The 86,162-nt window shown below is 61.7% G+C and carries 72 protein-coding genes and 1 pseudogene; 42 read left to right on the top strand and 31 right to left on the bottom strand.

Annotated features, from left to right (window positions below; translation table 11 throughout):
* Positions 1 to 1,130, bottom strand: a 1,130-nt coding sequence (locus ACH2DG_RS15890) for an alkaline phosphatase D family protein (protein WP_395027337.1), incomplete at its 3' end; no start/stop codon positions are given.
* A gap of 312 nt (positions 1,131 to 1,442) precedes the next feature.
* Between ACH2DG_RS15890 and ACH2DG_RS15885 the strand changes: the two genes are divergently transcribed.
* On the top strand, positions 1,443 to 2,804 hold the full coding sequence (locus ACH2DG_RS15885; RefSeq protein WP_395027336.1) for an aspartate aminotransferase family protein: 1,362 nt from the start codon (positions 1,443 to 1,445) through the stop codon (positions 2,802 to 2,804).
* Positions 2,805 to 2,885: 81 nt separating this feature from the next.
* Positions 2,886 to 4,403 carry a CoA-acylating methylmalonate-semialdehyde dehydrogenase gene (locus ACH2DG_RS15880; protein WP_395027335.1) on the top strand — a complete coding sequence of 506 codons (1,518 nt, stop codon included), beginning with the start codon at positions 2,886 to 2,888 and terminating at the stop codon, positions 4,401 to 4,403.
* A 206-nt stretch (positions 4,404 to 4,609) separates the two neighbouring features.
* On the opposite strand, the gene ACH2DG_RS15875 is transcribed toward ACH2DG_RS15880, so the two are convergent.
* Complete coding sequence (locus ACH2DG_RS15875) at positions 4,610 to 4,978, bottom strand: hypothetical protein (RefSeq protein WP_395027334.1); 369 nt, start codon at positions 4,976 to 4,978, stop codon at positions 4,610 to 4,612.
* 146 nt (positions 4,979 to 5,124) lie between these two features.
* Positions 5,125 to 5,757, bottom strand: coding sequence for a hypothetical protein (locus tag ACH2DG_RS15870; RefSeq protein ID WP_224150796.1), 633 nt, complete (start codon positions 5,755 to 5,757; stop codon positions 5,125 to 5,127).
* Positions 5,758 to 6,195: 438 nt separating this feature from the next.
* Between ACH2DG_RS15870 and ACH2DG_RS15865 the strand changes: the two genes are divergently transcribed.
* The 3 genes from ACH2DG_RS15865 (at position 6,196) to ACH2DG_RS15855 (ending at position 9,644) form a co-directional block, all read left to right on the top strand.
* Positions 6,196 to 8,508 (top strand): NADP-dependent malic enzyme, encoded by a 2,313-nt coding sequence (locus tag ACH2DG_RS15865; RefSeq protein WP_395027332.1) that lies wholly within the window; start codon positions 6,196 to 6,198, stop codon positions 8,506 to 8,508.
* A gap of 167 nt (positions 8,509 to 8,675) precedes the next feature.
* A complete protein-coding gene (locus tag ACH2DG_RS15860; protein WP_395027331.1) occupies positions 8,676 to 9,089 on the top strand; it encodes a ribonuclease domain-containing protein in 414 nt (137 codons plus the stop codon).
* Positions 9,090 to 9,218: 129 nt separating this feature from the next.
* Positions 9,219 to 9,644, top strand: coding sequence for a barstar family protein (locus tag ACH2DG_RS15855; RefSeq protein ID WP_395027330.1), 426 nt, complete (start codon positions 9,219 to 9,221; stop codon positions 9,642 to 9,644).
* A 110-nt stretch (positions 9,645 to 9,754) separates the two neighbouring features.
* On the opposite strand, the gene rsmA is transcribed toward ACH2DG_RS15855, so the two are convergent.
* The 3 genes from rsmA to ACH2DG_RS15840 form a co-directional block, all read right to left on the bottom strand.
* Complete coding sequence (gene rsmA / locus ACH2DG_RS15850; RefSeq protein WP_395027329.1) at positions 9,755 to 10,516, bottom strand: 16S rRNA (adenine(1518)-N(6)/adenine(1519)-N(6))-dimethyltransferase RsmA; 762 nt, start codon at positions 10,514 to 10,516, stop codon at positions 9,755 to 9,757.
* A 117-nt stretch (positions 10,517 to 10,633) separates the two neighbouring features.
* Positions 10,634 to 12,034, bottom strand: a complete 1,401-nt coding sequence (locus ACH2DG_RS15845) for a peptidylprolyl isomerase (RefSeq protein WP_395027327.1) — start codon at positions 12,032 to 12,034, stop codon at positions 10,634 to 10,636.
* 11 nt (positions 12,035 to 12,045) lie between these two features.
* Positions 12,046 to 14,484 carry an LPS-assembly protein LptD gene (locus ACH2DG_RS15840; protein ID WP_395027326.1) on the bottom strand — a complete coding sequence of 813 codons (2,439 nt, stop codon included), beginning with the start codon at positions 14,482 to 14,484 and terminating at the stop codon, positions 12,046 to 12,048.
* A gap of 114 nt (positions 14,485 to 14,598) precedes the next feature.
* On the opposite strand from ACH2DG_RS15840, the gene ACH2DG_RS15835 reads away from it, so the two are divergent.
* On the top strand, positions 14,599 to 15,765 hold the full coding sequence (locus ACH2DG_RS15835) for an aminoglycoside phosphotransferase family protein (RefSeq protein ID WP_395027325.1): 1,167 nt from the start codon (positions 14,599 to 14,601) through the stop codon (positions 15,763 to 15,765).
* A gap of 91 nt (positions 15,766 to 15,856) precedes the next feature.
* Positions 15,857 to 16,594 carry a 16S rRNA (uracil(1498)-N(3))-methyltransferase gene (locus ACH2DG_RS15830; RefSeq protein ID WP_395027324.1) on the top strand — a complete coding sequence of 246 codons (738 nt, stop codon included), beginning with the start codon at positions 15,857 to 15,859 and terminating at the stop codon, positions 16,592 to 16,594.
* A gap of 16 nt (positions 16,595 to 16,610) precedes the next feature.
* Here ACH2DG_RS15830 and ACH2DG_RS15825 read toward each other — a convergent pair whose 3' ends face one another.
* Positions 16,611 to 18,914, bottom strand: a complete 2,304-nt coding sequence (locus ACH2DG_RS15825; RefSeq protein ID WP_395027323.1) for a molybdopterin cofactor-binding domain-containing protein — start codon at positions 18,912 to 18,914, stop codon at positions 16,611 to 16,613.
* A complete protein-coding gene (locus ACH2DG_RS15820) occupies positions 18,911 to 19,393 on the bottom strand; it encodes a (2Fe-2S)-binding protein (RefSeq protein WP_395027322.1) in 483 nt (160 codons plus the stop codon). Before ACH2DG_RS15820 ends, ACH2DG_RS15825 begins: the two co-directional genes overlap by 4 nt.
* Before the next feature lie 142 nt (positions 19,394 to 19,535).
* On the opposite strand from ACH2DG_RS15820, the gene ACH2DG_RS15815 reads away from it, so the two are divergent.
* The 14 genes from ACH2DG_RS15815 to ACH2DG_RS15750 all read left to right on the top strand — a co-directional run bounded on the left by ACH2DG_RS15815 (position 19,536) and on the right by ACH2DG_RS15750 (position 33,229).
* Positions 19,536 to 20,144 carry an NTP transferase domain-containing protein gene (locus ACH2DG_RS15815; RefSeq protein WP_395027320.1) on the top strand — a complete coding sequence of 203 codons (609 nt, stop codon included), beginning with the start codon at positions 19,536 to 19,538 and terminating at the stop codon, positions 20,142 to 20,144.
* 17 nt (positions 20,145 to 20,161) lie between these two features.
* On the top strand, positions 20,162 to 21,175 hold the full coding sequence (locus tag ACH2DG_RS15810) for an XdhC family protein (protein ID WP_395027319.1): 1,014 nt from the start codon (positions 20,162 to 20,164) through the stop codon (positions 21,173 to 21,175).
* 345 nt (positions 21,176 to 21,520) lie between these two features.
* Complete coding sequence (locus ACH2DG_RS15805; protein WP_395027317.1) at positions 21,521 to 22,297, top strand: IclR family transcriptional regulator; 777 nt, start codon at positions 21,521 to 21,523, stop codon at positions 22,295 to 22,297.
* Positions 22,298 to 22,336: 39 nt separating this feature from the next.
* The gene (locus tag ACH2DG_RS15800; protein WP_395027316.1) at positions 22,337 to 23,077 is read left to right on the top strand and encodes a transporter substrate-binding domain-containing protein; all 741 of its coding nucleotides are present in this window, start codon (positions 22,337 to 22,339) and stop codon (positions 23,075 to 23,077) included.
* Between the two features lie 67 nt (positions 23,078 to 23,144).
* Positions 23,145 to 23,813 carry an amino acid ABC transporter permease gene (locus tag ACH2DG_RS15795; protein ID WP_224150782.1) on the top strand — a complete coding sequence of 223 codons (669 nt, stop codon included), beginning with the start codon at positions 23,145 to 23,147 and terminating at the stop codon, positions 23,811 to 23,813.
* Positions 23,810 to 24,586, top strand: a complete 777-nt coding sequence (locus ACH2DG_RS15790; RefSeq protein ID WP_395027315.1) for an amino acid ABC transporter ATP-binding protein — start codon at positions 23,810 to 23,812, stop codon at positions 24,584 to 24,586. Before ACH2DG_RS15795 ends, ACH2DG_RS15790 begins: the two co-directional genes overlap by 4 nt.
* Positions 24,587 to 24,604: 18 nt before the next feature.
* Positions 24,605 to 25,192: a HutD family protein gene (locus ACH2DG_RS15785; RefSeq protein WP_395027313.1), complete on the top strand. Its 588-nt coding sequence runs from the start codon at positions 24,605 to 24,607 to the stop codon at positions 25,190 to 25,192.
* Positions 25,193 to 25,211: 19 nt separating this feature from the next.
* On the top strand, positions 25,212 to 26,597 hold the full coding sequence (locus ACH2DG_RS15780) for a formimidoylglutamate deiminase (RefSeq protein WP_395027311.1): 1,386 nt from the start codon (positions 25,212 to 25,214) through the stop codon (positions 26,595 to 26,597).
* A 135-nt stretch (positions 26,598 to 26,732) separates the two neighbouring features.
* Positions 26,733 to 27,560, top strand: a complete 828-nt coding sequence (hutG, locus tag ACH2DG_RS15775; protein WP_395027310.1) for an N-formylglutamate deformylase — start codon at positions 26,733 to 26,735, stop codon at positions 27,558 to 27,560.
* Between the two features lie 146 nt (positions 27,561 to 27,706).
* Complete coding sequence (locus ACH2DG_RS15770) at positions 27,707 to 29,158, top strand: FAD-binding oxidoreductase (protein WP_395027308.1); 1,452 nt, start codon at positions 27,707 to 27,709, stop codon at positions 29,156 to 29,158.
* A gap of 44 nt (positions 29,159 to 29,202) precedes the next feature.
* A complete protein-coding gene (locus ACH2DG_RS15765; protein WP_395027307.1) occupies positions 29,203 to 30,375 on the top strand; it encodes an MFS transporter in 1,173 nt (390 codons plus the stop codon).
* 302 nt (positions 30,376 to 30,677) lie between these two features.
* Positions 30,678 to 32,024: an aspartate aminotransferase family protein gene (locus tag ACH2DG_RS15760; protein WP_395027306.1), complete on the top strand. Its 1,347-nt coding sequence runs from the start codon at positions 30,678 to 30,680 to the stop codon at positions 32,022 to 32,024.
* A gap of 23 nt (positions 32,025 to 32,047) precedes the next feature.
* Positions 32,048 to 32,614 carry a carboxymuconolactone decarboxylase family protein gene (locus ACH2DG_RS15755; protein WP_395027304.1) on the top strand — a complete coding sequence of 189 codons (567 nt, stop codon included), beginning with the start codon at positions 32,048 to 32,050 and terminating at the stop codon, positions 32,612 to 32,614.
* A gap of 54 nt (positions 32,615 to 32,668) precedes the next feature.
* The gene (locus tag ACH2DG_RS15750; protein ID WP_395027303.1) at positions 32,669 to 33,229 is read left to right on the top strand and encodes a GNAT family N-acetyltransferase; all 561 of its coding nucleotides are present in this window, start codon (positions 32,669 to 32,671) and stop codon (positions 33,227 to 33,229) included.
* Positions 33,230 to 33,312: 83 nt separating this feature from the next.
* On the opposite strand, the gene ACH2DG_RS15745 is transcribed toward ACH2DG_RS15750, so the two are convergent.
* Positions 33,313 to 33,825: a PepSY domain-containing protein gene (locus ACH2DG_RS15745; RefSeq protein ID WP_395027301.1), complete on the bottom strand. Its 513-nt coding sequence runs from the start codon at positions 33,823 to 33,825 to the stop codon at positions 33,313 to 33,315.
* A 230-nt stretch (positions 33,826 to 34,055) separates the two neighbouring features.
* Between ACH2DG_RS15745 and tkt the strand changes: the two genes are divergently transcribed.
* The 14 genes and pseudogenes from tkt (at position 34,056) to ACH2DG_RS15675 (ending at position 47,827) form a co-directional block, all read left to right on the top strand.
* On the top strand, positions 34,056 to 36,095 hold the full coding sequence (tkt, locus tag ACH2DG_RS15740; protein ID WP_395027300.1) for a transketolase: 2,040 nt from the start codon (positions 34,056 to 34,058) through the stop codon (positions 36,093 to 36,095).
* A gap of 95 nt (positions 36,096 to 36,190) precedes the next feature.
* A complete protein-coding gene (locus tag ACH2DG_RS15735; protein WP_395027299.1) occupies positions 36,191 to 36,739 on the top strand; it encodes a hypothetical protein in 549 nt (182 codons plus the stop codon).
* Between the two features lie 328 nt (positions 36,740 to 37,067).
* Positions 37,068 to 38,066 carry a type I glyceraldehyde-3-phosphate dehydrogenase gene (gene gap / locus ACH2DG_RS15730; protein WP_224150769.1) on the top strand — a complete coding sequence of 333 codons (999 nt, stop codon included), beginning with the start codon at positions 37,068 to 37,070 and terminating at the stop codon, positions 38,064 to 38,066.
* Positions 38,067 to 38,287: 221 nt separating this feature from the next.
* Entirely contained in the window at positions 38,288 to 40,711 is a 2,424-nt protein-coding gene (locus ACH2DG_RS15725) for a heavy metal translocating P-type ATPase (RefSeq protein WP_395027298.1), read from the top strand.
* Positions 40,712 to 40,729: 18 nt separating this feature from the next.
* On the top strand, positions 40,730 to 40,867 hold the full coding sequence (ccoS, locus tag ACH2DG_RS15720) for a cbb3-type cytochrome oxidase assembly protein CcoS (RefSeq protein ID WP_395027297.1): 138 nt from the start codon (positions 40,730 to 40,732) through the stop codon (positions 40,865 to 40,867).
* A 149-nt stretch (positions 40,868 to 41,016) separates the two neighbouring features.
* Entirely contained in the window at positions 41,017 to 42,462 is a 1,446-nt protein-coding gene (ccoN, locus tag ACH2DG_RS15715; protein WP_224150766.1) for a cytochrome-c oxidase, cbb3-type subunit I, read from the top strand.
* 15 nt (positions 42,463 to 42,477) lie between these two features.
* Complete coding sequence (ccoO, locus tag ACH2DG_RS15710; protein ID WP_395027295.1) at positions 42,478 to 43,107, top strand: cytochrome-c oxidase, cbb3-type subunit II; 630 nt, start codon at positions 42,478 to 42,480, stop codon at positions 43,105 to 43,107.
* An 11-nt stretch (positions 43,108 to 43,118) separates the two neighbouring features.
* Positions 43,119 to 43,253: pseudogene (locus ACH2DG_RS15705) on the top strand (cbb3-type cytochrome oxidase subunit 3); the annotation flags it as partial.
* 32 nt (positions 43,254 to 43,285) lie between these two features.
* Entirely contained in the window at positions 43,286 to 44,203 is a 918-nt protein-coding gene (ccoP, locus tag ACH2DG_RS15700) for a cytochrome-c oxidase, cbb3-type subunit III (RefSeq protein ID WP_395027294.1), read from the top strand.
* Between the two features lie 132 nt (positions 44,204 to 44,335).
* The gene (ccoG, locus tag ACH2DG_RS15695) at positions 44,336 to 45,790 is read left to right on the top strand and encodes a cytochrome c oxidase accessory protein CcoG (protein ID WP_395027292.1); all 1,455 of its coding nucleotides are present in this window, start codon (positions 44,336 to 44,338) and stop codon (positions 45,788 to 45,790) included.
* A gap of 43 nt (positions 45,791 to 45,833) precedes the next feature.
* Entirely contained in the window at positions 45,834 to 46,148 is a 315-nt protein-coding gene (locus ACH2DG_RS15690) for a FixH family protein (protein WP_395027291.1), read from the top strand.
* Entirely contained in the window at positions 46,141 to 46,458 is a 318-nt protein-coding gene (locus ACH2DG_RS15685) for a hypothetical protein (RefSeq protein WP_395027290.1), read from the top strand. The genes ACH2DG_RS15690 and ACH2DG_RS15685 overlap by 8 nt, the downstream gene beginning before the upstream one ends.
* Entirely contained in the window at positions 46,452 to 47,198 is a 747-nt protein-coding gene (locus tag ACH2DG_RS15680) for a sulfite exporter TauE/SafE family protein (RefSeq protein ID WP_395027289.1), read from the top strand. Before ACH2DG_RS15685 ends, ACH2DG_RS15680 begins: the two co-directional genes overlap by 7 nt.
* Before the next feature lie 230 nt (positions 47,199 to 47,428).
* On the top strand, positions 47,429 to 47,827 hold the full coding sequence (locus ACH2DG_RS15675; RefSeq protein WP_395027287.1) for an OsmC family protein: 399 nt from the start codon (positions 47,429 to 47,431) through the stop codon (positions 47,825 to 47,827).
* Positions 47,828 to 47,922: 95 nt separating this feature from the next.
* Here ACH2DG_RS15675 and ACH2DG_RS15670 read toward each other — a convergent pair whose 3' ends face one another.
* The 9 genes from ACH2DG_RS15670 to ACH2DG_RS15630 form a co-directional block, all read right to left on the bottom strand.
* The gene (locus tag ACH2DG_RS15670; RefSeq protein ID WP_184710161.1) at positions 47,923 to 48,165 is read right to left on the bottom strand and encodes a hypothetical protein; all 243 of its coding nucleotides are present in this window, start codon (positions 48,163 to 48,165) and stop codon (positions 47,923 to 47,925) included.
* Positions 48,166 to 48,354: 189 nt separating this feature from the next.
* Positions 48,355 to 49,602: a phenylacetate--CoA ligase family protein gene (locus ACH2DG_RS15665; RefSeq protein WP_395027285.1), complete on the bottom strand. Its 1,248-nt coding sequence runs from the start codon at positions 49,600 to 49,602 to the stop codon at positions 48,355 to 48,357.
* Positions 49,603 to 49,767: 165 nt separating this feature from the next.
* Positions 49,768 to 50,595 carry an ABC transporter ATP-binding protein gene (locus tag ACH2DG_RS15660; protein WP_224150754.1) on the bottom strand — a complete coding sequence of 276 codons (828 nt, stop codon included), beginning with the start codon at positions 50,593 to 50,595 and terminating at the stop codon, positions 49,768 to 49,770.
* Between the two features lie 116 nt (positions 50,596 to 50,711).
* Positions 50,712 to 52,022: an ABC transporter substrate-binding protein gene (locus ACH2DG_RS15655; RefSeq protein WP_395027283.1), complete on the bottom strand. Its 1,311-nt coding sequence runs from the start codon at positions 52,020 to 52,022 to the stop codon at positions 50,712 to 50,714.
* 76 nt (positions 52,023 to 52,098) lie between these two features.
* On the bottom strand, positions 52,099 to 53,163 hold the full coding sequence (locus ACH2DG_RS15650; RefSeq protein ID WP_224150751.1) for a branched-chain amino acid ABC transporter permease: 1,065 nt from the start codon (positions 53,161 to 53,163) through the stop codon (positions 52,099 to 52,101).
* Positions 53,164 to 53,178: 15 nt separating this feature from the next.
* Positions 53,179 to 54,108 (bottom strand): branched-chain amino acid ABC transporter permease, encoded by a 930-nt coding sequence (locus ACH2DG_RS15645; RefSeq protein WP_395027282.1) that lies wholly within the window; start codon positions 54,106 to 54,108, stop codon positions 53,179 to 53,181.
* Positions 54,109 to 54,130: 22 nt separating this feature from the next.
* Positions 54,131 to 54,913, bottom strand: coding sequence for an ABC transporter ATP-binding protein (locus ACH2DG_RS15640; protein ID WP_395027280.1), 783 nt, complete (start codon positions 54,911 to 54,913; stop codon positions 54,131 to 54,133).
* A 25-nt stretch (positions 54,914 to 54,938) separates the two neighbouring features.
* Complete coding sequence (locus ACH2DG_RS15635; protein ID WP_395027279.1) at positions 54,939 to 56,885, bottom strand: AMP-dependent synthetase/ligase; 1,947 nt, start codon at positions 56,883 to 56,885, stop codon at positions 54,939 to 54,941.
* A gap of 337 nt (positions 56,886 to 57,222) precedes the next feature.
* Positions 57,223 to 57,477: an acyl-CoA-binding protein gene (locus ACH2DG_RS15630; protein WP_224150747.1), complete on the bottom strand. Its 255-nt coding sequence runs from the start codon at positions 57,475 to 57,477 to the stop codon at positions 57,223 to 57,225.
* A 123-nt stretch (positions 57,478 to 57,600) separates the two neighbouring features.
* On the opposite strand from ACH2DG_RS15630, the gene ACH2DG_RS15625 reads away from it, so the two are divergent.
* Positions 57,601 to 58,329 (top strand): Crp/Fnr family transcriptional regulator, encoded by a 729-nt coding sequence (locus tag ACH2DG_RS15625; protein WP_184710143.1) that lies wholly within the window; start codon positions 57,601 to 57,603, stop codon positions 58,327 to 58,329.
* Between the two features lie 18 nt (positions 58,330 to 58,347).
* On the opposite strand, the gene ACH2DG_RS15620 is transcribed toward ACH2DG_RS15625, so the two are convergent.
* Positions 58,348 to 58,536, bottom strand: coding sequence for a hypothetical protein (locus ACH2DG_RS15620; RefSeq protein WP_395027278.1), 189 nt, complete (start codon positions 58,534 to 58,536; stop codon positions 58,348 to 58,350).
* 640 nt (positions 58,537 to 59,176) lie between these two features.
* Here ACH2DG_RS15620 and ACH2DG_RS15615 point away from each other — a divergent pair.
* The gene (locus ACH2DG_RS15615; protein WP_395027276.1) at positions 59,177 to 59,977 is read left to right on the top strand and encodes a pseudouridine synthase; all 801 of its coding nucleotides are present in this window, start codon (positions 59,177 to 59,179) and stop codon (positions 59,975 to 59,977) included.
* A 151-nt stretch (positions 59,978 to 60,128) separates the two neighbouring features.
* On the opposite strand, the gene ACH2DG_RS15610 is transcribed toward ACH2DG_RS15615, so the two are convergent.
* From ACH2DG_RS15610 to ACH2DG_RS15575, 8 genes are all read right to left on the bottom strand, one after another.
* Positions 60,129 to 60,698, bottom strand: a complete 570-nt coding sequence (locus ACH2DG_RS15610) for a glycerol-3-phosphate responsive antiterminator (protein WP_224150743.1) — start codon at positions 60,696 to 60,698, stop codon at positions 60,129 to 60,131.
* Between the two features lie 17 nt (positions 60,699 to 60,715).
* Positions 60,716 to 62,257 carry an FAD-binding oxidoreductase gene (locus ACH2DG_RS15605; RefSeq protein ID WP_395027275.1) on the bottom strand — a complete coding sequence of 514 codons (1,542 nt, stop codon included), beginning with the start codon at positions 62,255 to 62,257 and terminating at the stop codon, positions 60,716 to 60,718.
* On the bottom strand, positions 62,251 to 63,933 hold the full coding sequence (locus ACH2DG_RS15600) for an FAD-dependent oxidoreductase (RefSeq protein ID WP_395027274.1): 1,683 nt from the start codon (positions 63,931 to 63,933) through the stop codon (positions 62,251 to 62,253). The genes ACH2DG_RS15605 and ACH2DG_RS15600 overlap by 7 nt, the downstream gene beginning before the upstream one ends.
* On the bottom strand, positions 63,930 to 65,471 hold the full coding sequence (locus ACH2DG_RS15595) for an FGGY family carbohydrate kinase (protein ID WP_395027273.1): 1,542 nt from the start codon (positions 65,469 to 65,471) through the stop codon (positions 63,930 to 63,932). The genes ACH2DG_RS15600 and ACH2DG_RS15595 overlap by 4 nt, the downstream gene beginning before the upstream one ends.
* A gap of 23 nt (positions 65,472 to 65,494) precedes the next feature.
* A complete protein-coding gene (locus tag ACH2DG_RS15590) occupies positions 65,495 to 66,931 on the bottom strand; it encodes a nitrate/nitrite transporter (protein ID WP_395027272.1) in 1,437 nt (478 codons plus the stop codon).
* A gap of 218 nt (positions 66,932 to 67,149) precedes the next feature.
* Entirely contained in the window at positions 67,150 to 67,446 is a 297-nt protein-coding gene (locus ACH2DG_RS15585) for a YciI family protein (RefSeq protein WP_395027271.1), read from the bottom strand.
* 135 nt (positions 67,447 to 67,581) lie between these two features.
* Positions 67,582 to 68,391: an alpha/beta fold hydrolase gene (locus tag ACH2DG_RS15580; RefSeq protein WP_395027270.1), complete on the bottom strand. Its 810-nt coding sequence runs from the start codon at positions 68,389 to 68,391 to the stop codon at positions 67,582 to 67,584.
* Between the two features lie 87 nt (positions 68,392 to 68,478).
* Positions 68,479 to 69,270, bottom strand: coding sequence for an aminoglycoside adenylyltransferase family protein (locus ACH2DG_RS15575; protein ID WP_395027269.1), 792 nt, complete (start codon positions 69,268 to 69,270; stop codon positions 68,479 to 68,481).
* A gap of 192 nt (positions 69,271 to 69,462) precedes the next feature.
* Here ACH2DG_RS15575 and ACH2DG_RS15570 point away from each other — a divergent pair, with 192 nt between their 5' ends.
* Complete coding sequence (locus ACH2DG_RS15570) at positions 69,463 to 71,682, top strand: prolyl oligopeptidase family serine peptidase (protein ID WP_395027268.1); 2,220 nt, start codon at positions 69,463 to 69,465, stop codon at positions 71,680 to 71,682.
* Between the two features lie 60 nt (positions 71,683 to 71,742).
* On the opposite strand, the gene ACH2DG_RS15565 is transcribed toward ACH2DG_RS15570, so the two are convergent.
* Both ACH2DG_RS15565 and ACH2DG_RS15560 read right to left on the bottom strand, forming a co-directional pair.
* Positions 71,743 to 73,065, bottom strand: coding sequence for an MFS transporter (locus ACH2DG_RS15565; protein WP_395027267.1), 1,323 nt, complete (start codon positions 73,063 to 73,065; stop codon positions 71,743 to 71,745).
* A 153-nt stretch (positions 73,066 to 73,218) separates the two neighbouring features.
* Positions 73,219 to 75,300: a TonB-dependent siderophore receptor gene (locus ACH2DG_RS15560; protein ID WP_395027266.1), complete on the bottom strand. Its 2,082-nt coding sequence runs from the start codon at positions 75,298 to 75,300 to the stop codon at positions 73,219 to 73,221.
* 267 nt (positions 75,301 to 75,567) lie between these two features.
* On the opposite strand from ACH2DG_RS15560, the gene ACH2DG_RS15555 reads away from it, so the two are divergent.
* Entirely contained in the window at positions 75,568 to 76,659 is a 1,092-nt protein-coding gene (locus ACH2DG_RS15555) for a siderophore-interacting protein (RefSeq protein ID WP_395027265.1), read from the top strand.
* Positions 76,660 to 76,815: 156 nt separating this feature from the next.
* On the opposite strand, the gene ACH2DG_RS15550 is transcribed toward ACH2DG_RS15555, so the two are convergent.
* Positions 76,816 to 78,399 (bottom strand): Na+/H+ antiporter, encoded by a 1,584-nt coding sequence (locus ACH2DG_RS15550; protein ID WP_395027264.1) that lies wholly within the window; start codon positions 78,397 to 78,399, stop codon positions 76,816 to 76,818.
* Positions 78,400 to 79,259: 860 nt separating this feature from the next.
* On the bottom strand, positions 79,260 to 80,012 hold the full coding sequence (locus ACH2DG_RS15545) for a hypothetical protein (protein ID WP_395027263.1): 753 nt from the start codon (positions 80,010 to 80,012) through the stop codon (positions 79,260 to 79,262).
* 602 nt (positions 80,013 to 80,614) lie between these two features.
* Here ACH2DG_RS15545 and ACH2DG_RS15540 point away from each other — a divergent pair.
* The 3 genes from ACH2DG_RS15540 to ACH2DG_RS15530 form a co-directional block, all read left to right on the top strand.
* The gene (locus ACH2DG_RS15540; RefSeq protein ID WP_395027338.1) at positions 80,615 to 82,477 is read left to right on the top strand and encodes a filamentous hemagglutinin N-terminal domain-containing protein; all 1,863 of its coding nucleotides are present in this window, start codon (positions 80,615 to 80,617) and stop codon (positions 82,475 to 82,477) included.
* Between the two features lie 114 nt (positions 82,478 to 82,591).
* Entirely contained in the window at positions 82,592 to 84,184 is a 1,593-nt protein-coding gene (locus tag ACH2DG_RS15535) for a ShlB/FhaC/HecB family hemolysin secretion/activation protein (RefSeq protein ID WP_395027261.1), read from the top strand.
* 12 nt (positions 84,185 to 84,196) lie between these two features.
* A partial coding sequence (locus tag ACH2DG_RS15530) for a filamentous hemagglutinin N-terminal domain-containing protein (protein WP_395027260.1) occupies positions 84,197 to 86,162 on the top strand: 1,966 nt, incomplete at its 3' end.

Below are 86,162 nucleotides of genomic sequence, written 5' to 3'. Positions count from 1 at the left end.
GGCATGTCGGCGGCAATCAGCTTCCAGGTGGCGGTGCTGGCCTTGAGGCCCGCCAACAGCCAGTCGAGCTGGGGGCGGCCGAGGAAGTCCGTCTCCGCGCTCTCCACCGTCTGCAGGTTGTGGGTGTTGGGGCCACGGTAGGTGCGCATGTCCAGCACAAAGATGTCGGCCAGCGGCCCTTGGGGCAGGTGGCGGTATACGCGCTGCTGCTCGGCGGCGCCGAAGGGGCGCATGGGGGCGTATTCCATGAAGGCGCGGCGGCCCCGGGCGGTGAGCAGGTGCACGTTCTTCTCGGTGTAGCGCTTGTCATTGGCAACGCTCTTGCTGTCCGAGTAGTTGTTGGTGACCTCGTGGTCATCCCACTGCCAGATCTGTGCGACCTCGCTGCCCAGCGCACGCACGTTGCGGTCCATCAGGTTGTAGCGGTAGCGGCCCCGGTACTCGTCAAGCGTTTCGGCCACCTTGGCCACCTGGGGTGTCACCAGATTCTTCCAGGTGCCGCCATCGGGCAGGGCGATGGTCTCGGAGATGGGGCCGTCGGCGTAGATGGTGTCGCCGCTGTGCAGAAAGACATCGGGGTTGGTCTTGCGCATTTCGTTATAGATGCGCATGCCACCCATGCCTTCATTGATGCCGTAGCCCTGGCCTACCGTATCGCCGCTCCACACCAGACGGAAAGGGCGCGTGGCCGGCCCCTGGCTTGCCAGCGGCGTGCGGAAATGCCCTTGCACGGCAGGTGCGCGGGTGTTGCTGCTGGCCAGGTCATCGAGCACCACGCGGTAGAAGATGTCCTGCCCGGCGGGCAGGCCCTGCAGATCGACGCGGCCGGTGCCGTCGGTATCGGGCAGCAGGTCGGGGCCGCGCACCAGGGTGCTTTGGGCAAAGCTGCTGGTGGTGGACCATTCCACCCGCATGCGCGCTTCGCGGCTGGCGCGGGCCCAGACGATGGCGCTGTTGGCCAGCACATCGCCGCTTTGCAGGCCTGACAGCAGCAGGGGCCGTGCGGCATCATGCGTGATGGCGGCGGGCGCTGTCTGCGCGCGCAGAATGCCGGGCAGCAGGCTGGTGCCCGCTATGGCGGTGGACGAGAGCAGAAAGCGGCGGCGGGCGGATGGATCGTGGGAAGACATGTCGGTTTTATCGGTGGCAGCAAAACCGCCACCTTAGCCAGACCGTGTGACGCGCTGATGAAGCATGAAACAGTGCCTTGACGCTTTCTGTATATGCGCTAATAGCTACATTATTGATAGCTGAAAAGCTTGAGGGCAGTGCCGCATGCCTGAGGCGTCCTGGCGCGCCCCCGCCGGTTTTGTCACCGGTTTTACTTGCGAAAAACCGCAAGTGAGCTTTGATATGTCAATATTTGAATAAGAAAAAAACCGGCCCACAATGGCACATCCACACTGGAGAACACAGGACGCCGCCGTTCCAAGGAGAAACCCATGAGCTTTGTGCAGATCGACGAAAAGACCGCAGGCGCCGCGCTGCGCACCGACGCCGCCTGGCTGGAGGCGCACTGGATGCCGTTCACCGGCAACCGCAACTTCAAGGCCAAGCCGCGCATGATCGTGGGCGGCCAAGGCGCCTACTACACCGATGGTGAAGGCCGCAAGATTTTTGACGGCCTGTCGGGCCTGTGGTGTTCGGGCATTGGCCATGGCCGCAAGGAAGTGGCAGAAGCCATCGGCAAGGCCGCGCTGCAGCTCGATTACGCGCCCGCCTTCCAGTTCGGCCATCCTGCCTCGTTCGCACTGGCCAACAAGATCAAGGAACACACGCCTGCAGGGCTGGATCACGTGTTCTTCACAGGCTCCGGCTCGGAAGCTGCCGACACCTCGCTGAAAATGGTGCGCGCGTACTGGCGCCTCAAGGGCCAGGCCAGCAAGACGGTGCTGATCGGCCGCGAAAAGGGCTACCACGGCGTCAACTACGGCGGCATCTCGGTGGGCGGCATCGGCGGCAACCGCAAGATGTTTGGCCAGGGCATTGCGGCAGACCACCTGCCCCACACCCAGCCACCGGCCGGCACCTTCCAGAAGGGCATGGCTGAAGACGGCGGTCGCGCGCTGGCCGACAAGCTGCTCGATGTGATCGCCCTGCACGACGCGAGCAATATCGCAGCCGTGATCGTTGAGCCCTTCTCAGGCTCGGCAGGCGTGGTGATTCCGCCCAAGGGCTATCTGGAGCGCATCCGCGAAATCTGCACGCAGAACAACATCCTGCTGATTTTTGATGAAGTCATCACCGGTTTTGGCCGCTGCGGCGCCTGGACGGGCTCGGAAGCCTTTGGCGTGGTGCCCGACATCCTGAACTTTGCCAAGCAGGTGACCAACGGCGCGCAACCGCTGGGCGGCTGCGTGGTCACCAAGGAAATCTACGACACCTTCATGGCCGCAGGCGGGCCGGAATACATGCTGGAGTTTGCCCACGGCTACACCTACTCGGCCCACCCCGTGGCCTGTGCGGCTGGCGTGGCGGTGATGGACATCCTGGAGAAGGAAGACATGCCCGGCCGCGTGAAGGCGCTGGCGCCTTACTTCGAAAATGCCGTGCACAGCTTGAAGGGCGCCAAGCACATCATCGACATCCGCAACTACGGGCTGGCAGCGGGCTTTACCATTGCGCCAGTGCCAGGCGAGCCTGCCAAGCGCCCTTATGAGATAGCGATGAAGTGCTGGGAAAAGGGCTTCTACGTGCGCTATGGCGGCGACACGATTCAGCTGGCGCCTCCGTTCATCAGCGAAAAGGCTGAAATCGACCGCCTGATCAACGCCCTGGGCGACGCGCTGGCGGAAGTGAACTAAATTACTATAAAACCAATAGCTGCTGGCGCTCTTGTGTAGGGCGCTGGTGCCGTTTTTGATTTGAATCCAAGAGAGATTGTGATGAACCACGACAAGAATGTGACCGCCACCGTTGGCCACTTGATCGACGGCAAGATCGTGCACGATGGCGGCCGCACCCAGCCTGTGTTCAACCCCGCCACCGGCCAGTCGACCGTGAGCGTCGAGCTGGCCAGCAAGGCCACGGTGGAAGCGGCCATCGCCTCGGGCGAAAAGGCTTTCCCCGCATGGCGCAACACGCCGCCGCTCAAGCGCGCACGTGTGATGGGCAAGCTCAAGGTGCTGCTGGAAGAAAACGCCGACAAGATTGCCGCGATGATCACCGCCGAACACGGCAAGGTGCTGGCCGATGCACATGGCGAGCTGCAGCGCGGTATCGAGAACGTGGAATTTGCCAGCTACGCGCCTGAACTGCTCAAGGGCGAGCACAGCCGCAACGTGGGCCCCAATATCGATAGCTGGAGCGAGTTCCAGGCGCTGGGCGTTACGGCAGGCATCACGCCGTTCAACTTTCCAGCCATGGTGCCGCTGTGGATGTGGCCCATGGCCGTGGCCTGCGGCAACAGTTTTGTCCTGAAACCTTCCGAGCGCGACCCTACCAGCGCCCTGTTCATTGCCCAATTGGCGCTGGAAGCGGGCCTGCCGCCCGGCGTGCTGAACGTGGTCAACGGTGACAAGGAAGCGGTGGACACGCTGCTGCACGACCCGCGCGTCAAGGCCGTGAGCTTTGTCGGATCGACTCCGATTGCCGAATACATCTATGGCGAAGGCTGCAAGAGCGGCAAGCGCGTGCAGGCCCTGGGCGGCGCCAAGAACCACGCCGTGGTCATGCCCGATGCCGATGTCGCCAACGCCGTGAACGCCATGATGGGCGCCGCCTATGGCTCCTGTGGCGAGCGCTGCATGGCAGTGCCACTGATCGTCTGTGTGGGCGATGAGGTGGCCGAAAAGATGATTGCCGGCCTCAAGACCGAAATCGCCAAGATGAAGGTCGGCCCCGGTACCGACAACGCCAACGACATGGGCCCGCTGGTCACCAAGCCGCATTTCGAGAAGGTGAAGGCGTATGTGGACAGCGGTGTTGCCGAGGGCGCGCAACTGCTGATCGATGGCCGCACGCTCAAGGTGGCGGGCCACGAAGAAGGCTACTTCCTCGGTCCCTGCCTGTTTGATGGCGTCAAGCCCGGCATGAAGATCTACCAGGAAGAAATCTTCGGCCCCGTGCTCGGCATCGTGCGCGTGAAGACGCTGCAGGAGGCAATGCAGCTCATCGACGACCACGAATACGGCAACGGCACCTGCATTTTCACCCGCGACGGCGAGGCTGCACGCTACTTCACCGACCACATCCAGGTTGGCATGGTGGGTGTGAACGTGCCCCTGCCAGTGCCCGTGGCCTACCATTCCTTCGGCGGCTGGAAGCGCAGCCTGTTCGGCGATCTGCACGCCTACGGCCCCGATGCCGTGCGTTTCTACACCAAGCGCAAGACGATCACCCAGCGCTGGCCCTCGGCAGGGGTGCGCGAAGGCGCGGTGTTCAGCTTTCCCAGCAGCCGCTGACCGCCCGTCTGGCGCAGCAAAAAACCACAAGGGCGCCTATGGGCGCCCTTTGTCATGGTGCGTGCAGGCCTGATCGGTTTGCGTCATTCGTGGTACAGGTATGGCGATAATGGCCGCCAGCGCTGGCCCATCAAGCACCAATCGCTATCAAAATAATAGTTGAAAACCTTTGAGGCGGTCAACCGCACCGCGTTATGCCGTGTGGCCTATTTGCCGTCCCCGTCATGCTGCGCGCCCTTGCTGTCGGTGATGGCAGCGCCCATGCCTGCGGCGGGGTTGACGCCTCCGCCCTGCGCATCGGTAGGGGTTGCGCTGCCGCTGGGTGTATTGGCTGAGGCCAGCGGCACTGCAGGTGGCAAAGGCTCCTTGGTATCGGCCTTGGCATGCGGCAGCACATCGTGCGACTTGACGATGGGGTCGTTGAACAGGGGTTTGTCGGGCACGGGCTGTATCTGCGCCGCCACGGTGCCTGGCGGTGCCGCGGCATGAACGGAATGCGCCTGGTCGCAGGCGCTCAGCAGTGCGGCGCTGGACAGCAGCAGGGCCACCAGGGCCGTTTGCGAAGATTGTGGCATGTGTTCCCCTTTTTTCCAGTCAACAGCAGTGCCTGCGGCACACGCTCGGTGGAGCCATTGTGCAGGGGCGAGAGCCATGGCGTTGTCAGCCGATGGCTGCAATTGCGTGCAGGATTGCGGCGGAAATCAGGGCTTTCGACAGGTGCTTAACGCTGGCCCGTGAGCGCCAGATAGGCGTTGCGCGTGGCGGGCGATACGCTCTGCACTACCTGCTCGTAGGTGGTCTGGTTGCGCAGCTGCATGCGCGCGGAGGCCACTGCCTTGGATTTGCAGTACCAGTGGCAGGTGTGCTGCATCAGGTACATCTCGGCCAGCAAGGTGTAGGCGCGTTCCTTGGGGCTGCGGCCCTCGGCGTTGGCCACCACGGCGGCAATGCCGTCTGCGTGGATGCGAATGGCCGTGCGCAGGTCAAAACTGCCCCGGTCGCCCTGCAGTTTTTCGATCAACCGGGCAAACGGAAAGCCCAGCGCCTGGGTGCCGATGCGGAAGGTGGCGCCGTTGGCGGGTTCGGGCGCCTTGGCCAGCGCGTCGGCAAAATTGCCGAACTGGCTTGCCAGGCTGTTTTCCACCGGCTGCTGCAACTCCCAGATCTGCTGCTGGCGCGCGGGGTCCTTTTCGTCGAGCGCGCGCATATAGCTGCCCACCAGGCGCTCCATCAGCTTTTCAATGTCGTAATTACGCAAAAAATGCGCCAGCACGGCAATACGCTGCTTTTGGGCCTTGGTGCGCAGCACAAAGCTCACGACCAAAATAAGAAGAACCAGTAGCAACAAATCCATGACAGGTGGGCCCAAGCGGCCAGAAATAGCGCAAATATGCATTCTATCGGCAGCAGGCTCCTGCCGTGTGGCCGGGCATCTATTTCATGGCTGTATAAGAAACAGAAACGTACTCTGGAGGCACTGCGTTTTGTTGCAGTGCAGCGAGTCCATCACAAAAGGTCATAACTCTTTTTCATGGGACTTGGCGGCTTTCGCAATGCGGCATGATGAGGCCTGCGCCTACAATGGCCTGCAGTGGCGCTGTGTACAGACCGCAAGGCTTTGCGGCCTGTTTACGGATTTGCCTTCAACCGTCGGTGGATGGTTTGCCGGGAATGCCTGCCTTGCGACGGCGGTGCGGCCGGCATCGTTCCGTCTTGTTTCGGCCTGGAGTGCACATCCCCGTCAGCTGCCTTGTTTGTGATTGCTGAATGCTGAGTGATGCCGGAGATCGCTATGACTGATAAGAATTCAACACCGACCGCGGTGGATAAACGTGCCCTGTTGCGCCAGTCCGCACTGGAGTATCACCAGTTTCCCCGCCCCGGCAAGGTGGCGATTGCGGCCACCAAGCCCATGGCCAACCAGCACGATCTGGCGCTGGCCTACTCGCCCGGCGTCGCCGCCCCTTGTGAGGAAATCGTCAAGGACCCCGCTGCAGCTTTCAAATACACCAGCCGAGGCAACCTGGTGGCCGTCATCTCCAACGGCACGGCAGTGCTGGGCCTGGGCGACATCGGCGCCTTGGCTTCCAAGCCCGTGATGGAGGGCAAGGGCGTTTTGTTCAAGAAATTCGCCGGTGTTGACGTCTTTGACATTGAAATCAACGAAAAAGACCCGCAAAAGCTGGTGGATGTGATTGCTGCCCTCGAACCCACCTTTGGCGCCATCAACCTGGAAGACATCAAGGCGCCGGAATGCTTCTTTGTGGAGCGCGAACTGCGCAAGCGCCTGAACATCCCGGTCTTCCATGATGACCAGCATGGCACGGCCATCACTGTGGCTGCGGCCATGGTCAATGCGCTCAAGGTGGCGGGCAAGAAGATCGACGAGGTGAAGCTGGTGGCTTCGGGTGCAGGTGCTGCAGCGCTGGCTTGCCTGAACCTGCTGCTGGAGATCGGCCTCAAGCGCGAGAACGTCATGGTCACCGACATCGCTGGCGTGGTCTACAAGGGCCGTACCGAGCTGATGGATGAAGATAAGGTGCTTTTTGCGCAAGATACCGACAAGCGGACGCTGTCGCAGGTGATCGACGGCGCAGACGTGTTCCTGGGCCTGTCTGCGGGCGGCGTGCTCAAGCCGGACATGGTGCAGCGCATGGCAGCACGCCCCGTCATTTTTGCGCTGGCCAACCCCAACCCCGAAATCACGCCCGAAGACGCCAAGGCGGTGCGCGATGACATCATCATGGCCACCGGCCGCTCGGACTATCCGAACCAGGTCAACAACGTCCTGTGCTTCCCCTACATCTTCCGTGGTGCGCTCGATTGTGGCGCCACCACCATCACCACCGAAATGGAAATTGCCACGGTGCACGCCATTGCCGATCTGGCACAGGCAGAGCAGACCGAGGAAGTGGCCAACGCCTATGCGGGCCAGGATCTGTCCTTCGGTCCGGAATATCTGATTCCCAAGCCGTTTGACCCGCGCCTGATGATGAAGATCGCCCCGGCCGTGGCAGAAGCCGCTGCTGCATGTGGCGTGGCGGAGCGCCCGATCCAGGACATGGATGCCTATCGCCAGCACCTGCAGACCTTTGTCTACGCATCCGGCACGGCGATGAAGCCCATCTTCATGGCTGCCAAGAAGGCCGCCAGAAAGCGCATTGCCTACGCGGAAGGCGAGGAAGAGCGCATCCTGCGTGCGGCGCAGATCGTAGTGGACGAGCGTGTCGCCCGCCCCACGCTGATCGGCCGCCCCGCCATCATTGCCCAGCGCATCGAGAAATTCGGCCTGCGCCTGCGGGAAGGCGTGGACTACGACATCGTGAACGTGGAACAAGACCACCGTTACCGTGATTTTTGGCAAACTTACCATCAGATGACGGAGCGCAAGGGCGTGACCGTGCCGATTGCCAAGATCGAGATGCGCCGCCGCCTGAGCCTGATCGGCAGCATGCTGCTGCACAAGGGCGAAGTGGACGGCCTGATCTGCGGCACCTGGGGCCAGACCATGCACCACCTGCAGTACATCGAGCAGGTGATCGGCCGCCGTGCAGGTGTGGACACCTTTGCCTGCATGAATGGCCTGCTGCTGCCGGACCGCCAGGTGTTTCTGGTGGACACGCACGTCAACTACGACCCGACTGCCGAGCAACTGGCCGAAATCACCATCATGGCGGCTGAAGAGCTGACGCGCTTTGGCATCAAGCCCAAGGCGGCCTTGTTGTCGCACAGCAACTTCGGCTCGTCCAACCAGCCCAGCGCCGTCAAGATGCGGCAGGTGCTGGATCTGCTCCGGGTACAGGCGCCCTGGCTGGAAGTGGATGGCGAAATGCATGGCGACGTGGCGCTGGACCCCAAACAACGCGCCAACGTGATGCCCAACAGCCCGCTGACAGGCGGGGCCAACCTGCTGGTGCTGCCCAATATCGATGCGGCCAATATCAGTTACAACCTGCTCAAGACGGCCGCCGGCGGCAATATTGCAATCGGCCCCATCCTGCTGGGCGCAGCTCAGCCGGTGCACATCATGACGCCAAGCGCCACGGTACGCCGCATCGTCAATATGACGGCAATTGCGGTGGCAGATGCGAATTTTGCACGCTGATGGCTACGATTTGACACCAGTCAGTGGACGGTCTTGGAGCCGCTGAATGGTGAAAGTCTGAGATGCCTGCTCAAATTTTGGGCAGGCTTCTTGCATTTTGGGGGGTAATCCGTCACACTGGCTGGCTGAATTTTCGGGATAACCCGTAATTCTGAAAGGTGTCGTGAATGCTGAATGCACTGGCTTCGATAGCCCGCCGGTCTGTGATGGTGTGTGTGGCGAGCGCCAGTGTCATGCTGGCGCCGGGCTTGGCGCAGGCGCGCGGTGGGATGTTTTCCGGTGATGGACTGGATACCGTGGCGCTTGCCGATCTGCCTGTGCAAGGGCGCAAGACCTATGCATTGATTCTGGACGGCGGCCCTTTTCCGCACGACAAGGATGGGGTGGTATTTGGTAACCGCGAACGTATTTTGCCCCGGCAAAAACGGGGTTATTACCGCGAATACACCGTAAAAACCCCGGGCTCACGCGACCGAGGCGCGCGCCGCATTGTCTGCGGCGGCCAGGTGCCCACGGTGCCGGACACCTGCTATTACACCAGCGACCACTACAGCAGCTTTCGCCGTATTGTGAATGAGTGAGTCAGAATCGTCCTATGTCGCTTTTCCGCAAGAAACGGCTTGCGCTGAGGGATCGGGTAGGTCAACAATGCCAATGGAACCCCTGATGGGGCATGGTTTTTCAAGATGCTAATGGAAAGAGCTACGGAGATGGACGTTCCACTTCGTCAGGTACAGGATACGCCGCTGCGCTTTGTGCGACCGAACATCGTGCAGGCCATCCGCGCCTACCGCCTGGAAGATCTGCGGGATGCGGCCCAGGCACTGGGCCAGCATTTTTTGTATGCCAATCTGGCGCATGCCTTGTCAAAGGCCGATGTGCTGGAGTTGATCGGCATGCAGTTCTACTTCCCGCCGCACTATGGCAAGAACTTTGATGCGCTGTACGACTGCCTGACCGACCCGCTGCACAAAAGCGGCCCGCAGCCTGGTTTTGTCGTGGTGCTGGACCAGATTCCCACCGCCATGAAGTTTGACCGGGAGGCGCGCGAGCAGTTGCTCGACGTTTTCATGGACGCGGCTGAATACTGGGCAGAGCGCAAGATTCCGTTTCGCTGCTTTTACTCGTTTCTGTAGAACGGTACGGTTTCACCCGCAAAAACGCCCGGCCCAGCCGGGCGTTTTTATTTGGAAGAAATACGCTGCCGGCGCACAGCTGGCAAGCGCATCTTGCTATCTATTTTCATTCACGAGAAATGTGCCGCCAGCGCTTCGTACTCGGCCACGGGTACTTCTTCGGCGCGGCGCTGCAGGTCGAAATCGCCGGCAAAGCCTTTTTGCTCCAGCCATTTGCCCAGGGTGTTGCGCAGAATCTTGCGCCGCTGGCTGAACGCGACCTGCACCATCTCTTCGAGCACCTTGGGGTTGAGCTGCGCAGGCTGCGCGCGCGGCACCATGCGCACCACGGCACTGTCCACCTTGGGGGGCGGGTCAAAGCTCTCTGGCGGCACGAACAGCACGTTCTCCATGGCGTAGCGCCATTGGAGCATCACGGTGAGGCGTCCGTAGTCGGAGGTGGCTGGCCGGGCCACCATGCGGTCGATCACCTCTTTTTGCAGCATGAAGTGCTGGTCCTCCACCACATCCACCTGTTCGAGCAGGTGAAACAGGATAGGGCTGGAGATGTTGTAGGGCAGGTTGCCAGCCACGCGCAGCTTGGGCACGCCCAGGCGCTGGGCAATGGCGCGAAAGTCCACCTTGAGCACGTCGGATTCGACGACGTCGAGCTCGGGCCGCAGGCGCAGGCGCACGGCCAGATCGCGGTCCAGCTCGATCACGGTGAGCTTGCCCAGGCGCTCGACGAGGGGCTGGGTGAGCGCCATGAGGCCGGGGCCGATCTCGACCATGGGCTGGCCTGGCTGCGGGTGGATGGCCTGGACGATGGAGTCGATGATGCCGCCGTCGGTCAGGAAATTCTGGCCAAAGCGTTTGCGGGGAATGTGTTTCATGCAATGACAAAGCGGTGCCAAAGCACCGCCTGAAAAATAAGGGAAGACCTGCGGCCTCTCCCGATGATGACACCGCCGCACTGCCACAGCAGCAGGCAGGGTCATCCAGGCCGGTGGTTACTGTGGAGGATCGCGGTATTCCACATAGGCGCGGGCACGTGCTTCCTGCGCCCAGGTGTTGAAGGATTGCTCCAGCTTTTTCTCGCGCACGATGTTGCGCACCAGATCGCGCTGTTCGCGCTGGTTCAGCTTGGCTTCGCGGCGGCCTTCCAACTGGATCAGGTGGATGCCAAAGCGTGAAGCGATGGGCTGGCTGATGTCGCCGGGCTGCAGGGCATTCATGGCTTCTTCGAACTCGGGCACGAACTGGTGCGGGTTGGTCCAGCCCAGGTCGCCGCCGCTCTTGGCGCTGCCGTCTTCCGAGTAGCGACGCGCCAGCTCTTCAAACGTGTCCTGGCGGTCCATCACACGGCGGCGATAGTCTTCGAGGCGCTCCACCGCCTGCGCTTCGGTCAGCTTGGGGCCGGGGCGCAGCAGGATGTGGCGGACATGGCTCTGGGTGACGATGGCGGGCACTTCGCCAGAGTTCTTCTCCAGCACCTTGAGCACGTGAAAGCCTGCGGGCGAGCGTATCGGTCCGGCAATGCCGCCAACAGCCGTGGACTTGGTGGCGTTGACGAACAGCTCGGGATAGCGGTCGGCAGGGCGCAGGCCCATGGCGCCGCCGCCCTTGCCGTCGGGTACGTCCGAGAATTCGCGCACGGCGCTGTCAAAGCTTTCGCCGCCGCGAATCTTGTCCACGGCAGCCTGGGCTTTGGCCTGGAGCTTCTGCACTTCATCGGGGCTGGCGCTTTCCGGCACCGCCACCAGGATATGGCCCAGGTTCAGCTGCACCGCCGAATCAGCCACACCGGCCTTGGCCTTCTGCTCGCGCAGGTACTGGTCCACCTCCAGGTCGTTGACCTTGACCTTGGCGTCAACTTCCACTTCGCGCAGTTTCTGGATCGTCAACTGCTTTTTCAGATCGGCGCGGAACTGGGCAGGCGCAATACCTTCGCGCTGCAGGCGTTCCTGCAACTGCGGCATGGTCAGGCTGTTCTGGCGGGCGACATTTTCCTCGGCCTGCTGGATGGCGAAGCTGTCCACCGAGATGTTGCGCTCGGCAGCCATCTGCAGCTGGATCTTCTGCGCGATCAGCATCTCCAGGGCCTGGCGGCGCATGGCCGAAGGAGAGAGCGCGTTGCTGCTGTCGGCCTGCGCCACCATGCGGTCGTACTGCTGCTGCACTTCGACATTGGTGATGGGCTCGGAATTGACGACGGCGACGATGAAGTCTGCCGAGCGGGGCGTCAGTTGCGTGCTGCGGGAGCTTGCCGGCGCGCTGGCGCCGGCGGCTTCCTTGAGGCGCATGCCGCCCGCTCCCTTGTCATTGGCCTGCTTGAACCCCTGTGCCGAGGTGGCCGTGGCCAGCAGCGCCAGGCTGCAGGCTGCGCTCCAGGTAAGAATGCGTTGTTTCATGTTCGAATGCATCAATCGTAATTGCTGAAGCGGCTGGGAACGGCTGCTCCCTTGCCGGTAGGCAGCATTTGGTAGCCGGGCACGTTGTCGCGCATGCTGACCAGCGGGTCGGAACCCAGGGTGAGGCGGGTCAAGCCGGTGAACTCGATCTGGAACAGCAGCTTGGTGTTGGCTTGCACCAGCGAATTCTGCAGGCGCTGCAGCACCACACGGCTGCTCCAGCAGCAACCGGCGTATTCCAGGCCGATGACCGAATCCACCAGCTTCTTGTCACGCATGCTGTAGTTCAGGCGGCCGACAGTGTACCAGCGGCCTTCGCCCTTGGCCTTTTTGCCACCGTCGCTGAAAATCTGGTCGACCGGCCACTGCCAGCCCACGTCCCACTGCTCGCTGGTCTGTGCCTGGAAGCGGTAGGCCACGGCCAGGGTCTTGTAGTCGCCTGGCTTGTAGCGGGCAGACATCGTGGAGCGCACCGAGCGGCCATTGTCCGGGTTGAACTGCACCGTGGTGTCAAAGCCCCATTTCGGCGTCCAGTTGATACCGGCGCCCAGCATGATGTCCGACCAGCGCTCGGTTGCCGGGCTGGCGCCGGGCATGACGACCTTCTGGTCGGAAAAGCGCAGGCGCTGGGCAATGCCGAAGCGTGCGGCCTCTGCGCCGGTATCGGCGTCCAGAAAGCGGGTGGTGGCACCCACGGTCAGCATGTTGTTGTCGGCAATGCGGTCGTAGCCACTGAACGAATTGGAGCTGAAGATGGTGGCAAAGCTGAAATCGTACGGCGCCGTGTCGTACACCGGCACCATGCTCTGGTCGCGGTAGGGCGTGTAGGTGTAGAAGGCGCGTGGCTCCAGCGTCTGGATCAGGTTGCGGCCAAACAGCTGCGTATTGCGCTCGAACACCAGGCCGCTGTCGAGGCTGACGGTGGGAATCGTCAGGCTCTTGCTGCTCACGGTGCTGTAGAGCGAGTTGTCGAAACCGTAGTGGCGCGAGTTGAGCATCAGCTTGGGCGTGATGAAGCCCTGGGGCGCCACGAAGGGGCGGCTGATCTCGGCCTGTACGTAGCCGCGGTCGGCATTGGGCTGGCGCAGCAGGTTTTCGTCGGCGCGGAAACGGGTTGCATCGGCTTCGATGGTGGCTTCCAGGCCGAGCGGCAGGTTCTGCGGGGTGTAGCGGTACTGCAGCTGCGGCATGCGGTCATACGGCGGCACGATCGGCGAGAGCGGATCCTGCAGCGTCTGCCATTTCTGCGCACGCAGCAGCAGGCTGTGGTCGTCACGCGACCAGCTGACCGAGGCTTCGCTGTTGAGCAGGCGCTCGTTGAGCTTGTAGCCATTGCTCTGGAAATCGTGCCAGTAGTCCGAGTCGCTGACGCGCTTGAGGTTGATGTTCAGGCCCAGGCCGCCGATGGGCGAATCGAGGCTGCTGGTGTGCTGCCACAGCCACGACCAACGGTCCCGGTCGCGCAGCTTGTCGCCGGGCATGTACAGGCCGGCCAAGGTGCCTCTGTAGGTCGGCTCCAGGTAGCGGAACTCACCGGCCAGCGCCGCGCCACGCTTGAGCATGACCGTTGGCGTGATGGTGGCATCGCGGTTGGGTGCGATGTTCCAGTAATAGGGCTGCGAATAGGTGAAGCCGCTGTCGCTGTCCAGGGACATGGTGGGCGGCAGCAGGCCGGACTTGCGCTTTTCCGACAGCGGAAAGCTCATGCGCGGCACGGGCAGGATCGGCACACCCTTGAATTCGAGCACGGCGTTTTCGGCCACACCCACTTCTTCGAGCGTGTCGATGCTGATCTTGTCGGCCCGGATCATCCAGTCCGGCGTCCAGGTGGCTTCGTCATTGCGCTGGCAGGTGGTGTAGGTGCCCTGGTGCACCACCGAGCGGTCGCGGTCGATGAAATCCACCTGCGAGGCCACGCCATAGGCGTTGTTCTGGAGCAGGCGGTAGTTGGCGTCCTTGAAGTAGCCTTCGAAAGAATCGAGCTGCAGTTGCAGCTCGGTGCCATCGAATACACTGCCGGCGCGGTTGATGTGCACGTTGCCGTCGGCATAGGCCGTGTCGGTGGGCTCGTAGTAGCGCAGGCGGTCGGCGCGGATCATGGTGTCAGCGCGGCGCAGCATGGCATTGCCGGTGACGGTGGTCATATCGGCGGTCTGTCCGGTCAGATCGTCGCCTTCTATGAACACCGGCATCTGTCCGCGCTGGCTGGAGCCCAGGGCTTCCTGCAGGCGGGGGCTGCTGCGCAACACCAGGCCCGCATCATCGGTGGCGGCTGCGGGCGCTGTCTGGCCTATGGCCGGGGCCGTCCACAGCATGGCCATGCACAGACTGGCGATGGCCGTGGTGGAAAAGCGTGTGGATGCAGCTGCCATGCGCTGCGCACCGCCGGCTGCGCGGCGTGCAGGGCGGGATGAGCGGGGTGCCACATCTGTCAAAACGTGAATATCCATGGGAAATTGCCACTGGCCTGTACATCATGCAGCGCATGCAGGCGGGTCTGCGCCCCGACGGGGCGGCGGGGCTTTGTAGAATCTGCATTATCCATGAGCCATTCTATTTCCCCGATGTCTGACCTTATTGCCGCAAATTCTGCAGCGCCTGCTCCATCTGACACTGCCGCGCAATCTTTACCGGTCGTTACGGCTGTCGCCTGGGCGGATCCTGTCCGCGAAGCCCTGTTTGCGGGGTGGCTGCGGGCCATGGCGGACAAGCATGGCCTCTTGCCAGCCAGTGTGCGCCTGGCTTCTGCCGACGCCAGCTTTCGCCGCTATCTGAGAGTTGATGACAGCCAAGGTGGCACACGCATCATCATGGACGCGCCGCCCGACAAGGAAAACAGCGAGCCTTTCGTGAAGGTGCAGGCCCTGCTGGCGCAGGCGGGCCTGAATGCGCCCCAGATTCTGGATTGGGATGCTGCCAACGGCTTCCTGCTGCTGTCGGACCTGGGCACGCAGACGGTGATCGAGAAGCTCAACCCTGCGGACCCCGATGCCGCCCATGCCTGGTACATGCAGGCCGTCGATATTCTGGTGGACTGGCAGAAGGCGTCGCGGGAAGGCGTGCTGCCCCCGTACGACGAAGCCGTGCTGCGCCGTGAGCTGCAGCTGTTTCCCGACTGGTACATCGCCAAGCACCGGGGCGTGGTGCTGAATGACAAGCAGCAGGCTGTGCTGCAAGGCGCGTTTGACGCCATCGTGGCGCAGAACCTGTCGGTACCCCGCGTGTTCGTGCACCGCGACTTCATGATGCGCAACCTGATGGTGCCCTGGGACGCGGCCGCTTCTGTGCAACCGGCCAGCCCCCTGGGCGTGCTGGATTTCCAGGACGCGCTCCATGGCCCCATCACCTATGACATTGCCAGCTTGCTGCGCGATGCCTTCATCAGCTGGGAGGAGGATTTCGTCATCGACATCACCATCCGCTACTGGGAAAAGGCCCGCAAGGCCGGCCTGCTGGGCGCCCAGAGCGCCAGCGGCTTTGGCGAGGATTTTGGCGATTTCTACCGCGCTGTCGAATGGATGGGCATTCAGCGCCACCTCAAAGTGGCAGGCATCTTCGCCCGCCTGACCTTGCGCGATGGCAAGCCCCGCTACCTGGCTGACACGCCGCGCTTCATCCAGTACATCTGCGCCACGGCTGCGCGTTACCGCGAACTCAAGCCCCTGCTGCGCCTGGTGCAGGAAATCGAAGGCATCGAGGAGCAGGGCGGCTGGGTGATCGGTCGCGGCTGATGTGCAGCAAGAATATATGAGAAATCGAAATCTGGCGCGCAACCATTCAGCGTCGGTAGCTATTAAAACTATAGTATTTCTGGCCTGAAACATGCCCCGTTTTTATTGCCCTGTGGAACTGCGCACTGGCGCCGAGCTGGATCTCCCCGCCGAGGCTGCGCGCCATGTGCAGGTGTTTCGCATGCAGCCGGGCGACGGCATTACCCTGTTCAACGGCACGGCGGGGGTGCCTGCGGGTGAATACGCGGCCACGATCATGCAGATGGGCCGCAACCATGTCAGCGTACGCATTGACAGCCATGCCGCCGTCGAGCGCGAGGCAGCCGTGGCGGTGCATCTGCTGGCCGGCATCACGGCGGGCGAGCGCATGGAGTGGCTGGTGGAAAAGGCGACCGAGCTGGGTGTGGCCAGTATCACGCCGCTAGAGGCAGAGCGTTCCGTGATGCGCCTCAAGGGCGACCGGGCGACCAAGCGCCAGGAGCGCTGGCAGTCCATTGCGGCCAGCGCCTGCGAGCAGTGCGGTCGCAACCAGGTGCCGGTCATCCATGCGCCGGTCGATCTGGCGCAATGGAGCCGGGCAGATGCGCTGGCGGGCGCCCAGCGCCTGGTGCTGTCACTGGCCGAGGGCACGCAACCGCTGCCCGTGGCCTTGCAGGCACGCGCGGCAACGCAGCCGGTGGTGTTCCTCTCCGGCCCCGAGGGGGGCCTGAGCCTCGCCGAAGAAGCGTTGGCCCGTACCCATGGCTTTGCCCCGGTCACCCTGGGCGCGCGGGTGCTGCGCGCCGAGACCGCGCCCCTGGCGGCGCTGGCCTACCTCGCAGCGCTGTAAACGCGGCGCTCGGCGCTCAGCTGCGCTTGACTTGTCGCACCGGCAGATCCCGCACGCGCACGCCGGTTGCCGCAAAGATGGCGTTGCACACGGCAGGCGCCACAGGGGGCAGCGGCGGCTCGCCCACCCCGCCGGGGGGCGTCATCAGGTGGTTGTTGACCAGGTGGGTGCGGATCACCGGCGGCGACGCATTGTGGCGCAGCACTTCGTAGTCGTGGAAGTTACTTTGCCGGCATTGGCCCTTGTCAAAGCTGATCTCGCTCATCAACGCAATGCCGATGCCCATGACGGCCGAGCCTTCCATCTGCGAGCGGATGCGTTCGGGATTGACCTGCGGGCCGCAGTCGAGCGCCATGTCCACGGCCAGCACCTTGACCTGGCCTTTGTCGTCCACCTCGACCTCGACCACGGTGGCCGCATAGGTCACAAAGCTGTAGGAGAACGCCAGCCCCAGGCCGCGCCCCTTGGGCCGCTTGCGGCCCCAGCCCGCGCCGCGTGTGGCCGCTTCGATCACATCGCGCAGGCGCCCGGTGTCGTAGGGGTAGCGTTCGGGGTCTTCGCTGTAGTTCCAGGCGTCGGCCAATGCCTTCTCCGGGTTCAACTTTCTGGCCGGGCCGATCAGGTCCAGCGCGTACTGCTTGTGGTCCTTGCCTGCATGGTGGGCCAGTTCGGCAATGAAGCACTGGGTGGCGAACGCATGCGGAATGTTGTAGACCGATCGGAACCAGCCGATGCGCGAGTGGGCGGGCACATTGCCCGTTTCAATGCGCACGTTCGGTATGCGGTAGGGCATGTTGATGGCGCCCATGCCCAACTCCATCGGGCTTTCGCCTTGCGCATTGGGGTCGAACAGGGAGCTGATGGTGGGCGAGACCGTGCGGTGCAGCCAACTGTCCGGCAGGCCCTTCTTGCCGATGGCCGCTTCCAGGTGCTCCACCGCTACGGCATGGTAGTAGTCGTGCTGGATGTCGTCCTCGCGCGTCCATACCAACTTGACCGGCGTGCCGGGCATGGCCTTGGCTACGAGCGCGGCTTCCACCACATAGTCGCACTTGGATTTGCGGCCAAACCCGCCACCCAGCAGCCCGCACTGGACCTTCACCTTCTCGGGCGGCAGACCCAGGGCCTTGGCCACGTAGTTCAGCGCGGTCTGCGGATCCTGGCTGGATGTCCAGATGTTGCACTCGCCATCCTTGACCAGGGCAGTGGCCACGGGGGGTTCCATGGACGCATGCGCCAGCGTGGGGATGTAGTACTCGGCCGTGATGCGCTGCGCTGGCTTGGCCTTGTCCCACACGGCAGCCACATCGCCTTCGTTGCGCACCGATTTGCCGGGCGCGCGGGCCGCTTTCTCCAAGGTCTGGCGGTAGCTGGCCGAGTCATATTGGGTGTGCGGGCTGTCTTCCCAGGTCAGCTCCAGCGCCTTGCGGCCCTGCATGGCCGCCCAGGTATTGCGGGCCACCACGGCAACCCCGCCCAGGGGGCTGAATGCGGGGGCGCCCTGGTACATCGGTATCTCGACCAGCTTGAGAACACCCGGCACCTGCATGGCCTTGTCGCCATTGAAGCTGCGCAGCTTGACGCCCAGCACCCCAGGGCGCGCCACCACGGCGTACACCATGCCCGGCATGTGCTGGTCCATGCCGTATTTGGCTTGGCCCTTGCCGATGGCTTCCAGGTCCACCATGCGTACCTGGCTCTTGCCGATGTAGCGGAACTCCGATTCTTTCTTGAGGCGGCGCTGGCTTTCGGGTGGCACCGCGAGCTTGGCTGCCGCCTGTGCGAGCGCTCCGTATCCCAGGCGCCTGCCACTGGCGCTGTGCACCACTTCGTGCTGCACGGCCTTCACCTGTGCCACCGGCACGCCCCACTGGGCGGCGGCCGCCGCTTCCAGCATCTGGCGCGCGGCGGCGCCCACGCGGCGCATGGGCATGAAAAAGTGGCGCATGCTGCGCGAGCCGTCCACGTTCTGGTTTCCATAGCGGGCTTCGTTGGCTTCGGCCTGTTGCACCTGCACCATGTCCCACTTGGCTTCCATCTCGTCGGCCACGACCATCGGCAGGCTGGTGCGCACGCCGGTGCCCATTTCCACGCGGTGGGCGATGATGGTGACGACTCCGCTGTCCGCGATGGAGACGAAGACCAGCGGATCGTCCACCGTGCCGCCAGGCATGGAATCCGCTCCATATTTCTTGGCTTCTGCCGGTGTGGCAGCCCACACCTTGCCTTGCGCGGTGACTGCCAGGGTCAGCCCGGCAACGCCGGCCTGCAGCAACTGGCGGCGCGAGAGGCCGCTGAGGTTCTTGTCGCGTGCATTCATGATGGAGCTCCCGTCCCTGCCTTGGCCAGATTCTTGGCCGCCAGCTGGATGGCGGCATGGATGCGCAGATAAGCGCCGCACCGGCAGAGGTTGCCGCTCATGGCGTCGCTGATCTCCTGGTCCGACGGGCTCCTGTTGCTCTTGAGCAGGCCGATGGCCGACATGATCTGCCCGGCCTGGCAGTAGCCGCACTGGGCCACGCTCAGCTCCACCCAGGCGGCCTGAACCGCGCGGCCGATTGCATCGGCCTCCTGGTGCTCGATGGTCGCCACCTGCACGCCCTGCAGCGCAGAAATGGGGGTAACGCATGAGCGGGTCGGCTGGCCGTCGACATGCACGGTGCAGGCACCGCACATGGCCATGCCGCAGCCAAATTTGGTGCCGGTCATGCCCAGTTCGTCGCGCAGCACCCACAGCAGTGGGGTGTCATCCGCAGCTTGCACGGTTTGCTGCGTACCGTTGATGGATAGTGTCGCCATGGGGGTCTTTTCTGTTTTGGATCGTGGGGGAGGGAAGCGCCACATGAATTTGCGTAGAAACGCCCGGCGCGTCAACGTCCTGCGCGCATCACGGCCTGCTGTCCTACATGGGCGGCAGCGGCGGCGAATGATGCTCACGAACATGCCTGCTGCTGCCCCATCTTCCGACCAATGCTTTGAAGACGCCGTTGTCGTCGTGCTTGCGGCCGGGCAGGGGCGCCGTTTTGTGCAATCGGGTGGCAGCGGCAGCAAACTGCAGGCCCAGCTCAAGGGGCGCGCCGTGCTGGACCACGTATTGGCTGCCGTGCAGGCCAGCGGTCTGCCCTGGCATGTGGTGGATGCCATGCCAGCGGGCACCGGTATGGGCGACTCCATTGCAGCCGGGGTGCGCGCCACGTCGCAGGCTGGTGCCTGGCTGGTGCTGCCGGGTGATCTGCCTCTGGTGCAGGCCGCTACCCTGGTGTCTTTGGCGCAGCAATTGCAGGCCGCAAGGCCTCGGGGCATTCGCTGCGTGGTGCCCTTTTACAACGGCCAGCTGGGTCATCCGGTGGTGTTTGACGCCCTATGCTACCCGGCGCTGAGCCAGCTCAGCGGCGAGCAGGGGGCTGCCAGCGTGGTGCAGGCCCTGCGTGCGGCGCAGCAGGTGCAGGATGCGCCGGTGCTGGACGCCGGCGTGGTGAGCGACGTGGATACGCTCGAAGATCTGCAGCGGCTGGCGCGCCTGGCGGCTGCGCCAGCTGCCATGGAATGAGGATGTGAGGAGCTGCGATGGAAGACATGGACGCCCTGGTGCTGCGAACCCTGAAGGACTGGCTGGAAGCCGGCCACCCGGCGCTTCTGGCCACGGTGGTACGCACCTGGGGCTCGTCGCCCAGGCCGGAAGGAGCCATGATGGCCTTGCGCGGCGATGGTCAGGCGGTTGGCTCGGTGTCGGGTGGTTGCATTGAGGACGACCTGATCCAGCGCTTTTCGGGGCCGCAGCGTGTCGCCGCAGTGGGCGGCCAGTCCACGCAACTGGTGCGTTATGGGGTCACGGCCGATGAGGCGCACCGCTTCGGGCTGCCGTGCGGCGGCACCCTGGAGCTGCTGCTGGAGTTCGCACCCCCCTTGCCGGTGCTGCGCGATCTGGTGGATCGCCTCTCGCGCGGCCTGCTGGTGGAGCGGATTGTCGATGGCCGCACGGGTGTTACCTCGCTGGCGCCTGCCCTCCATGCCATCGACCTGCAGTGGGACGGCGACACCATGCGCAATGTGCTGGGCCCGGCCTGGCGCATGCTGCTGATCGGGGCAGGCGCCATGGCGCAGTATCTGGCCACGATGGCGCAGTTTTCCGGTTTTGCCGTGACGGTGTGCGACCCACGCGAAGAGTACTGGGGCGCGCTCAGCTTGCCCGGCGTGCGGCTGTGGCATGACATGCCCGACGACGCGGTGCTGGCCTTTGCCCCTGACCCGCGCAGCTGCATCGTGGCCCTGAGCCACGACCCCAAGCTCGATGACCTCGCCCTGCTCGAAGCCCTGCGCAGCCCGGCGTTCTATGTGGGCGCCATTGGGTCGCGTCGCAATACCGACAGCCGCAAGGACCGGCTCAAAACCCATTTCGGCGAGACTGAGGCGAGCCTGGCGCGCCTGCACGGCCCGGTGGGACTGTACATCGGCAGCAAGACCCCGGCGGAGATCGCCGTCAGCATCATGGCCGAGATACTGGCCGTCAAGAACGGTGTCGCCCTGCCGCGTGAGATGAGCGTGGAGCAGGGCAAGGCCCTGGCGGGCGCCTCCCTGTAGCCGATCGGCAAGTGCGCTCCATGGGCGCCTTGTGGCGCCTCCTGGTGCGCATCGGTACACCGCCGCGCACGCGGCATCATCCTTGCTTTCATCTTCCGAAGCAGGCAAGCAGGCTGCAGGCCTGTGTCATCAGCCGTGCCGGTTGAGACCGCGCATGGGCGTCACGAATCCGCAGATTCATCCCAGCTTTACAATTCAAATTCCCATTGAATGGGATATGCAATTTGCATTCCGATGCAATCAAGGGTTTTCACTAAGAGTGTCTACAGAGGGAGAAATGAAAATTCCGGCATGAAACCTGTTTCAGGTTGTGATTTATCGATCCCAAGATATGGGAATTAAAGAATGAATGCCCCCGAGCGCTTTGCGACTGCCCAAGACCCTGCTGCACCGGCTGCCGAAATTTCGGCTGCCGACCGTGTGCTGCAGGTTTTGGCAGTGCTGGCCTGTGCAGACTGCGCGCTGTCTGCGGCAGACCTGATGCAGCGCACCGGCCTGCCGCGCAGCAGCCTGTACCGGCAGTTGGCCCGGCTCAAGCGCTTTGGCTTTGTGGTCGAACATGGTGGCAGCTACGCGCCCGGGCCGCTGGGTTTGCAGCTGGCCCGTGGTTTTGACGATGGCTCGCACCTGGTGCAGGTGGCACGGCCCATTCTGGTGCAACTGACCGAGCAGACCCGCGAAAGCGCAGGCCTGCTGGTCGCCGCCAATGGCCAGGCCGTGTGCCTGGACATGGTGGAGAGCCCGCAGTCGCTGCGCTGCTCCTTCGTCAAGGGCAGCAGCGTGCCCCTGCGGGTGGGCGCTTCGGCCAAATGCGTGCTGGCCTACCTGCCTGCCGTGCAGCGCGACGCATTGCTCAGCCAGCACCATGGCCGCGACACGGCGGCCTACAACGAGGCGGCTGCCGAGCTGGCTGCGCTGCGCGAGCGCGGCTACATCACCACCGTCGGCGAAGTCGATGCCGGTGTATGGGGCTGCAGCACACCGCTTTTTGGCAGCGGCCGCCGCGCGGTGGCCGCCATCACGCTGATGGCGCCGCACCAGCGCGTGCTGCAGCAGGAGGCGCAGCTGGTGCAGGCCACTCTGGCAGCTGCGGCGCGCATATCCCGCATCCTGGCTGAGTGATCGATTCCATTTTCCAATTTCCCCCGAAAGGACTTCCCCATGAACTTCCGTCGTACCGTTTTGAAGACCGCTGTGCTTGCCATGGCCCTGGGTGCAGGCGCGGGCGCGTTTGCCCAGTCGAATGTGCTGCGCGTGGCCACCGATGCCACCTTCCCGCCCATGGAGTTTGTCGAAAACGGCAAGAAGACCGGTTTTGACGTGGAGCTGGTGGAAGCCGTTGCCGCCAAGATGGGCAAGAAGGTGGAATGGGTCGATATCGACTTCAAGGGCCTGGTGCCCGGCCTCATCGCCAAGCGCTACGACATGGCGGTATCGGCCATCTACATCACCGAAGAGCGCAAGAAGGTGGTGGATTTCACCCAGCCCTACTACGCCGGTGGCCTGGTCGCCATGGTCAAGGACGGCAGCCCGATTGCCAAGCTGACCGACCTGAACGGCAAGAAGGTGTCGGTGCAGGTGGGCACCAAGTCGGTGGGCTTTCTGACCGAGCACTACCCCAAGGTGCAGCGCGTCGAGGTGGAAAAGAACCAGGAGATGTTCAATCTGGTGGACATTGGCCGCGCCGATGCCGCCGTCACCGGCAAGCCCGCCGCATTCCAGTACATCCGCACCCGTGGCGGCATGAAGGTGCTGCCCGAGCAGCTGACGACCGAGGAATACGGCATGGCCATCCGCAAGGACACGCCCGAGCTGACCGTGGCCGTCAACAAGGCGCTGGAGCAGCTCAAGGCCGATGGCGGCTACCAGGCCATCGTCAACAAGTGGTTTCCCTCCAAGTAATGTGAAGCAGTGATGTCCGCAGCGCGTGGCGGGTGCCGCGTGCTGAGCTGGCACGACAGGATAGATTATGGAATTGGATTTTTCGCCCGTCTGGGCTGGATGGCCGGAGCTGCTGCGTGGCGCCGCGGTGACGGTGGAGATCACCGCCTGCGCGCTGCTGCTGGGCTGTGTGATGGGCCTGCTGATCGGTATCGGCCGCCTGAATCCCAAGCGCAGGATTGTCTACGGTATCTGCACGGCCTACGTGGCCGCCATCCGTGGCACGCCGCTGCTGGTGCAGCTGTTCATCCTGTTCTTTGGCCTGCCGCAGTTCGGCATCATGCTGCCGGCCTTTGCCTGCGGCGTGCTGGGCCTGGGCATCTACTCGGGTGCGTATGTTTCCGAAGTGGTGCGCGGTGCCATCCAGTCCATCGACAAGGGCCAGATGGAGGCGGCGCGCTCCATCGGCATGTCGTCCGGCCAGGCGATGACTTCGGTCATCCTGCCGCAGGCCATCGTGCGCATGATTCCGCCGCTGGGCAATGAATTCATCGCGCTGATCAAGAATTCGGCCCTGGTGTCGCTGCTCACCATCCACGACGTGATGCACGAAGGCCAGAAGATCATCAGCGTCTCCTACCGTTCGCTGGAGGTGTACCTGGCGATTGCCGTGATCTATTTTGTATTGACGGGCGTGACGACCTTGCTGCTGCGCCATTTTGAAAAGCGCATGCGCGCTGGAGGCATGGTGCAATGAGTGCTGCAACCCCCAACCAGGAATCGATGATCCGCATTCGCGGCCTGCGCAAGGCCTATGGTGATCACGTGGTGCTCAACGGCATCGACTTTGATGTGAAGCCCCAGCAGGTGGTGGTGGTCATCGGCCCCAGCGGCTCGGGCAAAAGCACCTTTCTGCGCTGCTGCAACGGCCTGGAAGAGCCCCAGGGGGGCCGCGTCGACATCTGCGGTCGTACGCTGGTCGACGAAGGCCGCATGCTGTCCGACAAGGAGCTGAACGCGCTGCGCGAAGAAGTGGGCATGGTGTTCCAGTCCTTCAACCTGTTTCCGCACCTGTCGGTGATCGACAACGTCACCCTCGGCCCGCGCAAGCTGCATGGCATGAGCCGCAAGGACGCAGACGCCCTGGCGCACGACCTGCTCAAGAAAGTGGGCCTGGGCCACAAGGCCGACGCCATGCCGGCGAGCCTCTCGGGCGGCCAGAAGCAGCGCGTGGCGATTGCCCGCGCCCTGGCCATGCGCCCCAAGGTCATGCTGTTCGACGAGCCAACCTCGGCACTGGACCCCGAGCTGGTGGGCGAGGTGCTGCAGGTGATGAAGATGCTTGCCTCCGAAGGCATGACCATGATGGTGGTGACCCACGAAATGGGTTTTGCCAAGGAAGTGGCCGACGTGGTGGTGGTGATGGATGGCGGCGGCATCATCGAAGCCGGTGACCCCAACACCATCTTCAGCAACCCGACCAAGGAGCGCACGCGCAGCTTCCTGCAGGCGGTACTGACCAAGCAATAAGCGAGCCGCTGGATGAGCATGCATTTTTTCAGCAGCCAGTCGCTGCCCGCTACGCCATGGAAGAACGGCGGCGGCACCACGCAGGAAGTGGTGTGCTGGCCGCAGGGCGCGGGCCTCGACAGCTTTGAGTGGCGCATCAGCATCGCGCAGATTGCCAGGAGCGGGCCGTTTTCGGCCTTTCCAGGCATTGATCGCGTGATCACCCTGCTGTCGGGCGACGGCGTGCACCTGCACTCGCCGGACGGCACCATCAACCACCGGCTGGGCCAGGCCCTGCAGCCCTTTGCCTTTTCGGGCGATGTGGCGCTGGACTGCGACCTGCTGGGCGGCCCTTCATACGATTTCAATGTGATGACGCGCCGTGGCGTGGCGCACGCCGTGGTCAGCATCCACCAAGGTGGCAGCGTGCGGCTGGCCTCGCCCCATGGCCTGCTGCTGGCGCGTGCCGGCCAATGGCAGCTACAAGGTGGCGCTGCGCTGCAGGCCGGTGCGCGCGATGGCGTGTACTGGGCCGCGCATACCGGCGCTGGGGTGGAGGCGAGCGCGGCAAGCGCTGACGCCGTCCTGATTGCCGTGGCTTTGAACAAGGTGGCAATAGGCGCCTGATGCGCCTGCCATGCGAACCATGAACCAAGAAAACAGTTTGTTTGCTGCCCATGCACTGCTGCCCGGCGGCTGGGCGCAGAACGTATTGCTGCGCTGGGATGCCCAAGGGTGTTTCACCTCGGTGCAGGCCGATGCAGAGGCGCCGCAGGGTGTCATGCAGGCCGCAGGCCCTGTACTGCCGGGCATGCCCAATCTGCACTCGCACGCCTTTCAGCGCGGATTTGCGGGCTTGTCCGAGTTTCGCGGCCAGGCGCAGGACAGCTTCTGGAGCTGGCGCAACCTGATGTACCGCTTTGCCGCGCGCCTGTCGCCGCAGCACCTGGAGGCCATTGCCACCTGGCTGTATATCGAGATGCTGGAGGCGGGCTACACCAGCGTGTGCGAGTTTCACTACCTGCACCACCAGCCGGACGGCCAGCCCTACGCGCCAGACAGCGAATTGAGCCTGGCCCTGCTGCGCGCCGCGAAAACGGCGGGCATCGGCATCACCTTGCTGCCCGTGCTCTACCAGAACAGTGGCTTTGGCGGCCTGCCGCCCGGTGATGGCCAGAAGCGCTTCATCCGCAGCACCGACAACATGCTGCGTCTGCTCGAAGCCCTGGCACCGGCCTGCGCCGCACAGGGCGCCGCGCTGGGCCTGGCGCCGCACTCGCTGCGCGCCGTGGCGCCCGATGCGCTGAAAGAGGCCGTGCAAGGCCTGCATGCGTTGAATGCACGGGCGCCCGTCCATATCCACATCGCCGAGCAGATGGCCGAGGTGAATGCCTGCCTGCAGTGGAGCGGCCAGCGCCCGGTGGCCTGGCTGCTGGATCACATGCCGGTGGATGCGCGCTGGTGCCTGGTGCATGCCACGCACATGGACGATGCGGAATACGCCGCTGCCGCCGCCTCCGAGGCTGTGGCAGGCCTGTGCCCGCTGACCGAGGCCAACCTGGGCGACGGCATTTTCGACCTGCCGCGCTGGCAAGCCGGTGCGGGCCGCTGGGGTATTGGATCGGACAGCCACATCGGTGTGAATGCAGCGGAAGAATTGATGGTGCTCGAATACAGCCAGCGCCTGCAGTCGCAGCAGCGCAATGTGGCCGCCAGTGCGCTGCAGCCGCACGTGGCCAGCCACATGATGCTCGCTGCCGTGCAGGGTGGCGCGCAGGCCGCAGGCCGCAACGTGGCGGGCCTTGCCGTGGGGCAGCAGGCCGATTGCGTCGTGCTCGATGGCGAACACTTTGCACTCGCCGGGCTGCCGGTGGCCGAGCAACTCGACTCGCACGTCTTTGCCAGCAGCCGCAGCAGCGCGGTGGCCAGCGTCTGGGTGGCAGGGCAGTGCCAGGTCGAACAAGGCCGCCACACGCTGAACCGCAGCGCGCAGCAGGCGTTTGTCGCTGCGCGTAGCGAATTGCTTGCCTAGGTAAAAAGCATAGCTGTAGGCGCAAAACGCTATTGAGTTTCAGATATAAATCATATTGAAAACCAATACAGAAAAGCGCCAACAGCTCATTTTTTGATGAACAGCCAAGGCACGGAAAGAAAGAAGGAGCCACATATGCATTTCGAAACCGATCGTCCGGCGTTTGAATTCCGCCAGGGAACCGCGCCTGTCCTGATCTCCTTCCCGCACGTCGGCACCTACGTGCCGCCTGCGCTGGCCGAGCGCTTCATGCCCGATGCGCGCGAGGTGCACGACACCGATTGGCACCTGCCCATCCTGTACGCCTTTGCCGAGGAGATCGGCGCCTCCACCCTGGTGGCGACGCATTCGCGCTTCGTGGTCGACATGAACCGCCCGCCCGATGGCGCAAGCCTCTACCCCGGCCAGAGCGTGACGGGCCTGTGCCCGACCGACACCTTTGCCGACACGCCGATCTACCGCAGCAAGGACCTGGAGCCTGACGACGCCGAGATTGCCCAGCGTCGCGACGCCGTCTGGCAGCCCTACCACGACCAATTGGCGGGCGAGTTGGCGCGCATCAAGGCGCAGCATGGCGCAGCCGGGCTGTGGGATGCGCACTCGATCCGCTCGGTACTGCCGCGCTTTTTCGAAGGCAAGCTGCCCGACCTGAACCTGGGCACCAACAAGGGCGCCAGCTGCGCCCCGGGCCTGGGCGAGCAATTGCTGGCAGAGGCGCAAAAGAGCGCGGTTGACGGCTTTACCTCCGTGCTCAATGGCCGTTACACCGGCGGCTACATCACCCGCCACTACGGCCAGCCTGCGCAGAATGTGCATGCCATCCAGCTGGAGATGACGCAATGCGCCTACATGCAGGAAACCATGCCCTTCGACTACCTGCCCGAGGTGGCAGCCAAGATCCAGCCGCATGTGCGCCGCATGGTGGAAGTGCTGCTGCAGTTTGTGCAAAAGCAGGGACGCTAGCCATTATTGGTGGGCTAAACCGCCTCTGGCGTTCACTCCATGGGCGCCAAATGCTATTTGTTTGATAGTGCATCGCTGTACCGGCATGACAGCTGAGCGCCGCCGCCTGCACCATAGCGGCGCCAGGCGCACCACAATAGAGGGCTATGACTACCCCGAGCCCCACCACCACAGCGACTGCCCCTGGCGCTTCCTTCTGGACCGAGTTGCAACAAGCCCTGGGCACACAAGGCTTTGCGCGCAGCGGCGCTGATTCCATTCCCGAAAAATACTGGACCGACTGGAGCGGCACCGCCCCCGTGCAGCCGCTCGCCCTGGTGCGCCCGCGCAGCACGGACGAAGTGAGCGCCTTGCTGCGCATCTGCCATGCACACCGCGTTCCCGTGGTGCCGCAGGGTGGATTGACGGGGCTGGCTGGCGCCGCTGTGCCGGTGCCCGGCTGCGTGGCGATATCGATGGAGCGCATGAACGCCATCGAAGACGTGAATGCGCGCACCGGCCTGATGACCGTGCAGGCGGGAGTGACCTTGCAGGCCGTGCAGGAAGCTGCCGTGGCGGCTGGCCGCGTGTTTGGCGTGGACCTGGGCGCGCGCGGCAGCTGCCAGATTGGCGGCAATGTATCGACCAATGCAGGCGGCAACGGCGTGCTGCAGAACGGCATGATGCGCGAGCAGGTACTGGGCCTGGAAGTGGTGCTGGCCGACGGCACCGTGCTGCCCATGCTGCGCCCCATGCTCAAGAACAACACTGGCTATGACCTGAAGCAATTCTTCATCGGCGCGGAAGGCACCCTGGGCGTGATCACCCGCGTGCTGCTGCGCCTGCGTCCCGCGCCGCAGGCCAAGGCCACCTGCCTGGTTGCCATGCCGGGGTTTGATGAAGCCCTGGCGGTGCTGGCGCGCATGCAGTCGCGCTTTGGCAACAGCGTGGCGGCGTTCGAGCTGATGTGGAACGACTTTGTGCAGACCTCGATGCAGTGGCAAAAGCTCCAGCCCGCCTTTGCCGAGCAGCACCCGCTCCTGGCGCTGATCGATGTGGACGGCAAGGACGAAGCCAGCCTGCAGGATGCGGTGGAAGCCGCCCTGGGTGAAGCCATGGAGGCGGGCGAGGTGGTGGATGCCGTGATTGCCCAATCGGGCGAGCAGGCCAAAAGCCTGTGGAAGCTGCGCGAAGCCCCGGCGGAGATGACCCAGCACATGCACCCCCCTGTCAATTTCGACGTGAGCCTGCCGCAGGTCGATATCGGCCGCTTTGCCGCCGCCTGCCGCGCTGCGTTCGACGCCCGCTGGCCCGGCCACCACAGCCTGTTCTTCGGCCATGTGGGCGACGGCAACCTGCACGTGACGACCGATGGCAAGACCATTGGCGGCGAAGACGAGGCGCTGGAGGCCGTGCTCTACGGTCTGGTGCAACAGTTCCAGGGCAGCGTATCTGCAGAGCATGGCATCGGCTTGCACAAGAAGCCATACCTGCCTTTCAGCCGCACGACTCAGGAGCTGGCTGCCATGCGTGCTATCAAATCTGCACTCGACCCCTTGGGACTGATGAACCCCGGCAAGGTATTCGACGGAGCCGCAGGTGACTGCACAGCGCCATGAGCGCCTGCATGCTGGTCCCGAGACACAACACATAACAAACCGCCATGAACCGCTCCATCGCCTGGCTGGCCCTGTGCCAGGGCCTGTTTCTCACCAACAACGTGGTGTTCATCGCCATCAATGGCCTTGTCGGCCTGCATCTGGCGCCCGCACCCTGGATGGCGACCTTGCCGGTGATGGGCTATGTGGTGGGCGGCGCGCTTTCCACGCCGCTGGTGGCCAGGAGCCAGGCGCGGCTGGGGCGGCAGGGCTCGTTCCAGCTGGGCCTGCTGGTGGCGCTGGGGTCGGCGGCGCTGTGCGCGCTGGCGGCCTACTGGCAGCACTTTGTGTTGCTGTGCCTGTCCACCCTGGTGGCGGGCTACTACAGCGCCAACGGCCAGCTCTACCGCTTTGCAGCGGCCGAACTGGTGGCGCCTGCGCAGCGCGACAAGGCCATTTCACTGGTGCTGGCGGGCGGGCTGATCGGTGCGGTGCTGGGCCCGGGCCTGGCCAGCGCCACGCGCACCATGTTTGCCACGCCGTTTCTGGGCGCTTACCTGGCCTTGATGGTGGTGGCGGTCGTGTCGATGGGGCTGATGCGCCTGGTGCGCTTTGCACCACAGACAGCGGGAGCGGGGGCTGGCAGCGTGCCGCAGCGCACGGTGGGCGAGCTGCTCCGGCAGCCGGGCTTTGCCGTGGCCACCCTGGCGGCTGCGGCCAGCTACGGCATCATGAACCTGCTCATGGCCGCTACGCCGCTGGCCATGGATGTGTGCGGCTTTGATTTCAGCGCCGCCGCAGGCGTGCTGCAGTGGCATGTGATCGGCATGTTTGCCCCGGGCTTTTTCACCGGGCATCTGATCAAGCGCTTTGGCGTGATGCAGGTCATGTTTGTAGGTGTGGTGCTCAATGCCATCTGCGTGGGCATTGCGCTGTCGGGCCAGACCGTGATGCATTTCACGCTGGCGCTCAGCCTGCTGGGCGTGGGCTGGAATTTTCTATTCACCGGCAGCACCACCTTGGCGGTGCAGAACTACCGCCCCGAGGAAAAGGACCGTGCGCAGGCCTGCATCAACTTCTTCGTGTTTGCCACCATGGCGGTGACCTCGTTCGCCTCGGGCGCACTGGTCACCAGCCAGGGCTGGAACATGCTCAACCTGGGCTCCATCGTGCCCCTGATTGCGACCGCGCTCGCCATGGGGTGGCTGGTATGGCAGCAGAAGAGTGCGGCTGCCTGAGCCAGGCGCTGTTCTGGTATGAAATAGGGATCTAGCGCAATGCAGGTGCGCGCCTTGACTATTAAATCAGTAGCGACATGAGTATCAATGGATCATTTGTTCCAAAAAATATTTAAAAAATAACAAATGTTCCTTATACTGTGCGGCATGGCCGCCATGCACAGGGCCGGCGCCGCATCGCAAATGCCGTTTCGCAATCAAAGGAGTACGCGAAGGCGAAGTGAAGGCAGTGCTGTAGCACGGCGAACGCAGCCGACAAAGTAATCGTTTGATTTAGAAACGGAATAAGGAGTGCTTACATCATGAGCCATGTCATCCATCGTTCTCTGGCCAAGGTTCCGCTCGTTGCCGTGGGCGGCAAGGGCGTTCAGCTGTTTGACAAGGCAGGCAAGGCCTACATCGATGCGAGCGGCGGCGCGGCCGTCTCTTGCCTGGGCCATGCCCAGCCGGATGTGATGGCTGCCATGCACCGCCAGATTGACCAGCTGGCCTATGCGCACACCAGTTTCTTCACCACGGAGGTGCAGGAAGAGCTGGCTGACCACCTGATCGCCCATGCGCCTGCGGGCATGACGGATGTGTACTTCGTCTCGGGCGGCTCGGAAGCCGTGGAAGCCGCGCTGAAAATGGCGCGCCAGTATTTTGTGGAGATCGGCCAGCCCGAGCGCACGCATTTTGTTGCGCGCCGCCAGAGCTACCATGGCAACACCCTGGGTGCACTGGCCGTTGGCGGCAACGAATGGCGCCGCAAGCAGTTTGCGCCCATCCTGATGGATGTGGGCCGTGTGGCGCCCGCCTACGAGTACCGCGACCGCCGCGCAGACGAAAGCCAGCAGGCCTATACGGCGCGCCTGCTGGCCGAGATTGATGCCAAATTTCAGGAGCTGGGCACCGACAAGGTGATTGCCTTTGTCGCCGAGCCCGTGGTGGGTGCCACGCTGGGCGCGGTGGCGGCGCCCGCTGGCTACTGGACGGGCCTGCGCGCACTGTGCGATAGCTACGGCATTTTGCTGATCGCCGATGAGGTGATGTGCGGCATGGGCCGCACCGGCAGCCTGCATGCGGTGGAGCAGGAGGGCATCAGCCCCGATTTGATGACCATTGCCAAAGGCCTGGGCGGTGGCTACCAGCCGATTGGCGCCGTACTGGCGCAAGGCAGGATTGTGGAGGCCATGCGCAAGGGCAGTGGCCTGTTCCAGCACGGCCACACCTATATCGGCCACCCGATGGCCGCTGCTGCGGCGCTGGCGGTGCAGAAGGTGATTCAGCGCGACCAGCTGATGCCGCAGGTGCTGGCGCGGGGCGCGTACCTGCAAAAGCAGCTGCATGCCCGCTTTGACAGCAACCCGCACGTCGGCGATATACGGGGCCGGGGCTTGTTCTGGGGTGTGGAACTGGTGCAGGACAAGGGCAGCAAGGCGCCTTTTGACCCGGCACTCAAGCTCCATGCCCAGATCAAGGCCCAGGCCATGGAAAACGGCGTGCTGTGCTACCCGATGGGCGGCACGATCGACGGTAGGAATGGCGACCATATCCTGCTGGCGCCGCCGTTCATCATCAGTGAGCCCGAGCTGGACCAGGTGGTGGAGCGCCTGGGCGATGCCATCGATACCGTGCTGGCCCGCAATGGCGCCACAGCGGCTGCATGAATGGACAGGAAAAGACCCTCGCTATGACATCTGCCAACGACCGCATGCCGCCCTTGCCGCAAGAGGCCTGGAGCGAAAAACAGCGCCGCTACGCGCAACCCATCATCGACGGCCCGCGCGGCGCGCTGATCTCGCCCTTTGTTCCGCTGTTGCGCAGCCCCGAGCTGATGGACCATACGCAGCGCCTGGGCGAATACCTGCGCTACCGCAGCGCCATCGGCGTGCGCCTGACCGAGCTGGCCATTCTGGTGACTGCGCGCCAGTGGACGCAGCAGGTGGAATGGGCGATCCATGCGCCGATTGCGTTGCGCGAAGGCGTGGCGCAGGCCACCATTGATGCGGTTGCCGCTGGCAAGCGGCCCTCTGCCATGCCCGAAGACGAAGCCGTGGTGCATGATTTCTGCATCGAGCTGCACCAGGCGCGCCAGGTGAGCGACGCCACCTGGGCAAAGGCCCAGCAGCTGTTCGGCGACAAGGGCGTGATGGACTTGATCGGCATCAACGGCTACTACAGCCTGCTGTCCATGGTGATGAACGCTGCGCGCACCACGGTGCCCGCGTCCTCGCAGGCGCCATTGCCTGCTCTGTGATGGGCGCGGCATGCGGCCTCTCCACAATCCGTAGCGCATGCAATAGAAAAGCGCATGGCCGACAATAAGGCCATGCGCTTTTCTGCCTCCGATTCCAATGATTCCCGCATCATCCGCCCGCTGGGGCTGGCCGACCTTGAAGGCCTGATGCAGGTGCAGGAAGCCTGCTATGGCAGGCACTACATGGAGAGTGCCGAGGTCTATCGCACCCGCATCGCCAGCCCCATGCACTGCTCACTGGTCGCCGTGCAGGGCGATACCGTGCTGGCCTACCTGGCGGCTTACCGCTCCGCCCTGGGGCGTGTCACGCCCATACATGGCGCGTTTGAAGACTATGACGATCCCGACACCCTGTATCTGCACGACATGGCCGTGAGCCCCGATTGCGCGGGCCAGGGGCTGGCATCGGCGCTGCTGGATGCGCTCTGGCACGGTGCGCGCAGCTGGTCTCCCCGCCATTCGGCGTTGGTATCGGTGCAGGGCTCGCAGGATTACTGGCGCCGCAAAGGTTATGCGCTGCATGCGGGCCTGTCTGATGCGGACGCAGCGGCTGTGCGCGGCTATGGCGACGATGCGGTGTATATGGTGCAGCCGTACCGCAACCAGGGCGCTTGAAACGCAAAGGCCAGCGTGTGGCTGGCCTTTTGAGGTGCTCTGCCGCTGGCAGGGCAGGGTCGAGGGATATGCAGAGGTGCGGCTTACTGCTTGATGGTGCCGTCCACCGCATTGACGCGCACTTCCACCAGCTTGCTGTTGGCGTCGATGATCTTCACGTCATAGCTCAGCACGCCCAGGTGGTCGTCCAGATCCACTTCCACGGCCTTGCCGGCCGTGTGCTTGAGTGCGGTGGCAATCGCTTCGTTGATGCCGATCTTGGCGGTGGCCAGGCGGTCGGTGTACTTCTTCTTGGCGGCGCCTTCGTCCTTGGTTTCCAGCATCTTGGAGGCGTCGAGTGCGCTGAACTTCAGCTGGGTCTCGTGATTTTGCGCGTTGATGCCCTTGAACTCATAGACCGGCTGCTTTTTCTTCATGTCGATCTCGGCCTCCACCACCTTCAGTCCGTGCTGGGTCTGCGCGGTGTCGATGGCTTGCGCCAGATCAATGGCAGCGGCCTGGGCGGCAGCCAGCTTGTCTGCCGTGCTGGCCGATGCCGCCAGGGATGACAGGCCCAGAGCCAGAGCGATGGCGGCGGTACGGATGCGGTGTTGCATGGTGAGTCCTTTCGAGTCGTTGGATAGGTGACAGACGCGCATTGCACGCCGTGAAGCCTGGTTTTTATACATTGTTGTGGCATTTGAAAGGGGTAGTCTGGGTGCGATGCGCCGCCTGCCGCGTAGGCGGAGGCCCACTATCTCCGTACGGCAAAGTGCGAATGGCACAGCGCCTTTGCGGGCACGCCAGTAAAATGCCGGGTTTGTTGCTTTCAACTTCTCCCATACCCATGGTCAACACTCAGAATATGGCGAATGCGATCCGCGCACTCGCAATGGATGCCGTTCAACAAGCCAATTCCGGCCACCCCGGTGCCCCCATGGGCATGGCAGACATGGCTGTGGCGCTGTGGAGCAAGCACCTCAAGCACAACCCCGTCAACCCGCAGTGGATCAACCGCGACCGTTTCGTCCTCTCGAACGGCCACGCCTCCATGCTGATCTACGCGCTGCTGCACCTGAGCGGCTACGACCTGCCGATCGAAGAACTCAAGAACTTCCGCCAGCTGCACAGCAAGACCCCTGGCCACCCTGAAGTGGACATCACCCCCGGCGTGGAAACCACCACCGGCCCGCTGGGCCAGGGCATCACCAATGCCGTGGGTTTTGCGCTGGCAGAAAAGCTGCTGGCCGCCGAATTCAACCGCCCGGGCCACGATGTGGTGGACCACCACACCTACGTCTTCCTGGGCGATGGCTGCCTGATGGAAGGCATCAGCCACGAAGCCTGCGCCCTGGCTGGCGCATGGAAGCTCAATAAGCTGATCGCGCTGTACGATGACAACGGCATCTCCATCGACGGCAAGGTGCAGCCCTGGTTTGTGGACAACAGCGCCCAGCGCTTTGAAGCCTATGGCTGGAACGTGATCGGCCCGATCGACGGCCACGACCCCAAGGCCGTGAGCGATGCCATCGCCAAGGCCAAGAAGGTGGCAGACAAGCCATCGTTCATCATCTGCAAGACCAGCATCGGCAAGGGCAGCCCCAACCGCCAGGACACGAGCAAGGCCCACGGCGAGCCACTGGGCGCCGAAGAGATCGCGCTCACCCGCTCCGTGCTGGACTGGAACCATGGCCCGTTCGAGATTCCTGCAGACGTCTACGCGGCCTGGGACCACAAGGAACTGGGTACCAAGGCCGAAAAGACCTGGGACGCCCAGTTTGCCGAATACGCCAAGGCCTTCCCCGAACTGGCTGAGGCGCTCCAGCGCCGCATGGCAGGCGACCTGCCCAAGAACTTTGCCCAGATTGCTGTGGAAACCGTGGCCAGCGCCCACGCCAAGGGCGAGACCGTTGCCAGCCGCAAGGCCAGCCAACTGGCGCTGGAAGCCTTCACGGCTGCCATGCCCGAGCTGCTGGGCGGCTCTGCCGACCTGACTGGCTCCAACCTCACCAACACCAAGTCGACACCTGCCTTCCGTGTGGATGACAAGGGCAACGTGGTCAAGACCGAAGACGGCCAGATCGGCCGCCACATCAACTACGGCGTGCGCGAATTCGGCATGGCCGCCATCATGAACGGCGTGGCGCTGCATGGCGGCTACATTCCTTACGGCGGCACCTTCCTGACCTTCAGCGACTACAGCCGCAATGCCATCCGCATGGCAGCGCTGATGAAGCGACGCGTGGTGCACGTGTTCACGCACGACTCCATCGGCCTGGGCGAAGACGGCCCGACCCACCAGTCGATCGAGCATGCAGCCAGCCTGCGCCTGATTCCGAACCTGGACGTGTGGCGCCCAGCGGACACCACCGAAACCGCCGTGGCCTGGAGCGTGGCGCTGACCAACCGCGACAAGCCGACGGCCATGCTGCTGTCGCGCCAGAATCTGCCCTATGCGCCCAAGAATGGCGAGGCCATTGGCAACATCAGCCGCGGCGCCTATGTGCTCTCCGAGCCTGCAGACATCGGCCTGAAGAAAAAGGCCGAGGCCGTGATCATTGCCACCGGCTCCGAAGTGCAACTGGCCTTGAAGGCCCAGCGCCTGCTGGCCGAGCGCAAGATTGCCGTGCGCGTGGTCTCCATGCCCAGCACCACAACCTTCGACAAGGAAGATGTCAAGTACAAGTCCAGTGTGCTGCCAGCGGGCCTGCCACGCGTGGCGGTGGAAATGGGTGTCACCGGCTTCTGGTGGAAGTACGGCTGCGCGGCTGTAGTCGGCATCGACACCTACGGCGAATCGGCACCGGCTGGCGTGTTGTTCGAGCACTTTGGCTTTACCGCCGAAAACGTGGCCAATACGGTGCAAGTGGCGTTGCAGAAACGCTAATCACTGATAGATAGACTTTTGATTGTTATAGGTTATGGCTATAGTTGCCATACCTATAACAGTGAACCCTCGAAAAGAGGGGAGAAAGAAAGTCTATGAATTTCATCCTGGGATACGCGCGCTATCTGCTGCTTGGCGGTCTTGCCTTGCTGGGCTTTGGCGGCTATCTGCTCTACCAGAGCGCTACCGGCGGAGGCATCCCGCAAGAATCGGCCTTGGCCGTGGTGCAAGGCGAGGTGGCGGGCGCCCGCAAGGTGACGGTCACGAAAAAGCGTCGCCGCGGCGGCGAGAGCCACTCCTACTACTATGAAGTGGATGTGCAGCCCCAGTCCGGCGACAAGCTGACCGTGCGCCTGCCAACCCTGGTGCCGGAATCCAAGGTGCAGGACATGGCGAACGCCGACACCATTCAGGTCTCGTACGACGCCACCAGCTCGAACAACGACGCATACGCCGTCCAGGGCGATGGCAAGGAAATCCTGCCCTATGCGCAGATGGCCAAGTACATGCAGGAAGACGCCGACCGCAGCAGCGCGGAAGCCCCGTTGATGATGGGTGCAGGCCTGCTGCTGGCCATTCTGGGCGGCCTGGGCATGCGGTGGCGCCGCCGGCGCATACAGGCGGCCGAGGCAGTGGCAGCCTGAATTCCCGCGGTCTGCATAGATAGCAAGACGATCCCAAGGCCCCGTTGCGGGGCCTTTTTCATGCCTATCGGGTTGCAGGCTGTGCCGCTGCTGTCGCGCAGCCGTCACAGGCAGGCACTAGGCCAATGGCCCAAAAATGCGCCACGATACAGGGCGCCTCTACAATACGCGGCATGATTGAAGCGCCTCGGTGGCTCTGCTGTGCCGGGGCGTATGCGCTTGTCGCTCCGCCGGGCCTCAAAAGCGGCACCCAGTGGCGAATCGATCGCCACATTGCCATTGCTGCAGCCGGATGGACATCCAGAATTTCATTTACTTGGAGAAAACCATGGCAATCAAGGTAGGTATCAACGGTTTTGGCCGTATCGGCCGCAATGTGCTGCGCTCGGCAGTGCAGAATTTTTCTGACATCGAAATCGTTGCCATCAACGACCTGCTGGAGCCTGACTACCTGGCCTACATGCTGAAGTACGACAGCGTGCACGGCCGCTTCGACGGTGAAGTTTCTGTGGAAGGCAACACCCTGATCGTCAACGGCAAGAAGATCCGCCTCACGCAAGAGCGCGATCCTGCAGCACTGAAATGGAACGAAGTGGGCGCGGACGTGGTGATCGAATCCACCGGCCTCTTCCTCACCAAGGAAACCGCGCAGAAGCACATCGACGCGGGTGCCAAGAAGGTGATCATGTCGGCGCCTTCCAAGGACGACACCCCCATGTTCGTGTACGGCGTGAACGACAAGAGCTACAAGGGCGAAGCCATCATCTCCAATGCATCGTGCACCACCAACTGCCTGGCTCCCGTGGCCAAGGTGCTGAACGACAAGTGGGGCATCAAGCGCGGTCTGATGACCACCGTGCACGCCGCCACCGCTACGCAAAAGACCGTGGACGGCCCTTCGAACAAGGACTGGCGCGGTGGCCGTGGCATTCTGGAAAACATCATTCCTTCGAGCACCGGCGCTGCCAAGGCAGTGGGCGTGGTGATTCCCGAGCTGAACAAGAAGCTGACCGGCATGTCCTTCCGCGTGCCTACGTCTGACGTATCCGTGGTGGACCTGACCGTGGAGCTGAACAGCGAAGCCACCTACGAAGAAATCTGCGCAGAGATGAAGGCACAGTCGCAAGGCGCGCTCAAGGGCGTACTGGGCTACACCGAAGACAAGGTGGTGGCCACCGACTTCCGTGGTGAAACCTGCACCTCCGTGTTCGACGCCGAAGCCGGCATTGCCCTGGACAAGACCTTTGTGAAGGTCGTCTCCTGGTACGACAACGAATGGGGCTACTCCAACAAGTGCCTCGAAATGGTGCGCGTGGTCGCCAAGTAATTCCCGGCAGTTACCTGCCTGCGCTGATGCAATAGACGCAGGGAGCAACAGCAATCACAACAAGCCAGCATGCCAAGCATGCTGGCTTTTTGCATTCTTCACGGCGGGTTTGCCGACGCAACTCCGTTGGATCTGCCACAAGGCATTGGTTATTTGGGCGCAGTCGGCAATGCTTGATGCGCATCAAGATGAGAGCTTGGCGAGCTGACTAAGCTCTCGCCATGCAGGACAGTCATGCACGGCCCGTAGACGATTCCCCTCCCGCTTCTCACGAAGCGGGGAGCGGCACTGTTTTGGGAACGCTGCTGCTGGACGATGCCCGAGAATGGCCGCGGTTTGGCCGCTGCCTGGACGACATTGCCGGTCGGTGGGAGTCGCACATCGTGGTCGGCGGTATGTATTGCGCGGCCTGCGCATTGACCATCGAGGACGCATTGCGCACCGTGCCAGGCGTGGAGCAGGTGGAGGTCAGCACGTCTGCCGAGCGCGCGCGCGTGGTGTGGGTGGCGGGGCAGACACGTCCTTCACGCTGGATGGCAGCCATCGAGGCGGCAGGCTACCGCGTGCAGCCGGCCATGGATGCCTTGGTGCGGGAGCTGCGCAGGCAAGAGTCCCGCCAGTTGCTGTGGCGCTGGCTGGTGGCGGCGTTCTGCATGATGCAGGTCATGATGTACGCATGGCCGGTGTACGTGGCGCAACCCGGGGACCTGGGCGCAGACATGGAATCGCTGCTGCGCTGGGCCTCATGGGTGGTTTCGCTGCCGGTGCTGTTGTTCACCTGCCAGCCCTTTTTCAAGGGCGCCTGGCGTGATTTGCGCAGGCGCCAGGTCGGCATGGACCTGCCAGTGGCCTTGGGTATGGGCATCGCGTTCGGCGTCAGCACGCTGGGCACGCTGGACCCGGGTGGTCCTTTCGGCAGCGAGGTGTACTTCGACTCGTTCACGATGTTCGTGTTCTTTCTGCTCTCCGGTCGCCTGCTGGAGCAGCGTCTGCGTCACCGCAACGCAGGCTTGCTGGATGCGGCATTGAACCGCCTGCCGCAATCTGTCCAGCGTGTCGAGCAAAGCGGCGGGTTGCAGTCGGTGGCGCTGAGCGATCTGCGCGTGGGAGACACGATTCATGTGCTGCCCGGCGATATCTTTGCAGCCGATGGCGTGGTGCGCAGAGGTTGCTCGCAGGCGGACGAGTCGCTGCTCACAGGCGAGGCCACGCCCCGGCCCAAGACAATCGGCGACAGCGTGGTGAGCGGCAGCGCCAACCTGGTTGCGCCACTGGATATCGAAGTGGTGCGGCTCGGCGAGCAGACCGTTTACGCAGGCATGGTGGCCCTGATGCGCCAGGCGGCCACACAGAAGCCGGCGATGGTGCAGCTGGCCGACCGTGTGGCGCGACCTTTTTTGTGGGCGGTGCTGCTGTGTGCCGTGCTGGCAGCCGTGCTGTGGTGGCCACAGGGCCCTGCGCAGGCGCTGATGGTGGCCGTGGCGGTACTCATCGTCACCTGCCCGTGCGCGCTGTCGCTGGCTGCACCTGCCTCATTGCTGTGCGCGGCAGGTGCGGCGGCGCGCCATGGCGCGCTTGTGCGGCACCTGCAGGCGCGGGAGCAATTGAACCATGTCGATACCGTGGTGTTCGACAAGACCGGCACGCTCACCAATGGCTGGCTGCGCCTGCGGCAGGTCACCCTCCTGGGCCCGTTGCCGGGCAAGGAAGTATCTCGGCTGGCTGCCTTGCTGGCCCGTCAATCGCATCATCCCGCCGCGCGCGCGCTGGTGCAGCCAGACACGGGTGAAGCGCCTGGCTGGCGAATGGATGAGGTGCATGAAGTTGCAGGTCAGGGCCTGCAGGCACGTGTCGTCCAACTGGGGAACTTGCCCATGCATGCGACGATGCCGCCTGCAGGGCAGCCGTTCGAGCTGCGTCTGGGATCGGCTGCATTCACCGAATTGCCGCAAGACGAGGCGCCCGGCGCTCGGCTGGTTCTGGCCTGGCGCGGCTGCCACCAGGGGTCCTGGCAGCCTTTGGCCGCCTTCAGCCTGACCGAATCACCGAGGCCGGAAGCTTTCCAGGCATTGCAGGCGCTGCGCCAGGCCGGGCTGCATATCTGCCTGCTGTCGGGCGATCGTGAAGAGGCGGTGCAGGCACTGGCACACCAGTTGGACATCGAAGTGGCCCACGGCCAATGCTCGCCTGCAGGAAAGCTGGCCTGGCTCCAGGCCCGGCAATCGGAGGGGCACCGCATCGCCATGGTGGGGGACGGTTTGAACGACGGGCCGGTGCTGGCTGCCGCGCAGGTGTCGTTCGCCATGGGGGACGCGCTGCCATTGGCGCAGGCGCAATCCGATATTGTGGTTCCTGGTGGCGACTTGCGTGTGGTGGCGTGCTGCGTGCTGCACGCGCGTGCCACTCTGCGCGTGATCCGCCAGAACCTGCTATGGGCGGCTGCCTACAACGCGCTTTGCGTGCCGCTGGCCATGCTGGGCCACATGCCTGCATGGCTGGCGGGGCTGGGCATGGCGCTCAGCTCGCTGGCCGTGGTGTTGAATGCAGCCCGGCTGCTGCGCTGGCCAGCAACCGGCGTGCCACGGGCCGGTGCCGCCTCAGGCACAGCGGCAACCCCTGGAACCCAGGCAATGGGTCGCATCTGAGCGGCCTGGAGACATCGAATGGACATCCTCTTTCTGATCATCCCCCTGTCAGTGCTGCTGGTGCTGCTGGTGGTGGCCGCGTTGTGGTGGGCCGTTCACAGCGGTCAATTCGAGAGCGTGGAGCCGGAAGGCGAGCGCATCCTGCACGACTCTTGAGGCAAGTCAAAGGGCTGGAGGCAACGAAGGCGAACACTATCGGTCAGGAAAGCCGGATTTCATCCGTTGTTATGCCGAGCAGGCAGACCTCTTGGCCGTGGATGCATGCCATGGCAAGCCGAGCTTCCGACCTGTCAACGAGGGACAAAATGGTTGCGACTTCTTCACAAGCCAGCACCACCCATTACGACGACACCGTAGTGCGCCAATTCGCCTTCATGGCGGTGGTCTGGGGTGTGGTTGGCATGGCTGTAGGGCTGTTCATTGCCGCACAACTGGCCTGGCCAGAGATCGGTGCCGGTATTCCATGGCTGAGTTATGGGCGCCTGCGTCCATTGCATACCAACGCCGTGATCTTCGCCTTTGGCGGCTGCGCGTTGTTTGCCACCAGCTACTACATCGTGCAGCGCACCGGGCATACCCGGCTGTTCTGCCCCAGGCTGGCCAGCTTCACCTTCTGGGGCTGGCAAGCCGTGATTCTGGCAGCTGCCATCAGCCTGCCGCTGGGATACACGCAGGGCAAGGAATATGCCGAACTGGAGTGGCCCATCGATGTGCTCATCACCCTCGTCTGGGTGGCGTATGCCATCGTATTCTTCGGAACGGTGGGCATCCGCAAGGTACGCCACATCTATGTGGCCAACTGGTTCTTCGGGGCCTTCATCATTGCCGTTGCATTGCTGCATATCGTGAACAGTGCGGCCATTCCTTCCGGTTGGATGAAGAGCTACTCGGCCTACGCAGGGGTACAGGACGCCATGGTGCAGTGGTGGTATGGCCACAATGCCGTGGGCTTCTACCTCACTGCAGCATTTCTGGGAATGATGTACTACTTCATTCCCAAGCAGGCAGGCCGCCCGGTGTACAGCTACCGCTTGTCCATCGTGCATTTCTGGGCGCTGATCTTCACCTACATGTGGGCCGGTCCGCACCACCTGCATTACACCGCATTGCCTGACTGGGCGCAATCGGTGGGCATGGTGTTCTCGCTGATTCTGCTGGCACCCAGCTGGGGCGGCATGATCAACGGCATCATGACCCTGTCGGGTGCCTGGCACAAGCTGCGCGACGACCCGATCCTGCGCTTCCTGATTGTTTCGCTGTCCTTCTATGGCATGGCCACCTTTGAAGGGCCGTTGATGTCCATCAAGACGGTCAACGCCCTCAGCCACTACACCGACTGGACGGTGGGCCATGTGCATGCCGGCGCGCTGGGCTGGGTGGGGCTGATCACCATGGGCTCTCTGTATGCCCTGATTCCGCGTCTGTTCGGACGCGAGAAGATGTACTCCATTCGTGCCATCGAACTGCATTTCTGGCTGAGCACCGTAGGCATCGTGCTCTACATCGCCGCCATGTGGATTGCGGGCGTGATGCAGGGCATCATGTGGCGCGAAGTCAATGCGGATGGCACGCTGGCCTATACCTTCGTCGAAAGCGTCAAGGCCACCTATCCCTTCTATGTCATCCGTGCGCTGGGAGGCCTTCTGTACCTGAGCGGCATGCTGCTGATGCTCTGGAATGTATGGATGACGGTGATCTCCGGGCGCTCCATCCGGGTCGCCATTCCTGCGCCGCAACCGGCACACGCCTGATCAAGGTACGACACCATGAGCAATGAGCAAACCACAAGCAAGGGCTTCAGCCACGAGCGTATTGAAACCAACAACTTCCTGATGATCGTCTTGATCGTCCTGGTCGTTGCCGTTGGAGGTCTGGTCGAGATCGTTCCGTTGTTCTTCCAGAAGTCCACGACCGAGCCGATCGCCGGTCTCAAGCCCTATACCGCCACGCAACTGATCGGCCGCGATATCTATCTGCGCGAGGGTTGCTACAACTGCCACTCGCAGATGATCCGTCCGTTTCGGGCTGAAACGCTGCGCTACGGCCACTACTCGGTGGCAGGGGAGTTCGTCTACGACCATCCGTTCCAGTGGGGCTCAAAGCGTACGGGTCCCGATCTGCACCGTGTAGGCGGCAAATACAGCGACGAATGGCATCGCGTGCATCTGAACAATCCGCGTGATGTGGTGCCTGAGTCCAATATGCCAGCTTATCCCTGGCTGCAGGCGACAGTCGTAGATCCATCCGATGCAGCACCTCGCATGCGCGCATTGCGCAAGGTCGGAGTACCTTACACCGACGACGAGATCACTGCGTCTTCCGATGAGCTCAAAGGCAAGACCGAGATGGACGCGCTGGTGGCCTATCTGCAGGTGATGGGCCGTGCATTGAAGTAATGGAGCTTCCAATGGACATCAACGACTTACGAATCTTCTTTACCCTGGCCTCGCTAGCCTGCTTTGTCGGCATTGCACGCTGGGCATACAGCAGAAGCAACCGCCTCCGCTTTGACGAAGACGCCATGCTGCCTTTCGATGACGAGGCCCTGCCATCACAAGTTGAGCGGGGACAAAAATGAGCGATTTCACGAGCAATTTCTGGTCCGGGTATGTGGCGGCCATCACGCTGCTCAGCATTTTTGCGTGTCTGCTTCTGCTTTTTCTGACTGCCCGAAAGAAAGTAGTCTCCAAGGGCGAGGACAGCACGACCGGGCATGTATGGGATGAAGATTTGACCGAAGCCAACAATCCCATGCCGCTGTGGTGGATGGGGTTGTTCGTCATCACCATTGTGTTTGGCCTGTCTTATCTGGCGCTCTATCCGGGCCTGGGCAGCTACGCCGGAGAAAAGAAATGGAGTTCCGCCCAGAGTTACCAGAATGAGGTGCAGCAGGCCAGCAAGGAACTGGCGCCGGTCTATGCGCGGTTTGACGGCATGAGCACGCAGGCACTGGCCCAGGACGGGGCGGCCTTGGGTATTGGTGAGCGTCTGTTCATGAACAACTGTGCCCAATGCCATGGCTCTGACGCGCGCGGCAGCAAAGGCTTCCCCAACCTGGCGGACAGCGACTGGCTCTATGGCGGCGCACCGGAGCAGATTTCGGAGACCATCCACAAAGGCCGCAATGGCAGCATGCCCCCGATGGCGGCTGCCGTGGGATCGGCTGACGATGTGCGCAATCTGGCGCACTATGTGATGAGCCTGTCCAATAGCCCGCACGATTCCCTGCGGGCCAGCCTTGGCAAGTCCAAGTTCACCGCCTGTGCCGCCTGCCATGGGGTGGATGGCAAAGGCAATCAGGCCGTCGGCGCCCCCAACCTGACGGATCAGATATGGCTGCATGGTTGGGGAGAGCAGGCCATCGTATCCATCATCAACAACGGGCGCACCAACCAGATGCCTGCACAAGAAGGCAAGTTGACCGAGCAGCAGATCAAGGTGCTGACGGCTTACGTATGGCGCTTGTCGAACCAGGGAGGCGCCACCAAGTAGAGCACCCACCCGTTTCCGCAGTGTTCGACGCCATCTCGCGGTTATGCCGATGGCAGCCTGGGCCAAGGCATCCGCGGCCCTTTTCTCGTCAGAGGGCTCTGGTGTGGTACCGCCGCCAAGCCTGCAGTTTGTATGAATTCGCCGCCGCCTTCCCCTCAAACGCGCACGGATGCATATGGCGCCATTCCCATCGTTCCTGCACCTGCAGAGACGGTAGAAGCACTGTATGCCGCGCAGCAGAAGATCTACCCCCGCTCCATTACAGGCGCGCTCTCACGCTTGCGCTGGGCCATGGTGTGGCTCACGCAACTGGTGTTCTACGGCCTGCCCTGGTTGACCTGGGGCGACCGGCCCATGGTGCTGTTCGATCTGGGGGCGCGGCGTTTCTATCTGTTTGGTCTGGTCCTGTATCCACAGGATTTCATCTACCTGACCGCATTGCTTGTCATCAGCGCACTATCGCTTTTCTTGTTTACGGCAGTAGCAGGGCGACTATGGTGTGGATTTACTTGCCCGCAGACTGTCTACACCGAATTGTTCCTCTGGATCGAGAAGAAGGTCGAAGGCGACCGCAGTGCACGCCTGCGCCTGGACCAGGGCCGCTGGACTTTCGAGAAGCTGCGCAAGAAAACATTCAAGCAGCTGTTGTGGCTTGCTATTGCAGCGTGGACGGGCTTTACTTTTGTTGGGTATTTCGTGCCCATCCGCGCATTGGCGGTTGAGCTGGCGGCGCTGCAGGGCTCCTGGCAGATTTTCTGGGTACTGTTCTATGGCTTTGCCACCTACGGCAACGCCGGGTATATGCGAGAACAGGTCTGCAAGTACATGTGTCCCTATGCACGTTTTCAGAGCGCCATGTTCGACAAGGACACGCTTATCGTCAGCTATGACGGCATGCGCGGCGAGCCGCGCGGCCCGCGTGCCAAGAAGGCGGACCACCGCAGCCAGGGCCTGGGAGACTGTATCGATTGCAAGCTGTGCGTGCAAGTGTGCCCCACAGGCATCGACATCCGAAATGGCCTGCAGTACGAGTGCATTGGATGCGGCCTGTGCGTGGACGCCTGCAACAACGTCATGGACAAGGTGGGCTATTCGCGTGGACTGATCCGCTTTGCCACCCAGAATGCCATGGCCGGTGGCTGGAGCAAAGCGCAGATGCTGCGCCGCGTACTGCGTCCGCGCGTTCTGATCTATGCGGGCGTTCTGGCCGCATTGACGGTAGCCATGGTGTCCAGCCTGTACCTGCGCACCCCGCTCAAGGTGGATGTGGTGCGCGACCGTGCTGCGCTGGCGCGTCTGGCCCCAGGCGGCAAGCTGGAAAACGTATACCGCCTGCAAATCATGAATGCGACCGAGGCAACCCGTACCTACCGTATCAGCGCCAGTGGATTGACGGGGCTGGAGGTGGTTTCCGAATCTTCTACGCAGGTGGCGCCAGCACAGGCGCGCTGGGTTGCGGTGCGGTTGCAGATTCCCTATGACAGCCTGCCTGCGGGCTCACATGCTTTCCAATTCGAGGTGCGGGCCGAGGATGGCTCTGCATCTGAGTCCGTGAGCGAAAAATCGGTGTTTCTGGTGCCGCGATGAGCGCCGCTCTCTTCACCCCTAAATCACATACAGGAGCCTTGCCATGACTACCGAATCCACGCTGCACCCGTCCGAGCAGGTACCCTGCGCCCCCTGGTGGCGTTTTGGGCACGTCTGGCTGCTCATTGCCGGTCCGGTCAGCGTGGTGGCTGCGGGTGTGGTCACCGGCTGGATTGCCGTGCATGGACAGGACCCCGTCATTGACTCCAACTATTACCGGAATGGCCTTCGCATTAACCAGCAACTGATGCAGCACTCTGAAAAATCGCTGGCGCCTGCAATACAAGGCCGCAATCATGCGGTGAGTCCTGCACCATCCGCAAACGCCGCTCCAGCCAGCGAAAAGCGCCATGACTGAAGGCAAATCGGTCAGAAGCTGGCCTCTGCGCTGGATGTGGATCGCCTGGCCAGCGTTTCTGCTGGCTGGCATGCAGGAAATGCTGGTGTTTGCCCTGGTCGATCCGGAAGACCTGAAATGGGCGGGAGCGCCGCTTCCGCTTTCTCGCATGGGCATCTATAGCATTGCCTTTCTGGTGTTCTGGGGGTTGATGGTGGCGGCGACCGCACTCACCATGCTGCTATCGCTGTCGTCCTCCGAGGTGAACCAACATGGCACGGTTGCCCCCGGCGCAGCCCAGCCAGATGCCAATGCAGACGATCGATGCTGATTGGCGTAATGACAACCTGCCTGGCATTGGGGCTGACCGGTGGCGTCCACTGCGTTGCCATGTGCGGTGCGCCTTGTGCGCGACTGGCGTGTGCGAACACATTGTCCAGGCAGGACGCAGACTCTGTGACCTCCAGACTTCTGGTGCATGAGGGGGCTGCACAGCTTGCCGGGCCATCCCTTCCACGACTTCTGGTCCTGCACGGAGGTCGCCTGATGAGCTACGCTGCCCTGGGCGCGCTGGCTGGAGGCGCGGTTGGCGGACTCGCGCAGTTCGTGGCGTGGTCACAGGCATTGCGCCCGCTGTGGGCGTTGCTTCAACTGGTGGTGCTTTTTGCGGGGTTTGGCCTGCTGTTGTGGGGCGCCCGCCCGCCGGACTGGGTGGTACGCAAGCTCCATCCGCTGGGGGCACGCATGCAGCGGTGGCTGCAATCACCGACCCGCTTGGGGTTGGCGGGCCTGGCATGGGCAGGCCTGCCCTGTGGATTGCTTTACTCAGCTGCTGCCATTGCAGCACTCACGGGCCGCGTGCTCGACGGCGCTTTGGCGATGGTGCTGTTTGGCCTGGGTAGCACCCTGTGGCTGCTGGCTGCTCCCTGGCTGTTGCGCCGCATGCAGGGCGGCTTGAACGCCTGGCGGCAGGAGCTGGGCGCACGCCTGGCCGGTATTGCCTTGGTGGGTATGAGCGGCTGGGCGTTGTGGAACCATGCGATGCATGGTGCTCCGCGCCTCTGGTGCTGATCGCGGCGCGAATCTTCGAAGCGGTATGGGGTGCAGCGCTGCCTGTGCCGTGTGGCTTGGCCTTTCTGCGGATCTGATGGGGCGGACCGCTGCGCTGCAAAGGCCAAAGGTTGCCGAGCACCGGCGTGCTTTTCTGGTATCTCCCTGAGGTTTTCGTTTTCAGCTACAAATGGTTTGCCGTGCATGAGCGGCCATCCATTGCAAACGGATTCACCTGGAAGAGCTTTCCCATGACCCATAGCGCACAAGCCCGCAGCACCGATACACCATACCGCGTCACACTCGGCAATCCCCAGGGCCATCTCTGGTATGCAGATGAGCCTGCGAGCCTTGGAGGGGGGGAGACAGCGCCCACTCCGTCTCAACTTCTGCTGTCCGCGCTGGGGGCCTGCACGACCATCACCTTGCAGATGTATGCACAGCGCAAGCAGTGGCCCTTGCAGCACGTTGAAGTGGATCTGCAACTCAGCCCTGCAGGGGCTGGCGCGGGCAATGCCATCGAGCGCACGATCCGGGTTGCTGGCGAGCTGGATGACGAGCAACGCAAGCGGCTGCTGCAAATCGCCAATGCCTGCCCGGTACACAAGCTGTTGGAAGGCGGCATACACATCACGACATCGCTGGTGTAGTGCTTGGCCCTTGGCAGGGGCATGAAAAAGGCGCCCCGCTCACTGTGAGGAGCGGGGCGCCTTCCACGGGATTTTTAGGTCCTCTGTAGCGCTTTCTACTTCACCAGGATATTGCCATTGTCGACGTGGTATTCGAACTCGGGCTTGGACAGGGAGACGATCACCGGCTGGCCCTCGGATTCCCAGGACAGGACAAAGCTGGCAATGGCCGTGGCCACGTCGACATCGAGGTTTTCAGGGATCGTTTCCAGTTGACCATCGCCAATGCGATGCTCGACCTTGCCCACCACGCGGGCCTTGAAATTTTCCGGATAGTTGTGGGAGTGTTCAGTCGTCATAGGTTGTCTCTCCTTTGCTATGAGGGGCACCGCACCGGCGGCCAACACATAAAAATGCGGCTTGCGCCTCCCATGGGGAGGCCACAGCCGCATACATGGTTTTTACCACAGCCCCAAGGCTGCAATATGTAAGAACGCGTCGACGATTGCGGTGTGCAAATTGCGATGGCATTTGCACACTGCACCCGATCACTCGTAGCTGCGTGCGTCCTCGATCACTTTGCCGTCATTGGGCAATTCACCCGGGCGCAACAGGGCGACTTCGGCGCGCAGTTTGGTGACTTCGCGCACGGCATCTGCAATCTGCTCGGCCAGGCCCACGCCCAGTTCGCGGGTTTCCACCTGGAGGCTCATCTGGTCGTTTGCCATGGCACCGGTCACCACAAGGCGGGCCTTTTCCACCTGGGGAAAGCGTTTCACGATCTCGGCCACCTGGCCGGGATGCACAAACATGCCCCGCACCTTGGTCGTCTGGTCGGCGCGGCCCATCCAGCCCTTGATGCGGGTGTTGGTGCGTCCCGTGGGGCAGTTGCCGGGCAGCACGGCCGACAGGTCACCCGTGCCGAAGCGGATCAGCGGATAGTCGGGATTCAAGGTGGTGACCACCAGCTCTCCCACTTCGCCTTCGGGCACCGGGTCACCAGTTCCGGGGCGCACGATTTCGACAATCACGCCTTCGTCCAGCACCAGCCCTTCGCGGGCACTGGTTTCATAGGCAATCAGCCCCAGGTCGGCGGTGGCATAGCACTGGTATGCAGCCACGCCCTGGCTGGCAAACCAGTCGCGCAGCGATGGAGGGCAGGCTTCACCGGAGACGAGCGCCTTGGTCAGCGATGCAATTTTCTGGCCCTGGGATTGCGCCTTTTCCAGGATGATCTTGAGGAAGCTGGGCGTGCCGATGTAGCCATGGGGCTGGAGGTCCAGCATGGCCTGCACCTGCTGCTCGGTCTGGCCCGTACCCGCCGGAAACACCGTGGCTCCCAGTGCCTGCGCACCCGACTCCATCATCGAGCCCGCAGGCACGAAGTGGTAGCTGAAACTGTTGTGCGCCAACTCGCCCGCGCGAAAGCCGGCAGCGTAGATGGCGCGCGCCATGCGCCAGTAGTCAGGGCGATTGCCTTCGGGCTCGTAAATCGGGCCAGGGCTGGCAAACATGCGCGGCATGGCCTTGCCAACGCCGATGGCGTTGAAGCCCCCAAAGGCATGGCGGGAGCGCTCGGCCTTCTGGCGCTCCAGCAGCTCATGCTTGCGTGTGACAGGCAGGCGCGCCAAGGCCGCACGACTGGTGATGCTCGCTGCATCCACACCTTGCAAGATAGTGGCAAACGCACTGGAATGCTGCTGTGCATGTGCGATCTGGCGCGGCAGCGCGGCAAGCAGCGCGGCTTCACGTTCATGGGGTGTGCGCGTCTCCAGCGCATCGTAGAAGGCACTCATGGCAAATCCTGTGAATGAAGGTGGAGGGCGTGGCCTATAAAACGGGCGCATCCCGATATGCGAGACACCGAGGAAGGGCCGCCCCGCTCAGAGGGTGTCGTTCCCCTCCCATAGCGCGAAGCGCGTAGAGAGAGGGGGAAGGCGCATAGCGACTCAGGGGGGGCTTCATGCCAACCACCGCTTGCGGCGCTTGTAGCTTTTGACGTCCTTGAAGCTCTTGCGTTCTCCGCCACCCATGCCCAGGTAGAACTCCTTCACGTCTTCGTTATTGGCCAGGTCGTTTGCTGCGCCGTCCATCATGATGCGGCCGCTTTCCATGATGTAGCCATAGTCTGCATATTTCAGCGCCATGTTGGTGTTCTGCTCGGCCAGGACGAAGGTGACTTTCTCCTTCTGGTTCAGGTCCTGCACGATGTTGAAGACTTCTTCGACGATCTGCGGCGCCAGGCCCATCGATGGCTCATCGAGCAGCACCATGCGCGGGTTGCTCATGATGGCGCGGCCAATGGCACACATCTGCTGCTCGCCGCCCGAGGTATAGGCCGCCTGGCTGGTGCGCCGGGTCTTGAGGCGCGGAAAATAGTTGTAGACCTTGTCCAGATTGGCGGCGACCTCGCCCTTGCTGGTGCGTGTGTAGGCGCCGGTCAGCAGGTTTTCTTCAATGGTCAGATGCGCAAAACAGTGGCGACCCTCCATCACCTGCACCACACCGCGTTTGACGAGGTCGGACGGCGAGAGGTTTTCGATGCGTTCGCCTTCCAGCTCGATGCTGCCCTTGGTAACTTCGCCACGCTCGCCCTTGAGCAGGTTGGAGATGGCGCGCAGCGTCGTGGTCTTGCCCGCGCCGTTGCCGCCCAGGATGGCAACGATACCGCCTTGCGGTACGGAAAGCGACACGCCCTTGAGCACCAGGATCACATGGTTGTAGATGACCTCGATGCCGTTGACCACGAGCAGCGGCGCTGCGGTAGATGCGGGATTGGATGTGCTCATGGCCTCACCGTATGCTGTTGAAAGTGAAGCTGCCTGCGCTCACCAGACAATAATTTCAATATGAAATCCATTTGAAAATATCGCCAGGCAAGCGCTAACAGCTATGGTTCTGCAGATTAGTTGCAGCTGCGAATCGGTAGGTTCTTTTCCTTGGCGTACTTCTCGCCATACTCCTTGACCAGTGGGTCGATCAGGCTCTTGTCAGCCTGGTACCAGTCGGAGACCGCGGTGAACTTGGCTCCGTCCCACTGTGCGATGCGCGACCAGTCGGCACCCAGGTGGTTTTCGCAGCTGGTCTTGAACGGACGCAGGATCTTGCCGAAGCCCAGCTCGTTGAGGCGCTCCTGCGTGAGGTTCAGGTTTTCCAGCCCCCAGCGCACCTGCTCGCTGGTCATCACCTTGCCCTTGCCGAATTTCTCTTGCGCGGCGCGGATGGCTTCCACCTGCAGCATGGCAATCATCATGCCGCGGGTGTGCGCCAACTGGCCCAGTTCCTTGGCGTCCGATGCGGTGCCCTGGCCCTTGTCGTACAGCATGGTCTTGACCTCGTCGTGCACCTTGTCGCGCTCGGCAGTGTTGTGGATGGTGACGGTGTTGTAGCCCTTGGCGCCGGCGCCGATGTCCTTCACGTCATGGTCAGAGCCTGCCCACCAGATGGCGTACATCTTCTCGCGGGGATAGCCGGTGGCCTGGGCTTCACGCACGGCCGTAGGCGTCATCACGCCTGCAGACCACAGCAGCACGTAGTCGGGACGGTTCTGACGGATCTGCAGCCAGGTCGATTTCTGCTCCACGCCTGGGGCGGTCACCGGCAGCAGCATCAGCTCGAAGCCATCCTTGGCTGCGCGCTTCTGCAGCAGGGGAATGGGCTCCTTGCCGTAAGGTGAATCGTGGTAGACCAGTGCGATCTTCTTGCCCTTGAGATTGCCCTTTTCCTTCTTCAGGATGTCCTGAATCATCGAGTCGGCAGCGGTCCAGTAGTTGCCCAGCAGCGGGAAATTCCATTCAAAGGCGCGGCCGTCGGCAGACTGCGACAGGCCGTAGCCTGGAGTCACCACAGGCATCTTGTCGCCAGGGGCCTTGGCGCTCACGGCGAAGGTGATGCCGGTCGATTGCGTGTCGAAGCTGGAGACGCCTGCCTTGGTCTTGAAGCGCTCATAGCACTCCACGCCCTTGGCCGTGTCGTAGGCGGTCTCGCATTCCTCAAAGGCAATCTTCACGCCGTTGATGCCGCCCTTGGCATTGACGAGCTTGAGGTAGTCCTGCTTGCCGTCGCCCCATGGAATGCCCAGAGGCGCAAACTGACCGGTGCGGTACACCAGAAGCGGCACAAACTGCTCCTGGGCCTGTGCGGCAGGGGCTGCAATCAGTGCGCCCATACCCAGCGCTGCGGTGGCAGCGGCGATAACAGCTTTCTTGAAAGACATGGTTCTATCTCCTTTGGGTTGTTGGGGACTGATTACCCCTCTCACGAACACTCTGCGTTGCTCTGCTGAAAACGGATCAATGGGGGAAAGGCCACAGACGCAGCTTCTGGCGGGCCGTGGCCCACAGCTTGGCCAATCCGTGCGGCTCGACAATCAGGAAAAACACGATCAGCGCGCCAAACACCATGTGTTCCAGATAGGTGGCGGTGGCGGTGGAAATCGGCAGACCGAGCCAGTGCGGCGCCTGGGTGAGGAAGATGGGCAGCAGCACGAAGAAGGCCGCGCCGAAGATGCTGCCCACGATGGAGCCCAGGCCGCCGATGATGATCATGAACAGCAACTGGAACGAGCGATCCAGGCTGAACGCCGCAGGCTCCCATGCCCCCAGATGCACAAAGCCCCACAGTGCGCCTGCCACGCCCACGATGAAAGAGCTGACGGCAAAGGCGGAGAGCTTGGCGTACATGGGGCGAATGCCGATCACGCTGGCGGCCACGTCCATGTCGCGCATGGCCATCCACTCGCGGCCCACGGCACTGCGCACCAGGTTCTTGGCCAGCAGGCCCAGCACGCACAGGATGGCGAGGCAGAACAGGTATTTCTGCACCGGCGTCTCGATGGCCATGCCAAACACCGACAGCTTGCCAGCGCTCACCGAGCCCGAAGAAGAGTTGTTGGTGACCCAGGCTGCACGGCTGGTAAGCCAGTCCACAAAGAACTGCGCTGCCAGCGTGGCCACTGCCAGATAGAGGCCCCGGATGCGCAGGCTGGGCAGGCCGAAGAGCACTCCGATCAGCATGGCCACAAGGCCTCCGCCAATCAGCGACAGAATGAGCGGCATGCCTTCGAAACGCACATGGAAGTTGTAGGCGGCATAGGCTCCGGCGGCCATGAAGGCGCCCGTACCCAGCGAGATCTGGCCGCAGTAGCCCACCAGGATATTGAGGCCGATGGCGCCCAGCGACATGATCAGGAAGGGAATCAGCACCGCCTGGAAGGTATAGTTGCTGAAGGTGAAGGGCACCACCAGAAAGGCCACCAGCAGGATGGCAATGATGGCCCACTTGTCCTGAAGCACAGGGAAGATCTGCTGATCGGCCGCGTAGCTGGTCTTGAACTGGCCATTTTCACGATAAAACATAGGTCAGGTCTCCAGTTACACGCGGTCGATGATTTTGTCCCCGAAGAGACCTTGAGGACGGAACAGCAGGAAACACAGCGCCAGGCCATAGGCAAACCAGGTTTCGATGCCGCCGCCCACCATGGGGCCCAGGTAGACCTCGGAGAGCTTTTCGCCAATGCCGATGATCAGTCCGCCGACAATCGCGCCCGGCACCGATGTGAGGCCACCCAGAATCACCACTGGCAGGGCCTTGAGTGCCACCAGCGACAGCGAGTACTGCACACCCAGCTTGCTGCCCCAGATGATGCCCACCACCAGGGCCACACAGCCTGCGACCGACCAGACGATCACCCAGATGCGCGAGAGCGGAATGCCGATGGATTGCGCGGCCTGGTGGTCGTCAGCCACGGCACGCAGTGCGCGGCCGGTCTTGGTTTTCTGGAAAAAGATGCTCAAGGCAACCACCAGCACGGCGGCAATGGCGGCGGCATACAGGTCTTCCTGGCTGATAAGGACACCGCCCTGGAAGAGGTTCTCCAGCACGAACATCGGATCCTTGGGCATGCCCACATTGATGCTGTACACGGCCGAGCCGAAAATCAGCGGCCCCAGACCGTCCAGGAAATAGGCGATGCCCAGGGTTGCCATCAGCAGGGCAATGGGCTCCTGGTTGACGAGATAGCGCAGCGCAAAGCGCTCGATCAGCCAGGCCACGCCCACCATGATGGCCATGGCGACTGCCAGCGCCAATGCGATGCTGATGACGCCCGGCTCCATGCCGAGCCATTTGGGAATCCATTCGGAAAAACGCGCCATGGCCAGGGCTGCAAACAGCACCATGGCCCCCATGGCGAAATTGAAGACGCCCGATGCCTTGAAGATCAGTACAAAGCCCAGCGCAATCAGCGCATAGAGCATGCCCACCATCAGGCCGCCAAACAGAGTTTCGAGAAAAAATGCCATGCTTCGCTCCTGGAACCTGTGCTCAGTGGCCTGCGCCGAGGTAGGCGCGAATCACGTCTTCATTGGCGCGCACTTCATTGGGTGCGCCGTCGCCGATCTTCTTGCCGTAGTCCAGCACCACCACGCGGTCCGAGATGTCCATCACCACGCCCATGTCGTGCTCGATCAGCACGATGGTGGTGCCGAACTCGTCGTTCACATCCAGGATGAAGCGGCACATATCCTGCTTTTCTTCCACGTTCATGCCCGCCATCGGCTCGTCCAGCAGCAACACCTGTGGTTCCATGGCCAGTGCGCGGCCCAGGTCCACACGCTTTTGCAGGCCGTAGGGCAGCTGACCCACGGGTGTCTTGCGGTACGCCTGGATCTCCAGGAAATCGATGATGTGCTCGACAAACTCGCGCTGCTGCATTTCTTCGCGCTGCGCGGGGCCGATGCGCAAGGCCTGCATCAGGATGTTGCTTTTGACCTTGAGATTGCGGCCGGTCATGATGTTGTCGATCACGCTCATGCCCTTGAAGAGCGCCAGGTTCTGAAAGGTACGGGCCACGCCCATCTCCGCCACCTGGCGGCTGTTCATGTGCGCAAAGGTCTGGCCACGGAAGGTGATCGAGCCTTCCGATGGCGTATAGACGCCGTTGATGCAGTTGAGCATGGAGCTCTTGCCGGCGCCGTTGGGGCCGATGATCGAGCGGATCTCGTGCTCTTTGACGTTGAAGGAGATATCCGTCAGTGCCTTCACACCGCCAAAGCGCAGGCTGATGTTCTGGATGTCCAAAATGACGTCACCGATTTTTTTGCTCATGGGTGGCTTTCTCTCGGCAAGGGCTTCAGGCGACAGACTTCACAGGCGTGAAGGTCTTGCTGTCGTCGATCTTCAAGGTGGCGCTCACGCTGCCGGTGCGGCCGTCCTCGAACTTCACCTGCGTTTCGATGAACTGTTCCGTGCGGCCGGCATACAGCGCATCGACCAGCACGCCGTATTTGTCGGCGATGAAGCCGCGGCGCACCTTGTTGGTGCGGGTCAGCTCGCCATCGTCGGCATCGAGCTCCTTGTGCAGCACCAGAAAGCGCGTGACCTGGCTGCCCGCGAGCATGGCGTCGGTTGCCAAGTCGGCGTTGACCTTCTCCACGCAATCCTTGATGAGTGCGTAGACCTGGGGCTTCTGCGCCAGGTCGGTGTAGCCCGCGTAGGGCAGGTTCTGGCGCTCGGCCCAGTTGCCCACGGCCTCGAAGTCGATGTTGATCATCGCGCAGACTTTTTCTCGGCCGTCCCCCAGTGCCACCGCTTCCTTGATGAAGGGGAAGAACTTGAGCTTGTTCTCGACATACTTGGGCGCGAACATCGCGCCGTCGTTGGCGCCGCCTTTCAAGCGGCCCACGTCCTTGACCCGGTCGATGATCTTGAGCTGGCCGCTCTTGTCCATGAAGCCCGCGTCACTGGTGTGGTACCAGCCGTCTTCGCTCAGCACCTCGGCCGTGGCCTTGGGGTTCTTGTAGTATTCCTTGAGCAATCCTTTGGACTTGACCAGGATTTCGCCGTTGTCTGCCATTTTGATCTCGACACCGCGGATCGGATTGCCCACCGTGTCGGCAAATACCTGGTTGTCTGGCTGGATGCAGACAAACACGGCGGTTTCGGTCGATCCATACAGTTGCTTGAGGTTGATGCCGATGGAGCGGAAGAAGGTGAACAGATCAGGCCCGATCGCCTCGCCAGCGGTATAGGCCACGCGCACCCGGCTGAAACCCATGTTGTTGCGCAAGGGGCCAAACACCATCCAGTCGCCCAGCCGGTAGCTGATCTTGTCCATCAGGCTCACGGGCTGGCCATCACGCAGGGCGGGGCCCACCCGTTTGGCCACTTCCATGAAGTGGTGGAACATCTTGCGCTTGATGAGGCCGGCATCTTCCATGCGGATCATCACGCTGGTCAGAATGCCTTCAAAAATGCGCGGCGGTGCAAAGTAGTAGGTGGGGCCGACCTCTTTCAGGTCGATATTGACGGTGCTGCTCGATTCGGGGCAGTTCACCACATAACCACAGGCCAGCCATTGCGCATAGCTGAAGATGTTCTGGCCAATCCAGGCGGGGGGCAGGTAGGCCAGCACTTCTTCCTTGCTGGTCAGATTTTCGAATTCGGCACCTGCAGAGGCGCTCTCCAGCAGCGAGCTGTGGGTGTGCACCACGCCCTTGGGGTTGCCGGTGGTGCCGGAGGTGAAGAACATTGCGGCCACATCTTCGTTTTGCGTCGCATGCACCTGTTCCGCAAACCACTGGGGGTGGCTGTCGACATACGCCTTGCCAGTGGCGATCAGGCTGTCGAGCGATGCGAGGCCAGGCTCGGAATAGTTGCGCAAGCCGCGAGGATCGTCGTAGAAGATGTGGCTGATCAGCGGGCACTGCTCGCGCAACTCCAGCAGCTTGTCCACCTGCTCCTGGTCTTCCACGAGGCAAAAGCGCACTTCGGCGTTGTTCAAGGGGAACACGCATTCCGCAGCAACGGCGTCCTGGTACAGCGGCACGGGAATCGCGCCCAGCGACTGCGCAGCCAGCATGGTGGCATAGAGGCGAGGGCGGTTGGCACCGATCAGCACCAGGTGCTCGCCACGCGCGAGGCCGGCTTGCGACAGACCCGCTGCGATCTGCGAGACCAGGGTCGCCAGATGCGCCCAGTCATAGCTTTGCCAGATGCCGTATTCCTTCTCGCGCAACGCAGCGTCGTGCGGCCGGCTGGCGGCATGCTGCAGCAAGAGCTTGGGAAAGGTAGTGGACATGTGCCGTCTCCTGAACCGTTTTTATGGATCGCATGCTTGAAAGCACACGTCGTTGTTGAAACGGAATGTAGAAGCAGCTTTGACGTTATTTTGTCTTTATGACGACAATCCTAGGGAAAGCACTCTCGGTGTTTACCTGTGATGAGGAGCAGGTTGTGGTATCGGAAGAAAAGACGCATAGCTTGCGCCATCTTGATGTAACGCAGAAGCAAATCCGGCCCCGCAAGCCAGACTGCAGGGTGCCCGTGTTTGGAGGTGGATGCCTGACCGGCCCGGTCGGTGCAGGGGCAGTAAAAAACGGCCCTGGGGCCGTTGTTGGGTGGGCTGGCTCGGTGGGTTATTCCAGCGATTTCACCAGGTCGATGTACTGCTGCTTGGCATCGTCCTGCGCCACGCCCTTGAGCTGGTTCCAGGCATTCCATTTGGCAGATGCGACAAAGTCGGTGAAACCGGGCTTGGGCTCGTTGTTGTCGCCCACGGCGCCTTGCTTGTACAGGCCATAGAGCTTGAGCAGGGTCTGGTTGTCCGGGCGCTCGCTGAGGTTCATCGCGTTGTCCTTGGCGGCTTCAAAGGCGGTGTTCAAATCGGTCATGGTGTTTCCAATGCAATCAAAAGCTGGGCCTCAGTGTAGCTGGCGCGCAAGCGACAAACCAGCCTCGCACACTAGTGCGTTCCCTATAGGAATGCGACGGGCTCTGCGGCAATCTTGCGCCCTATGACTGTCACCGCATCCCTGTACCAACGCCGGCGTGCACCCAGCCCGGATGAGCTGGCGGGCATCCCCTGGTTGCGCGTTCTGCAGCCAGCGGAGCGTGACCATGCTGTGCGGCAACTGGTGGTCACGGAAGCAGAGCCCGGTGAATATGTGTGCCGGGTCGGGCGTCCGGTCACCTTCTGGTTTGGTGTGATCGAAGGCCTGCTCAAGATGAGTGCCGAGGACAGCGAAGGCCGCACCATGACGTTCGCGGGCATGCCCCGCAGCGGCTGGTTTGGCGAAGGTACGGCGCTCAAGCGCGAGCCCTACCGCTATGACATCCAGGCCCTGCGCAAAAGCACCATTGGCGGTATTCCGGTCGATACCTTCCATTGGCTGCTCGACCATTCATTGGGATTCAACCGTTTCATGATGCACCAGCTCAATGAACGGCTGGCACAGTTCATCTCGGCACGCGAGATCGACCGCCTCAACCGGCCTGAGGAGCGTGTGGCGCGCACCCTGGCGGCCCTGTTCAATCCGGTGCTCTACCCCGGCGTGAGCGATGTGCTGCGCATCACCCAGCAGGAACTGGCCTACCTGGTGGGGCTGTCTCGTCAGCGCGTGAATGAGGCACTGGCGGCGCTGCAGGAGCAAGGCGCCATACGCATTGAATACGGCGGCTTGCGTGTGCTCAATCTGCAAGCCCTGCGCGGCAAGGGCTGGTTCGTCAACCCCGAGCGCGCTTGAGCAGCAGCGGGCCCTTGTTCAAGGCTTGCTTTCTGGGGCGCCGGGTGCGGAGCCTGGGCCCGTACTCGGAGTGCCAGGGGCCGCCGTATCGGGTGCGGGCATGGTGCCCGGGGTGGCGCGCGGGGTGGGTACGGACGAAGGGCCTCGGTCGCAGCCGCTGACAGCCGCTGCACAGGCCAGTACCGCACACAGGGAAAGCCATTTCATGGTGTTGCTCCAATACTTGTCAAACGAAGTTTCATGCTACGCCGCTGTGGAGCGGCCAGAAACAGCGCTGTTGCATCCGTCATATCTGCTTGCATTTGCAGATTGCGGTGAAGAGCCTGTGTTCATGCAGCTTTGCGAACCTCTTGCCGTAGGCTGGATCTGGCATGGGGATGCAATACGGGGAGTGGGACACGATTTCCGTAAGAACCCCGGGAAAATGTAATCCCGTCTGGTACTGACAGGCGGACCACAAGGCCGTGCGGGGAAGCCAGGCATGGGATTCGCGCGACAATACAGGGCTATGCCAAACGCTCCTGCTCCATCCCCAGCCCCCGCATCTTCCTCGCCCGAGGGGGAGGGCCGTAAAAAATTGACGCTCAGCAGCAAGCCTGCGCCAGCCCCCGCCGCGCGCGGCGCAAGCGGGGCACCGCGCAGCAATGCAGGGGCCGGTGCAGGTGGAGGCGCGCGCCGCAGTGGCGCGCCAGGCCGGTTCGCAGGGGACGAGGGTGCGCGTGGGGCCCGCAACACGGCAGGAAAGCCGGGGGGCTACGAGCGTTCACGTGATGGTTTCCGGCCTGCTCCGCCTGCCCGCAGTGAACCCAAGGCGAATGTGTGGCGGGCAGATGCTACGCCACGCACCATGCAGACGGCGACTGCCCAGGCGCAGAACGTGCAACTCAAGGCTGAAGGCCAGGTGCGTGTGAACAAGCGCCTGTCCGATCTGGGCATGTGTTCGCGCCGCGAGGGCGATGCCTGGATCGAGAATGGGTGGGTACTGGTAAATGGCGAGGTCGCCACGATGGGCCAGTTGGTGAGCGTGACCGACAAAATCGAAATTCAACGCGCCGCGCAGGAGCAGCAGGCCCAGCAGGTCACGATTCTGCTCAACAAGCCCATGGGCTATGTCAGTGGTCAGGCCGAAGATGGCCATGAACCTGCCGTGGTGCTGATCAACCCGCCCAACCACTGGCGTGAGGACCGTAGCAAGACGCGATTCAACTTCAGCCAGCTCAAGGGGCTTGCGCCTTGCGGCCGGCTCGATATCGATTCGGTCGGCCTGCTGGTGCTGACGCAGGACGGCCGCATCGCCAAGCACATCATTGGCGAAGACTCCGAGGTGGACAAGGAATACCTGGTGCGTGTGGTGTACGGCTCGGTGGAAAAGGACGTGGAGCGTCATTTTCCAGAAGACAAGCTGGCACTGCTGCGCCATGGCCTTTCGCTGGACGGTCAGGCGCTGCTGCCCGCCGAGGTGGATTGGCAAAACCCGGAGCAACTGCGTTTTGTGCTGCGCGAAGGCAAGAAGCGCCAGATTCGCCGCATGTGCGAAGCAGTGGGCCTGCATGTGGTAGGCCTCAAGCGCATTCGCATCGGCAAGGTGACGCTGGGCAATCTGCCGGTGGGGCAGTGGCGCTATCTGGGCGCAAATGAAGGCTTCTGAGCCAGCCAGCAAACCGAAGACTTGACAAAAAGGATAGCTGTTTGCGCAGGACAGGATGGGATTTCAGGCCAAAACGCTTGGAAACCAATATTGGTATGCGCAGGCAGCTTCCTTTTTTATTTCTTTGACGCAGAGAATGGGCTGCGTGATATCAAGAAGCCCGGCTCCACAGTTCCGCATCGCTGCTGGATACCGCACACGCGCCTGAGCGCAGCGCCAGCGCCACGTGCTCCTGGTTGCAGATGAAGCCGGACGCCACAATGGGCGGCATGGATTGCTTCTCGGCCTCGGAAATGTGCGCCAGCATCGGCGCCGGCATGATCTGCACAAGGTTGGGATCACTTTGCTCGATGGCCTTGACGCTGCGCGGCCAGGTGGACCTGTCGGTCACGAACACCTTGAGCATGGTGAGCAGGCCTGCCTTGTTGGCCCGCTGGATGGTTGCCATTCTGGTGGACAGCAGGCTGCTGGCACCAATATCGACCAGGTAGTCCACCGCCCCCTTGTCCTGCGATATGCCGTCGCAGCTGTCGATGTTCACGATGGCGAGCTTGTCTGCCTTGGTGATCGTGGAGACCACCAGGCGGAGTTTTCGCAGCTCGATATTGGCAACGATGGCGACTTCGGCATCGCTGGCCAGGAACGCGCCCATCTGCTCGGCACCGTAGAGGGTTGCCATGACGGGGTATCTGGCGAGCCTTGCGCCCAGGGAGCGGTCCATGCTGGCAATCGTTTCGGTTAAGGCGTTACTTCGTCGGACAGGCCAAGTTTGCCCGGATTGAGCAGATTCTTGGGGTCCAGCATTTTCTTGGTCAGCTGCAGCAATGAAAATGCCGTGCCCAGCGACTCGGCCATGTACGGCGCGCGCAGCAGTCCCACGCCGTGGTGGTGGCTCAATGTGGCATTGTAACGAAGTATGACTGCATTGGCCGCATCCCAGGCGGCGCGGTACCAGTCGGCCCGCTTGTCCACGTCGACCTCGCCGCGCAGCGAGAAGTAGAGGCACGCGCCATCGACATATGCATGGGATTGGTGGGCGGAGCCGGCCAGCGTGCCAGGCACCGATGCGATGGCCTTGACCACCTCGTCATAGATGGCGGGGAGATCACGCCAGCAGCCAGACATCTCCAGCGTATCGGCGACAAAACCGGGGCTCTTCTTGAAGCCTTCCGCGCTTTTGCCGGTGAGGTAACGCGTATCCAGCCAGCGCTCCAAAATGGCTGCGCCGTCCAGTTCGGTGCCGGTGGCCTTGCACACGCGCTCACAGATTTGCATGACGGCGTCGACCATTTCCGGTGCGCCTTCGTCGGCAATCATCAGCACATGGGTCGTGGGACGATTGAACTGTACCCCGCTCTCCAGCGCGTCATACAGGCGCAAGGCGGCGGGGTTGGCCCCTTGCTGCATGATCTGGCGACAGGCTTCCAGGCCTTGCGCGAAGGTGCCGAATTCGTAGGCAATGGCCTTGCCATAGTCAGGCAGGCGGTGCAGCTTGAAGCGGATGCGAACAATGATGCCCAGCGTGCCCTCCGAGCCGATGAACAACTGCTGCAGGTCCGTGCCGATGGCTGCGCGCGGGTATCCGCCCACGGTGATGAGGCTGCCATCGGCCAGCACCACATCCATGCCATACACCATGTCTTCGATCTTGCCGTACCGGGTTGACAGCTGGCCCGCGCCCCGGCAGGCAACCCAGCCTCCCACGGTGCTGATGCCGAAGGACGAAGGCCAGTGGCCCATGGTCATCTTGAACTGGCCCTGGATGGTCTCTTCGAAGACGTCTCCGAACATGCCGGCTTCCACATTGACCACCTGGCTGACTTCATCAAAATCGACCAGCTTGTTGAGCTGGCAGATATCCAGGACGATGCCTCCCCGCACGGGAAGCGCCGCGCCGGTGACGTTGCTGCGACCGCCTGCCACGGTCACCGGAATGGAATGCGCGTTGGCGATGCGCATCACGGCCTGGATCTGCGCAACCTGCGAGGCGTGAACGATGACTGCATCCGGTGTGGCGGGCTGCCCCGAAGTCTCTGCGACCATGGTGCGGGCCCACCAGTCGCGTGTTCCAGCAATGACGGCTTCGCGGGCAGTCTCCACCTTGTCCGCGACCTTCTGCAGCGCTTCTACCTGCGCCTGGGTTACCAGCACCGGATCGCGCTGAAGGCCTGCCGGACCGCCGAACTCGGTGATGCCTGCCGCATAGGCGGGCGGGGTATGGGCGCCCACCACGTAGTTGCGACGGTTGTAGCCACGTTTGATTGCATCTTTGCTCAGCATTGGATATCTCCCATAAGAATGGATTTTTCACGTTCAACAGATTGGCGGTATGCGGCCACCTGTTCCGAAATGTCGTTTGCGTTCAGACGGAGCTCGGCCTGCAGGATTTCGCCCACGCGCGTTGCGGCCAAGGCGGATGCGTCGCGCGCCATGAGCCGCGCTCGCATGCGCCGGGACAGCACGTCTTCCACCGTTCTTGCCATCTCGTGACGCACCGCATAGACGACCTCCGCTTCGGTGTACGCAAGCCCTTCCACGATGGGCTTGAGGAGGGCGGGGTCGGGCTGCATGATGTCGCTGACAAACCGTGCCTCTGTTCCATAGCGCTCACCCAGATGCGCCGAGAGGCCGCCTGTGGCCGTGATGGCCTGTGCGTCGTAACCCGCAGCGCCCAGCAGGAAGGCAGACTTTGTGGTGCATCGCTTGCGCCGTCCCAGCTGTTTTTCCACGGTGTCCACTGTTTGCTCTGCCATGTGGCGAGAGGTGGTCAGCTTGCCGCCCACAATGGTGACGAGTCCGTCTTCGGCGACATGAATCTCGTGGTTGCGCTTCATCTCGACGGTCTTTCCGCCAGCCGGCCCGACCAGCGGGCGGCATCCTGCGATGCTGCCGACCACATCCTCTGGCTGCAGGTCGGTCTTGAGGGCCGAGCGAGCGCCTTCCAGCAGAAAATCGAGTTCCTTGCGTGTGCAGTGCACATCGTCCAGGCTGCCTTCGTAGTCTTCATCCGTCGTGCCGAGGTAGGAGACGTTGCCCCACCTTGTGATCGTGGCGCGCCTGCTGCGTCCGGGCACCGGAATGGTGACTGTGCAGTCGTTGCGGATCTTGAGCCACGGAATGGCCACGTGCACGCCCTTGGCGGGGCGAACATGCAGTGTGGCTTCCTGCCCATTCTTTCGACCATCCCAATCGCGCAGCCAGACACCGGTTGCCATCACCACCGACCGGGCTTGCACGCGGATCTCCTTGCCATCAACCTGGGTGATGGCGCCGTCAACCTTGCCATGTTCATTGCGCGTCAGCGAGACCGCCTTGCAATGGTTCACGACGGTTGCGCCATGGAATGCGGCTGTTCGGGCAATCGTCAAGGTCAGGCGCGCATCATCCACCCGCGCATCAAAGTACATGAATCCGCCCATCAGGTGGTCTTCGCGGAAAGTCGGGCAGTGCGAGAGTACTTCGGCCTTGGACAGCTTCTGGTGCAGGATTCCCTCACGCCAGCCACCGGCGAAATCGTAGGTCCACAGCAGGCTGTTGAAGGCCTTGGCCAGTTTTTTGTCAAACACGCCCTCGCGTTCCATCACGGGAAACAGGAACGGCAGCCGATGCACCAAATGGCGGGCGTTGCGGCGCAGGCGTTGTCTTTCCAGAAGCGAATGGCGAACCAGGCCCAGGTTTCCCTGCTCGATATAGCGCAGCCCACCGTGAACCATCTTGGACGATTTGGACGATGTGCCGGACGCAAAGTCATCTTTCTCGATGAGGGCGACCCGGTAGCCGCGAAGGCTGGCGTCCAGTGCGACATAGGAGCCGGTGACACCACCGCCTATCACGAGCAGGTCGAATTTCTCGTCGCCCAGTTGTGTCAGCTGCTCGGCACGCTCCAACCGCAGCGGGGCGGTCAATGTCAATTCGGCGCTGTCCTTGCCATATAGGTTTGTTGGCCAACCTATCATGCTGCTTTCTCCGTTGATTCAAGACGTGTGTACTTTCTTGCGTGGGCCAGCTCGTCGGCCACGCGTGCGTGCCAGATCGCCCGCCGGTGTGTGCGCTCGTCCTCGCCCATCTGCGGCTCGAAGACAGCATCTGTCTTCAAGGTGGCGCAGGCTTCTTCCAGCGAATCCCACAGCAGGCCGGAGCCTCCTGCCAGGAAGGCAATTCCTCTGAGGCTTGCCTTATCGGTTTCGGCCAGACGGCGCACAGGCATGCCCATCAGGTCGGCCTGTATCTGCAACAAAGTGGAGCTGCCAGCCAGACCGCCTCCGACCAGCAGCTCTGATACGCGGGTGCCAGACGCTTGCTGGTTCGCGTCCATGCACGAGGTCACCGAATGCGCGATGCCCTCCAGAATGGCCTTTGCCAGCTCCGCCTTGGAGGTCGCCATCGATATTCCGAGCACCGATGCCCGCGCTGCAGGCTCCATCGACGGAATGCGCAGCCCCGTCAGTGCTGGCACGAAGAGCAGGTCTGGAGAGGTGGTTGCGCTGCTGGCGAGGTCACTGATCTGCTTGGGGTCGCTGAACCACTCCAGCTTCTCGCATATCCAGTTCAGGGCCGAGCCCGTGGTGGGCACATAGGTTTCGATGGCAAAGCGAGACAATCCATGCGTTCTTCGGGCGGTCATCGTCAGGGAGCTCTCATGGCCGCCATCGTGCGGCGCCAGATCACCACCCGTCAGAACGTCCACGAAACTGCCTGTGCCATGCACGCACATGGCCTGTCCGCGCTCCAGACAGCCCAGACCGATGGCTGCAGCATGCTGGTCGCCTGCACAGGCAAGAATGGGCACTTCGATACCCAAGAGCTCGTGCCGGGTGATGCCAAAATCGTCGGCGTCTTCCCGGAGCCTGGGCAGTAGCTCTTGCGGAAACTCCAACGCCTCCAGCCAGGAATCCAGATACCGGTGTTCCCGGAGGACGTATGCGTTTCCCGAAGTCACGTTCGTCGGCGTCGTGACCAGTTCGCGTGACTTCGAAAGGTGCCACAGCAGCCAGGTATCAATGGTTCCGAATGCCAAGCGCTTTTCCCGGTAGGCCTGGGCAACCTCCGGTACCTCTCGCAGCTTGTGCCGGGCCCACAGATAGGGCGAGCGGACACCGGCAGGTCGCCCCGCATACTGCACCAGGGTGGAATCCCAGCGCGCGGACAATGCTGCCAGCTCTTCCCGGTGCCTCGAATCCTGCCAGACCATGACGGGAGCAAGAGACCTGCCGGTCGACGTATCCCACAGCACTGCGGAGCAGCGCTGGTTGGCAATGGCCATGGCCACGATGTGCTTTCCGCTGGCCTGCGCTTGCGCAATCACCCGCCGGCACACCAGCAGCGTTTTCTCCAGCAGAACATCTGCGTCTTGCTCAACGGTTCCAGGGCGCGGACACGACACATCCAGCGGAATGTAGTCCTGGCCGAAGACAAGGCCATCTCTTCCCACCAAAGCTGCGCGTGTGCCCGAAGTCCCCTCGTCGATGGACAAAATAACGTCGTTGTCGGCCATTGCCTGTCTCCTCTTCCTTTCGGCTATCGCGCAGCTACCACTTTGACGGCATCGGCTTCAAACTGGGGAGCGTCGGGCTCGTTGTCCGGGTTGACGGAGGCGCGCGTCGGATCCCATTTGATGGTGAAGCAGATGAGGCTGGCCACCAGCGGCACCACCGACAGGATCAGGAAGGTGGTCTCCAGGCCGTATTGCTGGCGGAACAGCGGAAACACCAGCAGACCCAGGGCTGCGCCCATTGCGCCCAGCGCACCAATGACACCGTTTGCCCCGGCACGCAATTCACTGCGGAAGGACAGCGTCGAGAGGCTTTTCCCGTTGGCGCCCGGACCGCCAGAATGGAACAGAATGAACAGTGACGGTGCTGCAACAGCTGCCCAGACAGGCATCTTTCCATTGAAAAGGCCCAGCACCAGCAGCATCAGAAAGACCAATGCAAACCCGATGGCAGAGGCGCGCCGCAATCCCAGAATGCGGCCGATCGTGGGTGAGAGAAAGCCGCCAACGATGCCGAAGACGTTGAATACCAGCGCACCCAGCGTGGCCTGCTGAAAATCCTTGCCAAACAGCGACGCGCTGATCAGCGGGAGATACCAGCCCACTGCAAAGTACTGGATCGACTGACCAATCTGCACAGTGGCCGCCAGTATGGTGCGTGGCAGATAGACGCCGCGGAAAATCAGCAACACATTTGCAAGCCCCCGCTTGGCCTGGTTGATGACTGGCAAGCGTTCGGAAACCGGCGCTGCGACAAATGATTGGGCGTAGATGCGAGTCATCGAGCGGGCAGCATCTTCAAGGCGCTCCTTGCGCGCCAGCCAGGTCGGGCTTTCAATCAGCAGGCAAAGCTGCAATACCAGAATGAAGCAGCCGAATACAGCGGTGGCTGCGACCGAATAGCGCCACAGCGAATCGCCCACGCCCCAGGAGTTGAACCACAGCGCAAGCACCAGGTTGGTACAGACGGCCATGTACCACATGCCTTGCCATACGTTCAGGCGGCTCTTGAACCGTGCCGGAGTGAACTCTGCCAGCACGGCCATGGCAATGGCGAAATCAATGCCATAGGCTGCACCCACAAAGAAGCGGCCGAACAGAATGGTGGAATAGTCGGGCGCAAACGTGACCAGCAGCGCGCCGATGACGGCGAGCACCTTTGCGATGATGAGGGGGCGCATGCGGCCCCAGCGGTCGGCCATCCAGCCGCCAATGGGATTGAAAGCGATCGACACCCATGAGGCAAGCGATGTCATCCATGCAACTTCAGCAGGGGTCAGCTGCTGGTCGCGCGTCATGGGCCCGAGGCCTACGCTGAGTGCAGAATTGGAAAATGCATCGAGAAACAGGCCGCCAAGCGCGAGCCACCAGATAACGCCCGCCCGACCTTTGATTCCCTGGCGTCCGTCGATAAAGGATATGACATCCTGGACACCACGAATTTTTATAGCGCTGGTTTGCATCATTGCCTCCTTGATGTGCTGCAAGAGGCCGATACAAACCCATAAGGCGCGACGAAGCCATCTTACAGATGGTCTTCAAATCTGAACCTGTATGCGCCCATTGTAGAACGCATGTTCCGCACACAACTCAGGACAAACCACTATCGCCTCCCCAGGCTGTCGCATAAGCGAAAGCTTGGGCGGGCGACGCTCCGTGCAATGAAGCTGGCAGACCCATTTCAGAGTTTGCACACGCCGTCGACATAGGCCTTTCGCCAGCGGGTGATCCTGATGTCTCCAAAAAGCCCGATCTTGAAAAAAGGGTCCTGTTCAATGAAGGCGCGCGCCTCTTCGGCGCTTTCCACGGCGACGATGTACAGGCCGCCGCCTTGGTCGGTGCCATCGTCATTCAGCTTGGCGCCGCATGCGATCAGCGCTGCCTTGTGTTCATCGAGAAATCTGAGGTGCGCATCCCGATTCTCTTTTCGCAGGGAAAGGCTGTTGGGCTTGTCAAAGGTTTCGATGATGTAAGGCATACAAGGAAGAGGAATCAAGAGGAGGTATGAAGCGTAGCGCACGCACCCTTCGTACGGGTGATGCGGAGTTGACAGCGACTGGCCGGTGGCTAGTGCGCTGCCGGCAGGGCTGCATGAATCGGCTCATGGTGCCGTTCATTCGGTGGGCGTGTGCAGGTGCTTCAGAAATGCGATGACGGCGGCGTTGAACAGGGCTGGCCGTTGCCAGGGAGCAAAGTGCCCGACACCAGGCAAGGGGGCGAACCTGGCATTGCCCAAGGTGTCTGCCAGATACATCAGGTGCTCACGAAAGATGAATTCATCATTCTCTGCGTGGCATACCGTGGTCGGTACATCCATCCGCGCAAGCTGAGCCGCCTGGTAGTTCGGCTCGCTCGACTGCATGCGTTGAACTGCCTCAAAGACCTCGTCGAAGTTGCCGGGTGCCGGCGACAACGCGGCATATTGCTTGCGGTGGTGTTGCAATACACGTTCGATGTGCGGCGTCATCTCGAACGGCTTGGTTCCGGACGCGTCCACATTGCATGCAAAGAAGAAGAGGCCATGCACCCTTTCGGGGGACGTTTCCGCCAACACCAATCCGGTGTCCGCGCCATCGCTCCAGCCAACGATGGCGGCTTTGGATATGTGGAGATGGTCGAGTACTTGCCGAGCGTCTGCCGCCATGTCCGTGTAATGCAATGGCCTGCCATCCCAGAAGCTGCGGCCCTGGGCGCGGCTGTCAATGGTGATGGCGCTGTATCCATGGTCGACCAGCGCGGGGATCAGACACGCCCAGTTGGTGCTGTTGCCCATGCCGCCATGCAGCAGGACAACAGGCGGGCCCGCGCCAAAGACGGCGAACCAGATGCGCGCTCCCTGGGCATCGACATACCCGTGGCGCCTGGGATCAGGGAGTGCCGGGAGGCGCTCCGCAAGGTGCAGCAGGTCATCGTCGCTCTCCAAGGCGTGTCACTCCTTCGTCGTTGTGCTTTGCAAGAGGCCAAAGCGGCCAGTATCGCCGGCAGGTGGAGCTGCAAGGTGATTCGCCGTTCAGCCAGCCAGCTTTTGCTCCACTTCTGTGCGAGCATCACGCACGAACGCCTGCACGGCGTCGGGCTGGATGGGTAAAGTGTCCTGCTCCAATCCCAAGTAGGCGGCACGGGCATTTGCGACGACCGCTTTGTGGCGGTCGTCCACGCGTTCAAGTACCCAGGCGGCCGCTTCCTGCTTCGAGCAGATCCGGCCCGTCCACGCCGTGTACCAGCACCGAGCGAGTGCGAGAACGATGTTCCGCTCGTCCCCTGCCCAGTCCTCGGGCTGGTTCCACTGCCCGACAGTGTCCAGAAGGGCTCGCTCAAGGTCGGCCTGTGGAACATGCGGAAGGAGCGCGGAGGCTTCAGGCCCACGCAGTGCAATGCTGCTGTCTCGAACCTTGGTGATCAGGATCGCCAGATCCGGGTCTCGCATCGGCGCTTCGAACACACCGGCCAGCAGGTCATGGCGGAGCCATTCGCCGAATTGCAATTCGCGGCGAGCAGGATAGCGCCAGGGCTTCAAATGGGCGAGACTCAGTACGGTGACTTCCAGAGGGCGAAGCATGGCCGACGCCCCAGGCGGCGCAGAAACCGTGAGGAGCTGCGTCAGAACAGCGCTGCGCTGGCTTTCGCTCGGTGCCTCATCCACGGTCACCAGCAAGTCCAGATCGCTGGAAGGCTGCAGACCTGTATCCACAGCCGATCCAAAAACATGCATGCTGACGATGGCGCTTCCCAGCTCCGCGTCCAGCACGGTACTCGCCAGTGAGAGCTGGTGGAGAACGACGGGTGGCAGTGCGCTTGGCATCTGTTCATTCTAAGACGCTGTGTTCCTGCATTGGTTGCGGAGCCATGGGTGCGGCGCATCTCACGCAATTGGCCCCATATGAAGCTGGAAATACCGGCCATTACAACAATAGACAGCCCTGTTTCGTCAGATCGCGCTGTGATTTCCAACGGCAGCGCTTTGCGGAGCTTCCAACTTATTGCCGAGACCGCCGTGCCCGTGTCCCCTTCCACACCTCTACCCGCCGAGAAATCTTCTTTGACCGCCAACTGCGCCGAGGCAAGCCGGCTCGCTCCAGGCTGGCCCGCTCTGGCAGCGCCCCAGGCTCCGCGTGAGGACCATGTGATCGAGCAACTGGGGCGTACCCGCAACGACGCGTTTGCCTGGATGAAGTTTGTGCCTGCCGTGGGTACGCGCACCATGGAGAGCCTGCCGCCGCGCTTGCGCCAGCACTTGCAGGCCGAACGCGACTATGCGCAGCAGCTATTGCGGCCACTGGCAGAACCTGCACAGGACTTCTACAAGGCAATGACGGCTTATGCGCACAGTGTCGTGCATGCGCCTGCAGCGTTGTCCGCATCGCCCTCTACGGGCTGGACCTATGGCATGGAGCCCAGTACGACCCCGGGCCACAAACGGTTTGTACGCCGGCATGCGGATGGACGGGTTGAGGCGCTGGTGGACGAGGCCGAACGTGCCGCAGGCCACGCCTATTACCGGGCTGCCGAGCACCAGGCCAGCCCGGATGAGCGCTATTTCATCTGGGCCGAGGACGTGATCGGCAATGATCGCCATCGCATCTGCGTGCTCGATACGCAGACGGGTGCAACCCAGGTGCTGGTACCGGAGGATGCATTTGGATATGGCGGCCTGGTGTTTTCACCGTCGTCGCAAAACGTTTTCTGGATCTGGCGTGACGCCCATAGCCGCCCCTCGCGCCTCTATCGCACGCCCGTGACTGGCGGCGTGGCCGAGTTGGTGCACGAAGAGCGCGACCCAGCCTTGTTCATGAAGGTGGCGCGCACAGCGGCCAATGGCTATGTGGCGGTGACGCTGTTCGGGCCCGACACGGGTGAGGTGCGCCTGATCGCAGCGGAAGCCGAGTGCGATTGGCCACGCACGCTGCGTGAGCGTGAACGCGGCATTCGCTACGAAATCAACGAGTGGGATGGTGGTCTGATTGCGCTGACCAATGTGGATGGAGCAGTCGACCGGCAGATCCTGCGCATGGAGCTTGCAGACAAGCCGGGCGATGGCATGCACGCCCAGGCGGCAGCTGAGCCACTGGTGCCACACCGCCTTGGTGTTCCCATCATTGCCATGCAGCCTTTTGCGTCTGTTTTGGCGCGGCTGGAGCGCGTGGATGGCCTCCATCGCCTCGTGCTGCTGCGGCCCGACGGCCATGAAACGGTGATCGCATTCAGCGAGCCTTCGTACGTGCTGGAGATGCCGCTGGCGCAGCCTTGGGATGCCACGCATGTGCGCATTTCCCACCAGACCCTGGCCCAGCCGCCGCGCTGGCTGAATGTGCGTCTGAGCGACGGACAGATCACCGAGGTGGAGCGCGAGAGCTATAGCGGGCTGGATGCGGACCGCTACCTGATCGAGCGTATGCACGCGATTGCTGATGATGGTGAGCGGGTGCCCATCACCGTGCTTTCCCGCAAGGATCTGGCAGGAAGCCAGCTACAGCCATTGCCTTTGCTGCTCACCGGCTATGGCGCATATGGCATTGCCTACGAGCCTGCGTTTTCACTGCCGGCGCTGGCTTGGGTGGATGCTGGTTACCGCTATGCGATTGCCCATGTGCGTGGCGGCTCGGAAAAGGGCTATGACTGGTACCAGGGCGGTTGCCGCGAGCACAAGCGCAACTCGATGGGCGATTTTCTGGCCTGCGCACAGCACCTGCAGGGCATGGGTTACAGCACGCCGGCGCAGACGGTGAGCCATGGCGTGTCGGCAGGCGGCTTGCTGGTATGCGGCGCGGCGAATATGCGGCCTGACCTGTGGGCAGGTGTCATCGCGCAGGTGCCATTTGTCGACATGCTCAACACCATGAGCGATGCGGGCCACCCGTTGGTGCCGCTGTTGCGTCCCGATTGGGGCGACCCGCTTGCAGACCCGGACGCCTACGATGCGATGGCAGCTATTTCGCCCTACGAGAATGTGCGCGATGCCGCGTATCCGCCGATGCTATGCACGGCGGGCCTCAAGGACGACCGGGTGCCTTACTGGGAACCCGCCAAGCTGCTGGCCAATATCCGTCGCTATTCCACCAGCAGCGCGCCTGCACTGCTGCTGCTCAACCCGGACAGCGGCCACCAGGAGAGCGATCAGCCGCAAAACGTGCTGCAGCAGGCTGCGCAACTATGGGCGTTTGCCGCGCATTGCATCCACACAGCGGCAGCTGTAGAAAAACACACCAGCCGTTGAGCGCTGCCGCCGCATGCCCGTTCTGCGCATCCGGCTGTACGACCGGCTGCGCGACCGACATTACGTAGCGGGCGCGGCAGCTACCAGGGCTGCGCTTTGCGTCGCGTTGCGTGTATACAGGAATAGCCGCCATGCGCAATAGGCTGAAATCAGCAAGGTGGGCACTGCAGTGATGGCGATGGCGCTGAGCATGCGGCCCTGCACCAACCAAGTGGAGACAAAGCCCGCCAGCAGAGGCCCCAAGGCACTGAAGACCGACACCACAAAGCTCCACAGCGCAAAACAGCGCGCGCGCAGCGGTGGCGGGGCCAGATCCTGCAGCATGGTGGGCACCAATGCATTGGCGGTGCAGGTGACGAACAGGAACAGGCCCACCACCACAAATGCCTGCTGGAGTGAAGCGGTGGAATAGAGCATCAGAATTGCCGGTACAGCCAGCAGTGCACAGATGCCCATCAGCATGGGGCGCACTGCGGCGCCCAGGCGCTTGGCAAGCCACCGGTCAAGCCAGCCCACCACCGGCAGGCAGCCAAGCGTGGCGACCAGCACCAGTCCTCCCAGCACCTTGCCGATATGTGCTGGCGTGGCGTCGAAGCGGCGCTCCAGTGCCAAGGCCATCAACTGGTTCAGGCCCTGTACGGCAATCATCAGGCAGCCAGCCACACCCACGAACAGCGCGATGGGCCGCCAGTGCTGGCGAAGATAGCCTTGTAGCGAGCCCGCCCCGGTGGCCTCTCCCTGCATCGCGTGGCGAGGCGGATTGACAGTGAACAGGCCCGCCACCAGCAGAGGCAGGCCGGCTGCTGACAGCAGCAAGAAGGCTTTGCGCCAGGGGTCGAGCGAGCCGGGAATCCATGCCACGGCAGCAGTCTGGATATCGCCAGCGTAGTAGAAGCCCGCGCTCGCGCCGGTCGATACCAGGGCAGCAAAACCAAGATTGGCGAACACGCGGTGGCGCTCGGGCGCCAGATCGGGAATCATCGAGTACACCAGCGGCACCATTGCAAATTCGGTGATCCCTGCCGCCGAGCGGCCCAGGAAAAACAGCGGAAAACTGGGTGTCAGCGCGCTGAGCACCATCATGGCTGTCGAGGCGAAAACCAGGCACAGCAGCACCCGTTTGCGCGAGAAGCGGTCGGCAAAGCGAGCCAGCGGTATTGCCAGCGCGCTGCCTACCAACACACCCGCCAGACCTTGAAGCGCGCCGACTGCGGCATCGCTGATGGCAAATGTCTTCTGGATGGCCGACAGCGAGATGGCCTGAAGACCGTAGTCGCTCATCTGCACGCCGGCAGCGAGGCCCAGAAAGACCACGGTCAGCAAGCTCTGTAGCGACCACTGCGCAGGGCCTTGGGCCTGTTCGGCAATGGAAGAGGTTTTCATATAGATACCGTTTTTTCCGGCTGGCGCAAGAATGCATCGCGCCCGGCGTGCATGTGGCGCAGCCGCGCGGGCACGGATGCAGGAAGATGCATGGCTAGCTGGCCGCAGGCCGCGCTCGCCAGGCGTTGGGTGCAGCCTTCAAGGTAGCGATGCTTACCTCCACTTGTACTGCAACTGAAGATCGACCGTGCGTGCGCCGCCGTAGTAGCAGTAGAAGTCACAGCCGCTGACATAGGTCTTGTCGGTGAGGTTGCGTGCATTGAATTGCAGCGCCCATTCGCGGCTGATGTCGTATCGCACCATCAGATCCAGCAGCGTATAGCCAGAGATGCGTGTGCCAGGGGTGTAGCGTTGGTCTTCGGTGGAGCCGTTGTAGCGCGCGCCGGCAGCCACGGTCAGTTTCTGGCTGTTGGCCAGGGCGAAGGCATGGCTCACCCACAGGCTGGCCTGGTTGTCGGGAATCAGCGGCGTGCGCACCGTCTGCGAGGCAGTCACATCCTGGCGAGAGTTATTGTGCGTATAGGCGGCTTTGATGCGTGTGGCGGTGCCGAGTTTGAAGTCGCCCTGCAATTCAATGCCCTTGTTGGTGCGCATGCCAGTCTGCGACTGGATGTTGGAGGCGTCCGAGACCAGTGCGTTCTTTTCCTTGACGTCAAAGTAGGCCAGTGTGATGTTGCCGCCGTTCAGCCAGGTGGGTTCGAGCTTCACGCCCACTTCGCTTTGCTTGCCCTCATAGGGGCGGTAGGCGGTGCCATAGCCATCCACGCCGGCGATGGGCTTGAAGGACTCGGAGTAGCTGATGTAGGGCGACACACCGAAATCGGTGATGTACATCGCGCCGGCATTGAGAGAGTTCTTGCTGACGTTGTAATCGGAATCGGCACCATTGGTCCGGCCGTTGTTCTTGGCCTTGTCATGGCGAATGCCTGCGTTGAAGTTCCAGTGGCTGCCCACGCGCATCTGGGTGGATGCATACGCGCCCCATTGCTTGGAATGCAGGCCGTAGGGCGTGCCCGTCACATCGAAGGGCGCACCATAGACAGGGTTGAACATGTCGAGATTGGGCGCCGCGCCAAAGCCATTGTTCACGCCATCGGTGTCGGATTTGAGGTAATCGATACCAAAAGACGGCAGCAACTGCACGCCGTCACCCAGGCGCAGGCGGCCGCTGATGCGGTTGTCCAGATAATGGGATTTGGATTTGCCATCGGTATAGGTATAGCCGCGCCGAAGCTCGCGGTCGCCATCGGAGCCATAGGCGAAAGTATTGGTCTGGTCGAGATCGAGGTTGGTGTACTTGTAGTTTTGCGTGAACTTCCAATCCTGGTTGAACTTGTGGCTCAGCATCCAGCCCAGGCTCGACTGGGTGCGTTTGAGCTGATCCACACCGGGCTCGCCGGCATTGAAGCGGCGGTCGATGCGTCCATAGGGCGTGTCGATGATGGTGCCGTATGCAGGCAGGAAGCCGTTGGTCGGGCGCCCGTCTTCGCGCTGGATGCTGCCCAGAAGCGTCAGAGAAGTGCGCGGGCTGAACCCCATTGTGACGCTGGGCGCCAGGTAGTAGCTCTTCATGTTGGTCTCGCGCTGCATGCCGTCTTCCTTGCGGGCTTGCGCTACAAGGCGGTAGTACACCGAGCCATCGCTGTTGGCGATGTTGTTGTAGTCAACGCTCAAGCCCAGGCGGTTGTTGTTGCCTACCTCGGTGTTGAGTTCAAGTGCGCGTTGCTTTTGGGGGCGTTTGGTCACCAGGTTGACCACGCCCCCAGTCTCGGAGGCACCAAATACCAGAGCGCTGGGGCCCTTGAGCACTTCGACCGACTCGACCCCGAATACCTCGGGCTTCCAGACAAAATAGCCATTGGGCGAGGTAGGAGTTCCATCGAGCGAAACCGAAGCATCAAACCCGCGGATCTTGAACCACTCCACCTTGTTGTCTGCGCCAAAGGGTTCGCTCAGCACACCAGCCTGGTATTGCAGAGCCTGGTCGAGCTTGCGTGCACCCAGGGCGTCGATCTCGTCCTTGCGGATCACAGCGCTGGAATTGGGCGCATAGAAATCGAGGCTTTGCAGTTCGTCGACAGTACCTACAACGGTAACGGTCGAGAGCGTCTTGTCAGCGGCGGTGGTGTCGTCGGTGGAGGGGGCGGTTTGGGCCATCAGCGGCATGGCCAGGCCTGCAGCACCCATGGCGATCAATGCGGCTCGTACAACAGGGGTGTATTGGGCGTAGAACATAGAATTCAAAAAGTTAGGGAGAGAAGCGGGCACTCACGCCGCTGTTCTGGTGCGGATTCTACGATTTAAACGATAATTATTCTCAAGTGCATTATCATTTGTGGTAAATATGTAGCATTCACCATGGACCGGTGCGGATGCCTGCAGCTGCGGCAGATGAGCAACCTAGCTGTTGCATGCATGGCTTTTGGGCGCACTTGATTGGTGGTGAGTGGTGCATGCCTGATGCTGATCGGCTGGCACCGCCAGCAAGCACCTGTTTTCTCCATGGATACGACAACATCTACCACGGCCTCGCTGAGAGGCAATGTCACCTTGCCGCGCGCGGCGGCCTTCGTTCAATGGCTTACCAGCCTGTGGCGCGACAAGGGCGTCGGAATCAGCGAGCCCGAGCCTGATGTGGTTCTTCTGACGCTGGAAGAGGTGGGTGCGCTGCAATTGCGGGTGCTCGCCAGCCGCAAACTGGAATGCCGGATATACCCCACGACAGCCCCCATGGGCGGATTGCTGCAGCTGTCACTGACGGAATACCTGGGTGAGTATGCCGACGAGATTGGCCTGCCCGATGGCAGCTGGGACATCGCCTGGGAAGGACAGGCACCGCGCAGCCCGACGCAGTTGCATATTCTGCGCTTGGTCAGCAACCGGGCACTGAGCCCGCAGATGCGCCGCCTGCGTCTGCAGTGTACCGATATCCAGCCTTTTGCGGAAGCGGGCATCCATATCCGCATGCTGCTGCCGACCGCTGGCGCGGAGCCGGCCTGGCCTGCTTTGCAGGAGGATGGGCGCCTGCTCTGGCCACCTGGAAAACCGCGCATGGCGCGCCGTACCTACACCATTCGGGCGGTCGATGTTCCGGGCTCGTGGATCGATGTCGACGTGCTGCTGCACACGGATGCCGATGGCCCGTCGCCGGGCTCCGTATGGGCCGAGCACGCCGTGCCCGGCAGTACGGTGGGTGCCCTCAGCCCGGCCCGTGGCCTGCCCGCGCGTGCGGGCCACCATGTGCTTGTGGCTGACGCATGCGCCTTGCCTGCTGCCGCACGCATGGTGGAAATGCTGCCGCCAGACCAAACCGTTGCCCTGCTGCTGTGGGTGGCCCATGCGCAGGAGCGCGTCACTTTTGATGTACTGCCCTCGCGCGTGCAGGCGCAGTGGATCTGCGGCGGTGAGCCCGGCGCGTCCGCCCCCGAAATCGCGCAGGTGCTGCAATGGCTTGACAGCCAGTCATGGCATGGCGCTGACACGGCCTTGTGGGTAGCAGGCGGTATGCCATTGACCCAGGCTGTGCGAACCTGGACCGCTACCCAGCCGCAACTGGCAGGGGTGCAGAAAATGGTGCATACCTATTGGCGCTGAAAGAGGCTTCCGGGGTGATAACCCATAGGCCTGTACTCGGCCCGCGCTACCGCTTTGCGTTAGAGATCATCCGTAACGCTTCTTGTGGCCGTCGCTGATATCTCCCATACGCATACAGACCATGGAATGCGTCCAGAAATCGAAGGCGAAGCGGCCTTATGCTCGAATGGCGAGGGCAGTCAGCTCTTCCAGGTCGAGGTTTTTCTGGAGCTCGACCAGCGTATGCTCGTCAATGTCTCCCACTTTATGCAGGCGGATCAGCTCCGCATGGGCGGCGGCGATTGCTTCCAGCACCACGTCGAAATGGGCGTGGACCGTGGGCATCAACACGGATTCCTTCCCTGCGTAATTGGTATACACGGACGCCTTCTTTTTGTACTGCTCCAGCATCTGAGGATGGATCAACTTGCCTTCCCCATCGTAGGCCCTGCTTTGTACGACTTGCAGTTGAACCTGCATCAGCGCCGCCTCCGCTTCGCTCATGGACAGGCGTGGCTTGTCGGATTCGGGGGGCACCAACCCCGTCCAGCGGATCAGCAAACCGAGAGTGGTTCCCTGAACCAGGACGGTGCACAGGATCACCGCGAATGCGCTTACCAGGATGAAGTCACGACCAGGAAAGTCCTCAGGCAGGCTGAGCGCCAGTGCCAAGGTAACGACGCCGCGCACGCCTGCCCAGCCCAGAACCAGTGCGCCACGCGCGCCCAAAGGGGTATAGCGCCTCATGCCCAGCAGCCGGCAAAGCGAGATGGCGCCATCGGATAGAAAAATCCAGGCAAATCGCGCAACCAGCAAGGCCAGCAGAATCGACAGAACCGGTACTGCCATTTGTTCCAGGGCCATTCCAAAACCGCCAATGCGCTCCACTACACCACGCAGCGAGAGGCCAATCAGCATGAATACCGCTGTTTCCATCAGGAAGACAGTGACTGTCCAGAAGGCGATGCCGCGCACGCGTCCTGCGGCAGTGAACACCTTGTACTGGTTGGTGCCGCAAATCATGCCCGCGATGACGGTAGCGATGACACCGGAGACATGGAGCCGCTCGGCCAAAATGTACGCTGCCCAGGAAACCAACAGTGCGGATGTGATGACGAGGTACTCGTCCTGAAGACGGCGTCCGATCAATACCCAGGCAACCCCCACGGCAGCGCCTATCGCCGCCCCGCCCAAGGCAAGTACTGCAAAACTTCCCAGGGCTTGCGTGGTACTGAATGCGCCAGTAATGGCAGCCGCAACCGCAAAACGAAAGAGGACGAGCCCCGTGGCATCGTTGAGCAGGCTCTCACCTTCCAGCAGCATTAGTACCCGGCGTGGCAGCTTGACCTGCTGCAGCACCGCACGGGCGGAGACCGCATCGGGTGGCGAAACAATCGCGCCCAATGCAGCGCATGCCGCCCACGGTAACGAAGGAAACAGCCAGTGCGTGACGACAGCAACCACCAAGGTGGTAAAGAGCACCGCACCCACGGCCAATGAGGTAATGCCGATGATGTGTTTGCGCAGGTAGCGCACCGAAATTCCCCAGGCTCCGTCGATCAGCAGGGGGGGTAAAAAAATGACGAGGATGAGTTCGGGGTCGGGGGAAAACGCGGGAAGCCCGGGCAGGAAGGCCATCAAGCATCCCCCGGCCAGCAGCGGGACAGCAGGAGGAAGGCCCAAGCGGTTGGCAAGGTAGTGCAAACCGATGATCACCGGCAGGATGGCGATCATGAGCTCGAAAAGCTGCAATGTGTTCATGGCAAAGGCTGAGGGCAGAAAAATGCAGGCCGCCAGAGCACCGTATCGCGTGACTCAGGGTGAGCAGTGGCGAAGCATACGTTCCCAGTATGCACGATGGAAAGGATTGAATACTATTTGCTCATGAAAAATGAATGATGATCAATTAAATTGATCATCTATGTACCGGTACATCCATGCAATGGAAAACGCCCGGCAATGCCGGGCGTTTTGGGGTCAGTACCTTGCAGGGCCTGAGAATATCTGCAGGATCAACGAGCGCCTACAAAATCTGTAGGTTCTCACTGATTCTGCGAATTTGCATACACCATGCACTATAGACTTTGCAAATTCATTGAGAACAAGTCGATGGCTCATTCTTCTGATTCTGCAAATTTCCTACAACAGCTACTTTCAAGCGTTGGCGGAGCCATCAATATGTTCTCCAAAAGAGAGAAATCTTTTTTCAACAGCGTAGATATAAGGAAGCTGTACCGCTGAGTCTAGCCTTCCAGGATACCTCAAGTTTGAGGCTGTCTGTACCAGTCTGATCGTCATCAATTTCTGAACCCAGTCAACAGAAAGAAGGGCGGCTCGACGGTACACAATCTGTCTGCCATTTCCAATGGCACGACTTGCCACTGGGGCGATTCCTCTTTCGACCAATTCAGCAGCAAGGGTGGCGCTAGAACTGCCCCTCAATGTTGATTTCCACGCAAACCTGACCGCAACCAATGCTCCTGATCTTCGGACTGGGACTAACTCGTTGGGAATGGATAATATGCGACTACAGATCAGGGGGCGACAGTGACTGTAGTTTCTCAATAATGATTCGGGCAGTCGCTGTCAGCGATTCATTTCGGTGATTATTTATGCTGGATTTACAAGACTAAGGGCATATCACGAGTGCTGAATGCATTTTCTCTTTCAACATTAATCTCAAGATCGAATCGCCTCGCAAGTCTTGCAGAATAGTTATGGTATTGAGCAAGCCATTCATATTTCTGACGTTCATGGATCTTGCTGGCGTTGTGGGCCAATCCTTGGCATACATAGTCATGGTGCAGCTTGAGCAGGGCATGAATTCCATCCAACCCTCCCAGGTAGTGAAGGAATGTCTTACCATCAGCATCTTGAATGGCAAGGCCAGCGGCTACGCTGTCTAGCTCAATGTATTTCAAGACAGATGGAGCGAGTAAAATTCGGGGGAAAATAGCAGATTTCTCGAGTTGAACAGCATCTACCAAAGCCGGACCATATAGGAACTTGTCCGTGAACATCAAGTTGCCAACTGATACAGCCCCTCGCATCGGGAATCCTGCATACAACGTAAGCTCATGAATTTGGTGTTTGAGTTCATGTAAGAACGTGTGCACAACATCACTATCACTCATCTTCGGACTAGATCCGAATGGAAATGCAACGAAGATATTGTCGCTAAAGGTCTTAACCAGCGCGGTACTTTGCCTTCCCTTTGGGAAATGATGAGACCATCCATTTAAGCGACGTTCAAACTCTTCCAAGCAGGCAAAGAACGCGCTGGCTCGAGAGCGGTTTTTGTTTTTGAAGAGCATGGCTCCTCCCAGCACGTCAATGAAGGCGCAAATCTGCCGTTGGGTTCGAACTGTTGTCATGTGCGGAGCATACCGTAGTGCAACAACGTTCCCTAACTTGGCTGGTGTGTTGCTCGCCCTTTGTTTTTCTGCCCTGTAAACCAAGGGTGCAAGTGGCGAATTCTCCACGAATTGCAAACAAAACTTGCAATCTGATGCATCGCCAAAGCGCTGATTTGGAGCGTATGTCCAATGCAGATCATCGGTAGCAATGGGGCAGCAGGGCCGTGCCGCTCTGTTTTTAGCGGGTATAGCGTGGGTGGCAGCTTTGAGAGGACGGGTCTGGCGAAGTCTCAATTCTTGGGGGCACACTTGCAAGCCAGGCATAGGACGGCATGTCTGATAGATTTTTTGTTGTCAGTTTCTTGTAAGAAATCAGACTTGCAATACTCAATTGTCTGCATCTACCGATGCGGTGTCTTCTATTGCCATTTGCATAGTGGCCGTGAGCGCTAGCTGTTTAGTTCAGGCGCCCAAGCAATTAAATACAGCCAAAGCGATATATGAATGAGAGAAAGCTTGCAAGAGTGCTCATCCGGTCTCGGAGCGTCACTTATGCGCTATTGACGCAGGGACTGCTTTTTTCGGCCAGCAGCGTATTTGCGCAGGCCGTCAATACTGCAGTGGTGCCCAAAGGCCCGAATGGGCCACAAGTGACTATAGATGCTGCTGGCCGTGCACATGTCACACCCACCGCAGTGCAAAACGGTGTCTCCTACAACGGATTTAATCAATTTGACGTCGGCAGGCCTGGCTTGTCTTTCGAAAACCAGGCCACCAACGCTCGCACCATCGTTGCCGAAGTATTTTCAGCCGCGCCTTCTCGCATACAAGGCGACTTGGAAGTGGTGGGGTCTCGGGCCAACCTGATCCTTGCCAACCAAAACGGCCTCACTATCAACGGCGCCAATTTCGTCAACTTCGGCAGCGTAGCGCTGACCACTGGTGCTGTCAGCTTGCGCGACCAGCAGCAAAGCGCAGGCCAGGTACAGCGCTATGTGGATGTGGGCACCAGCGCAGGCACAATCCAAATCGGCGACCAGGGCATGGCAGGCAATCTCATTCGCCTTGAGATGATTGCCAAGAATATCGACATCAATGGCCCCATCACCAATGCCTACACGTCGGCCACTGCACATGTGCGCATGGTCGCTGGTGACTCCAAGGCCAGTTTTGATACTGCGGCATCACCCGTCGATAACCTGACGCCATGGGTGTACTACGAAGCTGGAGCTGCAGCTCGCAATGATGTCGCCATCAAAGTGGGTGCGGGCTCCAAGATCACTGCTGGCAGGATCGAAATCCTGGTGACGGACAAAGGAGCTGGCGTTCGCAACGAAGGTGAGCTGGTGGCCTCGGCAGGCGATTTCACCCTCACGACAACTGGCGATCTGGTGCAACGGGGCGGGCAGATACGGGCGCAGGGCTCAGTCAATGCCAAGGCCGCTGATATCCAGTTGGAGGGAGTGCCTGGTCGCGAGAGCATCGTTGCGGCGGGCCTGCAGACAAACCTGCAGGCAGAAAAATCCATTCGTAACATCGGCGGTGAGATCACGGGCAATCAGCGCATATCTGACGACAACCCCTATGCGGTCTACCTTAAGGCCGGAGACGCGATAGAAAACCGGACACCCGTCGGTGCCGAGAAAACTGCCGTCATCTTTGGCAAAGGCGACTCGGTGAGGCTGGAGTCCGGGGCCGGTGGCATCCATTCCACCAATGCGCGTGTGGTGACCAACCTGAACCTGGATCTGCTCAGCGAGGGTGCCATCTCCAATGAAAGCACCCATGTGGGCGCAGATGGTTTGGTCGATTGGAAATCTTCAGGCGTGCTATCGCGCAAAAGCGGCTACCGCGTCGACATGGGAAGCCTGGCAGATGAAAACAACCTGGGCTACTGGGTGGCACAAGGGAGTGTCAATGTCAATGCAGCCTCTGTCTCCAATACCGGAGGGTTCATCTTCTCGAATGCGGGCAGTGTGACCATCAAGACACAAGGCACCGTGACCAACGAGGCCCATAGCGTCGGGGTGTATGAGTACAGCAAACGTTGCGTCCTCTTCATCTGCAAGACCACCGCGAACAGCACAGAAAAGCTGGTTGGCGGCCAGATCATGGCGGCAACAGACATCCAAATCGATGCGGCAGGCGCGGTGCTCAACAACGGTGGGCTCATCTTTGCTGGCCAGAACATGGATATCAAGGCACCTTCCATCATCGCGCGTGCCAAGCCGGTGCACACTGTCATCTTGCGTGACAGGGGCCTCAAGGCCTTGTTTGGTGACACCTGGGCGCAGGTGTATGCCACTGACCAGGGCGGAAGCTTCACTGCGCAAAAGGGCCGCTTGATGCTGCAAGGCGCAGCCCAGCAAGAGGGCGGCAGCTATGTGGCGGCTGAGGGCATTGATGGAGAGATTGCGGTCATCCGCAAGCCCCAGCGCGACCCGGTGCGCATTGAAGACCATCTGGGCATATTTTGGTGGTAAGCAATGCAGTATCGAAGACACGCCCTCCTTCTGTGGATGGGCTCACTGGTCAGTTTGGTGAGCTTACCCGCATTGGCACAAAACAACCCCATTCGCGACCCTAACGATCAACTCATGCGCGAGCAGCAAGAAAAGCTGCGCAAGGAGTTGGTGGAGCAGAACGCTGCAGGAAAAATCCAGCTCGATGCAGGGCCTGCGGGCGGGGCGGCGGATGACAGCAGCTTCCCTGCCGGGCTTCAAACCACAGGGCCGAGCTTTGAGATTCACGAGATCCATGCCACGGGCGATAGCGAACTGCTCAGTAGCAGCCGGTTTGCCAAAATCACCAGGCCTTTTCTGGGGCAAACGCTGGCGGTCGAGCACATCAACGTGCTGCTTGACCGTATCAACAAGGCGTTGATCCAAGAGGGCTACACCACGTCGCGCGCCTATGTGGGCGGCCAAAACCTCAAAGAAGGAACCCTTGCGATCACCATCGTTGCGGGTCGAATAGAAAAACTGCTCTTCAATGGAGCGCCCGCTACTGACGTGGGCGCGTGGCTGGTCATGCCCATGAGGGAGGGAGATATTTTCCGTCTGCGCGATATCGAGCAAGCGGTGGATCAATTCAACCGCCTGCGCCGCAACAATGTCCAGGTCCTCATTAAGCCAGGCGAGACCTCTGGCGGCTCCGTCGTTGAATTTGTCAACAAGGAAGGGAAAGCGGCCAGATACAACATGGGGTTGGACAACCAGGGAAGTTCCAGTACGGGGCGCGCACGCGTCCAAGCGGGAGTGGACGTAGGCAACATTCTCGGTTTGATGGAGTCCATGACATTTGGCTTGACCTCCAGCCAAGAGACCAATGCCATCTATGGCCTAGTCTCTGTCCCCTGGGGCTACAACACCATCTCGGCCATGGCGTCGATCTCTGAGTATCAGAACCTCATTGCAGATACGGCGCTGGTGTATGGGCGCTCCAAGAATTTCTCTTTGTCCCTGAACCGGCTGCTCGCGCGCGATCAAAACAGCAAGACCGCACTGGACATCTCGCTGGCAAAGCGTAACTCCACACGCGAAGTCAACAACTATCCTCTTTCCCCACAAAGCCAAACTAGCTTGCGGGTAGGAGTCAACCGGTTGACGCGGTTTGACACGAAGTTGGGGACAGGGCAGTGGAGTGTGGATGTTGGGCTCTCGCGTGGCATCCCTGCACTGGGCGCTGACAGAGACCCGGATGACCTGCCCAAGGAGGCAGCGCGTTACCAATTCACCAAGCTGGACGCTTCAGCCTCATTGGATCGTCCTGTCGGCGAGCGCATCATCTATCGAGGCAAGCTCAGCGCCATCTGGAGCAGTCGGCCCCTCTATTCATCCGAGCAACTATTTGCTGGTGGTGTCTCCAGTGTGCGAGCCTATCCGGAGTCCTATTTAGGGGGCGACCAAGGGCTGGTGTGGCGCAATGAATTTGCCTTGGCCAAAACACAACCCCTGTGGGAAGGGTGGAAGGGCGGCATACGCTACGAGCCTTATCTGTTTGCAGATGCCGCAGTTCTCAAGACCGTATCGGACGGTCACTCGCGCAGCATTTTTGGCGCGGGGGCCGGCGCCCGGCTGGTTCTACAAAACGCTTTTGCCGATATTCAAGTCGGCCGGGCCATGAAGTCTCCCACTGGATATCAAAAGCAGGGCTGGCGTGTGAATGCCAACTTGACGTACCAATTTTAAGGCGTGTCATTCATGCTGTTTACCCACAAGGCCAAGCGCCGCATTACCAAGTCCATCCTTACAGTCTATTTCTGTGGGCAAGCGGGCATTGGCGTATTTTCTCCAGCTTTTGCCCAAGGGGCTCCACAAGGGATCCCACAAGGGGTTCCGATAGCAGACCCGCGTGCGCCACTGGCTTTTCAGCCGAGCATCCAAAACGTGCCTGGCGCGGCTTCCGTGGTCAATATCACGGCACCCAACGCAGCAGGCCTGTCGCTCAACCAGTACCAGAGTTTTGACGTGCCAACCTCTGGGGTGGTTCTGAACAACAGCCAAATTGGGGGAACCCCCTTGCTGGGTGGCAAGGTACCAGCCAATCCCAACCTGGCAGGAGGGACGGCCAATACCATCGTCAACGAGGTCACGACGCAAGGACCGCCGAGCCAAATCAATGGCACGATTGAAGTGTTCGGCAACCCTGCTGCGGTGATTGTGGCCAACCCCAGCGGCATTACCTGCAATGGCTGCGGTGTGGTCAATACTCCGCGCTTGTCGTTTAGCACAGGCAGCATCACCTTGCGAGATGTCAATGGCGCAGCCAGCAGCTTTGGTCTGGCATCGGGTATCGGCTACAACGTACAAGGTGGACAGATCGCCATCCAGGGCACGGGCGTTGAAGGGACGGTCGGTCAAATCGACCTCGTGGGCGATCTGCTTCGTATCGATGGGCCGCTCAGAGCCCATTACCTGAACCAAGGCGTCTCAAGCATCAACCTGATGGCGGGCAAGACCCCTGGCGCAGGTGCTCCATCAATGGGCGCTGGCGCCACCAACTCCGCCGCTGGCAGCACTTCCGGCTCATCGGTCGCGATTGATGCATCGGCACTGGGCGCCATGACCGCAGGCCGCATCACTGTGGTGTCCACCGATGCCGGGATGGGCGTCAATCTTCGCGGGCCCTTGCTGGCTTACCAGCAAGATGTGGATATTCAGAGCGCCGGCCGTGTGACCACGGGCGATGTGGCAGCTTCGCGCGACATCCGCATCAACGCCGATGGCTTGGTTATTACCGGCGGCACTGTAGCGGCCAATGACAATCTGAAGATCAACGGCAAGGATGGCGTCTATCTGGCTGGCACCACCAGTGCGCAAAAGGGCATCACCTTGGGCAGTACCCAAGGCAGCGTAACGGCCCAAGGGCCCCTCGCCACTGCAGGCAACTTGGATGTGCAGGCCGCGCAGGCCGTGCGCATCGGTTCGCCCCAGAGCGCGGAGGGCGGAGGCACGCAGGTGGCGGGCACCACCACCCTCAGAGGCGACACAGTCTCCATCTCGGGAAAATTCGTGGGCGGCAAAGATGTCAATATCAATGCAGCCAGCGGCGCAGGGATCGTGGGGGACGCCACCATCGCCGGCAATCTGTCCATGCAAAGCGGCGGCGACGCCGCGCTGTTCGGCAATATCCAGGTCAACCAGAACGCAAGCGTAAGCGGCCGCAATGTCAGTACGTCCGGCGCGCTCACCGTCGGCCAGAGTATGGACATCCTGGGGGTCGAAACTGTCGATTTGATGGGCAGCACCACGGTCGGTAACCAGCTTGGCGTGAGTGGTGGCCAGGTCACGCTGGCTGGCAATCTAGATGCCGGCCAGACCACGGTATCAGCCCAACAGTTGAACCTGGGCGGCACCGATGGCAATCTGAACGTGAACGGTAGCATCAACCTCAATGCCAGCCAGTCCTTCAACAACACCGGCAACGTCAATGTCACGGGCAGTTTTGACCTCACCACTGGCGGCGACGCCCAGTTTGGCGGCACCGTGACCACTGGCTCCAACTTCGGGGTCAATGCCGGCGGCAATATTACGCTGGGCAATACGGTCAATAGCGGCGGCAGCGTCAACTTGAACGCTGGCAGCAATTTGCAGGTCAATAACACGATCACTGCAGGTGGTGGTGTGAATGGGACGGCTGGCGGCAATATTTCCGTGAATGAGCAAG

The organism is Comamonas odontotermitis (genome assembly GCF_040396735.1).
GTDB lineage: Bacteria > Pseudomonadota > Gammaproteobacteria > Burkholderiales > Burkholderiaceae_C > Comamonas > Comamonas odontotermitis_C.
The sequence above is the reverse complement of the archived record's forward strand: the minus strand, read 5'-3'. Positions and strand labels throughout refer to the sequence as shown.

Bases quoted from the DNA above. Each gene is read 5' to 3' on its own strand.
- ACH2DG_RS15885 (WP_395027336.1), top strand. From the start codon at position 1,443: ATGAGCTTTGTGCAGATCGACGAAAAGACCGCAGGCGCCGCGCTGCGC.
- ACH2DG_RS15880 (WP_395027335.1), top strand. From the start codon at position 2,886: ATGAACCACGACAAGAATGTGACCGCCACCGTTGGCCACTTGATCGAC.
- ACH2DG_RS15875 (WP_395027334.1), bottom strand. From the start codon at position 4,978: ATGCCACAATCTTCGCAAACGGCCCTGGTGGCCCTGCTGCTGTCCAGC.
- ACH2DG_RS15870 (WP_224150796.1), bottom strand. From the start codon at position 5,757: ATGGATTTGTTGCTACTGGTTCTTCTTATTTTGGTCGTGAGCTTTGTG.
- ACH2DG_RS15865 (WP_395027332.1), top strand. From the start codon at position 6,196: ATGACTGATAAGAATTCAACACCGACCGCGGTGGATAAACGTGCCCTG.
- ACH2DG_RS15860 (WP_395027331.1), top strand. From the start codon at position 8,676: ATGCTGAATGCACTGGCTTCGATAGCCCGCCGGTCTGTGATGGTGTGT.
- ACH2DG_RS15855 (WP_395027330.1), top strand. From the start codon at position 9,219: ATGGACGTTCCACTTCGTCAGGTACAGGATACGCCGCTGCGCTTTGTG.
- rsmA (WP_395027329.1), bottom strand. From the start codon at position 10,516: ATGAAACACATTCCCCGCAAACGCTTTGGCCAGAATTTCCTGACCGAC.
- ACH2DG_RS15845 (WP_395027327.1), bottom strand. From the start codon at position 12,034: ATGAAACAACGCATTCTTACCTGGAGCGCAGCCTGCAGCCTGGCGCTG.
- ACH2DG_RS15840 (WP_395027326.1), bottom strand. From the start codon at position 14,484: ATGGATATTCACGTTTTGACAGATGTGGCACCCCGCTCATCCCGCCCT.
- ACH2DG_RS15835 (WP_395027325.1), top strand. From the start codon at position 14,599: ATGTCTGACCTTATTGCCGCAAATTCTGCAGCGCCTGCTCCATCTGAC.
- ACH2DG_RS15830 (WP_395027324.1), top strand. From the start codon at position 15,857: ATGCCCCGTTTTTATTGCCCTGTGGAACTGCGCACTGGCGCCGAGCTG.
- ACH2DG_RS15825 (WP_395027323.1), bottom strand. From the start codon at position 18,914: ATGAATGCACGCGACAAGAACCTCAGCGGCCTCTCGCGCCGCCAGTTG.
- ACH2DG_RS15820 (WP_395027322.1), bottom strand. From the start codon at position 19,393: ATGGCGACACTATCCATCAACGGTACGCAGCAAACCGTGCAAGCTGCG.
- ACH2DG_RS15815 (WP_395027320.1), top strand. From the start codon at position 19,536: ATGCCTGCTGCTGCCCCATCTTCCGACCAATGCTTTGAAGACGCCGTT.
- ACH2DG_RS15810 (WP_395027319.1), top strand. From the start codon at position 20,162: ATGGAAGACATGGACGCCCTGGTGCTGCGAACCCTGAAGGACTGGCTG.
- ACH2DG_RS15805 (WP_395027317.1), top strand. From the start codon at position 21,521: ATGAATGCCCCCGAGCGCTTTGCGACTGCCCAAGACCCTGCTGCACCG.
- ACH2DG_RS15800 (WP_395027316.1), top strand. From the start codon at position 22,337: ATGAACTTCCGTCGTACCGTTTTGAAGACCGCTGTGCTTGCCATGGCC.
- ACH2DG_RS15795 (WP_224150782.1), top strand. From the start codon at position 23,145: ATGGAATTGGATTTTTCGCCCGTCTGGGCTGGATGGCCGGAGCTGCTG.
- ACH2DG_RS15790 (WP_395027315.1), top strand. From the start codon at position 23,810: ATGAGTGCTGCAACCCCCAACCAGGAATCGATGATCCGCATTCGCGGC.
- ACH2DG_RS15785 (WP_395027313.1), top strand. From the start codon at position 24,605: ATGCATTTTTTCAGCAGCCAGTCGCTGCCCGCTACGCCATGGAAGAAC.
- ACH2DG_RS15780 (WP_395027311.1), top strand. From the start codon at position 25,212: ATGAACCAAGAAAACAGTTTGTTTGCTGCCCATGCACTGCTGCCCGGC.
- hutG (WP_395027310.1), top strand. From the start codon at position 26,733: ATGCATTTCGAAACCGATCGTCCGGCGTTTGAATTCCGCCAGGGAACC.
- ACH2DG_RS15770 (WP_395027308.1), top strand. From the start codon at position 27,707: ATGACTACCCCGAGCCCCACCACCACAGCGACTGCCCCTGGCGCTTCC.
- ACH2DG_RS15765 (WP_395027307.1), top strand. From the start codon at position 29,203: ATGAACCGCTCCATCGCCTGGCTGGCCCTGTGCCAGGGCCTGTTTCTC.
- ACH2DG_RS15760 (WP_395027306.1), top strand. From the start codon at position 30,678: ATGAGCCATGTCATCCATCGTTCTCTGGCCAAGGTTCCGCTCGTTGCC.
- ACH2DG_RS15755 (WP_395027304.1), top strand. From the start codon at position 32,048: ATGACATCTGCCAACGACCGCATGCCGCCCTTGCCGCAAGAGGCCTGG.
- ACH2DG_RS15750 (WP_395027303.1), top strand. From the start codon at position 32,669: ATGGCCGACAATAAGGCCATGCGCTTTTCTGCCTCCGATTCCAATGAT.
- ACH2DG_RS15745 (WP_395027301.1), bottom strand. From the start codon at position 33,825: ATGCAACACCGCATCCGTACCGCCGCCATCGCTCTGGCTCTGGGCCTG.
- tkt (WP_395027300.1), top strand. From the start codon at position 34,056: ATGGTCAACACTCAGAATATGGCGAATGCGATCCGCGCACTCGCAATG.
- ACH2DG_RS15735 (WP_395027299.1), top strand. From the start codon at position 36,191: ATGAATTTCATCCTGGGATACGCGCGCTATCTGCTGCTTGGCGGTCTT.
- gap (WP_224150769.1), top strand. From the start codon at position 37,068: ATGGCAATCAAGGTAGGTATCAACGGTTTTGGCCGTATCGGCCGCAAT.
- ACH2DG_RS15725 (WP_395027298.1), top strand. From the start codon at position 38,288: ATGCAGGACAGTCATGCACGGCCCGTAGACGATTCCCCTCCCGCTTCT.
- ccoS (WP_395027297.1), top strand. From the start codon at position 40,730: ATGGACATCCTCTTTCTGATCATCCCCCTGTCAGTGCTGCTGGTGCTG.
- ccoN (WP_224150766.1), top strand. From the start codon at position 41,017: ATGGTTGCGACTTCTTCACAAGCCAGCACCACCCATTACGACGACACC.
- ccoO (WP_395027295.1), top strand. From the start codon at position 42,478: ATGAGCAATGAGCAAACCACAAGCAAGGGCTTCAGCCACGAGCGTATT.
- ccoP (WP_395027294.1), top strand. From the start codon at position 43,286: ATGAGCGATTTCACGAGCAATTTCTGGTCCGGGTATGTGGCGGCCATC.
- ccoG (WP_395027292.1), top strand. From the start codon at position 44,336: ATGAATTCGCCGCCGCCTTCCCCTCAAACGCGCACGGATGCATATGGC.
- ACH2DG_RS15690 (WP_395027291.1), top strand. From the start codon at position 45,834: ATGACTACCGAATCCACGCTGCACCCGTCCGAGCAGGTACCCTGCGCC.
- ACH2DG_RS15685 (WP_395027290.1), top strand. From the start codon at position 46,141: ATGACTGAAGGCAAATCGGTCAGAAGCTGGCCTCTGCGCTGGATGTGG.
- ACH2DG_RS15680 (WP_395027289.1), top strand. From the start codon at position 46,452: ATGCTGATTGGCGTAATGACAACCTGCCTGGCATTGGGGCTGACCGGT.
- ACH2DG_RS15675 (WP_395027287.1), top strand. From the start codon at position 47,429: ATGACCCATAGCGCACAAGCCCGCAGCACCGATACACCATACCGCGTC.
- ACH2DG_RS15670 (WP_184710161.1), bottom strand. From the start codon at position 48,165: ATGACGACTGAACACTCCCACAACTATCCGGAAAATTTCAAGGCCCGC.
- ACH2DG_RS15665 (WP_395027285.1), bottom strand. From the start codon at position 49,602: ATGAGTGCCTTCTACGATGCGCTGGAGACGCGCACACCCCATGAACGT.
- ACH2DG_RS15660 (WP_224150754.1), bottom strand. From the start codon at position 50,595: ATGAGCACATCCAATCCCGCATCTACCGCAGCGCCGCTGCTCGTGGTC.
- ACH2DG_RS15655 (WP_395027283.1), bottom strand. From the start codon at position 52,022: ATGTCTTTCAAGAAAGCTGTTATCGCCGCTGCCACCGCAGCGCTGGGT.
- ACH2DG_RS15650 (WP_224150751.1), bottom strand. From the start codon at position 53,163: ATGTTTTATCGTGAAAATGGCCAGTTCAAGACCAGCTACGCGGCCGAT.
- ACH2DG_RS15645 (WP_395027282.1), bottom strand. From the start codon at position 54,108: ATGGCATTTTTTCTCGAAACTCTGTTTGGCGGCCTGATGGTGGGCATG.
- ACH2DG_RS15640 (WP_395027280.1), bottom strand. From the start codon at position 54,913: ATGAGCAAAAAAATCGGTGACGTCATTTTGGACATCCAGAACATCAGC.
- ACH2DG_RS15635 (WP_395027279.1), bottom strand. From the start codon at position 56,885: ATGTCCACTACCTTTCCCAAGCTCTTGCTGCAGCATGCCGCCAGCCGG.
- ACH2DG_RS15630 (WP_224150747.1), bottom strand. From the start codon at position 57,477: ATGACCGATTTGAACACCGCCTTTGAAGCCGCCAAGGACAACGCGATG.
- ACH2DG_RS15625 (WP_184710143.1), top strand. From the start codon at position 57,601: ATGACTGTCACCGCATCCCTGTACCAACGCCGGCGTGCACCCAGCCCG.
- ACH2DG_RS15620 (WP_395027278.1), bottom strand. From the start codon at position 58,536: ATGAAATGGCTTTCCCTGTGTGCGGTACTGGCCTGTGCAGCGGCTGTC.
- ACH2DG_RS15615 (WP_395027276.1), top strand. From the start codon at position 59,177: ATGCAGACGGCGACTGCCCAGGCGCAGAACGTGCAACTCAAGGCTGAA.
- ACH2DG_RS15610 (WP_224150743.1), bottom strand. From the start codon at position 60,698: ATGGACCGCTCCCTGGGCGCAAGGCTCGCCAGATACCCCGTCATGGCA.
- ACH2DG_RS15605 (WP_395027275.1), bottom strand. From the start codon at position 62,257: ATGCTGAGCAAAGATGCAATCAAACGTGGCTACAACCGTCGCAACTAC.
- ACH2DG_RS15600 (WP_395027274.1), bottom strand. From the start codon at position 63,933: ATGATAGGTTGGCCAACAAACCTATATGGCAAGGACAGCGCCGAATTG.
- ACH2DG_RS15595 (WP_395027273.1), bottom strand. From the start codon at position 65,471: ATGGCCGACAACGACGTTATTTTGTCCATCGACGAGGGGACTTCGGGC.
- ACH2DG_RS15590 (WP_395027272.1), bottom strand. From the start codon at position 66,931: ATGCAAACCAGCGCTATAAAAATTCGTGGTGTCCAGGATGTCATATCC.
- ACH2DG_RS15585 (WP_395027271.1), bottom strand. From the start codon at position 67,446: ATGCCTTACATCATCGAAACCTTTGACAAGCCCAACAGCCTTTCCCTG.
- ACH2DG_RS15575 (WP_395027269.1), bottom strand. From the start codon at position 69,270: ATGCCAAGCGCACTGCCACCCGTCGTTCTCCACCAGCTCTCACTGGCG.
- ACH2DG_RS15565 (WP_395027267.1), bottom strand. From the start codon at position 73,065: ATGAAAACCTCTTCCATTGCCGAACAGGCCCAAGGCCCTGCGCAGTGG.
- ACH2DG_RS15560 (WP_395027266.1), bottom strand. From the start codon at position 75,300: ATGTTCTACGCCCAATACACCCCTGTTGTACGAGCCGCATTGATCGCC.
- ACH2DG_RS15555 (WP_395027265.1), top strand. From the start codon at position 75,568: ATGGATACGACAACATCTACCACGGCCTCGCTGAGAGGCAATGTCACC.
- ACH2DG_RS15550 (WP_395027264.1), bottom strand. From the start codon at position 78,399: ATGAACACATTGCAGCTTTTCGAGCTCATGATCGCCATCCTGCCGGTG.
- ACH2DG_RS15545 (WP_395027263.1), bottom strand. From the start codon at position 80,012: ATGACAACAGTTCGAACCCAACGGCAGATTTGCGCCTTCATTGACGTG.
- ACH2DG_RS15535 (WP_395027261.1), top strand. From the start codon at position 82,592: ATGCGCGAGCAGCAAGAAAAGCTGCGCAAGGAGTTGGTGGAGCAGAAC.